We start from the raw sequence: 115,343 nt of genomic DNA on the forward strand, positions 1-115,343 counted from the left end.
CCCTTATTAAAATTACTATACTAAAATTCTAGCAAGGGGAGCCTGCTTCCGCTAGGCGTAAAATCTTTTACGCTTACAGACATTCTGATATTTTTGGAAATGTATTATCTCAATCAGGCTCATATTGGTATAAGCGAGATGATTATAAATGTTCCGAAGAGGAAAAGGATAAACTTTGGATGACTAGTGAATTTGAAAAAGCAAATCACCTTCCTTTGAAGTTCTATATAAATATTGGTAAGGTAGAGCCTAAAGTATCAATGATAGATACTAATATACAATTTAAAAATGATTTGATTAATATGGGTTATGATGTGAAATTTGAATTATTTAAGAGCGGACATGATTATTGGTATTGGGGAGAAACAATTGCTAATGGATTAATTTTTCTTTTAGGAAAGAATAATTGTTAATATGGAAAGCTTAATATAGTAAATAGTGTTAAGTAGAAAATTAAAAGGACAAAGATACTTTGATAAAAAGTTTATCTTTGCCCTTTTTATGTACTAGTTTATTATGACATTAAATATTATGATTTTTTATAGTATATATTATTGCCTTCAGAATATTTAATACAATTGTTTAACCACTCAATAGTTGCTTTTTCTCTTATAATTGCCCCATCTAAAACTATAAAATCACCAAAATCAGGACTGTTAACATTAGGGACTGTTTCATACTTTTCTTGTTTAGAGTATAGAAATTCAAGTCTTTGATTATGTTGATCTAACTGATGTTCTAATAACTCTAATCTAGTTTCTAAATTTAAGTTGTTTGAAAAATACATTCTTAATCTAAAAATATTTTTTGGAGTAGGTTCCATTGGCTCATCTTTACTTAACCATTTGATAAAACACTCTCTACCTTTGTCTGTGATAGAATAAACCTTTTTTTCAAGAACATCTCCTGTTATTTCAATATTGAAAATTATTAATTCTTCATCAACTAGCTTTTTTAATTCAGGATAAATTTGACTATGTTTTGCACTCCAGAATTCTGCAAGTTGATAATTGAATTTTTTACCTAAATCATATCCAGTCATAGGTTCAATATTTAATAATCCTAAAATGGCATACTTAAGTGTTCTCATGAATACACCTCTTTCTTTATTTATATTATAACAAGATAAAAAATTATTACAATAATATTAAAACGTAAAGTTTTAGTTAATAATATTTTTGTTCAGTTATATTATTAAAAGTATTTTGAGGATATTTATATAATAAATAAAATATGTGCTGTATAAAAATGGAATGTATTATGATACAATGAATTTATAAATATCTACATAATCATAAAATCAAAAGTGGTAATGAGTAAGTGGAGGAGAATTAAGGTGAATAAAAGAATACTTTTTAATGATGGTTGGGTATTTGCCAAAAGCAGTCTAGATGTAATTGATTGTAGTAATCTAAAATTTGAGCGTATAGACATACCACATGATTGGCTTATTTATAATGTTTCGAATTTATATGAAAATAGTATTGGTTGGTATAAGAAAAAATTTATATTAAATGATAAAGCTAAAGATAAGAGAATATTATTGTGGTTTGATGGAGTATATATGAATTCATCTTTATATGTAAATAATGAATATATAGGGGAATGGAAGTATGGATATTCTTCATTTGAACATGACATTACTAAAGCATTAAGAGTAGGGAAAATGAAATAATTCTAAAGGTAATCCATGAAAGCCCAAATAGCAGATGGTATTCTGGAGCTGGGATATATAGAAATGTATATTTAAAAATAAGAGAAAAAAATTATATTGATACTAATGGAATTTATGTTGTAACAAAGAAATATAAAGATAGCTTTTATGTAAATGTTAACACGAGGTTAAATATGATAAATAATGGTGTTCTTAAACATAAAGTTATTAAAAATGATGAAGTTATAGCAAGAGTCTCACAAATTATTACAACAGAAAAACCTATCCTTGCATATGATGATGAGCAATGTTCAGCTTTAGGAAATAGTTCAACAAGCTGGGGGGCAGATTGTTGACGTTAGAATATGTTTAAATGCACCTTTAGTTGAATTGTTTATAAATGATAGATGTGTTGGGGTTAATCGCATCAATCATAAACATGGAGAAATTCTAGTACCATGTTTTAAAGTACCTTATGAAGAAGGAAAAATTAAGGCAGTTGCATATGATGAAAAAGGAAATATATTATGTGAAGATATTAAAAAATCATTTAAGGATGCATGTAAGATATGTTTAAAATCAGATAAAAATATAATTATAGCAGATAGTATAAATATACTTTTTGAAGATAAGAATGGAAATCGTATTAAACAGCTTATTGAATTTACACATAATGAAAATTATGAAGAGAAAATATTTAGATTAAAAAGAATAAAAGGAATTCAAAAATTAACCTTTGTATTTCTTCCAGGATGTAATTTTGATTTTGGATATTTTAGATTTATAAAATAATATTAAATTAAAACTAGGATAAAAGTTAGGAGGAAGAATTTTGAATAATAAGGAAGGGGTTAAAAAAATAAAAGAGCCTAAAATAGGTTTAGAAGAAATAACTACAATAAATGTAAAAATAGAAGACCCTATACAATCATTTGACTGCAACAATGGTATGAGTAAAGCTATGATAGGTTTTTCAGGTACATTAACTGGACCATATTTAAACGGAAAGATTTTACCAGGAGGTATTGATTGTCAGACAATTGATTCAGATAGAGTAAATAGATTATCTGCACGATACATGGTTGAACTTGATAATGGTGATAGAGTATTTATTGAAAACAATGGAGTAAGTTATAATAAAGATAATAAGAATTATTTTATGTGTACTCCTAAGTTTATGACTAATTCTGAAAAATATTCTTGGCTTAATACAGATATATTTGTGGCTTATGCTGAAGGTGTGCCTAGTGGAGTAGAAATTACAGTTTATAGATGTATATAGAGTGAGGAAATAAATAATTGATAATAAATATAAATAATGATTTTAAAGTACTTGACAACCCTATTATAGTATACCTTATTATATATAAGTCACAAAAAAATTCAACAAAATAGTGAGGTTATTATGAATAAGTTAAATGAGAAGGTAACATTGTTGTCATTATTCAAGAGCACTTTGCCAACTGCTACAATGATGGTATTTTTTGCAGTGTATTCAATTGTAGATGGTATGTTTGTATCTAGATTTGTAGGTTCAAATGCATTATCAGCAGTGAATATAGTATATCCATTAATAAGTCTGCTTATTGGAATAAGCGTTATGTTTGCAACAGGTGGAAATGCTATAGTATCAAGATTAATGGGAGAAAAGAAGGAGCAGAAGGCCAGAGAAATTTTTTCTTTAATATTTATAGTTACAATAATTACTGGAATTATAATTGGAGTAATATCTATAATTTTTATTAAACCTATAATAATGTTATTGGGATCAACAGATAGTATTTATGATTATTGTAAAGATTATTTGATGATATTTTTAATATATGCTCCATTTATGATGGTTAAGCTGTTCTTTGATTATTTTTATGTAACAGTAGGGAAAGCAGGATTTGGATTAGCTATTTCTGTTTTTGGAGGCATACTGAACATTATTTTAGATTATGTATTTATAGTAATATTTGATATGGGTGTAGCTGGAGCAGGATATGGAACTATAATTGGTTATGCAATTCCAGCACTTATTGGATTAGTATTCTTTATGAATAAAAAAAGAACATTATATATTACAAAGCCAATTATGAATATTAAAGCTTTAATAGATTCATGTATAAATGGTTCATCAGAAATGGTTACTCAGCTTGCTACAGCTGTTACTACATACTTATATAATATAGCAATGTTAAAATATTTAGGTGAAGATGGAGTTGCAGCTATTACAGTAATTCTTTATATTCAATTCTTATTAAGCGCTGCATATATTGGATTTACTTCAGGAGCAGCACCAAGAATAGGTTATAATTATGGAGCAGAAAATAAAGAACAAATACAAAAGCTTATAAAATATAGTTTTATAATAATAGGAACTTTTTCTATTATTTCGTTTATAATTGCCTTTATGGTTAAAGTTCCACTTACAGCTTTATTCTGTGGAAAAGGTACTACAGTTTATAATATGACTATACATGGTTTTGATTTGTTTTCTGTAAGCTTTTTATTATGTGGGTTTAATATATTCACATGTGGTATGTTTACGGCATTTTCTAACGGAAGAGTATCGGGATTATTATCACTATTTAGAACATTTATATTCTTTATTATAGGAATAATAATACTCCCATACTTCTTAGAAGTTGATGGAGTATGGCTTGTAGCTGTATTTGCAGAATTATTTTCATTAATTTTATCGGTTGCTGCATTGATTAAATATAAAGATGAGTATGGGTATTCTACTAAATTAAAAATGGCATAAACAATATAAATAGTCTGTTACATGAATTAAAGTAAAATGTAACAGACTATTTTTTGCTATGGTAACAGGTGTTACATCTTTATAATTTAATTGATATTATAATAAATTCATAAAAAGTTAATAAGAATAAAAATCGTGTGAATTTAAATATATATTTATGAACAAAGGAGAAATTAATAATGAATGCAATTGAAATAATGAATGAAGAACATAAGAACATAAAACGTATGCTTAAAGTAGTTAGAGCATGTTGTAAAGATATTTTAGATGGTAAGGAAATAAATTTTGATGATTTAAATGAGATAGTAGATTTTATTACAAATTATGCAGATAAACATCATCACAATAAAGAAGAAGTACATCTTTTCTCTAAAATGTTAGAAAATCTCGGACCTGTAGGTGAAAAGATAGTTAAACATGGTATGCTTGTTGAACATGATTGGGGAAGATTATATATTCAAGATTTAAAGATAGCTTTAGAAAAGGTGAAAGAAGGAGATAATGACGCTAAACTTGATGTTATAGCCAATGCCATTTCTTACTGCAATTTATTAGAAAGACATATAGATAAGGAAGATAAGGTTATTTACAAGTTTGCTCAAAGGGAATTAAGCAAAGATGTTTTTGATGTTATAGAGCATGAATGTAAATCATATGAAGAAAAGAATAAAGATCAAAAGGTTAAGTATTTAGCAATGCTTGATAGATTAGAAAAGAAGTATTTAGCTTAAATTTAAAAATAATAGAATAGGATTATCTTGTAACAAGAAAACAAAATGGTTATCTATGTTATAAGATAATCTATTTTTTTGCCTTAAATAAATATTGTATAAAAAATAAATAACTAATTTTTATATATAAAGAGGATTTTATAGATATTTTAAATATAATGAATAGCACTTATAATGTATAATATACAATAATTATTTGAGAATTGGAGATACGTAAAATGGTAAAAAATTTTATAGGACATTTAAGGACAATTAATAATCATAAGAAACTCGTTATGTTTACATGTTTTAAAGTTGGAATGTATAAACAAGGATTGTTGCATGATTTGTCTAAGTATATGCCAGTAGAATTTGGAGCAGGAATAAAATATTATAAAGGATATATGAGTCCTAATAATGCTCAAAAGAAAGCTGAAGGATTATCTACTGCATGGCTTCATCATAAGGGAAGAAATAAGCATCACTTTGAATACTGGATAGATTATGGTTCAGATCCAACACAAGGACTTCAAGGAATGAAAATGCCAGTAAGATATGTTGTTGAAATGTTTATAGATAGAATGAGTGCCTCGAAAAATTATTTGAAAGATAAATATACTGATAAAAGTGCATTGGAATATTATGATGCAAGAAAAGAATATTATGTAATGTATCCTGAGTCACGAAAGCTTCTTGAGTTTTTATTAGAAATGCTTGCACAAGATGGTGAAGAGAAAACATTAAAATTTATAAAAGAAAATATAGTTAAAAAAGGATTTAATTTTGAAGTAAAATAGTAAGGGATATTTGGACTAAAAAAGTACAGTTATATATTTGAAAATTACATGGTGAATTTTATATATAATAACTTATTCCCATTTTTAGAAAGTGATTATATGTTTGATGGATATATTATGCTCTTACTTAGATATTCAATTATTAGATTTTATTTGGCAGGAATAAATTCAGGTGCTAAATTAAAATCTTCAGAAGAAATAATTAAATTTATTCAAGTATTTGCAAAAACTTTAGAGCATAATAGTAATTATAGAATGGATATGTTAGCATATATCAAAGAAAACGGCTTTGATAATATGGAATTTGCCAAAACATTAATATAAGAAAAGTTTACATAAAGAAGTATTATACTAGTATAATGAAATTTAGTAATATAAAATGTTTATTTATTGGATAATTTATGGTAACATTTTATATAATACTAAAGAATGATATTATGGAGGTGCTGTTTATATGGCAGTTAGAATGTTACATACATGTATTAGAGTAATGGATTTAGAAAAATCATTAAAATTTTATAAAGAAGCGTTAGGATTAGTTGAAACAAGTAGAAAGGATTTTCCAGAAAATAAGTTTACTTTAGTTTATTTAAGTCCTGAAATGGGTGGCTATGAAATAGAACTTACTTACAATTATGATCCTGAAAAACCATATGAATTAGGAAATGGATTCAGTCATATTGCTGTTGGAGCAGATGATATTGTTGCATTAAGAGAAAAACATAAGGAAATGGGCTACGAAGTTACAGACCTTAAAGGACTTCCAGGTGAACCACCAAGATATTACTTTGTAACAGATCCAGATGGATATAAAGTTGAAGTAATAGTTAATGATTAAAAAAATATAATATAGAATTATAAAAGTCAATAAGAATATTGGAAATAATATTTTTATGCGGCTAATATAATTTTGAATAAAAAAGTGTCGGTAAATCGGCACTTTTTTTGTTACACAAAAATTAATAATTATTTCTAAATAAGAGTAAAACCATAAGATTATAAGTTCAAAGCAATTTGTTAAAATTGATGGATTGTTAGTGTAAATTTCAGTGTGAATAGTAATAAAAGTAACTACAGATTTATCAAAAAAAACTGAAAGTAAAGTTAAAAGTCTGAAAAAATAAAACAAAGTTATTGAAAAAATGGATTATTTTTGATGAATATAGAAGTGTGGTATTTCACAAAAATTTCTAAAAACGTATTACTGGAGGAAAAGAAATGGCTGTAAGCGCAAAGAGACAAAAAGAATTAAAAGCTTTGGGATTTTTATTACAAAATGATAAGGAACATTTTGCAGTAAGAATATTAAGTAGAGCAGGAAATTTTACAGTTGATGAACTGAAAAGTATTATTTATCTTGCTGAATATAGGTAAAATTAATATCTTTTTATATTATGGGTAAGAAAAATTAGTCAAATATTAGCTGAATTATAGTATATAGCTCTGTTTTAAATAAATGTTGTTAACTATAAATGATTTTGTTAGGTTGCTATGAAAAAATAGCTTGACATTTTGTAGAGTAGATAAGCTCTGATATTTGTAGAAGAGCGTTAATCAAAAGAAAATATGTTATTCCAGTTTAAGAATAGCTAAATAATAAATAGGCAGAGTTCTAACATATATTTTGTTCCAAAGGTTGAAGGAAAAATATTTTGTAATAGAAATGAAGATGGCCAGGTTTCACCAATTACATTAGGGTCAGATGGAATTGCAATATCAGAGAATGGGAAAATATTATATTACTGCCCACTTGCAAGCCGTTATTTGTATTCAATAGAAACTGAGCTTTTAAGAGATGAATCAATTCCAGATTCTAATTTGTGTTCGTATGTCAGATGTTTAGGAGAAAAGGGTGCATCAGATGGAATGATTACAGACTCAAATGGAAATATATATGTAGGAGATTATGAAAATAATAGCATAAGAAAAATATCACCAGAAGGAGAAATGGAGACAATTCTCCATAGTGATTATTTGTTGTGGCCAGATACATTTACTATAGGATGCGATAAATATTTGTATGTTATAGTTAATCAGCTCCATAGACAGGCTAGATATCATTATGGACAAGATATGAGAGAAAAGCCTTATAGTTTATTTAAGGTGTTTATAGATGAAATGCCAGCACCTACAAAATAATATACTTATGTTTTGCCGTTGCCAATTTTGGTAACGGTATTTTTATGTGTAAAATTTCAAAATTGAATATTATATAATGTCTTATAAAAAATATTAAAAGAAAATCATCTTTATAGAGTGCAATAGTATTTATTTATTATATTATTTGATTGAATTTTCCCATATTATGCATTATAATGCATAATATATAAAATAAGTATTTTAAAGTTAATGTTTATTGTGAAATATTGAGAAATAAAGAACATGTGAAACATTTTAAAAGTAAATTCTACAAATTATTTTAATGATTTAGTGGTATAAAAATAAAATCTAAGTTTTAAAAATATGGAAAGGGAAAGAGGGGAGATTTTATAAGGAGAGGTATACAAAAGAGCAGAATTTAAAAATATTAGTATACAAAATTGAGAAATTTAAGAGTTGGAGATGAGAACAGTGAAGATAAAGAAGTTTAGAAACCAGATTCTTATTATAGGAACAGTATTAACGTCTATAGTCTATATTATTTGGAGGATGTTTTATACACTTCCATTTGGATATGGATTCATTTTTATGGCAGCTGCTATATATCTTTTAGTGGTTGAGTTTGTGGGGTTGTTAGAGGAAGCTGTACATTATTATAACATGTCTGATATTCAGTATCCTGAAAGACCTGAGGTAGATGAAAATTTATTTCCAGATGTTGATGTGTTTGTTGCAACGTATAATGAGCCAGTTGAAATTTTATATAAGACTATAAATGGATGCATTAATATGGATTATCCAGATAAAAGTAAGGTCCACATATATATATGTGATGATGGAAACAGAGAGGAAATGAGGGAACTTGCTGAAAAATTAAACGTAAATTATATTACGCGTACAGAACATAAGCATGCCAAGGCTGGAAACCTTAATAATGCATTAAGTCAGACAAGTTCTCCCCTTGTAGTAACTTTTGATGCTGACATGATACCTATGCATGACTTTTTAACAGCCTGTGTTCCCTATTTTGTTGAGGATTTAGAAAATGCTAAGAAGATTGAAATGGAGAAAGGAAAGAAAGCAAGCTATAAGAGAGAGAATAAGATAGGATTTATTCAGACACCACAAAGCTTTTATAATCCTGATTTATTTCAATATAACCTATTTTCTGAAAGAAGAATTCCAAATGAACAGGATTATTTTTATAGGGATATACAGGTAGCTAGAAACAAGAGCAACTCTGTTATATATGGTGGTTCTAATACTGTTATTTCAAGAGAGGCCCTTGAAGTAATCGGAGGATTCTATACAAAGGTAATCACAGAGGATTTTGCTACAGGAATGCTTATTCAGAGTAATGGATATAAGTGTTATGCAATTGATGAAGTTCATGCAGTAGGACTTTCAGCAGAGGACCTTAAAGGACTTGTAAAGCAGAGGCAGAGATGGGCAAGGGGATGCATACAGACAGGAAGAAAACTTAATATCCTTTTTAGAAAGGGATTGAAATTTTCTCAGAAGCTTAGTTATATTTCAGCTATTTCTTACTGGTATGGCAGTCTTAAACGTCTTATATATATAATGGCTCCAATATTGTTTTCTGTTTTTGATATTACAGTTTTCAGGTGCAATTTGTGGCAGATATTGATTTTCTGGTTTCCAATGTATTTATTCAGTTCTAAAAGTCTTAAGCTTGTTTCAAAGAATATAAGGACTACAAAGTGGACTAATGTATATGAAACTATAATGTTCCCTTCTCTTATAATAGTGGTTTTATTAGAAAGCTTTGGTATAACGCAGTCTAAATTTGCAGTTACAAGAAAAGGGGGAGCTGTTGAGGATAAAAATTATCAATATAAAAAGGCAGTTCCACATATTATCCTGGCTATATTGTCTGTAATCGGAATATGCAGATGTATTAAATGGACTTTTGAAAGCGGAACTCCAACTTTTATAGTTTTGATTTTCTGGCTTGTTTTAAATATGTACAATATTGTAATGTCAATATTCTTCATGCTTGGAAGAAAGGTAAATAGAAAGTATATACGTTTCAGATTAAACGAAAAAGCTGTAATATCCTTTGAAGATAAGGAAATTGTATGTGATACTTATGATATTTCAGAAGGAGGAATAGCAGTAATTTCTGATTCCCCTGAGTATATACCTTATGATAGAAGAATTGACATAAGTGTTAAGACTGAGAGATATAGTACAAAATTCAAGGCTTCAATAGTTCAGGTTAACGAAATAAAGGGAAGCTTTAAGTATTCTTTTAAAATTGATGAAATTGATGAGGATAATTTCAAACAGCTTTTAGGTGTTGTTTATGACAGAGTTCCATCTCTTCCTAAAAACATAGAAAAGAACAATAGTATTTTTGATGATATAAGAATCAATATTTTAAGAAGAACTGCTAAGCCTATTACATTTAAAAGAAAGTCTGTAAGAATTGATCTTAATAAGAAAATTCAATCATTGGAGTGCGGTATTGTTGAAATTGTGAATTTTAATTATGACTATATTGCTGTAAAGACAGATATACGACATAAGGATATTAATAATCTTACAATAAAAGCAGGAAATGATATTAATCTAGAATGCAGATATGTAAAAAATCTAAACTTCATGAAGCTTAATCCAATGGAGCTTAAGATAAAATCAATTCAGCTATATGAAATACAGAATAAGGATGATATCAAATATAGTGATGAATTTAGAAAGATTTTAGAACAATGGATAAGAGAAAATGAATTTGACAGTATGAACAGAAATAAGAGTAAAAAATCATATATTTCAAATGATGAATTTTTGGAAATGGATTATGTGTAAAGAGGTATATATGAAATATTTAAAAATAGTTCTAATGTGTGTAATTACAGTGCTTGTTTTAATTATGCCTGATACATGGGCATATGCAAGAAATAATGATATGACTAGAATGAAGGATTTTAGATTAAATCAAAGTAATAATGGTTGAAATATAAGCCTTAAAAGACTGGACAATTCTAATTATGAATTGAATTTTGATACTGAAAATTTAGATGAGGGATATTATACAGCCTATTTATATAGTTTGGGAAATACAAATTGGTCCAAATATGCTGGGATTTGCTTTTATATGAAGAATGAAGGTAGTACTCAGGCTAATATAAATATAAATGCAAAAGTTGGTAGTAATAAAGTACTTACTGTAAAGGATGAAGATTCTATATTTATAAAAGAAGAAGGGAGTTCTTATTTAAAAAGATTACATCCTCAATATGGAACAGTTCAAATTGAAGCTGGGTTCGAAGGTATAGTATATATTCCATTTAATTCTTTAAGCAATAAGAGTATTTCCAATATTGAATCCTGGGGGCTAATCGTTACAAGCAAGGAAAATGATAAAAAGAAAATTATATTTGGAGATTTTAATTTTATTGATTCTAACAGTTCTTTGAAGAAAAATTTTAATTCTCGTTATTCTTTAAAGGGAGATGCGGAAGTACAGATACCTACAGCTGGGCAGTCCATAAGTGATTATGAGTTTGTAGATAATAAGACTAAAAGTAATATTTCAGACACTGGTACTAAGGTGGAATATTTTGTGGATGAGGATGAAAAGGGAATTTCAATTGACCAGAATGGAAGACTTACTGTTACAAGTGATGCTGAGGAGAAAACCGTAAAGTTATATGCTTCTATAAATGATGAAGTAATAGAAGAATTTAGAGTTCGGCTTTTTAAATCATGGACATTAAGTGCAAGTGAAGTGGATGGAACATTAAAGAGTATACCTCAGGAGAGTGAAATAAATAATCTTTCTGCTGTAAGGGCTAAGTTTTTTGGCAAGGAAAGCGTGGTTATAGCTTTTAGAGTATTATGCATTCTTATACTAACAGGAATAGTCGGATTTTACTGTATGTGGAATAAGCAGGAAAGGGAGAAATAAGATGAAACTCTTCTTAATAAGATTTTTAACAGGGATTCTGCTTGTATGTCTATGCATATCTATAGGTGGGTGTGCAGACAATATACAGGATGAAAACAAGCAACTTATTGCAAACAAGGCAGTAAAGGAAATGCCTTTTAAGTCCTGTATGAATATAGGCAATGCCCTTGATGCACCAAAGGATATAAAGTGGGATGTAGAAATGCAGTATGAGTATTTTGATAAGATAAAGGATGCTGGTTTTGATGCTGTCAGGCTTCCTGTGAGATTTTCTGATTATGCAAAAGATACTAAGAATTATAAGCTGGATGAAGGATTTATGAATAAGGTTGATTCATATATTGATTATGCATTGAGCAATGATTTATATGTGATACTTGACTTTCATCATTTTGTTGAAATCATGGAGGAGCCTAAGAAGTATAAGGAATGCTATCTAAAGATATGGCAGCAGTTATCAGAAAGATATAAGAATTATTCAGACAAGCTTATTTTTGAGCTTTTAAATGAACCTAAAGATAATATTGAAGGGGATTTGTGGAATAATTTTTTAAAGGAAGGGGTTTCTACAATACGTAAGAAGAACAAGAAGAGAAAGATAATTGTAGGACCTGATCATTATTGTTCTGTATACAGTCTTAATCATCTTGTAATTCCTGATGATGATAACATAATCGTTTCTTTTCATTATTATGAGCCTAATGAAGTAGCTTTTCAGGGAAGCCTTAATCATGCAGGCTTTGAGGAGATGAGTAATATTGATTGGAATGGTTCAAAGGAAGAAAGGGAGTATCTTGAAAGCAGGTTTAAAATAGCTAGAGAATATTCTGAAAAATATAATGTGCCTATTTTCCTTGGGGAGTTTGGGGTTAATAAAAAAGCACCAGAAGAGGCAAGGATAAAATGGACGGAGGCAGTTACTGTTCAGGCTATGAAGAATAAATTTGCATATGGATACTGGGAGCTGTGTTCTGAATTTGGAATTTATGATGAAGAAAATGATAAATGGCAGGAAAATATTTTAAGTATATTAACTAATAGATAAATAATTTAGGGGGAGAAATATGCTTTTTTCAAGTGTAGTATTTTTATTTTATTTTTTACCATGTGTTTTGATATTGTATTATGCTGCTTCTTTTTCAAGAAGAGTACAAAATGCAGTACTTCTTATATCAAGTCTTTTCTTTTACGCATGGGGAGAGCCTGTATATGTGTTAATAATGATAGGTTCTATTATATTTAATTATATATGTGGGCTTATGGTGGATAAAAGCAGAGATAATGATAGAATGGCTAAGATCATTCTTATAATAACATGTGCTGGAAATCTTGGAGTATTATTTGTATTTAAATATCTTGGATTTGTGGTGCGTAATATAAATGAAATGTCAAATGGAGCTTTTCAGCTTAAGGTACCTTTAATAGCACTTCCTATAGGTATTTCATTTTTCACCTTTCAAGCTATGTCTTATGTTATAGATGTATATAGAAATAAGGCACGTGTACAGAAAAATATATTTTCGCTGGGGCTTTATATATCATTTTTCCCACAGCTTGTTGCAGGGCCTATAGTAAGATATACAACAATAGAAGATGCTATAAAGAACAGGAAGGAATCTTTTACTAAGTTTTCTGTAGGGACATGCAGGTTTATAATAGGACTTGCTAAGAAGGTGCTTATTTCAAACAGCATGGCAGTAATTGTTGATAGAATTTTTGAAATGAATACAAATGTATCTATTCCTGTTACACTTGCTTGGCTTGGATCTATAGCATATACACTTCAGATATTTTTTGACTTTTCAGGTTATTCTGATATGGCTATAGGGCTTGGACTTATGTTTGGATTTAAATTTGATGAAAACTTCAACTATCCTTATGTTTCAAAATCTATTTCTGAATTCTGGAGAAGATGGCATATATCTCTTGGTACATGGTTTAAGGATTATGTATATTTCCCTCTTGGAGGCTCTCGTGTAGCCAATAAAGATAAAATAATAAGAAATCTTCTTGTGGTATTGGTTCTTACAGGAGTATGGCATGGTGCTGAGTGGACGTTTATAATATGGGGATTCTTCAATTTTGTATTCATAGCCTTGGAAAAGGTGCTGTCATTTGAGGATTCTAATATAAAGCCTGTATTTAAGCACATTTATGCACTTTTTCTTATAAATATGGGATGGGTTCTTTTCAGGTCTTCTGACCTTATTGAAGCTGGAAAGTATATTTCATGCATGTTCGGATTTAGCGGAAACACATTTTTCAGTAACTATACCTATATGTTTATTAAAGAAAATATAGTCTTTCTAATTGCAGCAATTGTATTTAGCACTCCAATTTCAAGGAAGATAAATAATTTTGTTGTAGATAAGTATGAAGGATTTAAGGTGTTTGAATGTTTGTATCCAGTAGCAATATTATCAACATTTTTAATATGTATATGCTATCTGGTAAAGGGTACTTACAATCCATTTATCTATTTTAATTTTTAAGTATGGGAAGTCGAGGATAATGAAACATGGAAAGATATTTTAGTAAGAAATATATTACTTCATTAATGTTTGTGGTCTTCATTTTTACTTTTTCAATATTGAATTTTATAGGTTCATATGGAGAAATAAAGAACAGCTTTAATCTTAGTGCTGGTCAGGGCAGTTCTATAAAGAATATTATTTCGGGAATAGAGAACACAATTAATGATAAGGTGGCAGGAAAGTATGCCTTTATTGAAAGCTATGGATTTATGCAGAGGCTTATGGGCAAGAATGAGGAAGCAAATTTTGAGGTTGTTAAGGATAAACAGGGCTTTTTGCATTATACTTTCTTTGGATTTCAGGCAAATCCAGTGTATGAGCTTGCTGAAAGAACACAGGCATTTAAAGATGGACTTAAGAACAAAGATACAAAGTTCATGTATCTTATGCCTCCTGATAAGTATATAAGGGGATACAGTGAACTGCCACAAGGTATACCTTATAATTATGCAAATGAAACTGCTGATAATTTTCTTGATCTACTCAAGGAAAAGGATATAGATATAATTGATACAAGGGAAAATCTTAAGCATAGCGGAATACCAGAAAGTGAACTGTTCTTCAAGACTGACCATCACTGGAGGACAGAAACTGTATTCTGGGAATTTGGAGAAGTAGTTAATGAACTTAATAACAGATATGGAATGAATTTAGATCCTACAGGATATTACAGGGATAAAGAAAATTATAATTTTATAACATATAAGGATTCATTTTTAGGTTCTATGGGAAGAAAGACTGGAGTATCTTATGGACAGCTTGATGATTTTACGCTTATATATCCGAAATTTAAAACATCTTATTCTTATTATGCAGAAACTAAGGGTGCTGAAATGCAGCTTGAGGGAAGGTTTGAAGAGGCACTTTTAACTGTATCGCCATTTAGAACTACAAAGGGAATCTATTCTCTTGAAGGTGATAAATATTCATCTTATCTATTTGGAAATAGAGGTATAGTTCATGTTACAAATAAGGATAATCCAGATGGACCTAAAATATTGTTTGTAAAAGATTCATTTTCTGTTCCACTTGCTGCATTTTTGTCTACAGTATGCTCTGATGTATATCTTGTGGATCCTAGATATTATGATAAAGATATACCTGAGTATGTTAACAGCATTGATGACCTTGATGTGGTAATCATGTCTTTTGGACCTCAGGACCTTATTGATGACTTTTTCAATTTTTATAAAAATTAATTTAAGTTCAAGAAGGGCATTGAATTGAGCTTTATGGAATTTAAAGATATTTAATATTTATATATATAATTTTTTTGTTAATATCGTTGCTACTTTTGGCAACGATGTTTTTTATTTATGACAAATTTTATATTATTGGGAACTTGCTAAAAAAAGTAAAAAGTATTTGAAAAATCATAAATGGTAAATTCTTTGAGTACAAAGATGGGGGGATTAATAGTATATATTTTTATATATAATATTATTTTATAATAAAATGTTGTTATCGATTGTTGAGTTGTTATGAACTTTGTGCATTTAGTAGGAGGATACCTGCAAATTTAAAATATAAGTAAAGATAAAGATTTATGTACTTAAAAGTTTATAATTACAACATATTTGCACTAATAAATTATAATTTAAAGATTAAACTCTAAGTCATGAAAATTTTTTAATTCCCGTGTTTGAATATAATAATTTGGCAAAATGTTATTGCATAAAGTTTCAAAGAATAAGAGCATATAATCATAATTTTTATTTATGAAGCCAAGAGAAAAAAGACTACAATAGTGGTTTAAATATTTTGAGGCTACCCCTTTAAAGTTATTTAGCCAGTTTTTCAAATTTATGCTACAGTTTAGTATTTTTTTTGAGCATATAATATTGTCTTTTAAATAATAGGAACTTGAATCATATTGTAGAGATTTTCTAAGTTTTAGAGGAACTTTTTTATTATGCTTTATGATATGTTCTTTTAAATATCTGTTATCAATTGACTTTATATATGCTTTTTCATCGATTTTGGAGAAAATTTTATCTTCACATCTTTTAAATGAATTATTTAATCCAAGTACCTTTATATTCATGGAATCATTTGTATCATATAAAATACTTACAATTATATTAGTCCTAAAAAGATCATAAGCATAGTCTTTAAAGTATGATTCGTTTTCTTTTGACATTACAACCTTATTACGTGATGGTCCAAGATTATTGCTTATAACTTCAGGTATAGATCCATTTCCTCCAGTTACTTCAATAGCATCTATACCTAACTCTGCAAGTTTTCTAGCTACATATAGGCTGTCTTCTTTAGTTAATCCACCTTCATTAATATAGTCAGCTGAATTTAACTTTATTAATATTGGGAAGTCTTTGCCAACTTTTTCTCTCATAGCCTGAAAGATTTCAAATATTATTCTTTCTCTGTTTTCTATAGTTCCGCCATATTCATCAGTTCTTTTATTATAGTATGGTGATAAGAACTGACTAAGCATATAACCATGCCCAGTATGTATTTCAATACCATCAAAGCCTGATTCTTTAACTCTTCTTGCTGCTTCTGCAAAGGCATTTACCAAGTATTTTATTTCATCTTTAGTCATTTCCTTTGCCCATACTTTTGTGACTTCATTCTGCATAGTTGAAGGGCCCCATATAGTTCTTTCACCTGTATTGAAACCTGTCATAAATCCACCATAAACAATCTGCATTATTATTTTTGCACCTAAATCATGAATCTTATCTGTGAATTCCTTATATTCTTTTATAAATGAATCATCATATATTCCAAGCATATTTGGATTTGGCTGTTCTTAATGTAACAAGTACTCACTTTTTAGCAAGTATAAAATGATTAAGTTTCTTTAAAATAAATTTATTGGATAATGAATCTTTCTTTAATATTATGTTCATTAATGTTATTTTAAATGATTAATTTTAATTAAATGGTATTTTAATGTGGGGTATTTAATCTGATTTTATTTAATATTATTCTTTTTTTGTTTGAACGTTGTCAAAAGTGGCAACGTTCAAATAATGTACTAAATTTCTTGTTTTTCTTGATAAATATTAAGAGGATATTTGTTTTTAGACACCATAGATTGGCTGAGAGGTATCTCTTGCTACTAGTATTTTTGTTGCTTCTATTCTATAATATGAAACTAACAGATTTAATATATTTGCAACGTTTATATAGTAATTTGGTAGTGAAGAATATTTATATGTTCCTTGTGCTAACTTATTTGTAACAATGTTGTATCTTGTAAATGAAACGTATGTGTTCATTAGTTTTGATATTAAGGCAATATATAATCCATTGAGTACGAGTATATCTGGTTCTAAATCAGTAGTATGTTCATTTCCTTCTATACTATCATATCTTTCTAAAATGTATTGAATCCCTTTCATGGTTGCTTGCCATATAAGTGCATAGGCACATAAATCAGTAACAATAGACCTGAGCTGTATAATTAAAAGGCATATGGATTGCTTATCTTCATCACTAATCTTATCCCATGATATTGTAGCAGTATTGTTATTGTAAGCTGATTCTTTTTCATTATTATCATTATTAAAATTATTGCCTATATCATTATCTGATTGGTTTGAATTTCTTTTTCTTTTTAAGTCTTTTTTTATTTTATGAGACATTATTATTGTCCTTAAGATAATTATTATTATTTATATTATATTATATATAAATAGATGGTTTAGGTTCTATATTTTTAGATACTATTCTCTTGGAATTCTTTTTAGAAAAATAATCTGAAGAAAAAATTAACTAACTATTTGCAATATTGATAACATGTAAGTTTATATGATAATATTTAAGGTAATAATATATTAATATAATGAATATAAGTGCAGAAAAATGTTATTATATTTTTTCTGCACTTTTTTGATAAGTAGGTATTTATTATACTGATATATTATTATATTTGTATTAAGTAATGTCTGCTTATTAATGTTTATTTAATTATTTTATTACAAAATAATTAAATAATATTATATAACAATATTAGCTAATCATTTCTTTAACTTTATTAAATGCATAATCGATAGCGCCTTCAAGATTAGCATTATTTTTACCTGCACCTTGAGCCATAAATGGACTTCCACCACCTTTTCCATCTATAAGAGAAATTGAATCCTTTAATACATCATTAACTTTAATGTCCTTGCTTCCTTTTGTACATGCAAATATGAAGTTAGCCTTATCACCAGACTTAACTGCAAAAAGTGCAACTGTATTTGGAGTTTCTACTAATTTAGGTGTTAAATTGCTTACGTACTTTACGTTTTCACCATCAAATATATTCTTAATAATTTTGTATTCTCCAACAGTTTCAGCATTGTTTACAAGTTCTTTTACTTGATATTCAGCTAATGCTATATTTAAGCTCTTATTTGTTTCATGTGCTTCTTTAAGGCTTGCATTAAGATTTTTTATTCCATTTATAGCTTCATTTTCATTACAGCTTAGGTAGTTACATATAGAAGTTTGGAATTGATCAGTTTTTAATGAATCTTCAACAGCACGAGCACCTGCTAAAAATTCTATTCTTGTACCTTCCTTATGTTTGTAATACTTTTTAATTTTAATAAGTCTTAGGTCTAAAGTAGATGTAGGGTGAAGACCGCAGCATGCATTAATATCAAATATATCTTCATCATCACCTATTTGAACAATTCTTATTTCTTCATTAGTTTTAGGAAGAGCTCTTCTTGTTTTTAACTTCTTAAGTTCTGCTTTAGTTGGTACATAAGATTTCACCGGAAGAGCATCACCTATAACTTTATTAGCCAGTCTTTCTGCTTCTCTTACTTGTTCTTCAGTAAGATTTCCTAAAATATCTACAGTGCTTATATCTGCTCCTAAATGAATAGCAAAAGTATTTGCATTGAATAAATCAAAGAAACATCCAGATAATACATGTTGGCCTAAATGTTGGCACATTCCATCATTTCTCCAATCTTTATCAATACTGCATTTAACATTATGTATTTTCATAGGCTTCTTTTCAACTATGTGATATATAGCTCCATGTTCTTCAATTACTTCTATAACCTTTGAATCACCAATCATACCTATATCACAGTGTTGACCACCACCACCTGGGAAAAATGCAGTTTTATCTAAAGTAACACGGAATTTACCATCACATTCCTGTACATCAGTTATTTCCGCAGTAAAATTTCTTAAATATGGATTTTTATAATATAATATTTCCATTGATAAAGCCTCCATCTGTATTTAAAGTTTTTCTATAATATGATTATAACAGATTTAACTAAAATTGATTAAGAAGGATACATTTACTTAAAATTATTAAGTAAATTAACAAAAATTATACAAAAATAATAAATAAATTTAATATAATCATAAATTGAGGATATATTCATAGTTTTTAGTTAAGAGATAATAATTAATTTAAAACAGGAGGAAATTAACTATGAAATATGTAAGAAGGTTTATTTCTGTTATTATGAGTATGTTATGTATATATTTTATGATTGGATGTGGGAGCCAGCCTGCAAAAGCACCGTCAGTAGTTGTAAGTGAGGAAATTGATAATATTAAAAATGGAAACAGAGATTTATATAAGAATATGTTCTGGCATGGAATGATTAATATTAATTCTGATAGAAGTGTAAAAGATATATTTCAAAATTCAAGTAGAAAAATTGATAAGGCATTAGGAGATATTACGTATACTATTAATTCAGAAAATATATCTGGTGATGAAGCAATAGTAAATGTGACAGTAACAGGACCAGAATTAGATAATGTATGGGGACAGCTTGTAAAATGCGTAAAAAATGATCTATCATCTGGAGTAATAGATATAATGAATCTAAACATTGAAACAATAGGAGAGCGATACGATAACATTATTTCTAATCTTTTAGATAATAATATGAAGACTTCTACAAGAACTATGGACATAAAATTGAAAAAAGAGGATGGACAGTGGAAGATAAGTAATACAGATAATATAATCAAGCTTACTATTAATATTCATCCTGATAATGTGAAACATGTATTAAATAATATATAAATTAATTTAATGATGAGCATATTACAATGATAATAAAATATATATACTATTAGCAAAGTTAGTGAAGTCTTATATTCAAAAAAATACTGCAAAGCAGGAGGAAAGAATATGAAGGTAATAAAGAAAATAATATGTATATCATTAGGATTTATGCTGCTATCAGGAATAAGTGGGTGTGGATTTGATAAGGCTAAAGAGAGAACACCTACAGAAGTAGTAAGTCAATCTTTAGATTCTATAAAATCTGGAGATAGTGAAAAAATACAAGATATGCTTAGTGAGAATTTGCCTATAAATATTAAAGGAAATTCAGGACTTAAAGAACTTTTACCAAAATCAAGTGAAAAGATGAAAGATTCACTTAAGAAAATAACTTATAATATTAATAGTGAAAATATTAATGGTGATAAAGCAGTTGTTAATGTAACTGTGAATGGACCAGATTTAAAAGAACTATTTGATACACTAATCTCTGATGTAGTAAAGGATATTAAATCAGGAGAATTAAGAATAACTAAGGTTGATATAGATAAAATAAGTAAAAAGTATGATAATAAATTTTCTGAACTTGCAAAAAACATACAGACAACAGAAAGAACAGGGGATATTGAATTAGAAAAGAAAAACGGAAAGTGGGTTGCAGATACAGATGATTTATGCGAATTATCAGTAAATATTGATTCTGATGATTATGATAATAAATATGAAATATCTGAAAATGATATTTATAAGCTCTTGGGTAAATAATTTAGTAAAAAGATAATCTCTGGATGTTTCCAGAGACTATCTTATATCATTGACTTCTTTGAGAAGTTTTTCAAGCTTATCTAAAGATGTTATTGATTCATTACATTTTTCATTGTTTAAACAAATATGAAACCCAATAGATTTATAATTACCATATTTGGCAGATCCGGTTTTACAAGTTGAAGAAACAAAGGTAACTTCACTTTCGTCACCTATATTATTGCAAAGTGAACAAATATTAACGCTTTTATTTTTATGGAAATCAAGCCTGCATGTCATACCAATTAATTTATCTTTTAAATTATAAGCTATATACATTTTATTAATAGATTCGTCAATCCAGCTTAAATAAACTTTTTTTGAATTTAGTACTTCTTCAGAAGGAATTTTAAGCTTCTTTTCTTTTTTGAATAGCTTTCTTATTTGAGATTCAGTAATTTTATCCATTCCATATACATATTCGTCTAAGCTTTTTATATATGGATCAATCTGTAATGTATCAGTAATATTATCTATAGATAGCAGGTACTTTTGTTCTTGTGATAAGTCTTTAAATAAGTTATATATTTTGCTTTGTATATATAACTTATTAGCTTCTACTATATTCTTATCTGCACATCCCCTCAGAGTACTATTAAAGTCTAATAAACATCTTTTTATATAATTAAAATCTTGCTTTTTTATAAATGCATCCATATATTCTATGCTCCTTTCTGATTAGTTTCACATTATGCTGTAAAAAATTCAAATTATAAGAATTAAATCTGCATTTTCTCTGTAAAACTATATATAAAGAATAGCATAGTTGAAAATATAGAAACAATCTATTAAATAGTTCTGTACTATTTATGAGCATAGCTTTTTTCCATGGCTATTATTCTTCTGATGCTTTTTTCAGAAAGATAGTATTCTGTAGCTAATTCAGATACAGATATGCCTTTTAAATACTTTTTATATATTTCTAAATTCCTAGATTTTAATTCGTGTTTTATTCCACTATTTTCTCCCCATGATTTATGAGAGTTTTCTTTTTTTGGGATATAAATATATTTACCATCTATATATCTTTGAATTATTTTTAATATTTCTCCAGGCAGCACATCTTGAGCTTTTACATACTTCATTTCTTTACTCCTTGATAACTTTTATAGTAATAAGGCAAAGAATACAAAAGCTATGTATGTGTTGCAAAGCCTAAGTCATATTAGAATTTCAGCTAATATTATATTATTAGGCTCCTAACAAAGCATAGCTGCTTGTTGTAGTCTTTGCAAGGAGCATAGAGATAAGTAGCTGAAAGACTTTTTTCCTTTCATAAGAAATCACCTCCTGAAATTATAAACAACTTTATAATAACATAACCAATTATATTAAAGAAGAAAAATTTTAGTGGAAAATGGATCGTAAATAGTGAAATGATAAAAAATATAGGAAAAAGCAAGTTCTGTTTAAATGAACTTGCTTTTGTGGTTGCGGGAGCAGGACTTGAACCTACAACCTTTGGGTTATGAGCCCAACGAGCTACCAATTGCTCCATCCCGCGATATTAAATTTACATTATATATTATATTTTTGTACCATCTATCTATTAATTATAATATGATAAAGCTTAATAAATATTACATTTAATTATAGAATTTTATAAAAAAAATATATATTCTTAAAAATAAACATTCTTTTATATATTTATATATAAAAATATATATATTTGCTTATAGAATGCTATATTTAGTTACATTGCCACTTTTAGTAAAGATAATTTATAATCATAAGAGAAAATATAATAATATGATTTGAGTTAATATTATAAAAAACTTGGAAGGATGTCATTATGGGAATTTTTAAGAACTTATCAGATATATTTAGTAATAAAAAATTATCTTTTGATAAACCGGAGTTTATTAAAGAATTTAATAGTGAAAATGCACAAATGCAACATCTCGAAGTGCTTTTAGAAAGAGCTACTGATGAAGAAACAAAAAAGCAGATAGAGAATGATATAAAGATTTTTAGATATGGGATGATTGGTGAAGAAAAGGTAGCGTATGAACTTAAGAATGCTCATATGCCAATATTAATCTTACATGATTTATATTTAACTTATAATGGTCTTAATGCACAGATTGACTATGTAGTTATAGATCAGAGCTTCATACTTGTAATAGAATGCAAGAATATGGTTGGAGACATAGAGATTAAAAGTACTGGAGAATTTATAAGACACTTTAAAAATAGTAGTGGTAAGTATTATAGAAAAGAAGGAATATACAGTCCAATATCTCAAAATGAAAAACATGTTGAGCTTATAAAAGACATACTAAAAAATGAAGAAATATTAGATAAGAAGAATATAGATTGTATCAAACATAAAATTGTAATAGCTAATGAAAAGACAATTCTAAATGATGAGTATGCAACGAAGGAAGTTAAAGAACAGATTATAAAATGTGATATGCTTATAGATACAATAAAAAATCTTCATGAAGAGGGTAAGGAAACAGTGTGCTTCTCAGAAAAAACTATGAGAAGTATTGCTGATGCGATGTTAAAATACGATAGTGAACATATAGTTGATTATAGCAAGAAGTATAAGTTAGACGATAAAAACAATGAAGAGGCTAAAACAGAAGTATTAGAAAATCAAAATTCAAAAGAAGAAGTAACCTCAACTGTTATGAAAAATGAACAGGATATAGAAAAAGATCCATTGTATATAAAGCTAAAGCAGTATAGATGGGATAAGAGCAGAGAAGAAGGAAATGAAGTAAATTTCTTATATAGTAATCTTGTTCTTGAAGAATTAGTTAAATCAAAACCTAGTAATATGGAAGAACTTATTAAGATAAAAGGTTTTGGAAAAGCTAAATGTGAAAAGTATGGGGAAGATATTATCAGGATAATTAAAGAGAAATAAATAAGTAGATTGATTTTAACTTGTGCATATTCTAATTAATATCTAAGCAGATTTACTAATGTAAGTGATTCGGTTAAACAGCAGCATATAAATTATGTAAATAATACTAGAGGTAGATATACTTGTTAAAATATATCTTTATAAATGTCATAAATTGAAGAGGTATTTTCTTATTATTTCTTAATATATATAAATATAAGTAAAGTAAAAAGGGAGAAATAATAATGAAATGCTTTAAAAAATTATTATCAATCTTTGTAACTTGTATATTAGCTATAGCAATAACTGGGTGCGGGACTAAAAATCCTACAGAAGTAGTAATGGAAAAGCTTGACTCACTAAAAGCAGATGATAGCTCAGAGTTTTCACAAGTATTTAATGGTACACTTTCAAGTGATGACAAAAATAAAGATTCAAAGGATAGCTTCAGTGAATCTACCAAAAAGATGGAAGAATCAATAAAGAGTATTACTTATATAATTAATTCAGAAACCATTGATGGTGATAAAGCAAAAGTTAATGTAACAGTAAATGGACCAGATATGGCTGAAGCACTTAATCAATTTATTGATAAAGCCTTTTCAGAAGCATTTTCACAGGCGTTTTCAGGACAGACTTTAAGCGAAGAAGAATCCAATGCTAAGTATGACAAGATGTTTGTTGAAATATTAAATGGAATGAAGAATACAGATAGAACTATGGATATAGAATTAGTAAAAGAAAATGGTGAATGGACTATTAAGGATGAAAATGATTTGGTAAAATTAATTCTTAATATAAATCCAGATGCAGTAGAGCAGATAGTAAAATAGATATAATGTGAATGGAGCTCCTTGTCTTTTTGATGAGGAGCTTATGTTTTGTAGTAGGTTAATTAAGGAGATATTTGATATTTAAAATAAAAAATATAAAAATTTAATATAGTATAAATATGTAAAAGTAACTTGTAAGAATAAGAAATAAGTAAATTGTAGGTTATAGCAAGATGGAGTATGTTTTGATAATATACTTGACTTGTGCATTAATTTAAGAAAATTTACCATTGGATTATAATTGATATTTTACCAGTATAATTTTTCATAAAAAAGTAGCATATAAACTTCAAACATGCTAGATTTATGCTGACAACCTAAAATCTAAGGAGATTTATATGCTGACAACTATATTAAACCAAAATGAATTTATTAGCAACTATATTTTAGAGTTAAATCTGCCATATTCTTCTGCGATAAAGAATCATATGGTAAATTATATAAATTTGAAAATATTGGAGATGTAATATTACACTTCCGAAACAACTATTTGGTAAAAATAGTTGCATTTGCACATGAATGTGCAGATAACGGGATAAGTTTAAAGTCCACTATTTCCAAATTAGGACTAGTATCTTAAATTTTTCCTATTTACTGCACAAGTCTAGTAATATAAGTTATTTTGTTAGTATAGAAAATTATAAAGATTGGATAATGGACTGTTTTTGATATATTGGTATAAGTGATTAATACTGGTTATAATAATATGTAATATAGAATGATATTTTGAAACAAAGTAAAAGATACTTTTATTATGAATTTAGCATTTGTATACTTTATTATCATTAAGAATACATTTTGATTATATTTTAATAAAATATAAATGAATGTGAGGTAAAAAATGAATTTATATAATTTTGAAAAACAAATAGATAAGAAAATATTAGACAGAGGATATGATTATTATTTAGAAGAAAATATAATTGACTGTACATTTGAAGAGCCAGATACTTATAGATTTGATGTAGAAGGTTCTGAAGATTATGAAGTAGTGGTTCAATTAGATGAAAACAATGAAATTGTAACGTCTTATTGTGATTGCCCATATGATTTTGGTCCAGTATGTAAACATGAAGTAGCTTCTTACTACTATTTAAGAGAAGAAACTGATATTATGCAGCATAAGAAATCTAATAGATCGAATAAGAAGAAACATAATTTTGAACAGGTTATTGAAAATTTATCTAAAGATGAGTTAATAAGTATCATTAAAGAATTGACATATAATAATAAAGCAATAAAAGAAAGAATATTATTTAAATATGCACCTGTAGAAGATGGTGATGAACTTAAACAGTGTGAAAAACTTGTAAAAACAATCATAAAGAAACATAGTGGAAGAGATGGATATATTGATTATTATCATGCAGATGATTTTGCAGAAGAAATATCCTGTGTATTGGATAAAATAAATGATATCTATCCAAATAATTTACTTTTAGGATTAGAAATAGCAGAATATTTAATACTGGAATTAATAGAAGTAGAAGAAAATTGTGATGATTCAGATGGGCTTATATATGATGTAGTGGATAATGCAATAAATATAATTGAAGATATAGCTGAAATGGCATCAACTGAAAGTGTAGAAGTACAAGATAAGGTATTTAACAAATTAATTAGTCTAAGTAAAAATAATAAAATTAATGAAATTTAATACCATACATATGACATATTAAATTCATGTCTTTATTTCTGCGACAATGCAAATTTAAGAAATATATTAAGAAGTGAAATTGAAGAAAATATAAAAAAAGAAAGTAAATCAGAATATGGGAAGTATAAAATTGAACAATTAGAAAAAGTATTATTTGAAATCTTAAAGGAATATGGAACTAAAGAAGAGTTTGAAAATTGTATTAGGGATAATATTAAGTTTACATCATTTAGAGAACAAGTAATTGAGTATTATATTTCAGAAGGTGACTACAATAAGGCTTTAAGAATTGTAATTGATGGCGAAGCTAAGGATATGGACAATAGAATCTTGTTGCAAAAGTGGAAAGAATACAGATATGACATATATAAAAAATTAAATAATACTGTGGAGCAAGAAAAACTAGGAAGAGAACTTCTTTTAAAAGGGAATTTCAAATATTACGAAGATTTAAAAGAATTAAATAAAGATAATTTTGAAATGTTTTATAAAGAAATAATAAAAACTCTTAAATCAAGTAGATATGTATCTTTATCAAATGCATATATAAATATAATTCTTAAAGAGGATGATAAAAAAGAAATACTTGAATTTATAAAGAAAAACCATGATTATATAGAAAGTTATATAGACAGGGTAGCTATTGATTTTAGAGAAGAAGCCTTAAACTTATATAAAAATTACATAGTTGACAGATCTGAACTTGCCAATAATAGAAACATGTATAAAAATATATGTGATTCTATAAAAAGATATGAAAAACTATTTGGTAGAGAAAATAGTTTGGATATAATTAATGAGTTTATGAGTAGGTATCATAGAAGACCTGCATTTATTGATGAGTTAAATAAGGTGAAATAATGAAGAAAATTTTACATATACATGTAATAAATGATAATATAGAAAGTGTACACTAATACACTTGAAATGAGTATAGGGATTTAAACATATATTCTGTACACCTACTTTGCTATGTTTATTGTAAGGTAGGTGTTCTAGAAAATAATGAACTTTTTTATCAAACATATCAAACATATTTGGTAATAAAAAAATATCTTTTGCTCAACCAGAATTTATTAAAGAATATGTAAAAGAAAATGCACAAATGCAGCATCTAGAATCACTTTTAGAGAGAGCAGCAGATGAAGAAACTATGAGAAATATTGCTTCTATCTTATTGAAATATAATAGTGAACATATAGTTGATTACAGTAAAAGATATAATTTAACTGACAAAAAGGATGAAAGTACTGATGTGTCAAAAGTAACGACAGAAGTACAGGAAGCTAAGGAACAAGTAGCATCAACTGTTATGGAAGAGGTACAAGAAGCAAAAAATATAGAAAATGACCCATTATACATAAGACTTAAGCAGTATAGATGGGATAAGAGTAGAGAAGAAGGAAATAAGCCATATTTCTTATATAGTAATCTTGTTCTTGAAGAATTAGTGAAATCAAAACCTAGTAATATAGAAGAACTTATGAAAATAAAAGGCTTTGGAAAAGTTAAATGTGAAAAGTATGGACAAGATATTATTAGTATAATTAAAGAAGATTAATATAGTAAATTTTATATAGTTTATAACTAAGAAGATTACTTATATTTTGAGAGAATGACATTCTTAAAGTGATATATTAACAAGAATAAGATGCATATTAACTTCTTCATATTCTAACTAATATATTTATAGAGGGACTTCTTTGTAAATATATTAATTAGAATAATGAGGAAGGAGTACATAATAAAAATGTTAATGAATTTACTACTTTTAATAGTGCTATATTTTATTTTTTCTAAATTTCTGAAGAAATTTAAAGTTAAAGATAATAACTATCATAATGGACCTTGGATACCATATAGGCCAGTGCATATGGATAAGGGAACCTATGGTGAATATCTTACATACAAAGAACTTGAATACATAAAAGGACCTCATAGAATACTTACCAATGTTTATCTTCCAACTAGAAATGGAAATACAACTGAAATTGATTTGATATATATACATGAAAGTGGAATATATGTTTTAGAATCTAAAAATTATGGAGGCTGGATTTTTGGGAATGAAAGAGATAGAACATGGACTCAAGTATTTAAAAGTCAGAGAAAAGAAAAGTTCTATAATCCGATTACTCAAAATAGAGGTCATATAAATAATTTAATGAGGGTTCTAAATATCAGCCCTAATTATGTTAAATCTGTAATTGTATTTAGTGAAAGGTGCACGTTGAAGAATATAACAGTTTATTCTCCTGATGTGAGAGTTGTTAAGCGAAATGATTTGGTTATGACATTAAATGGACTTATTAGTCAATCAAGTGTTAGGCTTTCAGAAAATCAGATAATAGAAATATATAATAATCTAAATAGATTTACTAATGTAAGTGATTCGGTTAAGAATCAACACATAAACTATGTAAATAATACTAGGAATAGATATACTGGTTAAAATATATTTTTATAAATGTCATAAATTATAAAACTGTATTATATAATAAAATATAAAATTAAATAAACACTAATATATCAAGAGTCAGGGGAGAGATTCAGCTCTATGATCCTGTACCAACCTGCAAAATTTATAGTAAGGTGGTTCAGCTGAAAGCGATAACGAGGTGTAAAAAGTATGAGTTATAACTTCTTATCTTATGGTAAGAAGTTTTTGTTGTTTTCTATAAAATTATTTGAAACATAACGGTTTTTATTATTTTATTATATCTGTTTTGTACGAGCAACCAGCACAATTCAAGCACTTATATAGTATGACTTTACTTTCATAATTTGATTTCAATTTTCTAACTCTAGAACCTACTATAAGTAATTTTTGACTATTGAAAATGTTAGGTGTAATTATCATATTTATTCTGCTTTTCAATATATTCACCTAAAGTCTCCAGACATTATTTAAAATTTATATTGTAAAAATATTTTAAATAATAGATTCATAAGCATTTTATTTCAGAATTATGTTAAAATTGTTTTATGTACAGATATCTAAATAGGTAATTGTGACTTATATGTTACTATTCGTCAACATTATGCGTAATTACAAGCATATGATGATAAAATATAGATATAAACTATAGAATGGAGATTAGTTATGGAAAAATTGACATTACAGAGATTAGAAACTTTATTATGGAATTGTGCTGATATATTAAGAGGTGAACTTAATGCAGCTCAGTATATGGATTACATATTTGGTCTTTTATTTTTAAAGAGAATGAATGACCAGTTTGATGTAGAAATGGAGCAGAAGAAAAAAGAATTTATTGAAATGGGTCTGCCACAAGATGAAATTGATGTTTTACTTGAGGACTCAGGAATATATGAAAATTTCTATGTTCCAGAAAGAGCAAGATGGAGTAAATTAAAAGATTTAACTTTAAATATAGGGCCTGAATTAGATAAAGCATTTAAATCTATAGAAGATGAACCTAAAAATAGTGAACTTATAGGAGTTTTAACAACTGCCAATTATAATGATAAAGAAAGAGTACCAGATAAGAAATTATCACAGCTTTTAAACTTATTTAGTGGTGTAAGTTTAGCAAATGAAAATCTTGAAAACAAAGATGTACTTGGAAATGCTTATGAATATTTAATAAAGCAGTTTGCAGATGAAGGTGGAGCTAAAGGTGGAGAATTCTATACTCCAGAAGGTGTAGTTAAAACTTTAGTAGGTATAGTTAAACCAAAAGAAGGAGAAAAGATATACGATCCTACTTGTGGTTCTGGTGGTATGTTAATTAACTCTACATATTATATAGAAAATCATAATGGAAATCCTAAGAACGTAATTTTAAATGGACAGGAAATTAACCTTTCAACATGGGCAATATGTAAAATGAATATGTTATTCCATGATGCTAAAGGTGCAGTTATCAAGAAAGGTGATACTATAAGAGATCCAAAGCATACAAAAGGTGGAGTATTAGAAACATTTGATGTAGTCCTTGCCAACCCTCCATTTTCATTAAAGAACTGGGGAATGGATGAAGCTAAGAATGATCCTTATGGAAGATTTGTATATGGAATTCCTCCAAAATCATATGGAGATTTAGCCTTTGTTGAACATATGATAGCATCATTAAATAGTAAAGGAAGAATGGGAACTGTAGTACCTCATGGAGTTTTATTCAGAGGAGGAGCAGAGGGTAAAGTAAGAACTGGAATATTAAATGATGATTTAATAGAAGCAGTTATAGGATTACCACAAAACATATTCTACGGAACAGGTATACCAGCAGCACTTCTTATTATAAATAAGGATAAATCTGAAGATAGAAAAAATAAGGTTTTATTCATAGATGCAAGTAATGATTTTGGAAAAGAAAAAGTAAAAAATGTATTAAGAGATGAAGATATTGAAAAAATAGTGAAAACTTTTGAAGAATTTAAAACTGTAGAAAAATATGCGGAAGTTGTTGACTTAGATAGTATTAGAGAAAATGATTGTAACTTAAATATTTCTAGATATGTAGATACAACTGAAGAGGAAGAACCAGTTGATATTGATATGGTTTTACAAGATATAAGAGAAATAAAGATGAATTTAGCAGATGGTGAAGAAAAGTTAAATAAATATCTTGAAGAATTAGGTTTTGATACTATTTAGAAAGGAGTGCATACAATTGAAATGGGAAAGAGCAAAGGAATTATATAAAAATCAATGGGTTGTAATAGAAGCCATTGAAGCACATTCAGAAAATGATGAAAGAATTATTGATGACTTATCAATAATTGATGCAACTGGAGATGACAGTATTAAAGCAATGGAAAAATATAAGGAATTGCATAGAGAAGATAAAAACAGGGAACTGTATGTAGTTCATACTTCTAGAGAAAAACTAGATATTAAAGAAAAGACTTGGATAGGAGTTAGAAGATGAGTATAAATCTAAGTTTGAGAGATGGAATACCATTTATTACTGCAGAATTTATTAATGATAACAATAAAATATTTACAAAAAATATATTAATAGATACAGGTGCAGGTTCGTCTATATTATCATCTAATATTGCAATAGAAATAGGACTAACACCAGGGCCTAATGATGTAATTAATAGAGTTAGAGGTGTAGGCGGATATGAGTTTGTTTATCAAAAATCTATAGATAAGATAAAAATAAGTGATACTGAAGTATGTGATTTTACTATAGAAGTAGGAGATATGGATTATGGATTTGATATTGATGGAATACTTGGAACTGATTTTTTAAGAGCGTCAAAGGCAATTATAGATATGAATAAACTGATGATTAGATTTAAAAATAATGTGAGTGAGGATGTGGAGTAGTTGAAAGAAGGATATAAGAAGACGGAACTTGGACTAATTCCTAAAGAGTGGAAACTTGTTAGATTTAATACTATTTTCGAAAGAATAACTAAAAAAAATAGTGAAGATAATAAAAATATTTTAACTATTTCCGCACAATATGGATTAATAAATCAAGAAAAATTTTTTAATAAAACTGTTGCAAGTAAAAATACAAAAAATTATTTTCTATTAGAAAATGGTGATTTTGCATACAATAAGAGTTATTCTAATGGATATCCTATGGGAGCAATAAAAAAATTAGAATACTATGATAAAGGAATAGTTTCACCATTATATATTTGCTTTAGATTAGTAGATTTTGATTCAAGTAGTGAGTTTTATAAGTATTTTTTTGAATATGATATATTTGATAAATGCATTGCATCAATAGCACAAGAAGGTGCACGAAATCATGGATTACTTAATGTGGGGATAAGTGAATTTTTTAATTTGCTTATAATTAAACCACCATTAGCAGAACAACAAACAATAGCAGAAATTCTATCAACAGTTGATTCACAAATAGATGATACAGATAAACTTATTGAAAAGACTAAAGAATTAAAAAAAGGATTGATGCAAAGGCTTTTAACTAAGGGAATTGGACATAGTGAGTTTAAGAAGAGTGAAGTTGGGGAAATTCCTGTGGAGTGGGAAGTAAGACAAATTGGAGATATTGCAAATATAAGATCAAGCAAAAGAGTATATCAGAATGAATATATGGATAAAGGAATTCCTTTTTATAGATCAAAAGAGATTATTGAATTGTCTAAAAATATTGAACCAACAACAGAATTATATATATCAGAAGAGAAATATTTAGAATTTGTTAATAAATTTGGAGCACCAAAGAAAGGAGATTTGTTGATAACATCTGTAGGAAGTGTTGGAATGACATGGGTATCTGATGGGAGAAATTTTTATTATAAGGATGGAAATTTGACTCAGATTGAATCAAATAAAAATATAAATACTAACTTTATATCGTATGTATTTAATAGTGACTATTTAAAAAAGCAGTATTTAGGTCAATCAAATGGTTCTGCACAAATAGCATTAACTTTAGAAAAGTTAAGAAAACTTATAATAGCGTTACCAAGTCTTGATGAGCAGAAGGAAATAGTTAAAATATTATCATCAGTAGATATTCAAATACAAGAATATAAAAATAAAAAGACAAAACTAGAAGAACTGAAAAAAGGCTTAATGCAGCAGTTATTAACAGGAAAAATAAGAGTGGTATAAGTAAAGATTAGAGGATATGTTATAGGGGGAGAAATCAATATGTTTTTATACAAAATAGATGAAAATAACAAACTGAATGAGATAAAAGAAACAAAGTTCTCAAAGGAAAGAGTTCTTCAAAATTTATGTGAGGATAATTTAGAAAATATATTTGGATTAAAATTTGTTAGAAGTGAATTTGCACTTGGAAACTTTAGATTAGATACATTAGCATTTGATGAGACTACAAAATCATTTGTAATAATAGAATACAAAAATACTTCTAATTTCAGTGTTGTTGATCAAGGATATGCTTATCTTTCCTTAATGCTTAATAATAAGGCGGATTTTATTCTTGAATATAATGAAAACTGTAAAGATACATTAAAAAGAGATGATATTGATTGGTCGCAATCAAGAGTTATATTTATATCTCCATCTTTTAATAATTATCAAAGAGAATCAATAAACTTTAAAGATCTGCCTTTTGAACTTTGGGAAGTAAAGAAATTTGAAAATGATACTGTATATTTTAATCAGATAAAGGCAACAAAGAAGACAGAATCTATAAAAACAATAATTACTGATAATAGTGAGGCTGATATTGTAAATAAAGAAGTTAAAGTTTATACAGAGGAGCAGCATTTCATAAATTCAACAGAAGAGATGATAGAGTTATATGAAAAATTAAAGGAATTCATATTAGGCTTAGATGATAAATTTGAGTTAAAGCCTAAGAAAAGGGAAATAGGCTTTGCATATAACAATAAAATAATGTTCGATATACTTTTACAAAAGAAAGCATTAAAGTTATGGCTTAATACTAAAATTGATACTTTAGATGACCCTAGAAATATTGCAAGAGATGTTTCAAATACAGGTCATTGGGGAAATGGTGATTATGAAATCCAAATTAGTAATGATGATGATATTGAATATATATTTAGTTTAATAAAGCAGTTATATAATAAAAGAAAATAATTTTGTAATGTATATGAATTAAAATACAAAATAAGTTCACTAATATTTCAGTTGTTGCAAAAAACGCAACAACTGACAAAGCCAGTAAATAAGGAGGGTTAGATGGGGTGGATAATTACTTGGGAAATGAATTAACGCTAGTAGAACTACCGGCAGTGGAATATTTAAAATCACTAGGCTATGACTGTATAGATGGAGATAAACTTATTCCAGAAGCAGGAGAACGTGATACTTTAAGTGATGTTATTTTGAATAAGAGAATGATGAAGTCCTTAAAGAAACTTAATCCTTGGATTTCTGATGAAAATGCTGCTAAGGTTATTAGAAGTTTTGAAAGAGCAGATAATTTAGGTAGTAGTCTTTTAGAGATAAATGAAAAGATATATGAATATATAGTTAATCTTCAAATGACAGTAGATCAAGTTATTGATGGGCGAAAAGAAACTAAGACTGTTCATTTGATTGATTTTGATAACATAGATAATAATGAGTTTTTAGTGTGCAGACAATTTGTTGTAAAAGGTATGCAGGAAACTATAAGACCAGATATAGTTATTTTTATTAATGGTATGCCTATTGCAATTTTAGAATGTAAATCTCCATTTAAGGATGGTGATTCAAATGAAAGTGTTGGTAAGCATGATGCATATGCACAGTTAAGACGTTATATGAATGGACGAGATGCTAATTTTATCGAAGGTTCTGAAAGGTTATTTTATACTAATTTTATAACTGGAATATTAAATAAATATACTGCATTTATTGGAACAATATCTAGTGGATATAAACATTATGTTGAATGGAAGGATGCTTATCCAGTTAAGAACGTTGATGTAAAAGAGTATAAGGAAACACCTCAAAATATATTATTACAAGGTGTGTTTAGAAAAGAAAATCTTCTTGATATAATGCAGAATTTCATTGTTTATGATATGGACAAGGAAAACTCTAGAAAAGTTAAGAAAGTATGCAGATACCAGCAGTTTAGAGCAGTTCAAAAATGTATAAAAAGAATTGAAGAGGGAAAAACTCCACTGGAAAAAGGTGGAGTAGTCTGGCATACACAGGGAAGTGGTAAGTCACTTACTATGGTATTCTTATCTAGAAAAATAAGAAGTATAAAGAAGTTAAGTGATGCTACTATAATAATCGTCACAGATAGAACAGATTTAGATGAGCAGATATTTGAAACTCTTCAAAATACATTAACCAACACAGTTCCAGTTCGTGCAGCTAAAATCGAACAAATGAAGGAATTACTTAGAGCAGCAAATGCACAAGTAATAACTACAACTATTCAAAAGTTCCAAAGTGAAACTGAGGAAAAGGAATTTAAGGGTGTAAGTGAAGGTGAAAAGAAAAAACTACATCCATTAAGAATGGAAAAGGAATATGAAGTTTTATCAACTAAAAACAATATTATAGTTATGTCAGATGAAGCTCATAGAAGTCAGTATAAAGGTACAGCTAGCAATATGAGACATGCTCTTCCAAATGCAACATTCATTGGATTTACTGGTACTCCTATTGATAAAGAGGATAAATCTACTCCACGTACATTTGGTTCTTATATAGACCAGTATTCAATAAAGGATGCAGTAAAAGATGGCGCAACAGTTAAAATCGTTTATGAAGGCAGAAGACCAGATTTACATATAAGTGGTGATAATTTAGAAGAACTCTTTGATGCTGCATTTGATGATAGAACTGATGAAGAAAAGGAAGCAATAAAACAGAAATATGCTAATAAGAGAACTGTAATTGAAGCAGATGAAAGAATAGATGAAGTTGCAAAGGATATACTTAATCATTATAAGGAATATATTTATCCTAATGGATTTAAGGCGCAGATAGTATGTGTATCTAGAGAAGCTTGTGTTAAGTATTACAATGCTTTAAATAAGCATATGAAAGAAATTATGGGTGAAGATTTAGAATGTAAAGTCATCTTTTCAGGTGATAATAATGATTTACCATATTTAAGAGAACATCACACAACAAAAGAAGAACAGAAGCAGATAATAAAAGAATTTAAGAAAAAGACTTCTGAAAGCAAATTATGCTTCCTTATAGTTAAGGATATGCTACTTACAGGTTTTGATGCACCTATAGAGCAGGTAATGTATTTAGACAGACCATTAAAGGAACATACATTATTACAGGCTATTGCCAGAGTAAATAGAACTTGTGGAGATACTAAGAAATGCGGATATGTTATTGATTATTATGGAGTATTAGATTTCTTAGATGAAGCACTTGCAATATTTGATAAAGAAGATTTAGGTCGTCCTATGGAATCTATGGATAGCTTACATGATGAAATGATGTCATTAAGAGAAAATGTAATGAGAATGTTCACTGGTGTAGATAAGGACAATTTAGATGCGTTAGTAAAAGTTCTTGAACCAGAAGATAAAAGAGCAGAATTTGAAGTGGCATATAAAAAGTTTGCAGGAGCAGTAGAAACATTAATGCCAGCAGTATCTAAAGATATAATGAATGATGTAAAATGGCTTTCTTATATAAGAGTAGCAGCAAAAATGAGATTTAATCCAGAGCAGAAGCTCGATATTGGTGATTGTGGTGAAAAAGTTAAAGAAATAATAAGTGAACATTTATCATCAAATGGCGTTATAGGTTGGATTGAACCAATTACATTGTTTGAGGATGATTTCCAAAGTAAGATTCAAAATAATATGAGTGATGAAGCAATAGCATCTTCAATGGAACATGCAATAAAAAATGCTATTCACATAAAGATGGATGAAAACCCAGTTTACTACACAAGTTTATTTGAAAAATTACAGCAGATTTTAGATGAAACAAATAATGACTGGGCTGCTAAAAAGGCTAAATTACAAGAGTTCATAAATAGAGACATGAATAAGGGTGAAGAAAGTGTAGCAAATGATTTAGGACTTACTAAAAAGGAATTTGCTATATTTGAAACATTTAGAAAACTTCTTGAAGACGGTGAAGAAAATAATAATGGTCAGATAAAAGAAGATTCAGCAGTATATATATCTGATACAATAATTGATTTTACGAAGGATTTTGCAAAAGAATTTGATAACAAGATGAAGAATGAATGGTATATGGCAGGATGGAGTGAAAATTCCACTAAATGCGATGATATAGAAGGTAAGATATATATGTTCTTATTGACTAAATCAGCGAAGATAAGGGAAGTATACGGTGCAGATACTATAAGTAAGATTAAAGTTCTTAAAAAGCAGCTTATTGATCTTGCAAAAATACATTATGCATCTATAGAGTAGAGGAATTTAAATGAGATTAGGATTTCAATTTGGGACAAAATTTATAGATTTTGAAGTTGAATATAGAAATAAAAAGAATATAACTATAGAAGTAGAGCCAACAGGAGAAGTGAAAGTCATTTCTCCTACAGGTCTTGATGAAAATACTATACTTAACAAAGTTAAAACAAAAGCAATCTGGATAGTTCAGAAGCAGTATGAAGTGAAAAATATCAATGTAAATAAGATAAACAGAGAAGCTGTAAATGGTGAATCCTATCTTTATTTAGGAAGAAACTATACACTTCAATTAATTGATGACAATACTGTGAAAGACATAACTGTAAAGCTTCTAAGAGGTAAGTTTATAGTAACTACCAATACTAGAGATGAAGAAAAGATAAAGGATGCACTTCAAAAATGGTATAGAGAGAAGATGCTGAAAAAAGCCAAAGAGCGAGTTAAGTATTATGAACCATACTTTAAAGATAATGTGACAGATATAAAAGTAAAAGAGCAGAAGAAAAGATGGGCCAGCTGTACTAAGAATAATGAATTATTATTCAACTGGAGAAGTGTAATGGCTCCATCGAATATTTTAGATTACATTATTGTCCATGAAATGTGCCATATGAAATATAAAAATCATTCAAAGGAATTTTGGGATAGTATGTTTGAAATATTACCTGACTATGAATCAAGACGTGAATGGCTTAAAAACAATGGAATAAAATTAGATTTATAGACATAAAATGATCTACTTGTTGTAGGTCATTTTTTTATAGAAAAAACTTTTAAAAATATATTAGATTAGTATAAAATTAAATTATTATATAGAATATAGTAATTAAATCTAAGCTGTAAATGAGTTTACAACTAAAAATGGAGTGAAAATTTATGAATACAATTAACTATAACAAGTTAGTGAGAGATAAAATTCCAAGCATAATAAAAGAAGATAATAAGGAATGTGAAATAGAAATAGTTTCAGAAAATGAGAAACATCAATTGTTAGAGAAGAAGCTTCAAGAAGAAGTGAATGAATTTTTAGAAGATAAAAATATAGAAGAACTTGCTGATTTAATGGAAGTATTATTTGGGTTAGCAGATTCATTAGGATATAGTGAAAGTGAATTAATGGATGTTAGAAATAAAAGGAAAGAACTTAGGGGCGGATTCAAAGAAGGAATAGTTTTGAAAAGTGTTACTCAAAATGATTAGGAGTAGCTATAAATTTGTTTTACGTTTTATTAGAAAATGAGGAGTATAGATGAACAATTTAAAGAAAGACAGTAATATATCCTATTGGGATAATTTTTATAAGTCAATTAATGATTCAGAGCCTGTTTACGACTTATGGTTGGATAAATATACTGATATTTTAGAAAAAAGCAGAGATAAAGAGATTATAGATTTGGGATGTGGCAGTGGTAGTGATACACGCTACTTATTTGAGAGAAATTTTAAAGTTGTAGCGTGTGATTATTCAAAGGAAGCATTAAAAATAATATCTAAGCATTATGATAATGTTAAAATTTTAGAGATTAATTTAGAGAATAGATTACCATTTAATAATGATTATGCAGAGATAATAATAGCGGACTTATCATTACATTATTTTGATGATGCAACTACTAAAAAAATACTACTAGAATTAAAAAGAGTATTAAGCAAAGATGGCTATTTAATAGCTAGGGTTAATACTATTAATGATATAAATTATAATGCTGGTTGTGGTGAAAAATTAGAAAAGAATTTATATTTAACTAAGGATGGAATGAAGCGATTTTTTGATGTGGAAGATATAAAAAAGTATTTTGGAGCGTTTAAGATTTTAAAGATGGAAGAAACTATTATGAATAGATATGGTGCTGATAAATACTGTTTTGAAATTCTATGTCAAAATAATAAGTAATTAAATAAATAATATTAAGTTTAATCAGAATAATTAAATTGTTAATGTATTTAGTAAGTGATGGGGAAGAGTTATAAATGAGTAGATATGAATTAAATAATGCAGAAAATTTGAACATAAGCGAATCAATAAAATATAAGGAAATTGATGAAGGCTTATATAATTACAATGTAATAACAGGTGGAGATAAGAATTATTTAATATACAGGCTAAAACAAAGTATTCAGAAAGCAAAACAAATTGATATTATAGTATCTTTTCTTATGGAAAGTGGAGTAAATGCTATAATCAATGATTTAAATGAAGCTGTCCAAAAGAATATTCCAATACGTATTTTAACAGGTAGTTATTTAAATATAACTGAACCTTCAGCTTTATACCAGTTGAAAAGACACTTTGGGGATAAGATTGATTTGAGATTTTATAATGATGAGCGTAGGTCATTTCATCCCAAAGCATATATTTTTCAAAATGATGAAGATAATGAAATTTATATTGGTTCATCCAATATATCAAGAGGTGCGTTGACTAATTCTATTGAATGGAATTATAGATTTGTAGAATCACAAAATCCTAATGATTATTCATTATTTTATAAAGAATTTGAGGATCTTTTCTATAATCATTCAATTATTGTTACAGATGAAGTACTAAGGTCTTATTCAAAAAACTGGCGAAAACCAGCAATATTTAAGGATATAGTACACGCTAATGAAGAGGATGATGAATTAACTACTGAAAATAATATAAAGAATTTATTTGAGCCAAGAGGAGCACAAATAGAAGCTCTTTATGCTCTAGAGAAAAGTCGTGAAGAAGGTTTTGATAAGGGTCTTGTTGTACTTGCTACTGGTGTAGGAAAAACTTATCTTTCAGCATTTGATTCGATAAATTCAAAGAGAATATTGTTTGTTGCCCATAGAGAAGAAATAATACGACAAGCTGCCAAAAGTTTTAGAAATGTAAGAAATTCAGATGATATTGGATTTTTTTATAACGATATTAAAGATACAGATAAATCTATGATATTTGCATTAGTTCAGACTTTGGGAAAAGACCAATATTTAAATGAAGACTATTTTAGTAGAGATTATTTTGATTATATGGTTATAGATGAGTTTCACCATGCAGTATCAGGAAATTATCAAAAGATAATAAATTATTTCAAACCTAAATTTATGCTTGGATTAACTGCTACACCAGAAAGATTAGATTCAAAGGATGTATTTGCTTTATGTGATTACAATACTGTTTATGAAGTAAGACTTGCAGATGCAATTAATAGAGGCTATCTTGTGCCATTTAGATACTATGGTATATTTGATGACACAGTTGATTATGATAATGTAAAATTCATAAATGGTAAGTATGATAATACTGAATTAGAAGAAGCATTAATGTTAAATAAAAGAGCCAATCTTATTCTTAATCATTATGGCAAATATAATTCAAAAAGAGCATTAGGTTTTTGTACAAGTAAAAAACATGCTGAATATATGGCAGAGTACTTTTGTAAAAATGGAATAGAAAGTGCGGCGGTATATAGTGGAAGCAATGGCGAATATGCAAAAGACAGAAGTGAAGCAATAAATAATTTGATACAAGGAAAATTGAAGGTTATTTTTTCAGTAGATATGTTTAATGAAGGATTAGATATACCATCAGTTGATATGGTTATGTTTTTAAGACCAACACAATCACCTACAGTATTTTTACAACAGCTTGGTAGAGGTTTGAGATTGTATAATGATAAAAAGTATTTAAATGTACTTGATTTTATTGGAAATTATAAAAAGGCAGATTTAATTCCATTTTTATTAAGTGGGAAAGAATATTCAGCAGTTGGTTCAAAAAGAGGAGTAATTAAGGAAGAGGATTATCCTGATGACTGTAGAATAGATTTTGATTTTAGAGTTATAGATTTATTTAAACAATTAGCAACAAAAGAAATGAAATTGAAAGATTTAATTGTTGAGGAATATTTCAGAGTAAAAGATGATTTAGGACATAGACCTACAAGAGTTGAATTATTTAATAATATGGATGATTCTTTATATTCATCAATTAAGAACAACAGTAAACTTAATATATTTAAAGATTATATTCAATTTTTAAATGAACAAGATGAACTTAAAGAAAATGAGAAAGTCTTATTTAATAGTATCGGACATGATTTTATCAAGATGATTGAAAATACAAGTATGAGCAAAACATATAAAATTCCTGTAATTTATGCTTTTTATAATAATGGAAATGTAAAAATGTCTGTAGATAAGGATGATATTTATGAAGCATTTTATGAATTCTATAATAGACCTTCAAATAAGGTTGATATGCTTAGAGATAAATCAACGAGTGATTTTGAAAAGTGGAATAAAGATGATTATGTGAAGTTAGCAAAAAGAAATCCAGTTAAATTCTTATTAAAGTCAGAATCTAAGTATTTCAAAGAAAAAGAAGGATATGTTCTTTCACTTCATGATGAAATGAAGGGAGTTATAGGAAGTGAAGTATTTAAGGAGCATATGGTTGATGCTTTGGAATATAGGGTTAAGAATTATTATTTTGGAAGAAATTTTGATTATTGATTTGATGTTTTAACTAAGAATTAATTTTAGAGCTTTGAAATAACTTCAAGGCTCGAAGATGTAAGTTTTAATATATATGATGGAGAAAAGGTTGGAATTGTAGGAGATAATGGTACTGGGAAAAGTACATTATTAAAATTAATTGTTGGAATTATTACATTAACTAGAGATGATAAGTGGAGTGTATTTATTTCTAAAAATACAAAAATAAGTTATTTGGATCAGATTTCATATTATTCTGATGGATTAAATGTTGTGGATGTATTGAACATGGCATTTGAAGAAGCATATAGTGTTGAAAGTGAGATTAAGAGTTTAGAGAAAAGTATGGCATTATTAAGTGGAGCTGAACTTGAAAAAGCCCTTAAAAGATACAGCAAGTTACAGGCACATTATGATTCCATTGGTGGATATGATATAGAAGAAAAATTAAGCAGAGTATGTACAGAACTTAAGATAAATGAAAGCTTTTGTAAGATGAATTTTAATCTTTTAAGTGGTGGAGAAAAGACAAGGGTAATGCTTGAAAGAATGGGATAATATCTGCTCAAATAAATAATTTTTAATATATATTGTTGAAAAATATTATATTAACATGTAAATAAATATATTTTTTGATATTTTTTTTGAAATATATGGCATATTGAGTAAACTTGTTTATAAATTGGGCGATAATAAGTAAGAAGAAAATTTTATAGTTGAAAATATTGGAGGGTTAACTAATGAAGAAAGTAAAGAGAGGTAAATTGAGTAAAAAAATATTATCCACCACAATGTCTATTATGATATTGATATCTGCAATTAGTACAGGTATTTATTATTTGTATACTAAAAAAACAATACATGAATTGACATATAATTTAATTTCATTAGGTACTGAAAAGGAGAGTGTTGAAATATCAAAGTATATGACTACAATATTGGCACAATTAAATGTAATTGCAGATTCAATAGAGACTAATGGAATAGATGAAGAGTATATCAAATCGTTAAATGGAAAATATGGATTAGGTGCAGGTATCTATTTATATACTTCAGATGGAAGATATTTAGATTCAACAGATTATATTCTAGAAGGCGATGTAAAGCAGAGAGAATGGTATAAGGAAGGCCAAGAACATACTGATAAATTTGAATTAGGTCACGTTTATAAAGATGCAAATTCAGGAGAATTAATAGTGACTGCAACAAGAAAAATCAGTGATGGAACTATCATCTGTGGAGATATATACTTAGATGAATTAAGTGATACATTAAGTCAACTAAATGTTATAGAAAATGCAAAAAATATAGTTATTGATTTAAGTGATAGTACTGTAATAGCACATTCTGATAAAGATTTAATTGGGAGTAATCTTTCAGATGGTGAAATTACAGAAAATTTAACAAGTAGTGAAGGTATACAAGATAAAAATGATCATATAATATGTAACTCAAAAATTGAAGGTACATCATGGGCTATTATTTCATATTTAGACAGTAGTACAGTATTTAAAAGACTTAATGGGGCTAATATATTTGTAATATCATGTATAAGTGTTGTTATGATTATTGGTTTATTAATCCAAATGTTACTTATAAGAAAAGTTACAAAACCTGTATCTAGTATAACAAAAGGGCTAACTGAAATGATAGATGGAAATTTAACAGTTGAAGTAGAAACAACAAGTAATGATGAAATTGGAATTATGGCTGATACACTTAAAACATATTCGACAAAAATGAAAGAAAAAATTGGAAGTTTAATATCTTTATCAAAGGATATGCAAAATCAAGGTGAATCAGGGCAGAAATTATCACATAAATTATTTGAAGCATCCAAAACACAATCTCAAGCTATGGAAGAATTTAAAGAGACTATGACGCAAATTGCATCTACAGTAACTCAAAGTGCTGAAAATACTGTATCACTTGCACAATCAATGGAAGAATGTTCAGAATTAGAAAATATAGTAAGCTATAATATGGGACAAACTATGGAAATTTCACATGTAAGTAAGAGTGATATATTAGAACTTGATGATAGTATACAAAAGATAGATGAATCAATGAACATACTTGATAAGAAAATAAAAAATGTTTTTGAAGCAAGCGATAAGATGCAAAATATAATTGGTTTAATAAAAGGAATTTCAGAGCAAACTAATCTTCTATCTTTAAATGCAGGAATCGAAAGTGCAAGAGCAGGAGAAGCAGGAAAAGGATTTAGTGTAGTTGCTGAAGAAATAAGAGTTTTAGCTGAACAAAGTGCAGCAGCAGCTAATGATATTGAACAATTAATTCATCAAGTTGAGGCTGACTTAAAAGATACAAATAAAGCTAAAGAAGATAGTAGCAATTGCGTTGTGATAAGTAAAGAAGCTGCTAAGAAAACATTAGTATCATTTGAAAATATAATAAATAAAATAGAAACTACTAATACTTCTCTTGAAAAAATGAGATCAAAAGTAACAAGTTGTACAATGATTTCTACAGATATGTCTGCAATAGCAGAAGAGCAAAGTGCTAGTGTTGAAGAAGTACTTGCTACTATTGAAACTTTATCAGAAAATTCAAAGACAATAGCTGAAGAAAGTAGTAGAGCTCAAAATGATGCTGAAAACATATTAGATATAAGTAAAGATGTATATGATTCTGTTAAAGATTTTAGAATAGAGTAATAAAATCAAAAGTTAGGAATGTAGTAGATTTGTGTAAATAGTCTACTACATTTTTTTATATTTATTAAGTTTTAGGTTATTTATGAATTCTCAAGAAGCTTAGCTAAATACACAGATTTCATCTGCTTGCTTGCCATAAGTTTATGAACAGGTGGAAGCTTTAGTATAACAGCTAATATGGCAGCCATGGCTTTATGACTTTTATAGGCACTATTATCAAAAATGAGATTTTGAAGTTGACCTTTTTCTATGGCAGCTAGAACAACTCTATGTACAGTGGTTACTGGAGTTATAACCTGTTCTTTTCTTCTTTCTAGCTTTATAGCACCTACAGGGCAGTTCTTTACACATACGCCGCATCCAAGGCATATATCTTTGTTTACTGACGCATGTTTTTTAGTTCTTATATTAGGATTATTTTTTTGATTTTTTTCATTAGTGTCAGTATTTGCTGAAGTTTTATTTGAATTACTTATATTCATTTCAGCATTTAACTTTACTTCATTTTCATTTACTGTAATAGCATCCATTGGACAGACTCTATTGCATTTTCCACAGCCAATACATTTTTCAGTATCAACAACAGGAATATAGCTAGTTGTATTTACAGGTACTAAAAGTCCAAATTTTCTTGCTGAAACAAAGGCTTCGCAATGACATTTACAGCAGTTACACATAAAACTTGGAGATTTTTGCACATTTTCACCACATTGAACTAAATTATACTCGTAGGCTCTATTTACAATATCAAGTGCTTCTGATGCATCTATTTTTCTTCCATAATTATGTTTGGCAAGGGTATAAGCTACACTATCAAAGCTTAAGCATGTTTCCATAGGAGCATAACATTCATCGCCTAGGTGATGGGCCTTGTGCCTGCAGTAGCACATGCTTACAGATATGTGCTTTGCATTTTTAATAATATGACTTGCTTTTTCGTAATCTAAAATATCTATTGAATTTTCATCATTTAAAACCCTTTCTTGAACAAAGGCTCTCCCCATTTTTGTTTCAGTACCCCAAAATAATTCTTTCATGAAATCACCTTCAACATTTAAGTATTGATGAAGTAGCTGACTTAAAACCTTTTGGTCTAAATTGCCACCAGTTCTCATTAAGGCAAACTCAAAAAATCCTGCCATAGGAGGAGCCATTAAATACTTTCTTTCTCCACCTGCTTCACATTCAAGATCAAGTATTAAGGCTTTTGAAGCAAGAGTGTCTAATATTTTTTCTGCTTCAGTTTCAGTCATTTTCCAAATAAAAGCTGCTGTTTTTACATTAAATTCTTTTATAGGAAGCTGTGCTACAAGTGCTGCTTCTTTTTCAGTAAACATCATTCTTAATATTTTATATAAAGTTTCTGAAGGTGGAGCTCCTTGGGGAAACTTATTTAGACGTTCTTCTAAACTTTTGTATGCATTTTTTCCAACTATATGTGACATTGTTTATACCTCATCTATTACTTATTTTATATATATTGTATATATTATACAACAAATGGAATAAATATTAAATTTATAAAATCTTTTTCATTTATATATTATGAATAATATATGGCGGTACTAAAAACAAAAATTCATTATTGATAGAAACTTAAATATAGATTATATATTATGAGTTATTTCTTATTGGTTTTATGTAATTTATTTTAAGAATAAATCTAGTCAACTTTTAATAATTATGTAATAGAATAATTTTTTGGAGAAAAATATGGCTGATGTAATAAGTTTTATTAATCTTAAAGGAGGAGTTGGAAAGACTACGTTACTTGTTTCAGTTGCAGAAATTTTATCAACTGTGCATAACAAGAGGGTTTTAGTTATAGATTTAGATCCGCAGACTAATGCTACAGTATTACTTATAAGTCAAAAGACATGGAAAGAAGCAAATGAAAATAATAAGACTATTTATCAATTATTTCTTGATAAAATACAAGGAACAAAAGTTTTTGATGTGAATAAATCAATTATAAGAGGAGTAAGCAATATTGGAAATGGAATAGGAAACCTTGATTTACTTCCTTCTAGCATTGATTTGATAGATATATATGATGAAGTATCATGGGTTAATCATAATGATAAATCTTTAAGTGTATTAAAGGAGCAGCTTGATAAATTAGATTCACAATATGATTATATTTTAATAGACTGTCCTCCGAATTTGAATAGCACTACAATGTGTGGGATTTATTCAAGTAAATATTATATTGTTCCTGTAATTGCTGATGCATTATCTTATTATGGATTAACTCAGGTTGTTAAAAAGATTAATGCAAAGGCTAGAGAAATAAAAAGATATGATCCGAGTTATTCTATTAAACCACTTGGTGTCGTTGTTAATAGATATAAGAACTGCAAGCCTTATACTGGGATCAAAGGCAGTTTGGAGATTGATTATAACTCAGGAAAGATTCCTAAATTATTTAGTACAATAATCTACAACAGATCAAAATTATCAGAAATATGTAATTTTATGTTCAGGTATAGAACTATTAAATCTAAATATGGATTTGAATTTAAAACTATTGATAGTTTAGCAAAAGAGATAATTGAGAGGTGTAGATAGATGAAAAAAGGAATTCAATTTGAAATAGAAGAGGCGTTACTTAGAGGAGAGAGCAGAGAATCTTTAAATTTAAAATATAATAAAGGTACAGTTACTAGGGTTTTTAATAAGCTTAACAAGAATAAAGATGATAGTAATATTGATTATAATACTATAGAGAATAAGGATTATTGTGATAAATCTATTAAACTTGAAAAGATTATAAATGAAATGTTTAATTTACTTTATCCTAACAATTCATATGAAATCAAGATAAATATTAAATTCAAAGACACTAATATAAAGAAAACAGTAAAAGAAGGTATTGATGAAGAAATTATAAATCCATTTGAAATATATAATGAAGAAAATAAAGTAGAAATGATAGATAAGTTAAAAGAAATGAATCAGCAGTACCTTCTTAATCTTATAAAAAAATACTTCAAATACAATGGGAGTAAGATGAAAAAACTAACTGTTCAAGAATTATCAGAGTATATATTCAGTGAGGTTGAAAAAGTAGTTAATTTGGGCCAGTGTTTTAGGTAAACATATATAATAAAAGCAGTTGATCAATGTAGAGTTATATGTGCATTATTATTAAATTAATAATAAAGTATAAGACCATTGCCATTCTGGGCAACGGTCTTACTTCATTGAAAGAAAGAAAAGGTTATTAGATTTTTTTATGGATATAAAATCAAGTGATTTATAAAAATTAATAGCTTTGTTATATCCATATTTTTTTATATAATTTGGGTATTTTTCTAATACTTTTTGGTGAACTAAACTCATAAGAGCCTTATTGTTATTATTTTGTATTATTTCTATAATATCATTTCTTATAGCTTTAGATATTTGAAGGCTTCGATCTTTTTTTTCGCTTATATCATTTTTTAGAACTACATATGTGTTTTTTATTTCTAAACAATCAATATCATTAAGAAATCTTGAAAGTTTACTATATCCATAATTTCTTACATCAAAATCAGGATATCTTTTAATAATACGTTGACCTACTTCTCCAATATTTATACCGTTATCATTATCTTGAAGATCACTTATTATATTTAGTATTTCGCTTGTGATTATCTGTATACTTGTCATGCTTTTGTCTACTGTGTTCTTAGAAGTAACTTGAGATATAGTCCTTTCGCAAGATACACTATCAGTTTCTTTTTTTACTTTTGTGAGAGAGTCATCATCTGCAATAATATCAAGGAATTTAAACTGATGGCATGATTTTATAAAAGGATTAGGTGTTTTTTCTTCTCCCATTCCTATTACCATCATTCCTGATTCACGAAGTCTCATAGCAAGTCTTGTAAAATCGCTGTCGCTTGAAACTATACAGAAGCCATCAACATTGTTTGAATACAGCATATCCATAGCATCTATTATTAAAGCAGAGTCAGTAGAATTTTTACCAGTAGTATAGCTGTATTGCTGAACAGGTATTATTGAATTTTCAAGTAGAACATCCTTCCATGCAGCTACAGTTGGTTTAGTCCAGTCAGCATAAATTCTTTTATATGTCGCAATTCCATAATTGGATATTTCATCTAATATGTTTTTTATATATTTTGCTGAAATATTATCAGCATCTATTAAAACAGCAAATCTTTTTTCGTCCATAACATTAATTACCCTTCAATGTAAAATATTTTATATAATAATTTTAACATATTTATGTATCTAATAGAAATAAAATGATAATAAATATTACATATTTCATAAAAATTAAAAAGAAAAATTACAATTATATATTAAATATTATATAATAGACTAGAAATATACGAAAAGGATTTGTTTGACATGCAGAATTTAAAAAACATAATAAAAAAACCAATAAAGATGAGTTTAAAAGAAAACTTAAATTATATGACAGTTGCTTACTTAAAAGAACTTGCTGAAAAGTACGAAGTAAACAAAGTGTATAAGATGAAGAAGCAAGAATTAGTTGATATTCTTGCTGAAAGAATTCAAGATAAGAATTATCTTATAAGCAATATAGCGGCATTTGAAGAAAGAAGGGATTATGATAAATTCTTCTTTGGCATTGAAGCAGATGAGTTAGTTATAGCTTTAGGATATTCTCAAATAGGAGTAAGTTTTATTTATGATATTGGAGATGGAAATGTAAAGAGTGTTATTCCAGATGAACTTATAGATATTATAAAAAACTTAGATATGAATGAAGTAAATCTTGTAAAATCAAGATACTCTTTAGTATTTAATTATATTAGAGCATTCGGTAATTTGTATGGAATATATGAAAAGAATGTATTAATAAATACATTTAACAAGCAAAATGAAGGAACTGGTATACAACCACTAACTTCAGAAGAGTTTGAATATTGCTTACATAAATACAATATATTTAACGAAGAAGTTGGATTTAATGGTGTAGAAGTAATATGTAGTGCTTTATGTGTACTGGAGGATACTTACAAAAAAGTTGCTGAAGGACAAAAAGGTAAAGAATATTATATACCAAACAAAGAAGAACTATTAAAGTATAGTAATGAATATTACATAAAACCAACAAAATACTATGATGATCTTTATGCATATCTTATGAAAGTAGTAAATGATAAGAGTATTGTTAATGAATTAATGATTGCAATTTATAGTTACTGTGTTATGGATTCATTTACTATTGATTTATTACTAGCAAGACTTGAATTATTAGGAGTAAAGTATAATAATTTAGGTGAAGCTCAACAATTACTTGCATTATGCATTAAATTCTCTAATAATACACATAAGTGGATAAACAGAGGATGGACAGCAAGTGATTTATATAAACATAATAACAATTCAAATAACATTGTTGTTAACACAAAAGTAGGAAGAAATGATCCATGCCCATGCGGAAGTGGTAAGAAGTATAAAAAGTGCTGTGGAAGATAGTGGAGAGTTATTTCGCTTATTATCATCAATTATAAATATAATTAATTAGGGTTATTAATAAGAAAAGGAGCAATATTGTAGTTTAATTGCTCCTTTTTGTATATTTTATTTACTTATCATATGTTTTACCCAGTCACCATTATTGATAAATTCAGCTTCATTTTTGAATTTATCATCTATGTCTTTATTATAAAAATAAACATAACATTTTTCTTTTAAACCATCTTCTAAGTGTTCAACTTCTAATAATGTTTTATGGTATTCATTTTTAGGATTATTTTCACTTATAAAACCCTCCATCTTATCCATGGCAGCTATTGTATCATTATATATTTCGGGATTTATTTCCATTATTTCACCATAAACTATTCCATCGCCAGGTTGAATAGCAGGGTATCCCTTATATGGCATATGATAAACCACCATGTTGTCTAGTTTTGCAGGTTTTATTGAAACTACTTTTCCTTTTAAATATTTATCATAGTTAAAAAATCCTTCTCTTAAGCTTCCGTAAACAAAAACATTAATATTCTTCATTTGTAAGTCATCTCCTATATGTTAAAGTTGTATAACTAGCAGTATTAGCAGATTTCTCCACCAACTGTTTTTACGTCACTTTCATTAGTAACTGCAGCCTTAATACATAATTCTAATCCTTTTGCTATATCATCAATTGACATTGATGGCATATTTGGTTTGTCTATAACTTGAGCTGGTATGTATGGAACGTGAATAAATCCACCTTTTATATTTGGGTACTTTTTAGCAGCCATATATAATATTCCGTACATTACATGATTGCATACGAAAGTTCCTGCTGTATTAGATACTGAACATGGAATTTGACCTTTTTTCATTTCTTCTATCATAGCTTTTATAGGTAGAGTAGTGAAATAAGCATTTTCACCATCTTCGTATATTGGTAAATCTATTGGTTGATTAGTTTCATTATCTGGAATTCTTGCATCATCTATGTTTATAGCAACTCTTTCTGGAGTTATTCCAAATCTTCCTCCAGCTTGACCTATAGATATAACTATATCTGGGTTGTGTTTTTGAATATTTTCTTCAATTTTTTCTAATGATTTTCTAAATACTGTTGGGATTTCTAATTTTATTACTTCAGCTCCAGCAACAGTGTCTGGCAATTTTTTTACGGCTTCTAAAGCTGGATTTATATTTTCTCCTCCAAATGGATCAAAACCTGTTATTAATACTTTCATTTTCAATTCTCCTACCTTTTATAAATTTTCTATTTTTAAAATTATTTATCATTTTACATATATTAATTAGCTTTTATATCATATTTTATATGTCGTAATGAAAAATATAATATTTACACACAAACTTAAATTTATGTACAAATATTATATTAGCCGCCAGACTAATTAATAGTTTAGGCGGCTAATAATTTATTAAAATCCTAATGTATACATTAATACAATATGTATTAATAATAAAACTATAGCAAGAGGAGCTTGAGCCTTTATTACTATATTTTTATCCTTAGTTTCTAAAAGAGCAGCTGGAAGCATATTAAAGTTAGCTGCCATTGGTGTAAGAAGTGTTCCACAGAATCCTGCAGTAAGAGCTAAAGCAGAACATATTACTGGATCTCCACCTTGAGCAAATACAAATGGTACACCTATACCAACAGTAATAACTGAAAATGCTGCAAAGCCATTACCCATTATAGCAGTGAACAATGCCATACCTACACAGTAAGCTATAACACCAGCTAAAATGTTACCTTCTGGGATAAAACCAGAAATTAATCCTGAAATAACATCACCAACTCCAGCAGCAGTAAATAATGCTCCTAAAGAAGCAAGTAATTGTGGTAATATTGAGAAAACTCCAACTGATTGGAACATTCTATTACTATCTTCCACGTATTCTATTGGTTTAGCTTTTGTAATTACAAATGTTAATATTAAAGCTATTGTAGATGATAAACCTATAGCTACAGTTCCAGGAATCTTTGTGAAAGTTGCTATAATCATTGCAAAAAAGGCAATAGCAAGTGATGGTATAAATATTTTAAGTCCAAGTTTTTCAACTTTTAATTGTGAAAATGTAGTATCAAGCTGCTTTAAAGTACCCATATTAATTTGTTTTGTTGCTGATAAAATAGCAATAACAACTATTAATCCACCAACTATTTCTGATGGTATGAATTTACCAAATATAAACATAGAGGAAACAATTCCCCAGAATAGAGCAGTACCAATTCTTGTTTTATGATTTTTATCTTTTAATGTGAATATCATTGTTGAAGCCATATATAATCCTATAATCATATAGAATACTTCTAATAAAATATTCGAAATTTCTTTTATATCCATATGTAATCTCCTTATCTATAACTATTTTGAATTATATTTAGCGTTTAATTTTCTATCTAACATTATGTTTCTAATTACACATAAGATAAATGCTGCAATAGCAATAGGGATAGAAGCTTGGGCTATTTTTAGTGCATCAGCACTTATTCCAATAGTTTCAAGAGTACCTACGATTAAAAGTACACCAGAATTAGCCATAAAACAGTTTTGACCAAAGAAATTACCTATATTATCTGCAGCTGCAGAAAAACCTTTAATTCTATCACAGTCTTTTTCATCAATTTTTTTATATTTCGCGATAGATGCACCTTCTGCCATAGGTTGTATTAATGGTCTTACAAATTGAGGATGTCCACCTAAAGTAACTCCCATAGCAATTGTAAGTTCTCTAATAAATGCATATCCGCTTAATAAAATACCTGTAGATAATCCATTTGCTTTTTTTATTAACATAATAGCCTTTGCTTTTAACCCATATCTTTCACAAAGTCCTATTACAGGAAGTGTAAGCATGAACAGACAGGTTGTCCTATTATTTATAAAAGCACTTCCTAAAGTTGATAGTATTTCAGTTATACCCATACCTGAAACTAAACCAGTAATAAGTCCAGCAGAAACTACTACTGCAATTGTGTCTAGTTTAAGTATGAACCCAATAACAATAATTAAAATACCAATTAATGACATAATATAACATCTCCTTCTCATTTGTATATATTTTTTTATAATTATACATTTGTTTTTTATAAAAATCTAGAGATTTTTTTGATAAAAATGCAAAAAAGACTATAAATAACTTTAAAGTATTAAAAAAAATAGCTTTATTATATGAATGTGAAAATACTAAAATAATATGTAGATTGAACATCTTTATATGTTAAAATAATTAATATAAAAAAATTTGAGAGGTAGAACCACATGAAATTAAAAGAAATTTTTGAAGCATATGTTGATTTAAATAGAGAATATGTTTTATATGTCAATGAAATAATAAATAAAAATTTTGAAGGATATTCAGAAGAAGAAATTATGAAAAATCTTATTAAAGGAAAAGAAAAATTTCAAGAATTAATGAATGAAGTAGATAAAATTGAAGCAGAAGAGGAAGATGGATTATATCTTAAGGATGTAAAGTATGGAATAGTAGATGGATTATTTTTAGCAATTGATTTATATAACTTCTATTATTCAAAACAGCTTGAAAGATTCAAGATGAGAGGTGTTAATTACATAAGAAAAGGAAGAGTAACAAGTTTCTTTTAGATTGTTTTTGAAAAAGATAATAATAATGATAAGTGGATACAGCTGTATAAATATAAGAGCACAGTGGGAAAAGCAGCTACTCCAACTATAACTGGTACATTTTATATTAGTGGCAGAAAACCATACTTTGGAACAGATAAGTATAGAGTAAAGTATGCTACTAGAATTAGAGGTGCTTACTATTATCATTCCATATTATATGATTCAAAGGGAGTTAAAATAATTGATAGTAGATTAGGGCAGGCCTTGAGTCATGGATGTATAAGGCTTGATACATCTAATGCAAAGTGGATATATGAAAATATTCCAGATGGAACTACTGTATTTATCCATTAACATATAGTAAAGACCTATAAATTTACTCGTAGTACAGCAGACTTCTATACTGCTTTGGAATCTGCTAACTTTAAGAGATTTAGAAATTCAAAAGACAGTTATATAAAGGGATTAAGGATAAAAAGCGATTTCTTAGAAGAAATAATGTAAGTCTATGTAAGTTATATATATAACTTTTCTATATAAGAATAAAAAAAGTATATATATAAAGTTATAGAAATAGCCTACATAGACCTACACACCTATAAAAAATATCACTAATTTTATTTTTTAAGTGTAGTAACAAAGCTGTTTTTTAAGATTGTATTAGAATTAATGTAAATATTAAGAATTTTATTTAATCAGAAATTAGTTTATTAAAATGGTTAAATTTAGCACAAATTAAGATATAATTATAATCTTAATTCATCTTTTTTGCTAATACTGTAATAAGTATTATTTGAATTATTCCTAATATTGTGAATGTTATATGAAGATTGAGCATATCAGCAATAAATCCACATAGTGGGAAAAATATAATCATGGATAATGAAAATATCATACTGCTTATTGAAATAATAGTTGCTCTTTGTTCTGATGGAATAAGTTCATTTAACGAGATAGATTGAATTGGATATAAAACTGAGTTTGAAAAATTCATTATTCCAAAAAATAATATAGAAAAAAATATATTGTGAATACCTAATGCAATTCTTCTTCTGATCCTGAATTTAAGTTATAGCTTAAAGCTGATATTACAAAACTTAATGAGAATATAAATATATTGTTAGCAAAAAGGTTGACTACAGCTGATAATATGCTCAAAATACGTCCTGTAATTATAGTATTTTTACGTCCAAATAAATCTGCAATTGCACCAGAAGGTACTTCAAATATAAAGCTGCAAATATGGAATATGCCTTCTACAATTCCAATTTGCCATAATGGAAGTCCTTTGTATACCATATATAAAACCCATATAGCACTTGATATATCAAAGTTTTTCAAAAAGCAGAATGTATAATCTAAATTAATATTTTTCTTATATTGAGAATGTAGATTACTGTTGTTAATTATTTTATAGATTAATGCGTAAAACCACTGTGCCTGTGGATGTAAGCATTTTAAGGGAGTAGGTTCGATACCTAACTCCCTTAACTTTTTTGGTTTTGAATATATTTTACAATAATTTCAGAACTTACTGCTCCAGCAGTGCCAACATAATATCCTTTACTCCATAATCCACTACCCCAAAACTTACTTTTCTTTAAATTTGGAAAAGTTTTAAAGATTCTATTAGCACTAATGCTTTTTAGTATTTTTACAATTTCAGTAGGTGCAATAGTTGGAGGGGCTGATACAAATAAGTGAATATGGTCAGGCATTATTTCATACTCCAATACTTCAAATCCATAATTATAGGCTATATCCTTAAAAATTCTTGATAGTTCACTTTCTAACTCATTTTCAAATATAGAGTGCCTATACTTAGGACAAAAAACAATATGATAATTAATATTATATACACAATGACTAATTTTTCTCTTTTTCTCTTTCAAGTACTAATCTCATTCCTTCTTCTATTAAATCATTTGCATTAATTTTTAGTTTTAAAGCTAACATTCTAATTTCTAAATATAAATCTTCATCAATAGTTGTATTAACATTTTTCCTAGCCATAACTCTCACCTCTGATTTAAATTTTAGATATATTATATCACATAGTTGACAACATAACAATGTAAGAATATAATAGATACATAGATAACTATGTAAAGGAGGTGAGAAAATGAAATTATGCTTTAAATTTAAACCACAAATTAATTCTAAACAATTAGAAATAATAGAAGAATTAAGTTATCATACAACTAAGTTATATAATATTATTAACTATGATTTAAGAGAAAATGGTTTTAAAAATTATTATGATATTGAAAAACAATATAAGTCTAACTGGCATTGTGATTTTTTGCATAGTCATACAAGACAACAAATGTTTAAGGTGTTAGAACAAAATTGGAAATCTTACTTTGCAAGTATTAAAGATTTTAGAGTAAATCCAAGTAAATATAAAGGTCTACCAAGACCACCAAAATTTAAAAATACTGATAAGAATAAAAACGAAATTATTTTTACAAATCTTGCTATAAGATATAGTGATGGAATATTAAAATTATCATTATCCAAAGCTATAAAATCATTATTTAATGTGGAAAGTCTTAATTTTGAAGTTTCTAAAAAACTTCAAAACATTATAAATTGGTATGAATTACAACAAGCAAGATTTAATTATGATAAAATTCAAAAGGTATGGCATTTAATTATAATCTATAATAAAAATGAAGTAGAAACTACTTCAAATAATGTTATGAGTATTGATATCGGTTTGGACAATTTAGCTACTATAACCTTTAAAGATGGAATTAATCAGTATATTTACTGTGGTAAAAAATTAAAATCAGTAAATTCGTATATAAATAAGAGAATATCTTATTTACAAAGCATAGAAATGAAGAAAGTCGGTTCAGATAAATTTAAGAATACTAAAGAAATCAATAAACTTAGAAGATATAGAAATAACTATATTAATGATTATCTTCATAAAGTAAGTAAGAATATAATTGATAAAGCTATTGAAAATAATGTAAGTAGAATAGTTATAGGTAAACTAAAAGGTGTAAAGCAAAATATGAATTTTAATAAATCTTTTGTTCAGATACCGATACAACGATTAGTTGAGTTAATAACTTATAAAGCTAAACTACATGGCATAAGTATCAAATTGCAAGAAGAAAGTTATACAAGTGGTTGCAGTGCTATAGACTTAGAGCCGATAACAAAGAAGTATTATGATAAAAGTAGAAGAATAGCAAGAGGACTTTTTCAAAGTACCTATGGAATAGTAAATGCAGATATTAATGGTAGCTTAAATATACTAAGAAAAGCTGAAAAATGTATTCCCGACTTAGTAAATACTATGAGGGATAAGGGTAATTGGACTCACCCACAACGAATAAGGGTTGCTTGTTAATCAAGTGGAAACTTAAATATCAAACTTCGTTAAAAGAATCCTCGCTCCTTGTGGGCGAGGTAGTTCAAATTTCTCTCATAATAATTAGAATATGATATAAATAATTTTTAGAAAAAATTAGAATTGGTATATATAGTTTTTTTTGTTTAGGTCGATAATTTAAATATAGAAAAACATACTGTTTAAATAAAATGGTGAGGAGAATTAAAATGAATAATAATATATTGCTTGAATCAGGCACAGGTGAATTAGAAGTAATTGAATTTATCGCTAACAATAACAAATATGCTATTAACGTTGTAAAGGTAAAAGAAATAATTGAAATGCCATATGATAGCTTAACACAACTTCCAGATCCAAAACCTGAAATAGCTGGGTTAATATTATGTAGAAATGAGATAATTACATTAATAGACTTAAAATATATTTTAACAAAGAGACCTACTACTAAGTTAGGAAAAAAAGTTATTATATGCGAATTCAATCGTATTAAGGTGGCATTTAATATTGATGATGTTGTAGGAGTTCATCGTATAAGATGGGATGACATAATAAAACCAGACGATTTATCTGAAAATTCTTTATCAGTAGGAAATATTCTTTTAAAGGATAAAGTTCTTATAATGCTTGATTTTGAAAAGATAGTTACCGATATTGCTCCAAGTGCTGGTATTAGTGAAGATAGATTAGTAAAAGTTGAATATAAGGATAGATCAGATGTTAAACTTATTTTAGCTGATGATTCATCATTAATAAGAAAATTACTTAAGGATACTTTAACAAAAGCAGGTTTTAAAAATTTAACAGTATTTAACGATGGTAAGCAGGCATATGAGTATTTATGCGGAATTAAAGCAAGATCAGGTCAGGATTTTAAAGAAGATGTGGACATGCTTATAACTGATATTGAAATGCCTCAGATGGATGGACTTACTTTAACAAGAAAAATTAAAGAAGATGAAATATTAAGAAACCTACCAGTTATTATATTTTCATCTTTAATTACAGACGAATTAAGACATAAAGGAGAATCAGTAAAAGCTGATGCTCAATTAAGTAAACCAGAAATAGAACAGCTTATTGCAGTAGTTGATAAATTATTAGGTAAATAGAAATAATTAAAAACTCAGGAATGAATTTTGTGATTCAAGTCCTGAGTTTTTATAATAATTTAATAAAATGATACAATTACAAATTAAAATTTTTAATATTAGTATGAGTATTAAATAAACATAAAATTGATAATGTTATCAAAAATATGACTTTAAATTAAAAAACTATTAGTTTTTGTTTAATATTTCGGGTTAAAATTAAAAAATATAAAAAAGTGACTTAAGTTACACTTGTTTCTGAATAATACTATATAATATACTTATATAGTATTATTCAGAAACAAATATTAAAATATAAATTATACTATACTTGTAAAGATATTATAATTTATATATTAGTTATGATTTCTGTACATATATTTAAACTTTTAAAGAGAAAGTAGGTATGCAGAATGTACAAAAAACAAATTGAAGAGTATTTTGATAGTCACAAAGATGAAATGTTAAAGGATATATGTGACTTAATAAGAATAAAGAGTGATAAAGGTGAACCAAAGGAAAACATGCCATTTGGTGAAGGACCTGCTAAAGCTTTAGAAGCAGCATTAAAGTTAGCAGACAGCATGGGATTTAAAACTAAAAACTACGATAATTATGTAGGTACTGTAGATTTTAATGATAAAGAAAAGGGATTAGATATATTAGGACATTTAGATGTAGTTCCAGCAAGTGATGAATGGACTGTGACTCAACCTTATGAACCAGTTATAAAAGATGGGAAATTATATGGAAGAGGATCTGCAGATGATAAGGGACCTTCAATTGCAGCTTTATATGCATTAAAAGCAGTTAAAGATTTAGGAATTGACCTTAGCAAGAATGTAAGACTTATATTAGGAACTGATGAAGAATGTGGAAGTTCTGATATAGAACATTATTATGCAATTGAAAAAGAAGCTCCAATGACTTTTTCTCCAGATGCTGAATTTCCAGTTATAAATATAGAAAAAGGACGTTTAGCTCCTGAATTCACAAGTGAATTTGCAGAAGACAAAACTCTTCCAAGAGTAGTATCAGTTAAAGGTGGAGTTAAGGCTAATGTTGTTCCAGATAAAGCACAAGCAGTAGTAGAAGGATTCTCATTAGAAGAAGTTCAAAAATATTGTGCAGATGCTGAAAGCAAGCTAAATGTTAAATTTACAGCTGTTGAAGAAAATGGTACTGTTGTTATAAATGCAAAAGGAAATGGTGCTCATGCTTCAACACCTGAAAATGGAGACAATGCATTAACTGCAATATTAGAATTAGTAACTTCAATGAAGTGTGCTGATAGTGAAGGTTTCAAGAAGTTATGCTCAGTAAGCAAGTTATTTGCTCACAATGATCATGAAGGTGAACACTTAGGTGTTAAAATGAGCGATGAATTAAGTGGAAAGTTAAGTCTAGCATTTACAATGTTTGAATATGATGGAACTCATCTAAGCGGAACATTTGATTCAAGATCTCCAATCTGTGCAAATGACGAAAACTTCACAGAAGTAGTAAGAGCTAACTTAGCTAAAGAAGGATTAACTTTAGGAACAGCTGATAGTGATAAATTAAATCCAGCTCACCATGTAAGTGCAGATTCTGATTTTGTTCGTACTTTATTAAAATGCTATGAACAATACACTGGATTAAAAGGTGAATGCTTAGCTATAGGTGGAGGTACTTACGTACATCATCTTAAAAATGGAGTTGCATTTGGATGTGCATTACCAGGAACAGACAACAAAATGCATGGCGACGATGAATTTGCTGTAGTTGATGAATTAGTTGTAAGCGCAAAGATATTTACACAAGTAATTATTGACTTATGTAAATAATAAGTAATGTTGTAGATTATATAACGTATCGTTAATAATTTTAAAAAATAAAATTTTTAATAATAGGCAGCAAATTTCATATATAAATTTGCTGTCTTTTAATTTTTGTATAAAAGTAGTTTTGTTTGTTATCTTCAAAATTGTAACTTTTAATATTGTACATCCACAAAGCATTAGGGTTAATTGAATTTTGCTTTTTAGGTCGTATATTCTTATATATATAAAAACAGTTCTGTATGCTATTAAAATAGTAATATATCCCCTACATAATCAAAATAATTATATCTTAACGATAAAAAAGTTTTAATTTTTTTGCAACATAATGAGTTAGTCAGTTGTATATATAGTGAAAAGCTAAATAAAAAGGTAATTTAAATTAGAGTAATAACTTTTAGGTGTAAATATATAAGTTAATTATTATATGCTTTTAAATCTTTTTAATAAAATTTTTTTATTTGTGCAACATATTAAGCTTTTCAATTGTATACATAGTGAAAGACGAAATAAAAGGGTGATTTAAGCTAATAGTAAAGAGTTTAAATCTAGAGTATAGGAGGAATATATTATGATAAGAAATAAATTACACAAAGGAATTCCATTTTTTATGGCATTAGGATTAATGATGACGCCAGTAGTTTCAGCTCATGCAGAAGCTTACGGGACAGGTTTAACTAAAGCAATAGTAAATGAAGATGTAGATCCTGGGTTTACTATTAAGCCTGAAGTATTTGTTAATTCTGAACAAATAAATGGTGATGATATAAAGATAATTAATGGTGTGGCAGCATTTCCACTTGAAGTTATTTCACAAAAGATGGGAGATATTTTAGAAGGATCTAATGATGCATCCTATGTTCTTAGAAAATCAGATAAATTAATCGTTATAACTCCATCTGAAAATAAATATAAAGTAAATGGTGTTGAAGATAATTGTGAATTTACAGTGGTAGGAGATAAGACTTATGCACCATACACATTCTTTGATACTGTAATGGGATATGACATGAGTTTTGAAGGAAATTCAATTATATTTGGTGAAACAAATACTACTGGCAATGTTTTAGATGGAACTGCATTTGATAATATTATGATAAATCCAGCAGTATACATAAATGGAGATAAGTACCCTGATTTTGGAATAGTAATTAAAGACGGACAAGTGTATTTACCATTAGATGTTATATGCGAAAAAATGGGAGATAGATTAGAGGGGGATGTAAGCACTGCATATTATTTAAGAAAGGATAATATGATGCTTGTAGTTAATATAGCAGAAGGAAAATACTCATTAAACAATCAAGAAAATAACCTTGATATGACTATGAATAATGGTCATGTTTATGTACCAGTATCATTCCTATCAGATGTATTAAATTATAATGTAAAAAATGATGGAAATGATGTGATTATTGGAACTGAAAAAGTTCAAACAGTTATAGATAATACTTATCCAAATGCTTCTTGGATAAATGATAATGGAACTTGGTACTTAATGAATGGTAATGATAAAGTAACAGGATGGGCTGCTTACAATAACTCATGGTACCACATGAATAATGAAGGAAAAATGCAAACAGGTTGGATAAATTTAAATGGCAAATGGTACTTCTTAAATGAAGATGGAGCTATGCAAACTGGTTGGATTAAAAGTAATGGTGAAAACTACTACTTAACTGAAAGTGGAGAAATGGCTGTTAATACTGTAGTTGACGGTTATACAATTGCAGAAAATGGTATATGTATTGCATTATACTAATGTAATTAATTAATGCTTATAATTTAATATGGTAGGAGAAATTCAATTTTCTTCTGCCTTATTTTTTTGTGCCTAGTATAGTCACTCTACCAATCTAAAGAAAATTATTTTACATTCAAGGTATCAACCAATACTTGATGCTAAGAAAGAAATAGCTGATGTTATAATTACGTATCCTATGTTAATTTAATAGCATAGGACTTATTTTAGTTGGATTAATTATTTAACTAGTTGGACGTTAATTAAAGAATAGGTCTAAAAAATAATTTGAGAAAGAAGAAAGGTAGATAATTATGAGAAAAGTAGAATTATTGATTCCAGCAGGTAATCTTGAAAATTTAAAAATAGCTATAGCTTATGGTGCTGATGCTGTATTTCTTGGTGGTGAAGCATTTAGTTTACGTGCTAATGCAGCTAATTTTTCAATGAAGGAACTTAGAGAAGGTATAGAGAAATTTACTTCCATAAATTTCTCCACATCCTCCTTATTAATTATTTTAAAATGCTACTTTCAGCAATTCTGTTTACAGCTTCTTTAATCTGTTCAACTGGAAGAACTAATGCGAACCTTACATATCCTTCACCAAGTGATCCAAATGCACTTCCTGGTGTACATATAACTCCTGTTTGTTCCATTAATGACATACAAAATTCTGTTGAAGTATTGAAGTTTTCTGGGATTGGCGCCCATGCAAACATACTTCCTTGACTATCAGGAACATTCCAACCTATTTCTGTTAATCCCCTACATAATGCATTTCTTCTTTTTTCATATTCTTTGCAGTGTTCTTTTACACTATCTTGAGGACCTGTTAATGCTGCTATAGCTGCATATTGAATTGGAGTAAATATTCCATAATCAATTTGTGAACGAAGCATTTTAAAATGCTTTATTATTTCTTTATTTCCTACTACAAATGAAATTCTAGCCCCAGTTATGTTAAATGATTTAGATAATGAATAAAATTCAACACCTACATCCTTAGCACCATCATGAGCCAAGAATGAACCGCTTATTTTACCATCATAAACTATATCTGAATATGCATTATCATGAACAATTATTATATTATTCTTTTTAGCAAAAGCTATTAAATCTTCATAAAATTCAGAAGGTGCAGTTGCACATACTGGATTCATTGGATACGATACTATCATAAATTTTGTCTTTAATAATATATCTTCTGGAATAGCTTTTAAGTCTGGTAAGAAATTATTTTCCTTTAATAAAGGATAGTATTCTATTTTAGCGCCAGAAAGATAAGGTCCTATTTCAAAGATTGGATATCCTGGATTAGGAGCTAATACAATGTCATCCTTATTGCATAAAGAAAATCCTATATGTGTAAGTCCTTCTTGAGAACCATATATAGACATAATTTCATCATTATTTAAAGATACTCCAAATCTATTCTTATAGTATAGTGCAAGAGCATTTGTAAGTTCAGGCATATCGCCTAAAGAATATTTCCAATTTTTTGAGTCTTTAGCTGCTTCAATTAAAGCATTTTTTACATGTTCATCTGGCTCAAAGTCTGGAGTACCTACAGATAGGTTAAATACTTTCTTTCCATTTTTAATAAGTTCATTTTTTTTCTCATCTAAAACATTAAATATACCAGTTTGGAAATATTTTAGATTATTTGAAAATTCCATATTCATTTTTATTCCCCCAATAAAGTACTATGTGATAATGTATATTTTAAATATTTAATAGATATATTTAATAATTAATATATATTTTACAATTTATATAATAAAATGGCAAATAAATGAAGTGATAGTTTAGAAATTAATATATATTAACTTATAAAATATATTTTGCATGTATTAAATAAATATAGTAAAATATAAGAAAATAAACGGATTTTTTAGGAGAAATAAGGAAGGATTTATGATGGAGTTAAGCTTAGAACAAAAAAGATTTATAAAGAGCAGAAAAAATGGATACAAATTATTAAAGGGAAACGGTGGAAGCGGAAAAACAACTGCTATTATTAATAGAATTCCTGCCCTTATACAATCTTATTCACCTAAAAAAAGTGATAAGGTGCTTGTAGTGGCTTTTGACGATAATTATTTAAAAGAAATTTCTTCTATTTATGAAAATATTGTTAAAGATAACTATGTACAAAGTAGTTTCTTTCATAAAGAAAATTTTAATAAGCTTAATATAAATTCAATAGATACACTTATATTATATTATTTTGAAAAATATAAAAGAAATCACAAATTTAATTCTACAATTGGTCGTGATAGTGATATTAATGATTGTGTGTTAAAAGCAATACATACAGTAAAAGGATCATTAAAAAGAAATACTAGAGTGAGTAATGAAATTTTAAATATAAGTAATACTCAATTTATAAAAAAAGAAATTCAATTTATAAAGGAAAGTAATATATCAAGTTTAGATGAGTATCAAAATGTTGTGAGAAATAAGAATGACATGCAGACTTCTCTAAAAACAAATTTGAGAAGAAATTGTAAAGCAAGAGAAATCATCTATAAGGTGTATACACAATATAATAAGAACTTAAAAGAATTGAATATAATTGATAAAGATGATATAAAACATTTAGCTTTAAAAGAGGCAAAAAGAAAAGCCAATAAAATATATACTCATATAATTATTGATGAAATGCAGGATTTTTCAAAAATTCAGCTTGATTTTATAAAGGAGTTATATAATGAAAAAGATGATTCCAGCATGATATTTGTTGTTGATGCAGATAAGCTTGAAAATAATAGAGGCTGGATTAATAAAAAGAGAAACTTTAAAACTCTTGGTTATAATATGGTAGGAAGATGCACTAATTTTAAGAACAATTATATATCTGAATGTCAAATTATAAGCTTAAATAAAGAATTAAATGATAAAAAAGAAACTGATAATAATGCCATAATTGATGCTTCAAAAAATACTTATTTAGAGACTACTTATTCACAGAATAATAATAATGAAACTAACAAATATATAGATTTAAGTAGAAAAGTATGCCATGAATTTTTTGTAGATAGTGATAATTCAGGAGAAGTATATACTGGTGATGATAATTTTACAGAGAAATCAGAAAATCTTGTGGAAATTCCAGTATTTAATGAAATTGCAGCTGGTAGTCCTATTCTTATGAATGATAGTGTTGAAAGCAAATGTTATTTACCTAAGGAATGGGTTAGAGCAAGTAAAGATGTATTTATCTTAAAAATTAAGGGTGATTCTATGGTTAACAAAAATATAAATGATGGTGACCATGTTGTAATTAATAAACAAAAATATCCTCAGGCAAAAGATATAGTTGCAGTAGAAATTGAAGGAGAAGCTACTTTAAAAACATTTAGTATAAAGGGAAGAGAAGTTATACTTTCACCAGAAAATGATGCTTATGAACCAATTATATTAGATGGGAATAAGCAATTCAGTATTTTAGGTGTAGCAGTAGGTTTAATTAAGGGAACAATTTAATTTTCTATATATGTTTTTATGTATTAGCTCTTTATATTGTTCAATAGCTTACATAGATTAAGTCTTGGACAGAGAGTGTCAGAGTATAAGATAGTAAATAAACCAGTTAACAGTGATAAATTTAAACTATTAACAGAATGTAGACAGTGTATTATAAGATTAGGATAATGGGATAGCCATAATTAAATTCTAAAAAGTATTTGGGGATATTAAAATAAATGTACTTATAAATAAGGTATTTAATAGTATAACTTATAATTTGCAAAAAATCTTATGTATAAAAAATTAAATATAGCAATGTAGATATAGGATAGATAGTATAGAGCACTGTTATATCCTATATTTTTTTAGACTTATTTTTAATAAAGCTTTTTTCATAAGACTTTTGGAGGTAAAAATACAATATTAAATATATCATTGAAATGTGATTTTGGTTTGAAGTGGTAAATTTGAGTTTGACAGATAATTATCATAAAAATTATAATAGATATAAAACAAATGTTAAAAACAAGGTTATATTATGGGAGGTTATGATGTCGTTAAGAGTCAAAAGATGTTTTAAAATTGATAAGGATCATAGGCTTGAACTTGATAAAAAAGGTGTGGGAATAGATTTTGGAGATAGTAAACTAATAAATGTATTAAGTAATTACATAAAGCTTGGTGATGAGTTTGATTATGATAATGATAAAACATCATTGAATGTAAAGAATATAAATTCTCCAGAGGAGCTTGAGAATCTATTAGATGAAATAACAAGCATGCATATAAATTGTAATGAAAAAATAAATTGGAATACTTTATCTCAAATTAAAGAACCCTTTGAAGATGAAAATAATGGTCCTAAAAAACAAAAAGCTGAAGAGGAATTTGAAAATTACGAACCAAACTTTTTAGAAAAAACATTTAAATTTCTAGGAAAAACGAAAAAGAAAAAGCTTTATGAAAAAATAGGACTAGCTCAGGAAGAAGACAGAAAAACTTTTGAGGAATATATGAAAATTAAAAAATTCAGTAACAATATATTAGAAGGAGATATAGACTCATATTTTCAATTAATTGATGATCTTAGACCTTTTAATAAGCTTGTTAATTATGGAAGTAAGATTGAATTTGGTACCAATCACAAGGATTCCATTGAAATAGAATTTAATGCAAATTCAAAAATGGTAGTTCCTACAATTATGTATGTTGAAGATAATAATGGAAAGTTGGTTAAACAAAAAAGCGATGTAGCTTCATATTATGATAATGTTCAAGATTATGTTTGTAGTGCCACAATTATGATAGCTAAAAAAGTAATGAATTTATTACCTGTTGATAAAGTTGTTGTACATGCTGTAGATAATGTAAAGGAATATAAAACTGGTACATATAAAGATATAACTATTTTATCTGTAGTATTTGATAGAGCTACTTTAGAAAAGTTGAATTTAAAATCTATGGAGCCTACTTTTGTATTAGATAATTTTATATGTAATATGAGGAATCAAAAGGCATCAGGTTTTAAATCGGTGGATAGAATTACTCAATATTAATTATTTAGTATTAATGTACATATAATTTCATTTAGAACAATTTATTTTTAAAATTAACCCAAACATAAACTTATTAATAGCAAAAATCTTTTTTTATAATTCAGTACTTATTATATATATTTTGAATAAGTTATTATAAGAACAAATCATAAGTAAGGGATGTAAAATGAAGAGTTTAGATTATGATGAACTTATTTTGCTTAATAATTTTATATACTTAGAGTGGGATACAGATAAAAATAATAATTTATTTTCCATTATTGATGATGTTTTAAGTGACAACAATTTAGATATTATTATTGAAAAAATGTCAAACTGTATTGGTGCTCTTACAAGAGATGAATGGGTTAATATAATGTACCTCATTTTAAAAGATGAGAACATGAAGGATATTATTGTTGAAAATCTTGAAAATGATGTTAGTGGAATGAGAGCTGCGTGCTTTGTTGTGGATAATGAGACAGCTTATGTGGTATTTAGAGGCACAACTACAATTAAGGAATGGGAAGATAATGGACAGGGAGCATATGAATATGATACTAAGCAGCAGATATATGCATTGGATTATATTAATAAGTTAAATTATAAAAATATAATAGTATCTGGTCATTCTAAAGGTGGAAACAAGGCACAGTATGTTACTGTAAGATGTCCTAAAATTCATAAGTGCATATCTATAAATGGACAAGGATTTTCAAAGGAATTTATTGAAAAATATAAAAGTGAAATAGAAAATAATAAAGAAAAGATAATAGGAATTAATTCTAAGTACGATTATGTTAATTGCCTTTTTTATACTATAGCAGGTGAAAATCATTATTTAAAAACTGACTTTCAGATTAATCCATTATATTATCATAGAGCTAATATATTAATAGATGAAAATGGAAAATTAAAAGAAGAAACTAAAAGAAGTATTTTTTCAAAGATAATAAATGACTTTACAACTTCACTTATTTCAGATTTACCATTGGAATTAAAATCCCTCACAACTGATGGTATTATTAGTGCTATAGAATCCCTTATATGTAATAAAGACAGTAGTGATAAAGCATTAAATATATTAGGGAGTATTTTTATACTATTGGTATATGGACGATATTTTAAAACTAAGGAAACTGTGGCTTTAAGTTATTCTGTATTACAAATGGTTATGATACCACTTTTGCTATGGGGAAATTTCATAAATGTTGAAGAAACTCATTCTAATAAAGCATATGTTGAATTGATTGATGATATTTTAGAAAAGTATAATACAATAATGAATAAAATAAAATTAAATGATCAAAAGAAAAATAAGATGAGCAGTAAGTTATCTAATACTTTTAATTTATTTATTAATAAGATTAAGACTAATAAAGATAATTTAGGATTATTAGACTAGATATGATTATAATTAATTTCTATATTGTGGTACAATATTAAGTATTAGATTAGTTAGAGGATGAGGGAAGCACATATGAAAACAACAGTATTATTAATAAGACATGGAGAAACACCATGGAATATATTGGGCAAATTCCAAGGGGGTACAGACATTGCATTATCAGAAGAGGGAGAAAGACAAGCTGAATTATTAAGAGATAGATTAAATGGAAATTTTGATTATATATATGCAAGTCCACTTGTACGAGCATATAAAACAGCAGAAATTATTTCTTCTGGCTTTGATAAGGAAGTAAGAATAGCACAAGATATAAGGGAAATTAATTTTGGAGAATGGGAAGGCCTTACTATAAAAGGAATTAAAGAAAAGTATCCAGAAGTATTTAAAGCATGGAGAACTGATAAGGTAGAAGCAAAATTTTGTGGGGGAGATGCAAGTCTTTTAAATGCATCAATTAGATCTAAAAAATGTATTATGGATATTGCAGAGAAACATAAAGGCCATAAAATTGCAATTGTAGCCCATGGAGGTATAATTAAAGCTGGAATTATTGGGTTATTTGGATGGGATATGACTATGTATCATAAGATAGCTCTTGGAAATACATGCATAAATACAATAACATTTAATAAAAATATGGAACCATCTATTTGGGGACTAAATGATACTAGCCACTTAGATAGAGAAGTAACTTATGTGTAAATAAGATAAGTTTATGGTATTTTAGGCAAAGTAATTAATTTTGATAGAAAAGCAGCTTATATGTATATAAGATGTTTAAATATTGATTAATATTGTAGAAAATTATAAATAAGAAATTCATAAATCTGTTTTCAATAAGATCTATTTTTATTTTATTGGAAGCAGATTTTATCATTTAAATTATTAGTTAATTTTGTTAAATATTTATGTTATAATCTTATAACAGGAAAATTATAAGTGTTAATTTATTGAAATGTATGTAGAACATTGATACTTTATATATATGTTTTAGTAGGAAGGTAGAAGGATGAAGTATACAGATTTATTTGACATCAATCAATTTATGAAATTTAGAGGTGAAATAGAAAAATATAATAATTTTCAATATTATAATTGCTCAACATCTATATTAAAAAATTCGATAAAATGTTTTCCAGACCATCCTGGATTACACTACCTTCTTGCACTAACATATTTTAATTGCAAGGAATATGTAAAAGCTACGGAAACTTTTAAAAAAGCCATGAAACTGGATGAATTAAAAAATGAACACTTAAGTTTAATAAGCTGCTGCTTTTTTATGATGAATGATTTAGAAAGCTCCTATAATTATGCATGGAAAGCGTATGAAATAGATAATAATGATGTTGATGCTATAGTTACACTAGGAAGAATTGAATTCTTAAGAAATAATTTTGAAGAATCCTTATCTTATGCAGTTATAGCTGTAGAAATAGATAATAATAATTTTAATGCTGTAAGGCTTTTAAGCAAAATATATATATCTATGGGATTAGATGAAAAGGATACTTTAAATATATTATACAGAGTAAGAAGCTTAGGCAAAGATGAAGATTTGACTTTAGATATTATAAAGGTCTTATTTTTGCTGCAAGATTATACTTCATGCCTTAAAGAGTGCAAAAACACTATTATAAATCATGAAACAGGATATGTTATTGAAAATGCTACAAGAATTGCAAAAAAGATACATGAAAAGTTTATGACAACTAATAGTAGCGGATTTAAAGAAAATGCTGTGGTATCAAATAAAGAAGCAAAGGATCAAGACAAAAGGTTAGAGGACAATCATAAGGACATTATAAAACCTATAAGTAATAATTTATTTGGAAATTCAACATTAGATAGTATAGATAAAATAATTAATTATATTGAAGCTAATCCCCATAATGTAGAGGAGTCTTCTACAAATAAAGATGAAAGTGAAAAAGAGAATATAAAAAATGAAATTAATGAATCAATAACAGGAAATAAAAGATTTTCAGTTAAAAGAAAAATTTCTGAGAAGATAGAAAAGGATTTTCATAAAACATTATCATTAGAAGAGGCTTTAAATAAGCTTAACAGCCTTACTGGATTGGAAAGTGTCAAGAAAGAAGTTAATAAGATAGTTAAATATATAAAATATGAAAAGAATAGAAATAAGATATTAGGTTTAAGTAATGAATCTATAAAAAGCTATCACTTTGCTTTTTTGGGTAACCCAGGGACTGGAAAGACAACTGTTGCAAGACTTATTGGTGATATTTTTTATTATCTTGGAATACTAGAAAAAGGACAGTTAGTTGAAGTTGATAGAAGTGATATTGTAGGAAAATTTATAGGAGAAACAGCAAAGCTTACTAAAAAGGCTATTAACAAAGCAATGGGAGGCATTTTATTTATAGATGAAGCTTATACATTGGCTAAAGGTGGACAAGACTCCAATGATTATGGAAAAGAGGCAATTGAAACATTATTAAAGGCCATGGAGGATAATCGTGGAAGCTTTACTGTTATATTAGCTGGGTATACTAAGGAAATGAATAAGCTTATGAAGCTTAATCCAGGTCTTAAAAGCAGAATTAATCTGGAAGTTAATTTTGAAGATTATACAGATGAAGAACTTTTAGATATTGGAATGAATATGGCTAAAGAAGAGAAATATGAGATTAATGAAGATGGACAGAAAGCTTTTCTTAAAAAACTTAATATTGAAAAAGTAGATGAAAATTTTGCAAATGCCAGATGTGCTAGAAATATAATAGAAGATGCTATAAGAGAAAAGGCATTTAGAATAGGTGATAAGGACGTTCCAGTAGAAGAACTTACAACATTATCAAATGAAGATTTTTGCGTTGATTTATCATTTACTGCAAAAGAAAATTCTGAGTATTACATTAATGAACTAGATAAACTTATTGGTCTTGAAAATGTAAAAGACGTGGTTAAAGGAATATTAAATACATTAGAATTTAATCATAAAAAGAAAAAAATGGGTATACAAACTGAAGATATTTCTTTAAATATGATTTTTACTGGTAATCCAGGCACAGGAAAAACAACTGTTGCAAGACTTATAGGAAAGATTTTGAAGAATATGGGTATTCTAAAAAAAGGTCATATGATAGAAGTTACAAGAGCTGATTTAGTTGGCCAGTATGTAGGACAAACTGCTATAAAAACTGAAGAAAAGATTAAAGAAGCTTATGGCGGGATTTTATTTATAGATGAAGCATATAGCTTAAATAATGGTGGTCAAAATGACTTTGGAAAAGAAGCTATTGCCACATTAATAAAGGAAATGGAAGATAATCGAGATAAACTTGTTGTTATTATGGCCGGTTATAAAGATGAAATGAAGGATTTACTAGATTTAAATCCTGGTTTTGAAAGTAGAATTAATTTTAATGTAGAGTTTAATGATTATAACGAAGATGAGTTGTTATCAATATTTAAGAAATTATGTAAGAAAGAAAAATACACAATATCACATAATGCATATAAAGAGCTTAAAGAAGTATTAAAGGAAGCTGTTAAAAATAAGGATAAGAATTTTGGTAATGGAAGATATGTAAGAAAATTATTTGAAAGTATAAAGATGAAACAGGCATCTAGAGTAATCAGTGATAATCTTAATGAAAAGAAAGAAGTTCTTAGAATAACAAGTGATGATATTATTGGTTAAATGATGTTGACATTTAATGTATTCGAGCATACAATAAAAGTAAATTATTAGAGAAAGGGATGATTTGTATGTGTAAAAGAAGAATATTAACTATTGCATCTGCTCCAATCAATGTTAATTATAGATGCATTGTGAGGAGCGTAATCATAAATCATCCTTTTTTTGAGGATTAAAGTTTAATAACAAGTTATTTTGTATAATTAATTCTATATATGTTGGAAGTGATTCTAAGTAGTTTAAGGTATATTACTATATATATTAACTTAAAGATACTTAGCTGAAATCCCTATAGCAATAGATATTAAAGTCACAGTATATTTTTATGCTTTTTTAGCATAGCATATAGATTTTAATTATGTAATATTAATATACAGATTGTATTGCTTAGAATTTATAAAATATACTTATAAGATTAACTTGTATTAAATTTTTGATTTATGATTATAATGGTTATTAGTAAAGCTGAAAGCACAATGTATCTGCTTTCAGCTTTTGTTTTTATGTATGATAAATGTATTTTCTAAAAACAGAAGGCTGTAAAATTGGTCTTCTGTTTTTTTATAAATCATATTATCAGCAGCGTTGCCACAAATGGCAATATAATATTTTATGTAACATTCCTGAGGGCAGATAGAATAATAAATATTGAAAAATTATTGTAATGTTAAACATTTTTATTAACTTGAAATATTTGGTATAATTATTATGTTGAGTTTTATAATTAAAAGTAGTCTTATGAATCAAAATTATAAAGGTACAGAATTCATTGATCTTTATTAAAAGTGACTTTGAAATATTGATGTGTTATTTGTAAAAGTTTAAATATAGTGCAAAGAGCCTTATGAATGGGGGATTTAATAACTGGATAATCAATATAAGTAAAAAGGGATTACTAATTTGGGAGGCATGTTATGATAAGAAGAAATAAAAATATATTCGGAATCCTAGCTACAGGAATAATTATTAATATGTTTTTATATGCTGGTTGTTTAAGTTATGTATCTGCAGCAGATTTATCAGAGCAGAATGAAGTGGTAGAACAAAGCAGTTCAACTACAAATATTGATGGTATGATTATAGAAAATGGTGTTTTGATAAGTGGAAAGGATGCAGAAGGTCAAGTGAAAATTCCTTCTAATGTAAATAAAATTGCTAGTGATGCATTTGGGTGTAATGATAAAATTACAGCTGTAGAAATTCCAGATGGAGTAACAGAAATAGGAATGAGTGCATTTACTCAATGTAAAAATTTAACTAAAGTAAATATTCCAGGTAGTGTAAAAGTTATTTCCCAATATGCATTTAATGATTGTAATTTAAGTGATATTACTATTGAGGATGGAGTAGAGACTATTGGCCAAGAAGCTTTTTCAAGGTGCTTTAATTTAAAAGAAATAGAACTTCCGGAATCTCTTGAATCAATTGGTGATTGTGCATTTCAATACTGTGATAAGTTAGCAAATGTAAAATTAAAATCTAAGCTTAATATAATAGGTAATTCTGCATTTTATGGATGCACTAGTCTTACGGAAATATCTATACCTGACAATGTAGTATCAATAGGAGATAATGCATTTAAAAATTGTTCTAATATAACAAATATAAATATTAATTTACAAGGTATGACAATAGGTAGTGATACATTTCCTATAGATGCTAAAATAAATGGAAGTGATATTACCTTTGAAGCTATTCAATCATTAAATCCAGGCTGGAATTATATTGATGGACATTGGTACTATGCAGATGATTTATGTAATATGTATAGAAATCAATGGTATTTTAGTGGATATAATTGGTATTATTTTGGTGACGACGGTAAAATGTGTAGCAACGATATTATAGAGATAGATGGGGATGATTATATATTCAATCAAGATGGTGAACTGATTACAGGATGGATGTATGTTCCATTAAGAAATTCATGGCTTTATTTTAATCCAAACACTGATGGAAGCAAGGGTGCTATGGTTAAATCAAAATGGATATTTAGTGAAGGTAAGTGGTATTATCTTACTGCTACTGGTGCTATGGCAAAAGACACAACAATTAATGGATATTACTTTGATAATAGTGGAGCATGGGTAAAATAAAATTATATTTTGAGCAAAAACCCTATAGAGTAGACTTTTTAATTTTGTCTGCTCTATAGGATTATTTTAAAAATTATATTTCATTTATAATTTTTTTCTCGCTGCAATAAAATAATTCAAAGGGTCTGCATGAAGATTATCACCTAAGACTATTTCAAATCCTGCGTCTTGATTAAATTGTATATATGCTTAAAAAATGAAAGTTAATCTTTTAATACAAATTTAGATTAAATATTTTTGCAAATTTGAATTGATAAAACATTTCTAATATAATCTCTATATAACATATGATAGGAGATATGAATAACATGAAATTTTACTTAGCACCCCTTGAAGGTATTACAGGATTTATATATAGAAACACATATGCTGAAGTTTTCAATAATATAGATAAGTATTTTGCACCTTTTGTAGTTCCCAATGAAAGTAGGAGTTTAAGAACAAAGGAATTTTTTGATATACTTCCTGAAAATAATCAAGATGTACATCTAATTCCTCAGATATTAACTAATAATGCAGATGGTTTTATCTTAACTATGAACAAAATGAAAAAGCTTGGTTATAATGAAATTAATCTTAACTTAGGGTGTCCATCAACTACAGTGGTAAATAAAAACCGTGGTTCTGGTTTTCTAGCATTTCCAGATGAACTTAACGTATTTTTAGAGAAAATATATAACTCGGCTGCCAAAGATAATATGAAAGTTTCAGTAAAAACAAGACTTGGAAGAGATAATTCAGAAGAGTTTATAAGACTTCTTGAAATATATAATAACTATCCCATTGAAGAGCTTATAATACATCCAAGAACTCAAAAAGATTTTTATGGTAAAACAATACATAGAGACATGTTTAAATATGCAATAGAAAATAGTAAAAATAGTATTTGTTATAATGGAGATATTTTTACAAAATCTGACTATACGAATCTACTAGAGCAATTAAACTGTAATATTAAAGAAGATTGTGAAGTACATAATAAACAATTAAAAAATACTCATACAGATAAATTTATGCTTGGAAGAGGAATAATAGCAAACCCAGGAATTCTATATGAAATTAAAAATAATAAAACTGTATCTAAGGAAAAAATTAGAAAATTCCATGATAAACTGCTAGAGCGTCACTTGGAAATTTATAATAATGAACGCGGTATTCTTTTTAAACTAAAGGAAATATGGTCATATATGATTCATATATTTTCTAATAGCAAGGAATATAATATTGCATTGAAAAAATCGCAAAATATTGATGAATATAAAGAGATTGTTAATAGATTATTTAGAAACGAAGATATAATTCCAGGAGCAGGCTTATTTACTAAACAAATTTAAAAGCATTTAGCTTCTTTTAATAAATAAAAATATTTTAAGAAAATTAAATATATAATAGCTGTTAACTATAAAAGCATCAAAAAACTTTTAACAATTGTTAAGTTATTATATAAAATTTACTAAAAAACTAACAAATACAAAATGCTAAACGTTTTGTGTTTGTTGAAACGTGTTGAACCATATGTTAGAATGAAGCCGAAATAATTCAACTATAAATAATATGGAGGAACACTATGAAAGATAAAGGCAAGAAAGCTTGTAAGAATTGTGGTAAAGAAATAGATAAAGGAGCAAAAGAATGTCCACATTGTGGAAAAGTTCAAGTAGACTTTTTTGATAAACATAGAACAATTACTATTGTTATTATTCTAATTATCATATTGTCTATCGTAAGCATTGTTGTTCCAATAAGTCAGACACCTAACTCATCAAGTGATACTAAAGCTTCTACATCATCTACAGAAGTAAAAGAATCTGCTACTACAACAGATACACAATCTGACAAAGAAGTTTCTAAGGAAGATAAAGATTCAGATATAATTTCTGCACATAAGTTAGCTTCTGCATATAACGCGGATCAAGAAGAAGCAGATAAACTTTATAAGGATAAGGTAGAAACTATAAAAGGTGTAATTACTGATATAGGAACTGATAAAGAAAAAGCATATGTTATTTTAGATTCGGATGATCCATTCAGTGCAGTAAAAATAAAATGTTTATTTAATGATCAAAGTGAAGTTGATAAGTTATCTAATTTAGCTAAAGGTGAAGAAGTAAAAATTAAAGGTAAAATTTTAGGACAATTTGAAGATATAAATGTTGAAGTTAAGGACTGTGTATTAGATTAATTATATTTTAAATTAAGAATATAAGTGCATATAGTGAGTTGTAATTATATTTTTTATATGTATCAATATCAACTAATTTATAAAAGAATATACTTTTATGAATTATTTGATATTGAATTTACTAGAAAATCATATAAGCCGTATGTTCATAAAAATACGGCTTATATGATTTTCTTCAACATGTTGAATTGTAGAATAAATAACTAATTACTGTTAAGTGACTTATCTTTTGTAAGAACTATAGTTGAAGTTACAATTAGAGCACATCCACATATAAGTGGAATTGATACACTTTCGTTTAAAAATATTATTCCAAAAATTATACTTAACACGGCTTCAAATGTACCTAAAATTGAAGCAGAAGTAGAACCAATAAGTTCTATTGCATAAATAAGAAATAAAATTGAAAAAATTGTTGATATTATAGATAAACCAACATATGAAAAAATTATCTGACTATTAAAGGTGAAAACAAGATCTTTTGTTATAAAACCATAAAGTAAAAGACCAGCTGATGCACCTAAAGAAATAAACATTGTAATAACAATACTACTTAAATTTTTTATTGATTTTAATGATAATCCTATTACATTAGTTGCATAACATATGCCTGAAAGTAAAGCAATTATTATACCAAAAGTATTTAATGTTGTGTTCTCAAAAGCTATAAGACTATACACACCAAGCAACGATAAACAAAGTGAGATTATCTTATACAATGTGATTTTTTCTTTTAATATAAAATAACTTAATATACATACTACAGCTGGATAAATATAATGAAGAGTTGTAGCTAGTCCTATGCTAAGATAATCATATGATAAAAATAATAGCTCTGTTGTAAGAGTATATCCTATAAATCCTGTAAAAAATAATATTAGAAATTGTTTTTTACTGACCTTGATGTTTTCTTTTCTTACAACAGTATATAAAAATAGTACTATTGCTGTAATAAGAAATCTAAAGAAAAGAGTTGTTGTTGGGGTTGAACCATTATTATATGCAATCTTTGCAAAAACAGGCATAATAGCATAGGATATAGATGAAAGAATTGCAAAAATTATTCCTTTGTACTTACTCAAATTATGTTCCTCCTATTGTTTATAAAAGTATATACAAGTGTATATGAATGATTAATATATATTAAGAATATAATAAAAAATTTGTATTATCAATAAATATGGTGGTATACTCGCAAAAAAAGCTGATAATTATATATATTAAAAATATAGAACATAAAAATTCAAAAGATAAACCAAAGCTTTCAAAAATGCAGATTATACTCCTTCTAAAGTATATAGATGAATATGGATTTAATAAACCATGGCATGAAGAATTTTTAAAATATATAAACTGTATGCCTGAAGAAGATATTAATTATATAAATTCTATTAAGGGAAAAATTAACTTACTGTAATCTATAAAATTCATGTATAATATATATTGCAATTTATAATAATTCTCTATAATATATATCGTAAGTTAATAAGATAGAAAATATATTAAAGTAAGAGATAACATAAGTATATAGATATTTTTTCAAATCAAACATCTATATACTTGTTTTTTTATATATTGCAATATCTATATTAATGAATATAATAGAATAATGCAAAAAGATTATACTATGTTATTTATAACAATAAAATAATGTAATTAATCCTTTTGTGAAACAATATAATATGAAAACTTTCAGAAAGGTTGGTTGAATGAAAAAACTAAATGAAGTTTTTAGTGATTATGAATATGATATTGATGGCACCCTGATAAATGCCATTGTTGATGGCGTTGTTTTAAGAAAGAAAAGTAAAATTCTTGAGCTTAAAATTACTTCAAATGAGTATATTGAAATATTGGAAATAGAAAGATTTAATAACTTTATAAAAGAAAGATTTTACTTAAATGATTCAAAACTTCTTATAAATTATAGTGATGACGTAGAGAAAAAATCTTTACATGAAGAGTTGGATAGTATTTTAAATTCTTTTACATTAAAACATCCTATATTTAAGGGGGCTTTATCAAACTGTACCTATGAAATAAAAGAAAAATCCATAGATTTTAAATTTAATATGGTAGTTTCACGAGTTTTTAAAGATTTAAAATTTGATAAGGAAATTAGTGATGCTATTAGAAATGTATATGGAATTACTTATGCTGTAAATTTTGAAGATAGCATAACTGGTGAAGAAATTGAAAAGCTTCATGAAAGTCAGCATAAAAAGAAGATGGAAATGCTTCAAGAAACAATAAAAGAAAATCTTAGAAATCGTGGCAATGGAAGTTCACAAACCTCAAGTGCTGGCAGTTCACAAAATAGTAATTCTAATTCAGGTGGCTCTAATGCAACTGCAAGTAATAGTAATCCTCCTGTTGGATTTAAAGCTGATATAGGAAAGCCTGTAAGAAATAAAAAAGAAAAAGATCCTAGTTTGATTTTAGGTAGAAATATAAATATTAAGGATCCTATAGTTAAAGTAGTAGATATAACTCCTAATGAAGGTGCTGTTCATATTACTGGAGAAATTTCAAATATAGAAACTAAGGAACTTAGAAGTGGTAAGATTCTCGTTTCTTATGATTTATATGATGGAACTAGTTCTATATGTTGTAAATCATTCTTAAAACCTGAGGAGGCTGAAGAAGCAATTGGAAGAATTAAAAAAGCAAAAGGTTTAAGAATATTTGGTAATGCAGGATACAGTAAATTTTCTAATGAAGTTGAAATAATTGCAAATACTTTAATAGAAACTGATGGTCTTAAAAAAGCTGATAGAAAAGATGATGCTGAGGTTAAGAGAGTTGAACTTCATATGCATACAAAGATGAGCATGATGGATGCAATGACAAGTGCTAAAGATCTTATAAAGAGAGCTATGAAATGGGGCATGAAGTCAATTGCTATTACAGACCATGGTATAGTTCAAGCTTTCCCAGAAGCTCATAAACTTCTTGGACGTGATAATCCTGATATGAAGGTAATATACGGAGTAGAAGCATATTTAGCTCCAGATAAAAAGCCTAATGTTACTAATGATAAAGGTCAAAGTATAGATACAACTTATTGTGTACTAGACCTTGAAACTACAGGTTTCTCACCAAAACTTGAAAAAATAACTGAAATAGGAATTATGAAAGTACAAGATGGTAAGGTAATAGATTCATTTAGTACATTTGTAAATCCAGAAAAACCTATACCTCAAAGAGTTGTAGAAGTTACAAATATAACTGACGATATGGTTCGTGATGCTGAAACAATAGATAAAGTATTCCCTAAAATGCTTGAATTTATTAAAGGAAGTGTACTTGTGGCTCACAATGCTGATTTTGATATTAACTTCTTAAAGCATTATGCGAAGGAACTTGGTTATGACTTTGACTTTACTTATATTGATACATTGCCATTAGCACAAGATTTATTTCCAGAATATAAAACATATAAGCTTGGAAGAATTGCTAAGAACTTAAATATAAAAGTTGAAGTTGCTCATAGAGCTTTAGATGATGTTGATACAACAGTTAAAGTATTCAAAATCATGCTAGATATGCTTAAGGAAAGAGGCGCAGTTACTTTAGCTGATATTGATGAACTTGCTGCAGATGAAGAATCTAAGAAGGTTCAATACAAAAAGTTAAAGACACATCATGCTATTATTTTAGCTAAGGATTATGTTGGACTTAAGAACCTTTATAAGCTGATTTCATATTCTCACTTAGATTACTTCTATAAGAAACCAAGAATACTTAAGAGCATGTATAAGAAATATAGTGAAGGTCTTATATTAGGAAGTGCATGTAGTGAAGGTGAATTATACCAAGCAATACTTCTTGGTAAACCTGATGAAGTAGTAGAACAGATAGCAGCAGATTATGATTATCTTGAAATACAACCATTAGGAAATAATGATTACTTAGTTAGAAATGGTATGGTTCCAGATAAAGAATATCTAAAGGAAATCAATAAGAAGATTATAAGTATAGCTGAAAAGCAAAATAAACTTGTAGTAGCTACTGGTGATGTTCACTTTATGGACCCAGAAGACGAAATATATAGAAGAATTCTTGAAGCTGGTCAAGGATTTAAGGATGCAGATGATCAGGCTCCTTTATATTTAAGAACTACAGAAGAAATGCTTAAGGAATTTGATTATCTTGGTAAAGAAAAGGCTTATGAAGTAGTTGTTACTAATACAAATAAGATTTCAGATATGTGTGAGCAGATAAGTCCTATTTCACCTGAAAAATGTCCTCCTCATATTGAAGGGTGTGAACAGACAATAAAGGATATTGCATATGGTAAGGCACATGAACTTTATGGAGATCCACTACCTGAAATTGTACAGGAAAGACTTGATAGAGAACTTGATTCTATTATAAAAAATGGTTTCTCAGTTATGTATATCATTGCTCAGAAGCTTGTATGGAAATCAAATGAGGACGGATACTTAGTTGGTTCCAGAGGTTCCGTAGGGTCATCACTTGTTGCTTATATGACAGGTATTACAGAAGTTAATGCCCTTCAGCCTCATTACAGATGTAAGAAGTGTAAATATTCAGATTTTACTGATTACAAAGTAAGTAATGGATTTGACTTACCAGATAAAAAATGTCCAGTATGCGGTGAGGATTTAGGTAAGGATGGAATGGATATCCCGTTTGAAACCTTTCTTGGATTTAATGGTGATAAGGAACCTGATATCGACTTAAACTTCTCAGGTGAATATCAAGCTAAGGCTCACAAATATACAGAAGTAATATTTGGTAAAGGAACTACATTCAAAGCTGGTACTATAGGTACAGTTGCTGAAAAAACAGCCTTTGGATATGTTAAAAAATATTATGAAGAACACAATATGCCTATAAATAGAGCTGAAACTATGAGAATAGCAAAAGGATGTACAGGAATTAAAAGAACAACAGGTCAGCATCCAGGTGGTATTATAGTTGTACCAAAAGGACGTGAAATATTTGAATTCTGTCCAGTGCAGCATCCAGCAGATGACCCAGAATCAGATATTATAACAACGCATTTTGATTACCACTCAATTGATTCAAACTTACTTAAGCTTGATATACTGGGCCATGATGATCCTACTGTAATTAGAATGCTTCAAGATATAACAGGAGTTAATCCACAGGAAATTCCATTAGATGATAAAGAGACAATGTCTATATTTAATTCAACTGATGCACTAGGTGTAACTCCAGAACAAATTAATTCAAAAGTTGGAACTTATGGCATTCCTGAATTTGGAACAAAATTTGCCAGAGGAATGCTTCTTGATACTATGCCAAAGCAGTTTGCCGATTTACTTTGTATATCAGGTTTATCCCATGGTACAGACGTTTGGCTTGGAAATGCTAAGGATTTAATAGATAATGGAGTAATTACAAGTATATCTGATGCCGTATGTTGTAGAGATGATATTATGGTTTATTTAATCAAAATGGGACTTCCAAAAGATACATCATTTAAAATAATGGAAACAGTCCGTAAAGGTCAGGCATTAAAAAACCCAGAAAAGTGGGCAGAATATGAAGCGCTTATGAGAGAACATGATGTACCAGAATGGTATATTGAAAGCTGTAAGAAAATCAAGTACATGTTCCCTAAGGCCCATGCAGCAGCCTATGTAATGATGGCATTTAGAATTGCATGGTTCAAGGTTCATATACCAAAAGCATATTATGCAGCATATTTCTCAATAAGAGCAAAAGCCTTTGATGCAGAATATATGATATTTGGCAAAGAAAAGGTTAAAGAAAAAATGAGAGAAATAGCTGCTATGGGAAATAATGCAGCACCTAAAGATAAAGATACTTATGATGATATGGAACTTGTACTAGAAATGTACGAAAGAGGATTAAAGTTCCTTCCAATAGATTTATATAAATCAGATGCAACTAAATTTAAAGTAGAAGAAGAGGGGATAAGACCACCTTTAAATAGTATAGCAGGTATGGGTAATGTGGCTGCAGAATCAATTTATAAAGCAGTACATGATATAACACCAATAAGTTCAATAGATAACTTAAAGAAACGTGCAAAAATAGGTGATGCTGCAACAGAACTTCTAAGAAAATTTGGATGCTTACAAGGAATGCAACAAAGTGATCAGGTAAGCTTCTTTGATATGCTTGGGTAGAAAAATGTAAATATAAAATAACTTTAATTAAGAGTGTTGCCAAAATTGGCAATGCTCTTTTTCGTATTATCCAATATTAGTAACTATATTAATAAAAAACATATAAATATCAATCTAAATGAATATTTTCTTAAAAATGTAACAAAACAATGTCGAATTTTGAATTATATTTCACAGAGATTTTATAGTTAAATTTGAGTTATTATGAAAAATGTAGTAATATTTTATGTAGAGTGATGTCTAAACACAGCATGAATTTATTAATAAATTTGTATAAGCAGTAATAAAAGACATATAATAAGAAGTTTATCTTAAGAATACTAGATATAATTTATATTATCATATTAGTTTTATAAGTACTTTGAGATAGAAACTTAAATAACAATTTTAGGAGAATAGATGATGAATGAAGAAATTATTGATATGATTCTATATGCACTGAAAAATGATGCAGTAAAAAAAGAAATTGTAAATATAATTGATGAAAATAAAAAGAAACCTTCAGTAAAAGAAGAAAATTCTAATTATGAGATTAAAGAGAATGTATCTGAAATTAAAGAAGATACAGTTGATATTGAAAAATATATTAATGAAAATAATGAATATAAAGAAAAATTAAATACATACATAAACTTAACAAATGAATTAAATGAACAGTTAGTTCAATATAAGATTTGTGTAGAAGACCTTAAAGAAAAGAATTTAGAATATAAAAATAAATATGAAAAAGGACAGAAGAAATACACCGATATAGCTGAAGAAAATTCTAAAATTAAAAATCAGTACAGTATCATAAATAATGAGTATAATAAGTTAAACGATGAATTAGACATTTACAAAAAAACATATAAGAATTTAGATGATATTTATAATAATTTCTTATCTCTTAGAGATGAAATCAAAGATAATCTAAGTAATGTTATTAAAGCTGATAACAGTGAACTGTTCTTATGTTCCGGGGTACAATGGGACAATCTTGAAGCTCTATGGCAGTTTATCAGCTATAAGTTAAATGAATACAATGAGGATGAACTTAACATGCTGATTTCTACATTTAATTATCTTTTTGAAAAATACAACCAGGTTCAGAATTTATATGAATTAATGAATGTGAATATTGGTGATGAATTTGATGAGGACCTTCACACACGAGGAGCTGAAAGCAGGGTTGCCGGAAATATTACAAAAGTCATGCTTAACGGCTATAAGAATATACGCACAAATAAAATAATTCAGAAATCAATTGTGAGGATATAAATAAAATGTATACAAAAAGTATTAGTGAAATAAGTATAAGTAAAAAGTTCCTGAATAATTTAGTAGAACAGGAAAAAAGCAAATTATAGAAAACATATTTGCAGAGCCATATAAAAAGCTGGAAAATAATTTGATTAAAATAACAAAAAATGACTGGATTAAAATAAAGAGATAACATTGGCAGACCTACCGGAAAAACTGGAGTAGCTTTTGGTCTTATTGATGGAAGACCAGGTTCTATAATTAATATAATTTCAGAGCAAAACTCAGATGAAGAAATTAAATTTAATTATTACATTGGGCGTAATTCAAAGAAGATGTTTAAAGTTATTATGGATAGAAATATAGAATATAACAAATGGGTTAGATTCAGACATGCAAAGGTTGAAGATTTTGAAATTTATTATACAGATCTACCAGAGGCTACAAGTAATCAGCTTTCAATAAAGAATATTAGCAAAAAAATATGCAGAATTGATGTGATAGATGATAATGCTTCAATTTACATAAGAGCAGTATCACCATCAGCTATTGAATATGTAGTTTCAACTGAAGATGATATTAAAAATAATAACTATATGAGTAATATAACTACAGTAGAATTTAATTAGGAGATACATAGAATTATGAATAAAAAGAACAATATGAGTGATAATGCTCAAAACAGTGTTAAAAGTAATACAGAAGATACTAATCGCAGAAAGCTTATAACCGAAAATATAAATGATATATCTATAAATGAAGATTTATTAAGATTATTATTAGATAGTGAAAGAGAAAAAAGAATTAATGACGCATTTAGTAAATTTAATATGTTAAATGACGAATTAAAAGCATTATTTGAAGATAATTGGATTAAGATTAAAGATAAGGAAATTTACTACATAGCTAGTTTAGATTTATTGATACCAGATTTAAGGAAATTTGAATGTTCAAGGTCATCTACTTACTTCAACTTTAATACTGATGACTTTCAAAATGTTTTTCAAGGATTTAAAGGAAAATTACCTTCTTTACCAGAATTACGTAATATTTTTAACAATAAAAGTATTTTTTGTGATGGGAATAATATTAGAATAAAAAATGGAACATTTTCTAATGCGTGTTTTTCATTTGAAGGCAATGGTTATTATCAATATATTCATAGTAATGGACATAAATTCAATGAAGGTTCGGGAGTTTTTGGTAGATATATTAGCAATCCTTCTATCAATATCCCTATATTTAGATTAAATAATATATTAAACAATATAATGAAATTTATATTAAATGAGTTACAGCCAGAAAAATTATCAAATAAGTCAAAAGAAATGCTAAATATAATAAGCGATTATACTGATAAAGACTATATTAAATATTCTGATTCAGATACAACATTTACATATACTGATAGTTTTAAGAATGCTGTTATGGAGAATAAGATAGATAGCTTAAATGGGATTTCATTTAAAAAAGAAGATATTATTAATCATATAAAAAATAACAAACTTGAATTACCAGATGAAACAAGACAAATATTAGCTGATGAACTTTTAAATTGTGAGAAGGTAAGAGCAGATATTGAACCATATGATATAAAAAGACTTGAAGACCCAAACTTAGGTCATTGGGACTTATGGGAAAATGATAGTAGTAATGATATAAAGGTACATTATGATACTAATTTTGTAGGCAGAAACCCTCTTGTAGACATAAAGGAAGATGGACTTATAGGAATAGATTTTGGTACAAAGAGTACTATTGTTGTTTATCAAGATGGTGATGATAATACTCAACCTATGCGTGTGGGAATGGGACAGTATAGTAAAAAAGCAGAAGCAAAGCATTATGAAAACCCTACTGTAATGGAATTTATAAATTTAGAATCTTTTTGCGATAGATATAAAAATAAAGAAGGAAGACCTAATACATTATGGGAAGATATTACTGTTTCACATACAGCATTTAACAGCTTGATTGCAAGCCAAAGTGATAACTATTATTCATATTTTAATGATTTAAAACAATGGGCTGGCGATAATAGAAGACAAGTAAAGATTAAAGATAAGAATGGAAATGAAAGACTACTTCCAGCTTATGTTGATATTAAAGATGGGGAATTTGATCCTATTGAAATTTACGCATATTACATAGGTCTTTATATAAATAATATGCATAATGGAATTTATATGCACTATCTATTATCATTCCCTGTTACTTATGAAATGAAAGTACGTGAAAAAATTATTAACAGCTTTAAAAGAGGATTAAAAAAATCATTACCAGTTTATGTACTTCATGATGAAGAGGCTATGAAGAAATTTAGAGTAGAACAAGGTCCAAGTGAACCAGCTGCATATGCTATATGTGCATTAGAACAATATGGATTTGATCCAGAAGATGATGAAAAAGTCTTTTATGGAATATTCGATTTCGGAGGAGGTACTACTGATTTTGATTTCGGAATATGGAGAAGTGCAGATGAAGATAAGGAAAGCCGTTATGATTATGTAATAAATCATTTTGGAGCAGGTGGAGATCAGTTCCTTGGTGGAGAAAATCTTCTTGAACTTTTATCGTTTGAAGTATTTAAAGCAAATCAAGATAAGTTAAGAGAAGCGAAAATTTCGTTTGTAAAACCTGCTGAATGCAAAAAATTTGCTGGTAGTGAAGTTCTTATAATTGATTCACAAGAAGCAAAACTAAATATAAAGCAGCTTATGGAAAAGTTAAGACCATTATGGGAAAGACATGAAGGATACGAAAAATTATATGATAGTGGAATAATTAAAGTAAATCTATTTGATAAAAATGGAGAGCCTAAACTCAACTTTGAGTTAGAAATATCAAGGGAAGAGCTTGAAAAAATCTTATACGAAAGAATTGAAAAAGGAATAAAGAATTTCTTTGAAGCATTAAAGTTTACATTTAAAGCAGAAGAAACTCAGAATTTAAATAAGATTGTTATATTCCTTGCAGGAAATTCAAGTAAATCTCCAATTGTTGCTGATATATTCTCAAAGTATATAAAAGAAATTACTACTGCATTAAATGAAAAAAATAATACAGATGAACAATATTTCTCTTTATATCCTCCACTAGGGACAAAAGAAGCCATAGAAATTCAAAAGAAAAATGGTATTGAAGTAGATGAAAATGATATAACATCTCCTACAGGTAAAACTGGAGTAGCATATGGACTTGTTGAAGGACGAGATGGTGGAGTAATTAAGGTTGTTTCTGAAAAAGGAAGTAGTGATGAAATTAAGTTTAATTATTATATAGGAAGAAATAGAAAGAAGAAGTTTAAAACAATTATCGAAAGAGATACAGAATATAATAAATGGGTTAAATTCATTAGTGCTGAAAAAGAAGATTTTGAGTTTTATTATACTAATCTTCCTGAAGCAACAACAAACAGCCTTCCTATTAAAGATATATCTAAAAAGAGCGGAAGAATCGATGAAGCTGATGAGAATGCTTATGTATATATGAGAATTATTGAACCATCAGTAATTGAATATGTTGCAGCAACAGAAGATGAGATTGAATCTAATAATATCAATAATATAATTACAAGAGTTGAATTAAAGTAGGGAGAATTACTTTGACAAAAGAAAAATTTGCAATAGATTTCTTAAGAAATGCAGATGACCTATATTTAAGTGATAATAACAAAAAAGCATTTGCTGCTGTTCAAAACATACTTCCAAGAGAACTTGCATTATATCATATTGAAGAAGTATCTTTTGAGGATAAAGCTCCAAGAAAAGAAGCACTTGAAAATGTATTAAGTGCAATGAAAATAAGCGGTATTAATTTTATATATCTTATACTTGGTGATGAAAGCGGAGTTCATTTTTACTATGGAGTTGCTAAAGATTTATCATCTTATGAAAACATGGAACTAAGCATTAATGATATTGGTAAATATATATTAGAACCAAGTATTAAAGGAAACTTTAGAGGAAGTAAAACTAAATATGTAGCTCCAGAATTAAAAGATAGAATTATAGATAAGATTAATAATATGAAATATTATAGTGTTCTAGAAGGAGTTCCTGGTAGCACAAAAGATTCTGAAAAATTTCAATGTGCAGATAGATTAGTTGATGTAATGCTTGGAGATAATTTTGGATTTATGATAATTGCTAAGCCATTAACAGGAAGTGATATTAATAAGATAGAAAAAAATCTTTACAAGTTGTATTCACAAATAGCACCGCTTTCTAAAAAAAGTCAGCAAAATGGTTCATCAAAAAATACTGGTTCAAGTAAGAGTACATCAAAGGGAACATCAAAATCTAATGGTAAAACTTATTCTGAAGCAAAACAAAGTGGTGGTTCTAAGAGTGAGGGATTAAGTAATGGAACAACTAAAAGTACAGGAACAAACAGTAGTTCTTCAAGTGGGTCATCTTCAAACTCAACATCTACAGGAAAAAGTGGTTCAGAAGGATCGAGTCATAGTAAAACATCATCATCAGGTAGTACATGGAGTACATCGACAACCCAAGGAAATTCAGTTAATGAAAGTATAAATGAAAATGTTACAGAAGGAAGTAATACTGGAGAATCATCTTCATTTAGTACCACTTTAGAGTTTGTAGATAAGGAAGCTCAAGACTGGATAAAATACTTTGATGATGTAATTATTCCACGTTTGGATTATGGAGCAGGAAAAGGAATTTTTGTAACATCTTCATTTCTTCTTTCTGATAATAAAGCAAGTTTGAAGAAATTAGAGAATACTGCTATGTCACTATATTCAGGAGAAACAGGAAACAAAGTTCCGCTAAAGGTATATTCAGTAATTAATAATAACAATTCAGATACAGTAAAATTCTTGAAAAACTTCCAAGTTCCATTTGGAAAAGTTTCAAAGGATACAAATGATAATGAACTTATGGCAAGATCAGCTTTATCACAATTTGTAAATTCAAATAAAGAATTTTATCAAGGAAACTGGATTACAACAAACGAATTAAGTATGATTGCAGGACTTCCGCAAAAAGAAGTTGTAGGATTGAGTTTAAAAGAAGAAGTTGAATTTGGACTTAATTTTAAAAGTGATATTAAAGAAAAAGATAAAATTGAACTTGGAAAACTTGTACAAAGCGGTAATATAATAGATAAAATAAATGTATGTATTGATAAGAAAAATCTAGATAAACATATATTTATTACTGGAGTAACAGGAAGTGGTAAGACAACAACTTGTCAGAAAATTTTAATAGATAGTAATCTTCCATTTCTTATTATTGAACCAGCAAAAACTGAATATAGAATACTTACAAAGCAGTTTGATGACCTTATGGTATTTACGCTTGGTAAAGACTTCGTTACACCTTTCAGATTAAATCCATTTGAATTTTTTGCACACGAAAGTATTACATCAAGGGTTGATATGATAAAGGCAAGTATTGAAGCTTCTTTTGATATGGAAGCAGCTATACCTCAGATAATTGAAAGTGCAATTTATGCATGTTATGAGGACTATGGATGGGATATTGCTACAAACAGAAATTATATGTTTGAAGATCCATTTGGAGATGGAGTATATGCATTTCCTACTTTATCAGATTTAATTGCCAAAGTTGACGTTGTTGTAAAACAGCAAGGGTTTGATGAGAGATTAAAAAATGATTATATTGGTTCTATAAAAGCAAGACTTCAAGGGCTTCTTGTAGGCTCTAAAGGCCTTATGCTTAATACTAAGAGATCAATTAATTTTGAACAATTGCTGGATAAACGTATAGTATTAGAATTTGAAGAAATAAGAAGTGCAAGCGAAAAGTCACTTGTTATGGGATTTGTATTAACTAATCTAATGGAAGCAATAAAAGCTAAGTTTAAAAAACAAGGCACATTCAATCATATTACTTTAGTTGAAGAAGCTCACAGGTTATTAAGCAAGTTTTCTCCTGGAGACAGCCCAAATAAAAAGCAAGGTGTTGAAACATTTGCAGATATGCTTGCTGAAATAAGAAAATATGGTGAAAGTCTTATTATAGTAGATCAGATTCCTAATAAACTTACACCAGAAGTATTAAAGAATACAAATACTAAAATAGTACATAAGATTTTTGCACAGGATGATAAGGATGCTATTGGTAATACGATTGTACTTGATAAGGACCAGAAAGAATTTTTATCAAATCTAGACACTGGAAGAGCAATTGTATTTACTCAAGGTTTTTCTAAGGCAGTTCAAGTTCAAATAGATAATATTACAAATACAACAAGTGAAGAAAGAATAGAAGATGAAGAGCTTCAAAATATTGTGTATGAATACTATATGGATAATTATAAAAGTGGGGTAATAGAAGGTATACAATTCCTTGACAGTAAACCTACTTTAGATGAATTTAGAAGTATTATTGAAGTTTTTAGAGATACAAGAATAATTACATTTTTCGAAGATTCTATTAGAGGAAAAAAAGATGAAAAAAGTATGAAGTTAATTAGAGATTATATTCATAGATATGGATGTGATATAATCGCAAAGTACATAGCTAATGCTTACTATTCAAAAAAGCCAGAAGGTAAAGGCAGATATAAAAAAGACGATAAAGATGTATTGGAAAAATTAAAAGAATTTATAACCGGATATTCTGAAAATAAATTAACATTTGAAGAAATAGCCAAATATATAAAGATTTTATGTTAAAGGAGGAAAAATAATGGGTATTCTTAGTAATATAGGAAGTGCGCTAAGTAGCGTTGGTAGTGCAATATGTTCAGGAATAAGTAGTGCTTGTAGTGCAATAGGAGGTGCTTTATTTTCTGGAGCAAGTGGAATAGCATCCCTTGCAACTGGTATCGTTAGTCCATTAATTGGTTTAGGATTGCCAGAGATTCTTATAGGTATTAAAGTTATAGGTGGTATAATATCTACAATTGCTGAAATGTTAGGATTAAAAGATAAAGAAGAAACACCTGAAGAACTTGGTATGAAAGCAGAAGAAGCAGAGAGAAAACCAGAACAGTTTGAAAGTACAGAAAAATATATAGAATATTTAAGAAATGAAGTACAAATTGATAAAGAAAAATTAGAAAATTTAAGTGATGAAGATAAAGTAAAATATGCAGCAATAGGTTCATCAATATACGTTAAAGGAATGGAAGAGAAATATGGAATGAATATGCCTGCAGACTTCTGGAGAACTGTTGCTGATTTAAAAATGGATGGACAAGAAGTAAAGGCATATATAGATAATTTTAAAAAGCATAATATAACTGATATGTCTGATATGACTAATTATATAAAGAGAGATTTAGATGATGGAAAAGATAGAGGCGCAATTTCTGATGCAATGATTGATTCATTAAAAGAATTAAATCCTGATGCAACCAGAGAAGAACTTTATGAAAAACTAATCAGCTTAAATGATGAATAAAGGGGCAGTAAATTGTGGCAGTACATAGATATTTGTTTTTTGCAGAAAATGATAATTTAAAAGTATATTTATATCATCAAGAAGATAAATTTTTTGAACCACTAAAAAAATTAGGCGAAGAGGTTATTTCGATAATTAATTCTAATGAAATCTTCACATGGTGGAAAGAAGAAGCTTCTTTTAATTCTGAAAGAGATACGACTGATTTTTGCTTAATATATGATAAAGATTATGATTTTATTGAAGAATTTAATTTTAATCAGCCTAATAAAACAGTTTGGAGTAAAGGTGTATTAAATTATTTCTTAGATAATTATACAGACTATTCTAATGTAGAATTAATTCACAATGACAACACTTATAAATTTAGTAGAGCCAATAAAAATTTTACAGATTATGCTGTAAAAAAACTTCATACTAATGTCAGACTTAAAAATAATGATATTTCATTTAAAGATAATAAGACAAATATAAAGCAGGATATAAATGCAAAAAACAATGTAGATATAAAGGCAAAAGCAGATACAAAAACAAATAATAATTATAGCGCACTTGCTGAATTTTTTATTTATAAAATGGCAAGTGAAAAATAATTTCAATACTATAAAAATGCTTAAAGGACTGCTATATAAAAGTTATGTTGTAGTCCCTTAAGAATATTTTTGTGTTGTCATTTTAGGCGATGAATGTTCTTGTCATATGTTGCACACGCAACATTAAATTAATACTAATTTCTATATAATACTAAATAAGAATATTATTTTATTCAAATGAAATGATTACTGATTATCACAGAAAAGAAATATTTAGTTGATATATGGTGGCCAAGGGGAATAAAAAAAGAAAAATTAAAAGATACTGAATGGAAAAAAAATATATTCCCATCAAGTGAAGTGATAAAGAAATTTCATGCTGGTGAGATTTTATTTGAAGGTTTTAAGCAAAAATATCTAGATGAGCTAGATAAAAATGAAGATGCTTCAGCCAGCAGTATATTGATCAATTAATTCAATTGCTTCTCTAATCATGCCATCACAATGTTCTTTCTTGTTGCCGCCTTTTTCAATGTTAGCTTTTAGTAAGTCAGAACAATTAATATTGCCATTATGATTTTCTCTTATTTTATTCTTAAATTCTCTAATTATTGCTGGATTATTAATGCCTTTTGCACCTAAAACCATTAGTGCACTTGTAACAGCTCCACATATACTTCCACTTTTCATTCCTCCACCAAAGTTACATGCAATACATGAAGCTTGATTTTCAGTTATTCCAATTTCATCAGCATATGTTTTCATAATTGCTTGTGCACAGTTATCTGGTGTTTTTTCTCTTAATTCCATTGCTTTTTCTACATGTTTATTCATATTGTTTTATCTCCTTATACTTTAAATTAATTTTTATCTTTATAAGTTTTATTAAAAATACTATAAATATTTTGGCCCATCGTTAAAAAGTGCGCTTGACAAGAAATATTAATATTATAATATCCTAAAATGGCTTTTTTACATTAAATAATATTGTGATTTTAAATGTCAAGAACACATTTTGGTGTAGAACCAATATTTTTAAGCTTTTTTATTATAATTATTATATTTTAATTTGCAGATTCCTTGTGTCATAGTACCCATAGGACAGAATGTACACCATGTTCTAGGCTTATATAGCACCATTACAATTAATCCAATTAACGTTGAAGTTAACATTATACTATAAAGCCCAAAACTAAACTTTGCTGCCCAATTTGGAACAATACCTGGAGTATATGCAAAGCTCCAAGGAACTTTAAATGTCCAGAATAACTTAACTGCTTCAGTAAGGTTATTAGCACCTGCTGCAACTAAATATGTTTGAAACAGCATATTTCCAAACATAACTAAAAAGAATATTAAAAATGCATATCTAAATACTTTAGATGAAACCCACTTAGGAGCAAGTTTATTTCTTGAACATTTATTCTTTTGGCCTAATAATACAAATAATTGACTTCTGCCACACATATTATTACAGAACCATTTATTTCCGCCTACAATAGCAAAGAGTAGTGGTAGAGTAAAATCTATAAGCCCCAGCCAAGCAAATAATATATTAAAGAAGCCCAAAGAAAAATAAATGATTGCCCATATCCACATATAATGATACCACTTCTTTTTCTTATCCACTATATTTCACCTCGATTATTTATTTCTATACATCCTGCAGGACATAATTTTGAACACAATACACAACCAACACACTTTTCAAAATCTACTTCTGCAAAACACCCATGTACAATTGAAATTGCTTTTCGTGGACAATTGTTATAACATGCACCACATGATACACATCTGTTTTTATCTATGTCAGCTACTTTTTTAGATAACATATTGTACCTCACTAATTTACTAAAAATAAAAGCATCCTTGCTTCGATAATAGAATATCAAAATACAGATGCTATGTATGTGACATTGTCACATTTCTATAATTTTTTTATTTAATGATCATTTTTAATAATCTTCTTTAATTTATCTTTATCAAGAAGTTCTATTTGACCTCTCTTTACAGATAAGATTCCTTCACTTGTAAAGTATTTGATTATTCTTGATACTACTTCTCTTGCACTTCCAATCTGTTTAGCAATTTCATCTTGAGTTACTTTAATTATGTTGCTATTTTGGCGTATAGTTTCATTCCATATAAAATCAGCAATTCGTTCATCTACTTTCATAAATAATAATTGCTGCATAGTCCACATAACTTTAGTAAATTTCTCAGCAGCATTTTTGTATATATATAATCCCACCTGTGGATTTTGATCCATTATATGACTAAACTGATTTGAAGGGATTACATAAACTTCCGTATCACCTATAGCTTCAATAAGTATATCAAATGCAATTGAATCCATTAAACAAGATGCAGCTAAGACGCATACTTCACCTTCACCAACACGATATAATGTTATTTCTCGACCTTCTATAGAAACAATAAATACTCGTAATTGACCTTTTTTTTACAGCAAATACTCCTTTACAACCCTCATTAAAATTATTTACAATCTTATTATTTTCAAAAGATTTTTCATAAATTCTTGATGATAATTCTTGTTGTTGTTTATCAGTTAATTTATTCCAAAAATCAAATATATCTGCATAATTCATTTGTATATCCTCCTGATAAGATTATTATACCATGAGATGATTATACATATGTCAGATAATAATCATATTAGATTGTACCCATACATTTGCCAAATAGAAAAATATGTAATATTATGTCCTTAGAAAAAATTTAAAGGGGGCTTTCAGAAATGGAAAGAGAAGTAGTAAATAAAAATTTAGCTCAAATGCTAAAAGGTGGAGTTATCATGGATGTTACTAATAAGGAAGAGGCAATTATTGCTGAAAAGGCAGGAGCATGTGCAGTAATGGCTCTTGAAAGAGTACCATCAGATATAAGAAAAGAAGGCGGAGTTGCCAGAATGTCAGATCCAAAAATGATAAAGGAAATACAAGAAGCTGTTACAATACCAGTAATGGCAAAAGTAAGAATCGGACATTTTGTTGAAGCACAGATATTAGAAGCTTTAAATATTGACTTTATAGACGAAAGTGAAGTGCTTACACCAGCAGATGATAAGTATCATATTAATAAGACAGATTTTAAGGTACCTTTTGTATGTGGTGCAACTAATATAGGAGAAGCATTAAGAAGAATTGGTGAAGGTGCTTCAATGATTAGAACAAAAGGTGAAGCAGGAACTGGTGATGTAGTTAATGCTGTTACTCATATGAGAACAATGACTAGTCAAATAAAAGAAATTCAAAAAGCTAGTATAGAAGAATTAATGACAATAGCAAAAAATTATGGAGCACCATATGAACTTGTTAAATATGTATGGGAAAATGGTAAATTACCTGTAGTTAATTTTGCAGCTGGAGGAATTGCTACACCAGCAGATGCAGCACTTATGATGCAGCTTGGATGTGATGGAGTATTTGTTGGTTCAGGAATATTTAAGTCTGACAATCCTGAAAAGAGAGCTAGAGCAATAGTTCTTGCTACAACATATTATAATGATCCTGAGAAATTAGCAGAAGTATCAGAAGATTTAGGTGGAGCTATGTCAGGAATAAATGCTAAAGAAGTAGCACAAAAATATGCTGAAAGAGGATGGTAAAATGAACATTGGAGTTTTATCATTTCAAGGCGGAGTAGCTGAACATTTAACTCAAATCAAGTCACTTGGTCATAAAGGAATTGAAGTGAAAAAGGAAGCAGATCTTGAAATTATAGATGCAATAATACTTCCAGGTGGTGAAAGTACAACTATAGGAAAATTGCTTAAAATAACTGGACTTATGGAACCACTTAGAAAAAAGATACAAGAAGGTATGCCAGTATGGGGAACCTGTGCAGGAATGATACTCCTTGCCAAAAACATAGAAAATGAATATACAAATCATTTGGGAGTTATGAACATAAAGGTTAGAAGAAATGCTTTTGGAACTCAAATAGATAGCTTTAAAACCAAGAAAATAATACATGAAGTTTCTAATAAAGAGATTGAACTTGTATTTATAAGAGCTCCATATGTATTAGAAATTGAAGATAATGTGGATGTATTATGCAAAGTAAATGATAATATAGTAGCAGTAAGACAGGATAATATTTTAGCAACTTCATTTCATCCAGAGTTGACAGATGATTTAAGTTTTTTGAATTACTTTATAGAAAAAGTAGCAGGATAGAATTTTCTAAATATATTATCTTTGCGTACTTATTTGAATCAGGTAATCATCCGGCTATGTTAAGTAATAAAAAGGAGTTTAGAAAAATAGTAATTAATTTCTTAAAACAATAAGATTCTTTATAATATGATGACAGTATATTAATTTTCACTTAATACACTGTCATTTTTTTATAAACAATATTTTAATTAATTGGTCAAAATAGAAATTTAAGAATAATTTAATGGAAAATATTGTATCAATAATATAAAATATGAATATAAATCTTAGAAAGAAGTGATATAAATGAAAAGAAGGCTTATAGCTACTTTACTTATGCTATCAATGGTAGCTACTACAATATTGTGTACAAGCTCTTATGGTGCTTATGCTTTAGATAATAATTCTTCTGTAACATCTACAGTTCAAAAAGTTGGACAAGAGTTATATGGGTTTAAAGTAGTTGAAATTAATTATAATGATAAAACAAAAACTAATGAAATATTAATGCAGCATGAAAAAACAGGTGCAAAAATGCTTGTAATGAAAAATGATGATAAAGATAGGGGTTTCTGCGTAGGCTTTAATACTCCAAGTGAAAGTGATAAAGGAATAAATCATATTTTAGAGCATTCGTTACTTGGTGGAAGTGAAAAATATCCTTCAAATAATATAATATTTAATGTAATGAATAGCACATATACATCATTTATTAATGCTATGACATTCCAAAACGCTACTATATTCCCAGTATGTTCACAAAGCGAAGAACAGCTTGTTAAACTTACTGATATATATATGGATGCAGTATATAATCCACTTATAGCAAAGGATAAAAAGGTATTTGAAAGAGAAGCATGGCGTTATGAAATGGAAGATAAAAATTCGCCTCTTACTGTCAACGGAATTGTTTATAATGAAATGAAAGGGAATTATGGAAATATAAATTATGCTGCCAGTGAAAATGTTAAGAAATCACTTTTTAAAGATACAAATCAGAAATATAATGCAGGAGGAATTCCAGATTCTATTTTAGATTTATCATATGATGAATTCTTAAATACTTATAAAAACAACTATAATCCATCAAACAGCTTTATGATTTTGTATGGTGATATAGATTATGGAAAGTTCTTGAAAATGTTAGATGAAGACTATCTTTCAAAATATGATAAAAAGGAAATCAAAATTGACAGACAAATCCAAAGTGATTTTAATGGATTATATGAAGCAGATTATGATTTTCCGGTAGCTAGTGATTCTAATGAGTCAGGTTCAATAATTGATGTTGCTTTTGCTATGAATGATGTAAGAAATATGGATAAGGAAGATTTCTTTGGATTATCACTTATTGCTTCACTTTTAAATAATGATTCATCAGATTTTATGAAAGCCTTAAAAAGCAGCGGAATTGGAGAGGATTATAAGATAACTTTGGGAAGTTATGATGCATATGAACCAACATTTGATATAAGAGCCACTAATGCTGATCCTTCAAAGAAAAAAGAATTCTATAATCTTGTTATGAATGAACTTAATAAATCAATTTCTAATGGTATAAATAAAGAATTAGCTTATTCAGTAATAAATTCAACTAAGTTTTCAGATGTTTTAAGTGGTGAAGTAGGTTCTGTATATTCATTACTTATAGCTTCACAAATGAATATGATTTTTGATGATCCTACTGTAGATCAAGTTGAATATATAAAGAATATACAAGGAAAAATTAATGATGGATATCTTGAAAGTCTATTAAAGAATTACTTAATAGAAAATAAGAAAAGCGTATTAATAACAACAAATCCCAAGCAAGGGCTTTTAGAAGAAAACGTAAAAAAACTTGAGGATAACCTTGCTGCTAAAAAGGCTTCAATGAGTGAAGAGGAAATTAATAATTTAGTTAATGCAACTAAAGAATTTAAAGAGTGGAACAGTAAGGATGCAGATCAGGATATAATAAATTCATTAAAAGCAGTTACAGCTAAAGATATACCTATAGAGGTTAAAGACTATGAGATAAAAGAAGAGAAAGTTGATAATTTAAAAATTATAACAAGTTCTTGTAATGTAGATGAAATAGGTTATGTTAACTTTGATTTTGACATAAGTCATTTAAATAAAGAGGAGCTTCATTATTTATAGTTTTATTGTAACCTTTTAAATAATATTCTTCCTACTGCTAGTAGAGATATAAGCGCTATTATGAATGAACTTGCTTCAGATACAAGTAATTTCGGTATTAATATGGATACTGTTTATGATGATAAGGATGGAGCTAATGTACATCCAATAGTAAGTGTATCTTCATTTATAATGAATAAGGATATGAAAAAGGATTTAACTTTGTTTAATGATATAGTACTTAATAGTATTATAGATGAAAGTGTAGATGAATATATTAAAAATGCAATTATTGATGCAAAGCAGGACTTTAAGAATATATGCAGTAATCCAAATGGATATTTAAATTTAAGGTCAAGAGCATATAATGATTTAAGTGCAAGATATCAAAATTATTATACAGGCCTTGATTATAATGAATTCATAACAAAGCTTGAAAAGGAATATAATGAAAATCCTAAAGCAGTATTCGATAAATTAAAAGCTGTACGTGAAAAAACATTTGGTAAGAAGAACTTAACTATATTCTATTCAGGTAATCAAAGTGGGCAAGACTCATTAAAGAATTCATTATCGTCTTTTACATTAAACTTAAATGATAATACTTATGAAAAGGTATCTGTAGACTTACCAGTTCCAGCAAAAAGGGAAGCATTTACAATAAACTCACAGGCGCAATCTTTATATATGAATTCAAGCTTAAATGATGCTGGTATAGAGAAAAGTGGAAATTTAAAAGTAATGTCAAAATTACTTGAAGAAAAATACTTATTACCACAAATAAGACTAAATGGTGGGGCTTATACAGTTGGATGTGGAGTTGGTGATAGTTCTTTTACAACTTATACTGCAAGAGATAATAATTATTTTAATTCTATGAACATAATTGCACAAAGTGGAAAATATCTTAAAGATACATTACCTCAAATAACTCCAGAAATACTTGATAACTATATAATTTCAACATTTGCACAAGAAAATACTCCAGTTGGAGAATTATCTGGTTCAGTTGAAAGCTTGTTATGTTATAAAAATAAAATTACTGCTAATGATAAAAGGAATACTCTGGAAAATATTAAATCGACTGATTTATCAGACTTAAAAAATTCACCTGATTTACTTGATAAATTAAATTCTAATGCTAATTATATAGTTTCAGCATCTCCAGAAGCAATTGAAGAGCATAAGGATTTATTTGATAAAATTATAAAATTTCAATAAAACATAAAAAATACCAGCTTATGAATTATAATTGGAATACATAAGCTGGATTTTTAATTTATAAAGGGAATAAATATTAAAAAGATTTTCAAATCTACAAGTTCATTATATGGTATAAATGTGTCAGTATTGTTTCAATAATATTAAGAATTGATATTTATAAATTATAGTTAATATTAAAAAAACATTTCTCATATTATCTATATTTTTTATAAGCAACTATGGGAATATATTGGTTAATTTACTTTATATATGTTATAATTAGTACGTATATAAAACAATATAAAAAGGGTAATAATTTAGAGAAATTTTTATTGGTAATATGGGAGATAACAATATGAATAGAGAAATACTTGCTGAGTATCAATTAGAATTTAAAGATGTCACATTAAATGACTTAGATAATATGATTGGTATGTATATAGAAACGTTTAATTCAGAACCATGGAATGATAAATGGACTGAAGAAACTGCTTATAAAAGATTACATGCAATGATAAATGTAGAAGATTTTTATGGTTTATGTGCTTATAAAAATGACCAGCTTTGTGGTGTAATAATAGGATGTAAAGAAGAGTTTTATGATAGAACTATTTTTAACTTGAGAGAGTTCTTTGTTAACAACTCATTAAGAGGTCAAGGAATTGGAAGTAAAATGATGATAGAATTAGATAAAAGACTGCAAATACAAGGTGTAAAAGAAATAATTCTTTATACTATTCGTAATATTATGACAGAAGGTTTTTATGAAAAATGTGGTTTTAATACTTACGATAATATGGTTGTTATGGGCAAAAATCTTGCAAAATAAATTGTATTTAGAAGGTGTATAGATATTGTTCAGAAATTAAAAGAAACTGCAATTTTAAATCTAAGGAATACTCTGAGAAGAAGTTAACGTTAAATGAATTATTTAATGTTTAATATAATTATATAAATATATTCATAATTCTAATAAGATTTTGCACAAAAGATTGATACAGTATCAAAAACATAGATACTTATTGTAATTATAAATAATTGTTAATATTTAGTGTGTGTTGACAAATAATAATTATTGATTAATAATATTACTGTATTAGAAATTATTTAGTTGATGTTATTCTAAATATATACTAAGAATGAAATTTAGGAGGAAATGTGAAATGAAAGCATTTGTTGATGAAAATACATGTATAGGTTGTGGATTATGCGGAAGCATTTGTGATGAAGTATTTTCTATGTCTGCATCAGGAGTTGCTGAAGCTGGTCCTGTAGATCCTTCAAACGAAGAAGCTACAAGAGAAGCATGTGATAGCTGCCCAGTAGGAGCTATTTCTATTGAAGAATAATCTTCTTAAATAATAAAATATAAACTCATTTAATATTTTATTATTATATATGTTAATTATTAGATAGAAGTAAAAGTAGTTTAAAGAAAGTATTCTTTAAACTACTTTTATTTACATTTAAGCAATTATATAGGATAATAAATTTATATAATTTTTAAAATTTATAATTAACATACAATAATAAAATAAAAGGTGGGGGCAAATGATGATAAAATTAATAGCATCTGATATGGATGGAACTCTTCTTGGAAGTAATCATGATATATCAGAAGAAAATTTGAAAGCAATTAGACTGGCTCAAGAAAATGGTATAAAATTTGCAATTTCAACTGGGCGTGCATACGAAGATGTTAAACCATTTATAGAAAAACATAATCTTAATTGTCAATGTGCAGCTTTAAATGGTGGAGAGTTTGTAGATGAAGAAGGAAATGTAATTGAAGGTATATACATAGATAGTGAAAAAGCTAGGGAAGTATTAAATGAAATGATGAAATTTAATCTTTCTATTGAGATATATACCAATAAAGGATTTTACACAACTAATTCCAAGAAAGATACATTAATAGGAATGATTAAAAGAACTAGAACTTTTTATCCTAGTTTAAAGAAAATAAAAGATATAATAAATCATGCTAAGAATCATCCACATTTCATTAGAATGCATTATATTACTGACCTAGATGAGTTTTTTAACAGTGATATTAAAATAGGTAAGTTTGTATCTTTTGCTGAAACTGAAGAGGAAATAAATAAAGTAAAAGAACACATGAAAAAAATAGAAGGACTAGCTGTATCATCAAGCTTTGTTACTAATATTGAAGTAAATCATGAAGATGCAACTAAAGGTAAGATACTATCAAAAGTTGCAGAAAAAATGGGTATAAGTAAGGATCAAGTGGCTGTATTTGGTGATGGTTCTAACGATTATTCAATGTTTGAAGAATTCCAAAACTCATTTGCAATGGAAAATGCTATTCCTTTAATTAAAGATTCAGCAAAATTCATAACAACTAAAAATACTGAAGATGGGGTAGCTAAGGGGATATATAAAATACTTGAAGAAAATATATAAAGTATCCACAAGATATAAATACAATAAGTATATGAATTAATACTTTAATAAATTAAGTGTAATTATCTCCTTGTTAGTAAATTTAGGAGAATTACCACTAAAATGTTTGCTAAATAAAAGAATTCTATATCAGTAATAGAAGAAACATAATAATATAATTTAATTAATTTAATTATAGTCGTTTTGTTTATGGCCTATATTTTAAACTAAGTTTGAATTTTATTATGTTTCTTTTTTGCTTTAACTCTTAATTCGTGTATGTATAAAATAAAAAAACATTTATTAAAAAATTCTAATAAATTCTAATAAATTTTTAAAACTATATTAATTATTTACTTTTGAAATTATATTTATATTTGGAATAATAATAAGTATAGTAGGTGCATTTCATTTATCTAAGAAATTTTTGCATAAAATAAATAAGCTATCTAATGAAATTGAAGAAGCAAAAGAAATAGGATTAAAACATAGAATAAATGTATCAGATTTTAATGATGAGTTTGATAGAATAGCTATATTATTTAATTCTATGATGGATAAATTAGAAAATACCTTTGAAGAAAAAAAAGTATTTGTTTCAAATGCATCTCATGAATTAAGGACTCCTCTTACAGCCCTTAAAGGTCATCTTTCTATGATTAAAAGATGGGGAAAGAATGATATGAATCGTATGGAAAAGTCTCTTGATATATGCATAGATGAAACAGATAGATTAATAAAAATTTCAAATGAGCTATTAGGTCTTATGAGAGCTGAACGAGAGTTTGTAGCATTAGATGAAATAAAGGAAATAAAAGTGTTACCTATAATCACAGACTGTATAGAACATTATAAAATATTAAATAAAAATGTTGTATTTAATGTAGACGTAGATAAAGAGCAACGTATTAAAATTTTAAAAGAGCATTTAAAGCAATTAGTAATTATCTTTATTGATAATGCAATAAAATATAATAATAAGGATATATGCAATATTGATATAAAAATATCTGAAAATAATGAAAAAGTAAACTTAATCATTATAGATAATGGGATTGGAATCCCTGAGGATGATATTCTATATGTATTAAATAAGTTTTATAAAGTAGATAAATCTAGAAGAAATAATAATTCTTATGGAATAGGATTATCAATAGCAAATCAAATAATAAAAAATTATAACGGTAATATACTTATTTCTAGTAAGGAAAATATATATACAAAAATACAAATAGAATTTAAAAGGTAGAGTTGTACAAATGAGAATGGAAATATAATAGAGTTTGATAGTGAATATGATGATTAATTATAAATAAAAAAGCAGCTTATGCTGCTTTTTTATAGTTCAACTATTCTTCTTGGAATTTTAAATCCTATAGCTTCTTCGATTTCTTCTAAAGCTCTTTTATTTTTAGGGTCAATAAACATGCATGTAGTTCCACTTTCACCAGCTCTTCCTGTTCTTCCTATTCTATGTATATATCCTTCAGTAGTTTCTGGAATATCATAATTATATATATGAGTAACTCCTGTTATATCTAAGCCTCTTGCAGCTACATCAGTTGCTATTAAATATTGAAGTTTTGCCTCTCTAAATTCTTTCATTATTCTTTCTCTCTTATTTTGAGGAACATCACTATGTATTTTTTTACAGTTGTATTTTCTTGTGTGAAGAACAGTTTCTAAATCATCAACTCTTCTTTTGGTTCTACAGAATATAATAGCTAAGAATGGATTATCTTCATCAAGAACTTTACATAAAGCATCACGCTTTTGTCTATCTGTAGTTTCTACAACAAACTGTTTTATAGAATTATAATCAACCTCTTCTTCCTTAACTGAAACAATAGCAGGATCATTCATATATCTATATGCTAATTTCTTAACAGCAGAATCCATTGTGGCTGAAAAACATAACATCTGTTTTTTCTTAGGCATTGCAGTCATTATCTTTTCAACTTCATTTTTAAATCCCATAAATAACATTTGATCTGCTTCATCTAATACAAATGTTTTTATGCCACTTAAATCTACCGTTTTTCTTTCAATATGATCAAGTAGTCTGCCTGGAGTTGCAATTATCATATGCATATTATTGTTAAGTTTTTTAAGCTGTTGATTTATATCTTTTCCACCATAGCAGGCAAGAATATTTATATTTTTTCCTTTTGCTAACTTTTCAGCTTCCTTAGATATTTGAAGTGCAAGTTCTCTTGTAGGAGTAAGTATAAGACTTTGCACTTTTTGTGCTTTAGGATTTATCATTTCAAAAATAGGCAATAAGAATGCAAGTGTTTTACCTGTACCTGTTCCAGCTTCAGCTATTAAGTCTCTACCTTGCTTTATTATTTCTATGCTCTCTTCTTGAATTGGAGTAGGAGTTTTTATTCCGTTCTTATTTAATATATCTATAAGTTCATTACTTAAACCTAATTGTTTAAAATTCATATTATTCAACCTTTCATGTTTACAGATTTTAAGTATGATTAAATAAACACTAAATTCTATAATATATATTAATATATATGTTTGTCAAATTTCAGAATAATTATTTATTGCCTCTTCATATCTTATGGTTTCATTTTAAATTGAATTAATATTAAATAATACAATTGTTTTGTGCATTTTTGAATAATGTAAAAAAATATTCATAATATGATTAATTTACTGTTCTGAACACTTATCAAAGTAAACTTTGGAACGGTAGTAGTTTATATTAAAACTTCCTAGTAAATATATTTAAAATAAAACACTTATTAATAAGGTGTAAATAAAAGAATTTTTAAGCAAGATAAATCTAATATTTAGAAATAACGAAATATCACCAAAAATTAATTGGAAATTTTTTGTAAAAAATAATATAATTAATCCAAGTTAAAGCCGTTGAGAAGAATAGTAAATAATAGAGTTTAGTATAAAGAGAATCTGATATTATGGTGAGAGTCAGTTACTGTAGCTGTTATTGAATGGGTCTTTGAGGTGATATCTTGAAATAATAGTAGGGGTATACGGGAGTCAGCCGTTAAAATGACAGGATATAATAAAGTTAGCTTTACGTATCTGATATGAGATGTACATAGGTGGTATAACGAATTTTACACTTCGTCCTAAATAGGGTGAAGTTTTTTGTTTTATGGCAGAATGTATTATGCTTGGGTGGCATAGCGAGTCACTTCGTCCCAAAGTGGATGAAGTGGCTATTTTTATGCTAATCGTTAACTATTAACAAAAAGAATTGGGGTGTATTTATGATTAACATTACAAAAAAAGAATTTGAAGACAAGAAGAATAAAGAAAAAGTATTTTCACTTATAAGTGAATACAGGGGAGATGAAGTAACTCCCATAAGAATCTTTAATGGTTTAAAAGGTAGAAGAAAGTTCATCTTTGAAAGCGGAGCTAAAGAAAATTACTTTGGAAGATATTCTTATGTGGGAGAAAATCCTTATAAAGAAGTAAAAGGTGAAACTCTTGAAGAAATCAATGAACTTAAAAATGCAGTAAGATTGAATTTTGACTCAACTACTAATAAATTTTCATTTAAAGGTGGCGCAATTGGATACATGGGTTATGAAACTTGTGCCTTATATGAAAAAAAACTTAACTTTAAAAATCCAGATGAATTAAACTTACCACTTATCAGATTTAACTTATACAGCAGATATATATGTTATGACCATTTTACTCATAAGGTTTATGTTATTGATAATATTTTAAAGGATGATAAAAGATCTTATGAGGAAATATTAAATGACCAAAAGGAATATATACTTTCTCTTTTATCAAGACCAACAAACATTGAAGAATTCCCTAAAGAAACAGAAGTAACATTTGAACTTTGTACTTCAAAAGAAAAGTATATTGAAAATGTTAAGAAGTGCAAAGAGCATATTTTAAAAGGTGATATTTTTCAGGTAGTTCCATCCCTTAGAATGAAGTGTACTATTGAAAAATCATTTGTTGAAATATACCGCAGACTTAGAGAAGTCAATCCATCTCCTTATATGTATCTACTAGATTATGATGATTATCAGGTAATTGGATCTTCACCTGAAAGTGTAGTAAGTCTAAAAGATGGCAAGGTGTCAGATAAGCCTATTGCAGGTACAAGACCAAGGGGGAATACTCCTGAAGAGGATAGTGCTTTAGAAAAAGAGCTTATTAAAGATGAAAAAGAGTTGGCAGAACATATAATGCTTGTTGATTTAGCTAGAAATGACATTGGGAAGATAAGCAAAATAGGTTCAGTTGAAGTACAGGATTTTATGAAGATAGAAAAATTTTCACATGTAATGCATATAACTTCAACTGTAAGTGGACAGATATTAGATAAACTTGATGGATTTGATGCACTTAGTACATGCCTTCCTGCTGGTACATTAAGTGGAGCACCTAAAATCAGGGCTATGGAGATAATTGAGGAACTTGAAGAATACAGACGTGATATTTATGCAGGATCAGTTGGATATTTCTCTTATGGTGGAGATACAGATATGGCAATAGCAATAAGAACAATAGTTATGATAGGAAAGGAAGCTTATCTTCAAGCTGGAGCAGGAGTTGTATATGATTCAGTTCCAGAAAAGGAATTTGAAGAGGCACAAAACAAGCTTATGGCATTAAAGGAGGCATTAAGATGATACTTTTAATTGATAATTATGATTCTTTTACTTATAACTTATATCAGTATTTAAGTGAATTTACAAAAATTAAGGTAGTGCGCAATGATGAAGTTTCTTTAGAGGATATAAAAAACATGAATATAAGTGGAATAGTTATTTCTCCTGGGCCAGGAAATCCAGACGAAAGTGGAATATGTATAGATGTAATAAAAGAGTTTGGAGATAAACTTCCAATCCTCGGAATATGTTTAGGACACCAATGCATAGCTCAAGCTTATGGTGGAAAGGTAGTACGTGCAGATAAAATATTTCACGGAAAAACATCAAAGATAAGTGTAAAAGGCAAGAGGTTATTTGAAGGTATTCCAAGAAAAGTGGATGTTATGAGATATCACTCACTTGTAGTTGAAAATAAATCTCTTCCACAATGTATAGATATTATAGGTGAAACTGTTGAAGACAATATGATAATGGCAATAAAGCATAAAGATTATGATGTGTATGGTCTGCAATTCCATCCAGAATCCATTTATACACCAAAGGGAAAACATGTTTTAAGCAATTTTGTAATTAATATATGTGGCGATATAAGCCAAGACTAAATATGGTATTAATTAAAATCAAAAGTAAAAGCCCTTAGAGATAACTATACACCTATAAAAATTGATAATCCTAAAAACTTAATAGATACATGTGGAACTGGTGGAGATGGAGGAAAAACATTCAATAAAACCAGATTATGTGGGATTTGTTTTTGCTGAAAGTACAAGAAAAATAAGTAAAGAAAAAGCTTTAAAATTGTGTTCAAAGTTAGCTAAAACTATAAAATCAGTAGGAGTATTCAGAAATCAGACAATTTCTGAAATTGTAGATATATTAAATACAGAGTACCATTCTCAGACCCTTTAGCAGATGGTCCTGTAATACAAAACGCTTATACTAAAGCATTAAATGATGGAGTGAAACTTAAAACTGTATTTGATGCAGTAAAGAAAATAAGAACTTACAGTGAAGTCCCTATAGTTTTAATTGTATATTACAATATTGTATACTGTAGGGGAGTTGAAGTATTCTTAAAAGAAGCAGCAGAAAGTGGAGTAGATGGTTTAATTGTTCCCGATATTCCACTAGAAGAAAGAAGTGAGCTTCAAAATACATGTATGAAAAATAATATATATTTAATACCGCTTGTAGCTAGAACTTCTAAAAATAGAATTGCTAAAATAACAGAAAATGCAAAAGGATTTGTTTATTGTGTATCTACCAATGGTACTACAGGAGAAAGAGCCAGCTTTGATGACCAAGTAACTGAATATCTTCAAGAAGTTAGAAATATAGTAGATATTCCTATATGCCTTGGTTTTGGAATTTCTTCAAAAGAAACAGTACGCGAAGTTAAAGATAATTGTGATGGGGTGATTGTAGGAAGCGCTGTTGTTAAGAGAATGAGTTCTGGAATAGATACTGTATTAAACTTTATAGATGAATTATATGAAGGATTTAAAGAAGATTAAAAGTTATCATTGTAAAATATTGTAATGTATGTTAATATAAAAATATTAATATAAGTATTAGAAAGGAGAAAACAATGAGAATATTTGCGTAATCAATTTATTTTAAACAATACCTGGTATAGTGTATTTGTTGTGCAAAATTTGATTAATGCAATACTCATAGTTGATTCTTGTCGTATATTATATTGATTATATGTGTATAATAGATTTTATTTATTATAATATTCACAACTTAATTAATGAAAAACCTATTTTTTAAGAGAATTATAAATGAGTGTATTTATCTTATTTATAATTCTTTTTTATAGGCAACTCAACTCACATACGTTTACTGGGTACTCACAGAGAAAGTTCTGTTAAATAAATCGGAGATTCTCAGAAAGGAAGTAAGAAAACACCTCTTCACATTCGTTTAGAGGTGTAAGTTCGAGGTGATAGTATGTCTATAATTATAGAATGTAAAAATATATGTAAAGAATATGGAGATAAAACAATTCTAAATAATATAAGTTTGAAATTTTACTCAAATGAGAAGATTGGCATAGTAGGTAATAATGGGTGTGGGAAAACTACTTTAGCTGATATTCTTAGCAAAGAAAAATTTAATCCTAGATGAACCTACAAATCATATAGATCTACATGTTCGAGAACAATTAGAAAATTCTTGATAAAGAATACAGTATGCTGATAAAAGAGCGAGGATAGTAATACAGGAATTATTTAAGTATTCAAGATTACACATTAAATGAATATGTTTTAAAATTAAATAAATTTTTCCTTGTAAAAAATTACTTAATATGCTATTATAATTTTAATTACATATTAAGTAATTGTAAGAATAATATGATGTTAATGTAATTTAATCCAATAAGTTATAAATCCTTAGTATAATTTATTTCTTGTGCAAAATTGGGTTAAATACAACATTATAAATTTAATTACCTACAAACCTATTTTTAAGAATTATAGATGAGTTTAACAAATGTCTATCTATAATTCTTTTTTTATTTAATTACCTTATATAAGATTTTTACATAAAATTTGATATTATATTATGTGAATGTTATAATTTCCATAATAGATGTATAACAAAAAAATACCTCAGCTACTTGTTTGTAGTTGAGGTATGATAAAGAGGTGCATAAAATTATGGCAAAGAGAAACAGCAGAAATACAGATATATTAAAAGAAACTAAAGATACAACATCTCCTAAAATATATAATATTCTTGTTAAATGTGTTAATGGAGATAGAGAAGATCTTGCAGAGGATGTATTAAAAGCAGATTATCTTCTTAACTATACAAGTAACTGTATAAAGGATAAAGACTATAGAGAAGCAAAAGAAACTATAGCTATGGCAAAAAACAGAATAGATAAGGTAAAAGATGCTGGCTTCGATGTAGAGTATCTTATGTATTTATATGAAGGTATTAAAAAGAAGATCAAGTAATATCTTATTATATTAACTATTCAACTGTATATTAAGTGAAATTTATATAAGCAAAAATAGGCTAATTAGATAATTAATATCCAATTAGTCTATTTTTTTATAAAAAATCGTTGACAAGTTAAAATATATTAGATATTATATACTGGTAATGAAAGGGATTATCAATTGATTTTGATTATTAAAATTTATAATATTTAAAAATTAAATAAATAAGGATGAGAAAGAAGATGAATAAAAAGATATTAATACCAATCTTTATTGTTTTATCATTTGCTTCGCTTTTTATAGGAGTACATGATATTTCAATAATGGATATAGTTAATTTTGATTATGATAAGATAAATATTTTATTAATCAGTAGAATACCAAGGCTTGTAGGACTTATTTGTGCAGGGGTAGGCATGAGTATAAGTGGTGTTATAATGCAGCAGATAAGCAATAATAAATTCGTGTCTCCAACAACTGCAGCAACCCTTGATAGCGCTCAATTTGGTGTAGTAATAGCAATGTTATTTCTACCTGGAGCTGCACTTATAGAAAAAATGGTATTTGCATTTACTTTTGCCTTGGTAGGAACGTTTTTATTTATGAGAATACTTAAAAATATAAAGCTTAAGAATGCAATCTTTATTCCTCTCGTAGGTATTATGGTTGGTAACGTAATAGGGTCATTAACAGAGTTTATTGCTTATAAAAACAATTTGGTACAAAATGTAGGAGCATTTTTCCAAGGTAAATTTGCTATGGTTATGAAAGGTAATTATGAACTTATCTATTTTACAATTCCACTATTATTAATAGCATTATTATATGCTAACAAATTTACAATCATAGGAATGGGAGAAGATATTTCAAAAAATCTAGGGCTTAATTACAAGAAAGTTAGTAATATAGGACTTACAATAGTAGCATTAATAAGTGCGCTTGTAATAATAACAGTCGGAAGTATTCCTTTTGTAGGGCTTATTGTTCCAAATATAGTTTCATTATATAAGGGCGATAATATAAGCAAAAACATTATAGTCACAGCATTATTTGGAGCAAATTTCGTTCTTATTTGTGACATAATTGGAAGATTAGTAATTTATCCATATGAAATTTCAACAAGTGTAACTGTTGGAGTTATTGGAAGTGCTATTTTCCTTTACTTAATATTTAGGGGGAACAAAAATGCAGCATAAACCAAAACAAAAGAATATTTTTTTTAATAAATACATGAGAATGAATATTAATAATGATAAGAAAAAGCTAGTAATATTAAGTTTAGCAACAGTTCTTATAGTATGCCTATTCTTATTTACAGGGCTTACTCCTAGAAATTACGCTTATAATTTATCTAGAAGAATCCCCAAAGTAATAGCTATATGTCTTACTGGAGGTGCAATAGCATTTTCTTCTACAATATTTCAAACTGTAACAAATAATAGAATACTAACGCCTAGTATTCTTGGGCTTGACTCACTTTATAACTTTGCACAAACAGTTGCCATATTTGTATTTGGTGTAGAAAGTATAATGATGACAAATAAGCAGGTTAACTTTTTTGTATCTACTTTAATGATGATTTTAGGAAGCATAATACTCTACAAAGCAGTATTCAGTAGAGGAAATAACGTATTTGTATTACTTTTAGTTGGTACTGTAATCGGTACATTTTTTAGAAGCTTAAGTTCATTTATGTCAGTGCTTATTGATCCTAATGACTTTGTAGTGCTTCAAGGGAAAATGTTTGCAAGCTTTAATAATGTAAATACAGATATTATATTCATAGTAATAGCCATATTTGCTTTAATTGCATTTATAATGCGTAAGGATCTAAACAAGCTTGATGTTATGCTCCTTGGAAGAGAAAATGCAATAAATCTTGGTATAAATTATGATAAGCTTAGTAAAAAAATATTACTTATAGTTGCTGTTTTAGTATCAGTTTCAACAGCATTAGTAGGGCCTATAACATTTTTAGGACTTTTAGTAGTAAATTTATCGTACCACTTATTTAATACATATAAACATTCATATATTATTACAGGCTCAATACTTATAAGTATTGTAGCACTAGTAGGTGGACAGTTTATTGTAGAAAGAGTACTAAACTTCTCTACAACTGTAAGCATAATAATCAACTTTATAGGTGGAATTTACTTCATTTATATGTTGATTAAAGAAGGTCGTAAGAGCTAATAAACTATTATAAATATATAAATTAAAAAGCTAGAGAGCTTTAGATTATCTAATTTAAAGTTCTATAGAAATTAGATAAGTTTAGATTTATAATTCATGAATTTTTAGTGATTGTAAAGCTAAAAATTTAGGAATTATAAATTTAAGATTATAAGAGGAGGAAAATATGATAGAGGTTAAAAATCTAACAAAAAAATATGGAAATAAAACTGTTGTTGATAATGTTTCTTTTAATATAGAAAAAGGTAAGATAACTTCATTTATAGGGCCTAATGGTGCTGGGAAGAGTACAGTCCTATCAATGATTTCAAGAATAATGGATAAGGATAATGGAACTGTTACTATTAATGGTACAGAACTTGAAAAATGGAATGATACAGAGTTAGCAAAAAAGCTTTCAATATTAAAACAATCCAATAATATTAATGTAAGACTTACAATAAGAGAAATAGTAAGCTTTGGGCGTTATCCTTACTGTGAAGGAAGATTAAAAGAAGAGGATATCAAATATGTAGATGAAGCTATAGCTTATATGGAGCTTACAGATATTCAAGATAGATATTTAGATGAGCTAAGTGGAGGTCAAAGACAAAGAGCTTATATAGCAATGGTTCTTGCTCAAAATACTGAATATGTTTTCTTAGATGAACCTTTAAATAACCTTGATATGAAACATTCAGTTTCTATGATGAAGGTATTTAGAAGACTTGTAGATGAATTAAATAAAACAGTTGTAATAGTAATGCATGATATAAACTTTGCATCAGTATATTCAGATAATATTGTTATATTGAAGAATGGTAAGTTAGCTAAAAATGATACAACTGAAAATATTATTAATAAGGAAACATTAGAAGATATTTATGAGATTAACTTTGATATAAGAGAAATTAATGGTAATAAGATAAGTGTATATTTCTAATAATAAATTAAAGAGTTAATAAAGAGCTTGAAAGAATTGCTCTTATTTATAGAATAATTAATGATAATAATAATCAAAAGCAATATAGTAATGCTTAAAAATATAAGAAAGAGGTAATTTTACATGAAAAAAAGAAGATTATTAAGTTTATTAGGGGTAGTAGTATTGGCAACTGGATTATTTGCAGGATGTTCAAGCAGCAATACTACATCAACAAAAACAACTGAAACTATAACTGTAACTGATAGAAATGGTGAAGTAGAAGTCCCAAAGAACCCAGAAAGAGTTGTAGTTCTTGATTATGGTTCGCTAGATATAATGGATGATTTGGGAATAGAAGCAATAGGAGTTCCCAAAAGTAACTTGCCTGAATATTTAAGTGAATATAAAAATGAAAAATACACAGATATAGGTGGAGTTAAAGAATTTAATTTTGAAACAATAAATTCAATTGAACCAGACTTAATTATAATTGAAGGAAGACAGGCGGAATCTTATGATGAACTTTCAAAGATTGCTCCAACTTTATATTTAGGAAGCACAGGTTCAGATTATTATAATGGTTTAAAGGATAATGCAGAAATATTAGGTAAAATATTTGATAAAGAAAAAGAATTAGCAGATAAATTTAGCTCTTTTGATTCAAGAATAAATACTATAAATGAAAAAGTTAAGAGCGAAAACTTAAATGCATTAGTTTCAATGGTAAGCGATGGTAGTATGAGTGTTTATGGTTCAGGTTCAAGATATAATTTAATCTTTAATGAATTAGGATTTACACCAACAGATGATTCTATTCAGGTTTCAAACCACGGCCAAAGTATTTCAAATGAATATTTAGCAGAAAAGAATCCTGGATATTTATTCGTTTTAGATAAAGGGCAAATTACTGGTTCAAACGCACAACCTGCAAAAGAAATCGTAGAAAATGAATTAGTTAAAACTACTGATACATATAAAAATGGAAATATCGTATATTTAGACACACAAGCATGGTATGTTGGTGGAGCTGGGTTTAAAGCTTTAGATAAAATGCTTAGTGATATTGAAAATGCACTTTAATAAATAACCCAAGAGTTCTATCTTAAATTTGGATAGAACTCTTTTAATTATATAAAATTATAGTGTGAAAAAACTATATACTTAAGTTATAGCAAGACCTTGTAGCATGTTGTATATATGCTCTTTTTTAATTATTGTAGTGCTTTTTATTTCTAAATTTGAAAATTCTAATATGATAATAAAATACTATTTATATGATAAATTCAGCTTTTAATAATGATTATTATATACTATATATGATTAATCACTATATAAACTTCTTATATATTTTGTTTTATGATATAATAACACCTATGTCAATTAACAATTAAAATTCATATGATAAAAAAATTTTGAGGTGAAAAACATGATTCAAATATCATTTCCAATTAAACATTCAGAAGTAGATGAAGTAATAGATAAATTAATAAGTATAGGTTTAGACTCAACATATTATGATGCACCATATGATGTTACAATAGATTCCAATGGATATGGTTTTATTGAAAGAGAAGATGAAATCGTTGAACTAAAAATATTTCCACAAGAAGAGACTATTGAGGAATGTGATTATCATTTAAATAATATTAAAGAATTATTAAACATAGAAGATGAGATAAAAATAATAAACCTTGATATAGATAATTGGCAGATGCCTTTTGAACCAGTAGATTTAAATAATGGTTATGTAATTGCAGAGCCAAATTACGATATATCTTATGAAAAAGGCAAAATTAATTTTGAATCACAAGGTTCATTTGGAACTGGTCTTCATGAAACAACTCAAGATCTTTTAAGATACATATTAAATGAAGATTTTACAAACTTAAAAGTACTAGATTTAGGAACAGGTTCTGGAATTTTAAGTATAGCTGCTGCCATAAAAAATGCTGAGCATGTAACTGCATTAGATATAAGAGATGTTACAGAAGAGGTTACTCATAATTTTAAATTAAATAAACTTAATAATATTGAAGTTTTAATAAAAGATGTAACAAAAGAAAAAATTAATTTTAATAATATTTATGACGTTGTATTTATAAATATAGGTGGAGATGAAACAATAAGTTCAATGGAACTTATAAATAATGCAATAAAACCAAATGGAATATTATATGTTTCAGGTCTTGTTGAGTGGAGCAGTGAAGATATATATAACAAGATTAAGGAATATGGTTATAATCTTGTTAAAAAAACTCAGACTAATGAATGGGTAACTATGATTTTAAAGAAAAATAACTAGAATAAGAGGAAAATAAAATGTGTAAAACAAAAGAAGCAATCAATAAACTACTCGTAGAAATATATAATGATATTCTACAAATAGAGGAAGAAACACTTAAAAAGGATGAACATTCTGATTTAACTATAACCGAAATACATACTATTGAAGCTATAGGTATAGATAAAGAAAAAACAATGTCTGAAATAGCTCAACAGCTTAATGTTACTCTTGGTACTCTTACTACAGGTATAAATAAACTTATAAAAAAGGGTTATGTTGAAAGAAACAGAACTGAAGAAGACAGGAGAATAGTACTTGTAAGACTTACTGAAAAAGGAAAAGTTGCATATAAGCATCACGAAGAATTCCATAATGAGATGGTACAAAATTCAGTTAATGATTTAACTGAAGATGAAAAGAAAGTACTTGCTTCGTCATTAGAAAAAATTAAAAATTTCTTTACTAATAAATATAATGTCTAGGAGGTAATCAAGTGAAAGTTAATTTAAATGATGTTATAGAATGTATAGAATTTGAAAACGAAAATTTAAATCATTTTTATAATAAGAAAACAGGAATTATAATTTATAAGGAATCTTCTGATACTAGTAGCTATAGTGCTTCAGATTATAATAGAATAAATGAATTTGAAGAATGGGAAAGAGAACTTATAGAATCTTTATATGATTTGGAAAATAATCCTGACGATTATATTAAGCTTCCTGGAGAAGAAGATATAAATGAACTTAAAATATTAGTTAATTTCTGCAATTCCTTCAGTGATATTTTAATAGACGATATATTAAATAAAAATATAGATGATACAAAAAAGATTCAAAAAATCAAGAAAATAATAGAAGAAAAAAATATGCTTAACGACTGGTATGAATATAGAGAGCAGAGTGAAAGACAGATTGCTATAGATTGGTGTAAAGATAATAATATAGAATTTGAGGAGTAGTAATTAATATAAATTCAACATTTACATGTATAATTAATATAATAATCATAATTAATATTTTTGGAGTTAAATATGAAAAAGCTTGATTTTGTTCTTATGAAATTGCGTGGTGACAATAAGAAAATTTCATTTACAAGAGATGAAGCAGAAAAGATTGCTAAATCTCTAAAAATAGACTTTAACAAAGAAAGATTTAATTTTGATGAATTT

Annotated in this window: 105 protein-coding genes, 1 tRNA gene and 6 pseudogenes (1 of these 112 running past the window's edge); 87 read left to right on the plus strand and 25 right to left on the minus strand. The window is 27.6% G+C overall.

Annotated features, from left to right (window positions below; all coding sequences use genetic code 11):
* The first annotated feature begins 62 nt into the window (after positions 1-62).
* Positions 63-413: an alpha/beta hydrolase-fold protein gene (locus HF850_RS00005; protein ID WP_347564363.1), complete on the plus strand. Its 351-nt coding sequence runs from the start codon at positions 63-65 to the stop codon at positions 411-413.
* A gap of 116 nt (positions 414-529) precedes the next feature.
* On the opposite strand, the gene HF850_RS00010 is transcribed toward HF850_RS00005, so the two are convergent.
* A complete protein-coding gene (locus HF850_RS00010; RefSeq protein WP_169103436.1) occupies positions 530-1,090 on the minus strand; it encodes a PadR family transcriptional regulator in 561 nt (186 codons plus the stop codon).
* A gap of 246 nt (positions 1,091-1,336) precedes the next feature.
* On the opposite strand from HF850_RS00010, the gene HF850_RS00015 reads away from it, so the two are divergent.
* The 17 genes and pseudogenes from HF850_RS00015 to HF850_RS00095 all read left to right on the plus strand — a co-directional run bounded on the left by HF850_RS00015 (position 1,337) and on the right by HF850_RS00095 (position 15,674).
* Complete coding sequence (locus HF850_RS00015; protein ID WP_169103437.1) at positions 1,337-1,675, plus strand: sugar-binding domain-containing protein; 339 nt, start codon at positions 1,337-1,339, stop codon at positions 1,673-1,675.
* Positions 1,676-1,848: 173 nt separating this feature from the next.
* Positions 1,849-2,010 (plus strand): hypothetical protein, encoded by a 162-nt coding sequence (locus HF850_RS00020; protein ID WP_169103438.1) that lies wholly within the window; start codon positions 1,849-1,851, stop codon positions 2,008-2,010.
* A gap of 34 nt (positions 2,011-2,044) precedes the next feature.
* Positions 2,045-2,446 carry a DUF4982 domain-containing protein gene (locus tag HF850_RS00025; RefSeq protein WP_243159350.1) on the plus strand — a complete coding sequence of 134 codons (402 nt, stop codon included), beginning with the start codon at positions 2,045-2,047 and terminating at the stop codon, positions 2,444-2,446.
* A gap of 40 nt (positions 2,447-2,486) precedes the next feature.
* Positions 2,487-2,936: a DUF3237 family protein gene (locus HF850_RS00030; RefSeq protein WP_169103439.1), complete on the plus strand. Its 450-nt coding sequence runs from the start codon at positions 2,487-2,489 to the stop codon at positions 2,934-2,936.
* A gap of 123 nt (positions 2,937-3,059) precedes the next feature.
* On the plus strand, positions 3,060-4,403 hold the full coding sequence (locus HF850_RS00035; RefSeq protein WP_243159351.1) for an MATE family efflux transporter: 1,344 nt from the start codon (positions 3,060-3,062) through the stop codon (positions 4,401-4,403).
* A gap of 179 nt (positions 4,404-4,582) precedes the next feature.
* The gene (locus HF850_RS00040) at positions 4,583-5,134 is read left to right on the plus strand and encodes a hemerythrin domain-containing protein (RefSeq protein ID WP_169103440.1); all 552 of its coding nucleotides are present in this window, start codon (positions 4,583-4,585) and stop codon (positions 5,132-5,134) included.
* A gap of 218 nt (positions 5,135-5,352) precedes the next feature.
* Positions 5,353-5,910 carry a DUF5662 family protein gene (locus HF850_RS00045; RefSeq protein WP_169103441.1) on the plus strand — a complete coding sequence of 186 codons (558 nt, stop codon included), beginning with the start codon at positions 5,353-5,355 and terminating at the stop codon, positions 5,908-5,910.
* A gap of 48 nt (positions 5,911-5,958) precedes the next feature.
* Positions 5,959-6,234, plus strand: coding sequence for a hypothetical protein (locus HF850_RS00050; protein WP_169103442.1), 276 nt, complete (start codon positions 5,959-5,961; stop codon positions 6,232-6,234).
* A gap of 130 nt (positions 6,235-6,364) precedes the next feature.
* Positions 6,365-6,748 carry a VOC family protein gene (locus HF850_RS00055; RefSeq protein ID WP_169103443.1) on the plus strand — a complete coding sequence of 128 codons (384 nt, stop codon included), beginning with the start codon at positions 6,365-6,367 and terminating at the stop codon, positions 6,746-6,748.
* Positions 6,749-7,128: 380 nt separating this feature from the next.
* Positions 7,129-7,275: pseudogene (locus tag HF850_RS00060) on the plus strand ((4Fe-4S)-binding protein); the annotation flags it as partial.
* Between the two features lie 342 nt (positions 7,276-7,617).
* Positions 7,618-8,049, plus strand: coding sequence for an L-dopachrome tautomerase-related protein (locus tag HF850_RS00065; RefSeq protein ID WP_347564364.1), 432 nt, complete (start codon positions 7,618-7,620; stop codon positions 8,047-8,049).
* A gap of 432 nt (positions 8,050-8,481) precedes the next feature.
* Positions 8,482-10,839 (plus strand): glycosyltransferase, encoded by a 2,358-nt coding sequence (locus HF850_RS00070; RefSeq protein ID WP_169103444.1) that lies wholly within the window; start codon positions 8,482-8,484, stop codon positions 10,837-10,839.
* A gap of 10 nt (positions 10,840-10,849) precedes the next feature.
* Positions 10,850-10,987, plus strand: coding sequence for a hypothetical protein (locus HF850_RS00075; protein WP_169103445.1), 138 nt, complete (start codon positions 10,850-10,852; stop codon positions 10,985-10,987).
* 141 nt (positions 10,988-11,128) lie between these two features.
* Positions 11,129-11,941 (plus strand): hypothetical protein, encoded by an 813-nt coding sequence (locus tag HF850_RS00080; protein ID WP_169103446.1) that lies wholly within the window; start codon positions 11,129-11,131, stop codon positions 11,939-11,941.
* A 1-nt stretch (position 11,942) separates the two neighbouring features.
* Positions 11,943-12,986 carry a glycoside hydrolase family 5 protein gene (locus tag HF850_RS00085; protein WP_169103447.1) on the plus strand — a complete coding sequence of 348 codons (1,044 nt, stop codon included), beginning with the start codon at positions 11,943-11,945 and terminating at the stop codon, positions 12,984-12,986.
* Between the two features lie 19 nt (positions 12,987-13,005).
* Positions 13,006-14,433 (plus strand): MBOAT family protein, encoded by a 1,428-nt coding sequence (locus tag HF850_RS00090; RefSeq protein ID WP_169103448.1) that lies wholly within the window; start codon positions 13,006-13,008, stop codon positions 14,431-14,433.
* Positions 14,434-14,459: 26 nt separating this feature from the next.
* The gene (locus tag HF850_RS00095; protein WP_169103449.1) at positions 14,460-15,674 is read left to right on the plus strand and encodes a hypothetical protein; all 1,215 of its coding nucleotides are present in this window, start codon (positions 14,460-14,462) and stop codon (positions 15,672-15,674) included.
* A 398-nt stretch (positions 15,675-16,072) separates the two neighbouring features.
* Here HF850_RS00095 and HF850_RS15510 read toward each other — a convergent pair whose 3' ends face one another.
* The 3 genes from HF850_RS15510 to HF850_RS00110 form a co-directional block, all read right to left on the minus strand.
* Positions 16,073-17,230, minus strand: coding sequence for an NADH:flavin oxidoreductase (locus tag HF850_RS15510; RefSeq protein WP_243159352.1), 1,158 nt, complete (start codon positions 17,228-17,230; stop codon positions 16,073-16,075).
* A 292-nt stretch (positions 17,231-17,522) separates the two neighbouring features.
* Positions 17,523-18,086: a hypothetical protein gene (locus tag HF850_RS00105; protein WP_169103450.1), complete on the minus strand. Its 564-nt coding sequence runs from the start codon at positions 18,084-18,086 to the stop codon at positions 17,523-17,525.
* A gap of 367 nt (positions 18,087-18,453) precedes the next feature.
* Positions 18,454-19,668, minus strand: a complete 1,215-nt coding sequence (locus tag HF850_RS00110; RefSeq protein ID WP_169103451.1) for a DHHA1 domain-containing protein — start codon at positions 19,666-19,668, stop codon at positions 18,454-18,456.
* A 220-nt stretch (positions 19,669-19,888) separates the two neighbouring features.
* Between HF850_RS00110 and HF850_RS00115 the strand changes: the two genes are divergently transcribed.
* Together HF850_RS00115 and HF850_RS00120 are read left to right on the plus strand one after the other, a co-directional pair.
* The gene (locus HF850_RS00115; RefSeq protein WP_169103452.1) at positions 19,889-20,494 is read left to right on the plus strand and encodes a DUF5105 domain-containing protein; all 606 of its coding nucleotides are present in this window, start codon (positions 19,889-19,891) and stop codon (positions 20,492-20,494) included.
* 108 nt (positions 20,495-20,602) lie between these two features.
* The gene (locus HF850_RS00120; protein ID WP_169103453.1) at positions 20,603-21,241 is read left to right on the plus strand and encodes a DUF4878 domain-containing protein; all 639 of its coding nucleotides are present in this window, start codon (positions 20,603-20,605) and stop codon (positions 21,239-21,241) included.
* A 36-nt stretch (positions 21,242-21,277) separates the two neighbouring features.
* Here HF850_RS00120 and HF850_RS00125 read toward each other — a convergent pair whose 3' ends face one another.
* The 3 genes from HF850_RS00125 to HF850_RS00135 form a co-directional block, all read right to left on the minus strand.
* Positions 21,278-21,937 carry an FBP domain-containing protein gene (locus HF850_RS00125; RefSeq protein ID WP_169103454.1) on the minus strand — a complete coding sequence of 220 codons (660 nt, stop codon included), beginning with the start codon at positions 21,935-21,937 and terminating at the stop codon, positions 21,278-21,280.
* 146 nt (positions 21,938-22,083) lie between these two features.
* Positions 22,084-22,365 (minus strand): CD3324 family protein, encoded by a 282-nt coding sequence (locus HF850_RS00130; protein WP_169103455.1) that lies wholly within the window; start codon positions 22,363-22,365, stop codon positions 22,084-22,086.
* A 343-nt stretch (positions 22,366-22,708) separates the two neighbouring features.
* A tRNA-Met gene (locus HF850_RS00135) sits at positions 22,709-22,784 on the minus strand.
* A gap of 288 nt (positions 22,785-23,072) precedes the next feature.
* Between HF850_RS00135 and HF850_RS00140 the strand changes: the two genes are divergently transcribed.
* From HF850_RS00140 to HF850_RS00230, 19 genes and pseudogenes are all read left to right on the plus strand, one after another.
* Positions 23,073-24,155, plus strand: a complete 1,083-nt coding sequence (locus HF850_RS00140; protein WP_169103456.1) for an NERD domain-containing protein — start codon at positions 23,073-23,075, stop codon at positions 24,153-24,155.
* A gap of 224 nt (positions 24,156-24,379) precedes the next feature.
* Positions 24,380-24,967, plus strand: a complete 588-nt coding sequence (locus HF850_RS00145) for a DUF4878 domain-containing protein (RefSeq protein ID WP_169103457.1) — start codon at positions 24,380-24,382, stop codon at positions 24,965-24,967.
* A gap of 427 nt (positions 24,968-25,394) precedes the next feature.
* Positions 25,395-25,547: pseudogene (locus tag HF850_RS00150) on the plus strand (IS701 family transposase); the annotation flags it as partial.
* Between the two features lie 261 nt (positions 25,548-25,808).
* A complete protein-coding gene (locus HF850_RS00155; RefSeq protein WP_169103458.1) occupies positions 25,809-26,624 on the plus strand; it encodes an SWIM zinc finger family protein in 816 nt (271 codons plus the stop codon).
* 315 nt (positions 26,625-26,939) lie between these two features.
* Positions 26,940-27,485, plus strand: a complete 546-nt coding sequence (locus tag HF850_RS00160; RefSeq protein ID WP_169103459.1) for a hypothetical protein — start codon at positions 26,940-26,942, stop codon at positions 27,483-27,485.
* A 244-nt stretch (positions 27,486-27,729) separates the two neighbouring features.
* On the plus strand, positions 27,730-28,185 hold the full coding sequence (locus HF850_RS00165; protein WP_169103460.1) for an HRDC domain-containing protein: 456 nt from the start codon (positions 27,730-27,732) through the stop codon (positions 28,183-28,185).
* Positions 28,186-28,380: 195 nt separating this feature from the next.
* Positions 28,381-29,076: a nuclease-related domain-containing protein gene (locus HF850_RS00170; RefSeq protein ID WP_243159353.1), complete on the plus strand. Its 696-nt coding sequence runs from the start codon at positions 28,381-28,383 to the stop codon at positions 29,074-29,076.
* 651 nt (positions 29,077-29,727) lie between these two features.
* Positions 29,728-31,245 (plus strand): type I restriction-modification system subunit M, encoded by a 1,518-nt coding sequence (locus tag HF850_RS00175; protein ID WP_169103461.1) that lies wholly within the window; start codon positions 29,728-29,730, stop codon positions 31,243-31,245.
* 16 nt (positions 31,246-31,261) lie between these two features.
* Entirely contained in the window at positions 31,262-31,519 is a 258-nt protein-coding gene (locus HF850_RS00180; protein ID WP_169103462.1) for a hypothetical protein, read from the plus strand.
* On the plus strand, positions 31,516-31,926 hold the full coding sequence (locus HF850_RS00185; RefSeq protein WP_169103463.1) for a retropepsin-like aspartic protease: 411 nt from the start codon (positions 31,516-31,518) through the stop codon (positions 31,924-31,926). The genes HF850_RS00180 and HF850_RS00185 overlap by 4 nt, the downstream gene beginning before the upstream one ends.
* On the plus strand, positions 31,927-33,192 hold the full coding sequence (locus HF850_RS00190) for a restriction endonuclease subunit S (protein WP_169103464.1): 1,266 nt from the start codon (positions 31,927-31,929) through the stop codon (positions 33,190-33,192).
* A 39-nt stretch (positions 33,193-33,231) separates the two neighbouring features.
* Positions 33,232-34,152, plus strand: coding sequence for a DUF5655 domain-containing protein (locus HF850_RS00195; RefSeq protein WP_169103465.1), 921 nt, complete (start codon positions 33,232-33,234; stop codon positions 34,150-34,152).
* Positions 34,153-34,259: 107 nt separating this feature from the next.
* Entirely contained in the window at positions 34,260-37,430 is a 3,171-nt protein-coding gene (locus HF850_RS00200) for a type I restriction endonuclease subunit R (protein ID WP_169103466.1), read from the plus strand.
* A gap of 10 nt (positions 37,431-37,440) precedes the next feature.
* Entirely contained in the window at positions 37,441-38,154 is a 714-nt protein-coding gene (locus tag HF850_RS00205) for a SprT family zinc-dependent metalloprotease (RefSeq protein WP_169103467.1), read from the plus strand.
* 152 nt (positions 38,155-38,306) lie between these two features.
* Positions 38,307-38,630, plus strand: a complete 324-nt coding sequence (locus HF850_RS00210; protein ID WP_169103468.1) for a nucleoside triphosphate pyrophosphohydrolase — start codon at positions 38,307-38,309, stop codon at positions 38,628-38,630.
* Positions 38,631-38,679: 49 nt separating this feature from the next.
* Positions 38,680-39,324 (plus strand): class I SAM-dependent methyltransferase, encoded by a 645-nt coding sequence (locus HF850_RS00215; RefSeq protein WP_169103469.1) that lies wholly within the window; start codon positions 38,680-38,682, stop codon positions 39,322-39,324.
* A gap of 77 nt (positions 39,325-39,401) precedes the next feature.
* The gene (locus tag HF850_RS00220; RefSeq protein ID WP_169103470.1) at positions 39,402-41,912 is read left to right on the plus strand and encodes a DEAD/DEAH box helicase family protein; all 2,511 of its coding nucleotides are present in this window, start codon (positions 39,402-39,404) and stop codon (positions 41,910-41,912) included.
* 39 nt (positions 41,913-41,951) lie between these two features.
* The gene (locus HF850_RS00225) at positions 41,952-42,452 is read left to right on the plus strand and encodes an ATP-binding cassette domain-containing protein (RefSeq protein ID WP_169103599.1); all 501 of its coding nucleotides are present in this window, start codon (positions 41,952-41,954) and stop codon (positions 42,450-42,452) included.
* 182 nt (positions 42,453-42,634) lie between these two features.
* Complete coding sequence (locus tag HF850_RS00230; RefSeq protein ID WP_169103471.1) at positions 42,635-44,572, plus strand: methyl-accepting chemotaxis protein; 1,938 nt, start codon at positions 42,635-42,637, stop codon at positions 44,570-44,572.
* Positions 44,573-44,652: 80 nt separating this feature from the next.
* Here the strand turns inward: HF850_RS00230 and HF850_RS00235 are convergent, their stop codons facing one another.
* On the minus strand, positions 44,653-46,017 hold the full coding sequence (locus HF850_RS00235) for a 4Fe-4S binding protein (RefSeq protein WP_169103472.1): 1,365 nt from the start codon (positions 46,015-46,017) through the stop codon (positions 44,653-44,655).
* 268 nt (positions 46,018-46,285) lie between these two features.
* Here HF850_RS00235 and HF850_RS00240 point away from each other — a divergent pair, with 268 nt between their 5' ends.
* A complete protein-coding gene (locus HF850_RS00240) occupies positions 46,286-47,140 on the plus strand; it encodes an AAA family ATPase (RefSeq protein WP_169103473.1) in 855 nt (284 codons plus the stop codon).
* Entirely contained in the window at positions 47,141-47,668 is a 528-nt protein-coding gene (locus HF850_RS00245; protein WP_169103474.1) for a hypothetical protein, read from the plus strand. It abuts the gene before it with no gap.
* 99 nt (positions 47,669-47,767) lie between these two features.
* Here the strand turns inward: HF850_RS00245 and HF850_RS00250 are convergent, their stop codons facing one another.
* Complete coding sequence (locus HF850_RS00250) at positions 47,768-48,754, minus strand: NYN domain-containing protein (RefSeq protein ID WP_169103475.1); 987 nt, start codon at positions 48,752-48,754, stop codon at positions 47,768-47,770.
* 180 nt (positions 48,755-48,934) lie between these two features.
* On the opposite strand from HF850_RS00250, the gene HF850_RS00255 reads away from it, so the two are divergent.
* Positions 48,935-50,032 (plus strand): SEC-C metal-binding domain-containing protein, encoded by a 1,098-nt coding sequence (locus HF850_RS00255; protein WP_169103476.1) that lies wholly within the window; start codon positions 48,935-48,937, stop codon positions 50,030-50,032.
* A gap of 105 nt (positions 50,033-50,137) precedes the next feature.
* Here the strand turns inward: HF850_RS00255 and HF850_RS00260 are convergent, their stop codons facing one another.
* From HF850_RS00260 to HF850_RS00275, 4 genes are all read right to left on the minus strand, one after another.
* Positions 50,138-50,569 (minus strand): gamma-glutamylcyclotransferase family protein, encoded by a 432-nt coding sequence (locus HF850_RS00260; RefSeq protein WP_169103477.1) that lies wholly within the window; start codon positions 50,567-50,569, stop codon positions 50,138-50,140.
* A 44-nt stretch (positions 50,570-50,613) separates the two neighbouring features.
* Positions 50,614-51,255, minus strand: a complete 642-nt coding sequence (gene pcp / locus HF850_RS00265) for a pyroglutamyl-peptidase I (RefSeq protein ID WP_169103478.1) — start codon at positions 51,253-51,255, stop codon at positions 50,614-50,616.
* 192 nt (positions 51,256-51,447) lie between these two features.
* Positions 51,448-52,377 (minus strand): DUF979 domain-containing protein, encoded by a 930-nt coding sequence (locus HF850_RS00270; protein ID WP_169103479.1) that lies wholly within the window; start codon positions 52,375-52,377, stop codon positions 51,448-51,450.
* Positions 52,378-52,398: 21 nt separating this feature from the next.
* Entirely contained in the window at positions 52,399-53,064 is a 666-nt protein-coding gene (locus HF850_RS00275; RefSeq protein WP_169103480.1) for a DUF969 domain-containing protein, read from the minus strand.
* 231 nt (positions 53,065-53,295) lie between these two features.
* Here HF850_RS00275 and HF850_RS00280 point away from each other — a divergent pair, with 231 nt between their 5' ends.
* Both HF850_RS00280 and HF850_RS00285 read left to right on the plus strand, forming a co-directional pair.
* Positions 53,296-53,640, plus strand: coding sequence for a hypothetical protein (locus HF850_RS00280; protein ID WP_169103481.1), 345 nt, complete (start codon positions 53,296-53,298; stop codon positions 53,638-53,640).
* 42 nt (positions 53,641-53,682) lie between these two features.
* A complete protein-coding gene (locus tag HF850_RS00285; RefSeq protein WP_206151550.1) occupies positions 53,683-53,976 on the plus strand; it encodes a L,D-transpeptidase in 294 nt (97 codons plus the stop codon).
* Positions 53,977-54,376: 400 nt separating this feature from the next.
* On the opposite strand, the gene HF850_RS15440 is transcribed toward HF850_RS00285, so the two are convergent.
* From HF850_RS15440 to HF850_RS00300, 4 genes are all read right to left on the minus strand, one after another.
* Positions 54,377-54,616 (minus strand): MFS transporter, encoded by a 240-nt coding sequence (locus HF850_RS15440; RefSeq protein WP_206151542.1) that lies wholly within the window; start codon positions 54,614-54,616, stop codon positions 54,377-54,379.
* A 41-nt stretch (positions 54,617-54,657) separates the two neighbouring features.
* On the minus strand, positions 54,658-54,921 hold the full coding sequence (locus HF850_RS15445; protein WP_206151543.1) for a hypothetical protein: 264 nt from the start codon (positions 54,919-54,921) through the stop codon (positions 54,658-54,660).
* A gap of 188 nt (positions 54,922-55,109) precedes the next feature.
* Complete coding sequence (tnpA, locus tag HF850_RS00295; protein ID WP_169103482.1) at positions 55,110-55,514, minus strand: IS200/IS605 family transposase; 405 nt, start codon at positions 55,512-55,514, stop codon at positions 55,110-55,112.
* Positions 55,489-55,635, minus strand: a complete 147-nt coding sequence (locus HF850_RS00300) for a hypothetical protein (RefSeq protein ID WP_169103483.1) — start codon at positions 55,633-55,635, stop codon at positions 55,489-55,491. Before HF850_RS00300 ends, tnpA begins: the two co-directional genes overlap by 26 nt.
* 109 nt (positions 55,636-55,744) lie before the next feature.
* On the opposite strand from HF850_RS00300, the gene HF850_RS00305 reads away from it, so the two are divergent.
* From HF850_RS00305 to HF850_RS15450, 5 genes and pseudogenes are all read left to right on the plus strand, one after another.
* Positions 55,745-56,986, plus strand: a complete 1,242-nt coding sequence (locus tag HF850_RS00305; RefSeq protein ID WP_169103484.1) for an RNA-guided endonuclease TnpB family protein — start codon at positions 55,745-55,747, stop codon at positions 56,984-56,986.
* A 209-nt stretch (positions 56,987-57,195) separates the two neighbouring features.
* Positions 57,196-58,098: a chemotaxis protein gene (locus tag HF850_RS00310; protein ID WP_169103485.1), complete on the plus strand. Its 903-nt coding sequence runs from the start codon at positions 57,196-57,198 to the stop codon at positions 58,096-58,098.
* Positions 58,099-58,490: 392 nt separating this feature from the next.
* The gene (gene pepV, locus HF850_RS00315; RefSeq protein ID WP_169103486.1) at positions 58,491-59,903 is read left to right on the plus strand and encodes a dipeptidase PepV; all 1,413 of its coding nucleotides are present in this window, start codon (positions 58,491-58,493) and stop codon (positions 59,901-59,903) included.
* A 565-nt stretch (positions 59,904-60,468) separates the two neighbouring features.
* Positions 60,469-61,659: a copper amine oxidase N-terminal domain-containing protein gene (locus tag HF850_RS00320; protein ID WP_169103487.1), complete on the plus strand. Its 1,191-nt coding sequence runs from the start codon at positions 60,469-60,471 to the stop codon at positions 61,657-61,659.
* A gap of 293 nt (positions 61,660-61,952) precedes the next feature.
* Positions 61,953-62,111: pseudogene (locus tag HF850_RS15450) on the plus strand (U32 family peptidase); the annotation flags it as partial.
* Between the two features lie 40 nt (positions 62,112-62,151).
* Here the strand turns inward: HF850_RS15450 and HF850_RS00330 are convergent.
* Positions 62,152-63,321 carry an aminotransferase class I/II-fold pyridoxal phosphate-dependent enzyme gene (locus HF850_RS00330; RefSeq protein ID WP_169103489.1) on the minus strand — a complete coding sequence of 390 codons (1,170 nt, stop codon included), beginning with the start codon at positions 63,319-63,321 and terminating at the stop codon, positions 62,152-62,154.
* 232 nt (positions 63,322-63,553) lie between these two features.
* Between HF850_RS00330 and HF850_RS00335 the strand changes: the two genes are divergently transcribed.
* The 8 genes from HF850_RS00335 (at position 63,554) to HF850_RS00370 (ending at position 75,995) form a co-directional block, all read left to right on the plus strand.
* Positions 63,554-65,125: a S24 family peptidase gene (locus HF850_RS00335; protein WP_169103490.1), complete on the plus strand. Its 1,572-nt coding sequence runs from the start codon at positions 63,554-63,556 to the stop codon at positions 65,123-65,125.
* 530 nt (positions 65,126-65,655) lie between these two features.
* Positions 65,656-66,663, plus strand: coding sequence for a hypothetical protein (locus HF850_RS00340; RefSeq protein ID WP_169103491.1), 1,008 nt, complete (start codon positions 65,656-65,658; stop codon positions 66,661-66,663).
* A gap of 166 nt (positions 66,664-66,829) precedes the next feature.
* A complete protein-coding gene (locus tag HF850_RS00345; RefSeq protein WP_169103492.1) occupies positions 66,830-68,047 on the plus strand; it encodes an Mbeg1-like protein in 1,218 nt (405 codons plus the stop codon).
* A 75-nt stretch (positions 68,048-68,122) separates the two neighbouring features.
* A complete protein-coding gene (locus HF850_RS00350) occupies positions 68,123-68,752 on the plus strand; it encodes a histidine phosphatase family protein (RefSeq protein ID WP_169103493.1) in 630 nt (209 codons plus the stop codon).
* A gap of 307 nt (positions 68,753-69,059) precedes the next feature.
* Positions 69,060-71,720, plus strand: a complete 2,661-nt coding sequence (locus HF850_RS00355) for an AAA family ATPase (protein WP_169103494.1) — start codon at positions 69,060-69,062, stop codon at positions 71,718-71,720.
* 911 nt (positions 71,721-72,631) lie between these two features.
* Entirely contained in the window at positions 72,632-73,813 is a 1,182-nt protein-coding gene (locus HF850_RS00360) for a leucine-rich repeat domain-containing protein (protein WP_169103601.1), read from the plus strand.
* A 308-nt stretch (positions 73,814-74,121) separates the two neighbouring features.
* Positions 74,122-75,147, plus strand: coding sequence for a tRNA-dihydrouridine synthase family protein (locus tag HF850_RS00365; RefSeq protein ID WP_169103495.1), 1,026 nt, complete (start codon positions 74,122-74,124; stop codon positions 75,145-75,147).
* Between the two features lie 233 nt (positions 75,148-75,380).
* Positions 75,381-75,995 carry a zinc-ribbon domain-containing protein gene (locus tag HF850_RS00370; RefSeq protein ID WP_169103496.1) on the plus strand — a complete coding sequence of 205 codons (615 nt, stop codon included), beginning with the start codon at positions 75,381-75,383 and terminating at the stop codon, positions 75,993-75,995.
* 203 nt (positions 75,996-76,198) lie between these two features.
* Here HF850_RS00370 and HF850_RS00375 read toward each other — a convergent pair whose 3' ends face one another.
* The gene (locus HF850_RS00375) at positions 76,199-77,077 is read right to left on the minus strand and encodes a DMT family transporter (RefSeq protein ID WP_169103497.1); all 879 of its coding nucleotides are present in this window, start codon (positions 77,075-77,077) and stop codon (positions 76,199-76,201) included.
* Positions 77,078-77,175: 98 nt separating this feature from the next.
* Between HF850_RS00375 and HF850_RS00380 the strand changes: the two genes are divergently transcribed.
* The 8 genes from HF850_RS00380 (at position 77,176) to HF850_RS00415 (ending at position 91,370) form a co-directional block, all read left to right on the plus strand.
* The gene (locus HF850_RS00380) at positions 77,176-77,412 is read left to right on the plus strand and encodes a hypothetical protein (protein ID WP_169103498.1); all 237 of its coding nucleotides are present in this window, start codon (positions 77,176-77,178) and stop codon (positions 77,410-77,412) included.
* Positions 77,413-77,704: 292 nt separating this feature from the next.
* Positions 77,705-82,141: a DNA polymerase III subunit alpha gene (gene polC / locus HF850_RS00385; protein WP_169103499.1), complete on the plus strand. Its 4,437-nt coding sequence runs from the start codon at positions 77,705-77,707 to the stop codon at positions 82,139-82,141.
* Between the two features lie 402 nt (positions 82,142-82,543).
* Positions 82,544-83,398 carry a hypothetical protein gene (locus tag HF850_RS00390; protein WP_169103500.1) on the plus strand — a complete coding sequence of 285 codons (855 nt, stop codon included), beginning with the start codon at positions 82,544-82,546 and terminating at the stop codon, positions 83,396-83,398.
* Positions 83,399-83,730: 332 nt separating this feature from the next.
* Positions 83,731-84,009 carry a hypothetical protein gene (locus tag HF850_RS00395; protein WP_169103501.1) on the plus strand — a complete coding sequence of 93 codons (279 nt, stop codon included), beginning with the start codon at positions 83,731-83,733 and terminating at the stop codon, positions 84,007-84,009.
* A 15-nt stretch (positions 84,010-84,024) separates the two neighbouring features.
* A complete protein-coding gene (locus HF850_RS00400) occupies positions 84,025-86,973 on the plus strand; it encodes a hypothetical protein (RefSeq protein ID WP_169103502.1) in 2,949 nt (982 codons plus the stop codon).
* A gap of 11 nt (positions 86,974-86,984) precedes the next feature.
* Positions 86,985-90,047, plus strand: coding sequence for an ATP-binding protein (locus HF850_RS00405; protein ID WP_169103503.1), 3,063 nt, complete (start codon positions 86,985-86,987; stop codon positions 90,045-90,047).
* Positions 90,048-90,060: 13 nt separating this feature from the next.
* A complete protein-coding gene (locus HF850_RS00410; RefSeq protein ID WP_169103504.1) occupies positions 90,061-90,777 on the plus strand; it encodes a hypothetical protein in 717 nt (238 codons plus the stop codon).
* A gap of 14 nt (positions 90,778-90,791) precedes the next feature.
* Positions 90,792-91,370, plus strand: a complete 579-nt coding sequence (locus tag HF850_RS00415) for a hypothetical protein (RefSeq protein WP_169103505.1) — start codon at positions 90,792-90,794, stop codon at positions 91,368-91,370.
* Between the two features lie 387 nt (positions 91,371-91,757).
* On the opposite strand, the gene HF850_RS00425 is transcribed toward HF850_RS00415, so the two are convergent.
* The 5 genes from HF850_RS00425 to HF850_RS00445 all read right to left on the minus strand — a co-directional run bounded on the left by HF850_RS00425 (position 91,758) and on the right by HF850_RS00445 (position 93,919).
* Positions 91,758-92,144, minus strand: coding sequence for a C-GCAxxG-C-C family protein (locus HF850_RS00425; RefSeq protein WP_169103506.1), 387 nt, complete (start codon positions 92,142-92,144; stop codon positions 91,758-91,760).
* Positions 92,145-92,345: 201 nt separating this feature from the next.
* On the minus strand, positions 92,346-92,909 hold the full coding sequence (locus tag HF850_RS00430) for a 4Fe-4S binding protein (RefSeq protein WP_169103603.1): 564 nt from the start codon (positions 92,907-92,909) through the stop codon (positions 92,346-92,348).
* A gap of 29 nt (positions 92,910-92,938) precedes the next feature.
* Positions 92,939-93,142 (minus strand): 4Fe-4S binding protein, encoded by a 204-nt coding sequence (locus HF850_RS00435; protein ID WP_169103507.1) that lies wholly within the window; start codon positions 93,140-93,142, stop codon positions 92,939-92,941.
* Positions 93,143-93,252: 110 nt separating this feature from the next.
* Complete coding sequence (locus tag HF850_RS00440) at positions 93,253-93,666, minus strand: Crp/Fnr family transcriptional regulator (protein WP_169103508.1); 414 nt, start codon at positions 93,664-93,666, stop codon at positions 93,253-93,255.
* A 34-nt stretch (positions 93,667-93,700) separates the two neighbouring features.
* Positions 93,701-93,919 (minus strand): hypothetical protein, encoded by a 219-nt coding sequence (locus HF850_RS00445; RefSeq protein ID WP_169103509.1) that lies wholly within the window; start codon positions 93,917-93,919, stop codon positions 93,701-93,703.
* 149 nt (positions 93,920-94,068) lie between these two features.
* Between HF850_RS00445 and pdxS the strand changes: the two genes are divergently transcribed.
* The 7 genes and pseudogenes from pdxS (at position 94,069) to HF850_RS00485 (ending at position 102,464) form a co-directional block, all read left to right on the plus strand.
* Entirely contained in the window at positions 94,069-94,938 is an 870-nt protein-coding gene (gene pdxS / locus HF850_RS00450; RefSeq protein ID WP_169103510.1) for a pyridoxal 5'-phosphate synthase lyase subunit PdxS, read from the plus strand.
* Position 94,939: 1 nt separating this feature from the next.
* Positions 94,940-95,509 (plus strand): pyridoxal 5'-phosphate synthase glutaminase subunit PdxT, encoded by a 570-nt coding sequence (gene pdxT, locus HF850_RS00455; protein ID WP_169103604.1) that lies wholly within the window; start codon positions 94,940-94,942, stop codon positions 95,507-95,509.
* Positions 95,510-96,031: 522 nt separating this feature from the next.
* Positions 96,032-98,830, plus strand: a pseudogene (locus HF850_RS15515) (insulinase family protein).
* Between the two features lie 337 nt (positions 98,831-99,167).
* Positions 99,168-99,641: a GNAT family N-acetyltransferase gene (locus tag HF850_RS00470; RefSeq protein WP_169103512.1), complete on the plus strand. Its 474-nt coding sequence runs from the start codon at positions 99,168-99,170 to the stop codon at positions 99,639-99,641.
* Between the two features lie 334 nt (positions 99,642-99,975).
* Positions 99,976-100,161, plus strand: a complete 186-nt coding sequence (locus tag HF850_RS00475) for a ferredoxin (RefSeq protein ID WP_169103513.1) — start codon at positions 99,976-99,978, stop codon at positions 100,159-100,161.
* Between the two features lie 205 nt (positions 100,162-100,366).
* Complete coding sequence (locus HF850_RS00480; RefSeq protein ID WP_169103606.1) at positions 100,367-101,236, plus strand: Cof-type HAD-IIB family hydrolase; 870 nt, start codon at positions 100,367-100,369, stop codon at positions 101,234-101,236.
* Positions 101,237-101,642: 406 nt separating this feature from the next.
* Positions 101,643-102,464, plus strand: coding sequence for a HAMP domain-containing sensor histidine kinase (locus tag HF850_RS00485; protein WP_169103514.1), 822 nt, complete (start codon positions 101,643-101,645; stop codon positions 102,462-102,464).
* A gap of 89 nt (positions 102,465-102,553) precedes the next feature.
* Here HF850_RS00485 and HF850_RS00490 read toward each other — a convergent pair whose 3' ends face one another.
* Positions 102,554-103,663 carry a DEAD/DEAH box helicase gene (locus tag HF850_RS00490; protein WP_169103515.1) on the minus strand — a complete coding sequence of 370 codons (1,110 nt, stop codon included), beginning with the start codon at positions 103,661-103,663 and terminating at the stop codon, positions 102,554-102,556.
* An 800-nt stretch (positions 103,664-104,463) separates the two neighbouring features.
* On the opposite strand from HF850_RS00490, the gene trpE reads away from it, so the two are divergent.
* The 15 genes and pseudogenes from trpE to HF850_RS00565 form a co-directional block, all read left to right on the plus strand.
* Positions 104,464-105,855, plus strand: coding sequence for an anthranilate synthase component I (gene trpE, locus HF850_RS00495; protein WP_169103516.1), 1,392 nt, complete (start codon positions 104,464-104,466; stop codon positions 105,853-105,855).
* On the plus strand, positions 105,852-106,439 hold the full coding sequence (locus tag HF850_RS00500; protein WP_169103517.1) for an aminodeoxychorismate/anthranilate synthase component II: 588 nt from the start codon (positions 105,852-105,854) through the stop codon (positions 106,437-106,439). The genes trpE and HF850_RS00500 overlap by 4 nt, the downstream gene beginning before the upstream one ends.
* A 24-nt stretch (positions 106,440-106,463) precedes the next feature.
* A pseudogene (trpD, locus tag HF850_RS15520) lies at positions 106,464-106,565 on the plus strand (anthranilate phosphoribosyltransferase); the annotation flags it as partial.
* Positions 106,546-106,746: a hypothetical protein gene (locus tag HF850_RS00510; RefSeq protein ID WP_169103518.1), complete on the plus strand. Its 201-nt coding sequence runs from the start codon at positions 106,546-106,548 to the stop codon at positions 106,744-106,746. The pseudogene trpD and the gene HF850_RS00510, both read left to right, overlap by 20 nt.
* Positions 106,713-107,351, plus strand: a pseudogene (gene trpA / locus HF850_RS00515) (tryptophan synthase subunit alpha); the annotation flags it as partial. The gene HF850_RS00510 and the pseudogene trpA, both read left to right, overlap by 34 nt.
* A 439-nt stretch (positions 107,352-107,790) precedes the next feature.
* A complete protein-coding gene (locus HF850_RS00520) occupies positions 107,791-107,967 on the plus strand; it encodes an ATP-binding cassette domain-containing protein (protein ID WP_169103519.1) in 177 nt (58 codons plus the stop codon).
* A 533-nt stretch (positions 107,968-108,500) separates the two neighbouring features.
* Positions 108,501-108,803 carry a hypothetical protein gene (locus HF850_RS00525; RefSeq protein ID WP_169103520.1) on the plus strand — a complete coding sequence of 101 codons (303 nt, stop codon included), beginning with the start codon at positions 108,501-108,503 and terminating at the stop codon, positions 108,801-108,803.
* Positions 108,804-109,030: 227 nt separating this feature from the next.
* The gene (locus HF850_RS00530; RefSeq protein ID WP_169103521.1) at positions 109,031-109,984 is read left to right on the plus strand and encodes an ABC transporter permease; all 954 of its coding nucleotides are present in this window, start codon (positions 109,031-109,033) and stop codon (positions 109,982-109,984) included.
* Between the two features lie 40 nt (positions 109,985-110,024).
* On the plus strand, positions 110,025-110,984 hold the full coding sequence (locus tag HF850_RS00535; RefSeq protein WP_206151551.1) for an iron chelate uptake ABC transporter family permease subunit: 960 nt from the start codon (positions 110,025-110,027) through the stop codon (positions 110,982-110,984).
* Between the two features lie 166 nt (positions 110,985-111,150).
* A complete protein-coding gene (locus HF850_RS00540; protein WP_169103522.1) occupies positions 111,151-111,906 on the plus strand; it encodes an ATP-binding cassette domain-containing protein in 756 nt (251 codons plus the stop codon).
* A 123-nt stretch (positions 111,907-112,029) separates the two neighbouring features.
* Positions 112,030-112,968: a siderophore ABC transporter substrate-binding protein gene (locus tag HF850_RS00545; protein WP_169103523.1), complete on the plus strand. Its 939-nt coding sequence runs from the start codon at positions 112,030-112,032 to the stop codon at positions 112,966-112,968.
* Between the two features lie 346 nt (positions 112,969-113,314).
* A complete protein-coding gene (locus HF850_RS00550; RefSeq protein WP_169103524.1) occupies positions 113,315-114,190 on the plus strand; it encodes a 50S ribosomal protein L11 methyltransferase in 876 nt (291 codons plus the stop codon).
* Positions 114,191-114,207: 17 nt separating this feature from the next.
* Positions 114,208-114,654: a MarR family transcriptional regulator gene (locus HF850_RS00555; RefSeq protein ID WP_169103525.1), complete on the plus strand. Its 447-nt coding sequence runs from the start codon at positions 114,208-114,210 to the stop codon at positions 114,652-114,654.
* An 11-nt stretch (positions 114,655-114,665) separates the two neighbouring features.
* Positions 114,666-115,133: a UPF0158 family protein gene (locus tag HF850_RS00560; RefSeq protein WP_169103526.1), complete on the plus strand. Its 468-nt coding sequence runs from the start codon at positions 114,666-114,668 to the stop codon at positions 115,131-115,133.
* A gap of 72 nt (positions 115,134-115,205) precedes the next feature.
* Positions 115,206-115,343, plus strand: the 5' end (the start) of a protein-coding gene (locus HF850_RS00565; RefSeq protein WP_169103527.1) for a DUF5661 family protein. 186 nt of this gene lie beyond the right edge of the window; the window shows 138 of its 324 coding nt (coding positions 1-138); the start codon lies at positions 115,206-115,208; the stop codon falls past the right edge of the window.

The organism is Clostridium sp. SM-530-WT-3G, assembly GCF_012843905.1.
Lineage (GTDB): Bacteria > Bacillota > Clostridia > Clostridiales > Clostridiaceae > Clostridium.

Coding starts and splice junctions, on each gene's coding strand:
- HF850_RS00010 (WP_169103436.1), bottom strand. CDS start 1,090: ATGAGAACACTTAAGTATGCCATTTTAGGATTATTAAATATTGAACCT.
- HF850_RS00020 (WP_169103438.1), top strand. CDS start 1,849: ATGATAAATAATGGTGTTCTTAAACATAAAGTTATTAAAAATGATGAA.
- HF850_RS00035 (WP_243159351.1), top strand. CDS start 3,060: ATGAATAAGTTAAATGAGAAGGTAACATTGTTGTCATTATTCAAGAGC.
- HF850_RS00040 (WP_169103440.1), top strand. CDS start 4,583: ATGAATGCAATTGAAATAATGAATGAAGAACATAAGAACATAAAACGT.
- HF850_RS00045 (WP_169103441.1), top strand. CDS start 5,353: ATGGTAAAAAATTTTATAGGACATTTAAGGACAATTAATAATCATAAG.
- HF850_RS00050 (WP_169103442.1), top strand. CDS start 5,959: ATGGTGAATTTTATATATAATAACTTATTCCCATTTTTAGAAAGTGAT.
- HF850_RS00055 (WP_169103443.1), top strand. CDS start 6,365: ATGGCAGTTAGAATGTTACATACATGTATTAGAGTAATGGATTTAGAA.
- HF850_RS00075 (WP_169103445.1), top strand. CDS start 10,850: ATGAAATATTTAAAAATAGTTCTAATGTGTGTAATTACAGTGCTTGTT.
- HF850_RS00080 (WP_169103446.1), top strand. CDS start 11,129: ATGAAGAATGAAGGTAGTACTCAGGCTAATATAAATATAAATGCAAAA.
- HF850_RS00085 (WP_169103447.1), top strand. CDS start 11,943: ATGAAACTCTTCTTAATAAGATTTTTAACAGGGATTCTGCTTGTATGT.
- HF850_RS00090 (WP_169103448.1), top strand. CDS start 13,006: ATGCTTTTTTCAAGTGTAGTATTTTTATTTTATTTTTTACCATGTGTT.
- HF850_RS00095 (WP_169103449.1), top strand. CDS start 14,460: ATGGAAAGATATTTTAGTAAGAAATATATTACTTCATTAATGTTTGTG.
- HF850_RS15510 (WP_243159352.1), bottom strand. CDS start 17,230: ATGCTTGGAATATATGATGATTCATTTATAAAAGAATATAAGGAATTC.
- HF850_RS00105 (WP_169103450.1), bottom strand. CDS start 18,086: ATGTCTCATAAAATAAAAAAAGACTTAAAAAGAAAAAGAAATTCAAAC.
- HF850_RS00110 (WP_169103451.1), bottom strand. CDS start 19,668: ATGGAAATATTATATTATAAAAATCCATATTTAAGAAATTTTACTGCG.
- HF850_RS00115 (WP_169103452.1), top strand. CDS start 19,889: ATGAAATATGTAAGAAGGTTTATTTCTGTTATTATGAGTATGTTATGT.
- HF850_RS00120 (WP_169103453.1), top strand. CDS start 20,603: ATGAAGGTAATAAAGAAAATAATATGTATATCATTAGGATTTATGCTG.
- HF850_RS00125 (WP_169103454.1), bottom strand. CDS start 21,937: ATGGATGCATTTATAAAAAAGCAAGATTTTAATTATATAAAAAGATGT.
- HF850_RS00130 (WP_169103455.1), bottom strand. CDS start 22,365: ATGAAGTATGTAAAAGCTCAAGATGTGCTGCCTGGAGAAATATTAAAA.
- HF850_RS00140 (WP_169103456.1), top strand. CDS start 23,073: ATGGGAATTTTTAAGAACTTATCAGATATATTTAGTAATAAAAAATTA.
- HF850_RS00145 (WP_169103457.1), top strand. CDS start 24,380: ATGAAATGCTTTAAAAAATTATTATCAATCTTTGTAACTTGTATATTA.
- HF850_RS00155 (WP_169103458.1), top strand. CDS start 25,809: ATGAATTTATATAATTTTGAAAAACAAATAGATAAGAAAATATTAGAC.
- HF850_RS00160 (WP_169103459.1), top strand. CDS start 26,940: ATGGACAATAGAATCTTGTTGCAAAAGTGGAAAGAATACAGATATGAC.
- HF850_RS00165 (WP_169103460.1), top strand. CDS start 27,730: ATGCAGCATCTAGAATCACTTTTAGAGAGAGCAGCAGATGAAGAAACT.
- HF850_RS00170 (WP_243159353.1), top strand. CDS start 28,381: ATGAATTTACTACTTTTAATAGTGCTATATTTTATTTTTTCTAAATTT.
- HF850_RS00175 (WP_169103461.1), top strand. CDS start 29,728: ATGGAAAAATTGACATTACAGAGATTAGAAACTTTATTATGGAATTGT.
- HF850_RS00185 (WP_169103463.1), top strand. CDS start 31,516: ATGAGTATAAATCTAAGTTTGAGAGATGGAATACCATTTATTACTGCA.
- HF850_RS00195 (WP_169103465.1), top strand. CDS start 33,232: ATGTTTTTATACAAAATAGATGAAAATAACAAACTGAATGAGATAAAA.
- HF850_RS00205 (WP_169103467.1), top strand. CDS start 37,441: ATGAGATTAGGATTTCAATTTGGGACAAAATTTATAGATTTTGAAGTT.
- HF850_RS00210 (WP_169103468.1), top strand. CDS start 38,307: ATGAATACAATTAACTATAACAAGTTAGTGAGAGATAAAATTCCAAGC.
- HF850_RS00215 (WP_169103469.1), top strand. CDS start 38,680: ATGAACAATTTAAAGAAAGACAGTAATATATCCTATTGGGATAATTTT.
- HF850_RS00220 (WP_169103470.1), top strand. CDS start 39,402: ATGAGTAGATATGAATTAAATAATGCAGAAAATTTGAACATAAGCGAA.
- HF850_RS00230 (WP_169103471.1), top strand. CDS start 42,635: ATGAAGAAAGTAAAGAGAGGTAAATTGAGTAAAAAAATATTATCCACC.
- HF850_RS00235 (WP_169103472.1), bottom strand. CDS start 46,017: ATGTCACATATAGTTGGAAAAAATGCATACAAAAGTTTAGAAGAACGT.
- HF850_RS00240 (WP_169103473.1), top strand. CDS start 46,286: ATGGCTGATGTAATAAGTTTTATTAATCTTAAAGGAGGAGTTGGAAAG.
- HF850_RS00245 (WP_169103474.1), top strand. CDS start 47,141: ATGAAAAAAGGAATTCAATTTGAAATAGAAGAGGCGTTACTTAGAGGA.
- HF850_RS00250 (WP_169103475.1), bottom strand. CDS start 48,754: ATGGACGAAAAAAGATTTGCTGTTTTAATAGATGCTGATAATATTTCA.
- HF850_RS00255 (WP_169103476.1), top strand. CDS start 48,935: ATGCAGAATTTAAAAAACATAATAAAAAAACCAATAAAGATGAGTTTA.
- HF850_RS00260 (WP_169103477.1), bottom strand. CDS start 50,569: ATGAAGAATATTAATGTTTTTGTTTACGGAAGCTTAAGAGAAGGATTT.
- pcp (WP_169103478.1), bottom strand. CDS start 51,255: ATGAAAGTATTAATAACAGGTTTTGATCCATTTGGAGGAGAAAATATA.
- HF850_RS00270 (WP_169103479.1), bottom strand. CDS start 52,377: ATGGATATAAAAGAAATTTCGAATATTTTATTAGAAGTATTCTATATG.
- HF850_RS00275 (WP_169103480.1), bottom strand. CDS start 53,064: ATGTCATTAATTGGTATTTTAATTATTGTTATTGGGTTCATACTTAAA.
- HF850_RS00280 (WP_169103481.1), top strand. CDS start 53,296: ATGAAATTAAAAGAAATTTTTGAAGCATATGTTGATTTAAATAGAGAA.
- HF850_RS15440 (WP_206151542.1), bottom strand. CDS start 54,616: ATGAATTTTTCAAACTCAGTTTTATATCCAATTCAATCTATCTCGTTA.
- HF850_RS15445 (WP_206151543.1), bottom strand. CDS start 54,921: ATGGTATACAAAGGACTTCCATTATGGCAAATTGGAATTGTAGAAGGC.
- HF850_RS00300 (WP_169103483.1), bottom strand. CDS start 55,635: ATGGCTAGGAAAAATGTTAATACAACTATTGATGAAGATTTATATTTA.
- HF850_RS00305 (WP_169103484.1), top strand. CDS start 55,745: ATGAAATTATGCTTTAAATTTAAACCACAAATTAATTCTAAACAATTA.
- HF850_RS00310 (WP_169103485.1), top strand. CDS start 57,196: ATGAATAATAATATATTGCTTGAATCAGGCACAGGTGAATTAGAAGTA.
- pepV (WP_169103486.1), top strand. CDS start 58,491: ATGTACAAAAAACAAATTGAAGAGTATTTTGATAGTCACAAAGATGAA.
- HF850_RS00320 (WP_169103487.1), top strand. CDS start 60,469: ATGATAAGAAATAAATTACACAAAGGAATTCCATTTTTTATGGCATTA.
- HF850_RS00330 (WP_169103489.1), bottom strand. CDS start 63,321: ATGAATATGGAATTTTCAAATAATCTAAAATATTTCCAAACTGGTATA.
- HF850_RS00335 (WP_169103490.1), top strand. CDS start 63,554: ATGATGGAGTTAAGCTTAGAACAAAAAAGATTTATAAAGAGCAGAAAA.
- HF850_RS00340 (WP_169103491.1), top strand. CDS start 65,656: ATGATGTCGTTAAGAGTCAAAAGATGTTTTAAAATTGATAAGGATCAT.
- HF850_RS00345 (WP_169103492.1), top strand. CDS start 66,830: ATGAAGAGTTTAGATTATGATGAACTTATTTTGCTTAATAATTTTATA.
- HF850_RS00350 (WP_169103493.1), top strand. CDS start 68,123: ATGAAAACAACAGTATTATTAATAAGACATGGAGAAACACCATGGAAT.
- HF850_RS00355 (WP_169103494.1), top strand. CDS start 69,060: ATGAAGTATACAGATTTATTTGACATCAATCAATTTATGAAATTTAGA.
- HF850_RS00360 (WP_169103601.1), top strand. CDS start 72,632: ATGATAAGAAGAAATAAAAATATATTCGGAATCCTAGCTACAGGAATA.
- HF850_RS00365 (WP_169103495.1), top strand. CDS start 74,122: ATGAAATTTTACTTAGCACCCCTTGAAGGTATTACAGGATTTATATAT.
- HF850_RS00370 (WP_169103496.1), top strand. CDS start 75,381: ATGAAAGATAAAGGCAAGAAAGCTTGTAAGAATTGTGGTAAAGAAATA.
- HF850_RS00380 (WP_169103498.1), top strand. CDS start 77,176: ATGGTGGTATACTCGCAAAAAAAGCTGATAATTATATATATTAAAAAT.
- polC (WP_169103499.1), top strand. CDS start 77,705: ATGAAAAAACTAAATGAAGTTTTTAGTGATTATGAATATGATATTGAT.
- HF850_RS00390 (WP_169103500.1), top strand. CDS start 82,544: ATGAATGAAGAAATTATTGATATGATTCTATATGCACTGAAAAATGAT.
- HF850_RS00395 (WP_169103501.1), top strand. CDS start 83,731: ATGGATAGAAATATAGAATATAACAAATGGGTTAGATTCAGACATGCA.
- HF850_RS00400 (WP_169103502.1), top strand. CDS start 84,025: ATGAATAAAAAGAACAATATGAGTGATAATGCTCAAAACAGTGTTAAA.
- HF850_RS00410 (WP_169103504.1), top strand. CDS start 90,061: ATGGGTATTCTTAGTAATATAGGAAGTGCGCTAAGTAGCGTTGGTAGT.
- HF850_RS00425 (WP_169103506.1), bottom strand. CDS start 92,144: ATGAATAAACATGTAGAAAAAGCAATGGAATTAAGAGAAAAAACACCA.
- HF850_RS00430 (WP_169103603.1), bottom strand. CDS start 92,909: ATGTGGATATGGGCAATCATTTATTTTTCTTTGGGCTTCTTTAATATA.
- HF850_RS00435 (WP_169103507.1), bottom strand. CDS start 93,142: ATGTTATCTAAAAAAGTAGCTGACATAGATAAAAACAGATGTGTATCA.
- HF850_RS00440 (WP_169103508.1), bottom strand. CDS start 93,666: ATGGATTCAATTGCATTTGATATACTTATTGAAGCTATAGGTGATACG.
- HF850_RS00445 (WP_169103509.1), bottom strand. CDS start 93,919: ATGAATTATGCAGATATATTTGATTTTTGGAATAAATTAACTGATAAA.
- pdxS (WP_169103510.1), top strand. CDS start 94,069: ATGGAAAGAGAAGTAGTAAATAAAAATTTAGCTCAAATGCTAAAAGGT.
- pdxT (WP_169103604.1), top strand. CDS start 94,940: ATGAACATTGGAGTTTTATCATTTCAAGGCGGAGTAGCTGAACATTTA.
- HF850_RS00470 (WP_169103512.1), top strand. CDS start 99,168: ATGAATAGAGAAATACTTGCTGAGTATCAATTAGAATTTAAAGATGTC.
- HF850_RS00475 (WP_169103513.1), top strand. CDS start 99,976: ATGAAAGCATTTGTTGATGAAAATACATGTATAGGTTGTGGATTATGC.
- HF850_RS00480 (WP_169103606.1), top strand. CDS start 100,367: ATGATAAAATTAATAGCATCTGATATGGATGGAACTCTTCTTGGAAGT.
- HF850_RS00490 (WP_169103515.1), bottom strand. CDS start 103,663: ATGAATTTTAAACAATTAGGTTTAAGTAATGAACTTATAGATATATTA.
- trpE (WP_169103516.1), top strand. CDS start 104,464: ATGATTAACATTACAAAAAAAGAATTTGAAGACAAGAAGAATAAAGAA.
- HF850_RS00500 (WP_169103517.1), top strand. CDS start 105,852: ATGATACTTTTAATTGATAATTATGATTCTTTTACTTATAACTTATAT.
- HF850_RS00510 (WP_169103518.1), top strand. CDS start 106,546: ATGGAGGAAAAACATTCAATAAAACCAGATTATGTGGGATTTGTTTTT.
- HF850_RS00520 (WP_169103519.1), top strand. CDS start 107,791: ATGTCTATAATTATAGAATGTAAAAATATATGTAAAGAATATGGAGAT.
- HF850_RS00525 (WP_169103520.1), top strand. CDS start 108,501: ATGGCAAAGAGAAACAGCAGAAATACAGATATATTAAAAGAAACTAAA.
- HF850_RS00530 (WP_169103521.1), top strand. CDS start 109,031: ATGAATAAAAAGATATTAATACCAATCTTTATTGTTTTATCATTTGCT.
- HF850_RS00535 (WP_206151551.1), top strand. CDS start 110,025: ATGAATATTAATAATGATAAGAAAAAGCTAGTAATATTAAGTTTAGCA.
- HF850_RS00540 (WP_169103522.1), top strand. CDS start 111,151: ATGATAGAGGTTAAAAATCTAACAAAAAAATATGGAAATAAAACTGTT.
- HF850_RS00545 (WP_169103523.1), top strand. CDS start 112,030: ATGAAAAAAAGAAGATTATTAAGTTTATTAGGGGTAGTAGTATTGGCA.
- HF850_RS00550 (WP_169103524.1), top strand. CDS start 113,315: ATGATTCAAATATCATTTCCAATTAAACATTCAGAAGTAGATGAAGTA.
- HF850_RS00555 (WP_169103525.1), top strand. CDS start 114,208: ATGTGTAAAACAAAAGAAGCAATCAATAAACTACTCGTAGAAATATAT.